Raw genomic sequence first — 115,343 nt, 5'->3', positions numbered from 1 at the left:
TTGATTAGGTTTTCGGCTGGAGGTGTTATTAGCTGGGACACCATTAAAGGTACGCTCTGCATTATGCCATAAAGGGAGAGGAATGCACTCCTCCCTTTGATGATTTACTGGCTGGAAAAATAATTTTTGCTCTCGGTTTCAAAGCCATTGGTTTCAGCCTGAGATTACACACAAGATTATCAACAGGGAGGACCTTGTTTCTATTCTTATTTCGCTCACACCCAAACTATCCGCTCAGGCTGAAACCGATGGCTTTCAAACATCTAACGCATCGGCAATTTTTTTCATCATTACTAAAATGTAGCCAGCGATAGATCACGCTTTCCTGAAAGCCTGATGAAACCGCCGTTGCGTTTATCGCTTTAGCAACATAGAGGAAGGCGCGCTTTAATGTCCTTAATCCGGCACTCAGGAAAGTTTAATTTTTCTTTGTTTGGCAACCCATTGGTTAAAACCGTCATTTTCTTGAAAAACTTGTAAAAAGTTGTAAAAGTGTAAATCTCTCATGTCGCTTGGCGAGGGATTCTTTTTTCAACCATCGAATTCTGATAAACTGGCGCGACAGCCCGATATGCTCACAAAACCGGTGCCTTCACACCGTTAAATTTTTCAGAGGCTTAAACAAATAGCTCTGATGAAGGTCTGTTTTTTTCATTTGGTTGGTCAGGTCTCCCGATGGCGCAAGAACATCCGCTCTATTATGAATTTGCAAATTATCGACTGGATGTCGTCAAGCGACTGCTCCTCAGCGAGCAATCGCCGGTGGATTTGCCGCCCAAAGCTTTCGACATTTTATTGCTGCTCATCGAACATCACGGCACCGTACTTGAAAAAGAGACCATCATTAAAAAGGTCTGGCCTGACACTTTCGTCGAAGAAGGCAATTTAACCTATTACATTTCACTGGTCAGAAAATCGCTCGGCGAAACTCCCGGCGAACATAAATTCATCGTCACGATTCCGAAACGCGGTTATAGTTTTGTTGCCGAGGTGAGAAAAATTTTTGCTACGCCATCGGCGCTGAGGTTCAGTCAAAACGGGGTTGCGACCATCGCCGCAAATGAAAAATCAACGGAGCCAGGGCTGGCAAAATCCGGCGCAACGCCGGTTACTAACCTCGCGCCAACCGTGAACGACGAAACCCCGGTTCAAAGTGAAACCCTCAAAGCTGAAAGCCATCCGCAACCTAAATTCAATCTGAAAAAGGCAGCCATGATTGCCGCCTTGATTTTACTCATCATGGTTGCGGGCTTTTGGTTAATTAAAAAACTGGCTGCGCCACGCGAAGAGTTCAAATCGATTGCCATATTGCCTTTCAAATTGCTCAACTCCAATTCCGATTGTGATGGTTGTCTTGAACTCGGAATGGCTGACGCCTTGATTGCCAAACTGAGTAAACTCGAAAATCTTTCGGTGCGCCCCACAAGCGCCATCTTAACTTACAATGAACGCCAGGTTGACCCGCTCGCGGCGGGACGCGAACTGGGCGTTGATGTGGTGATGGAAGGCACCGTGCAACGAGTCAATCAACGGGTTCGGGTTCGCGTGCAACTCATCAACATTAAAGATGGCAGGCATCTCTGGGCTGAGCAATTCGATGAAGAAATCGGCAATATTTTCCGCGTGCAGGATTCGATTTCCGAACAGGTCGCCCAGGCGTTGACCCTCAGAATCAACAACGACGACAAACAAAAACTGCGGCGCAATCACACAGATAATCTCGAAGCCTATAACACTTATATTCGCGGCGTTTTTTTCTGGACGCGGCGCGAACAGGGCGGCATTGAAAAAGGCATCGAACAATTTCAAAGAGCCATCGCGCTCGATGCCAACTACGCAAAAGCCTATGCCATGCTTGCGGACGCTTACGGACTGTTAGCGATTCGCTCATCAGATATGGAAAAACGGCGCGACTATTTTGAGAAAGCCGAAGCCGCTGCCAATCGAGCATTAGCGATTGATGATACGCTCGCCGAAGCGCACACCGCCAAGGCGCTGGTGTTGACTTCGTATAAACGCGACATTGAAAATGCCGAGAAGGCTTACAAGAAGGCTCTGCAATTAGACCCCAACTACTCGACGGCGCACGTGCGTTACGGCTGGTTTCTGTTAAATCGCGAGCAACTCAATCTGGCGTTGAATGAAATGCAGAAAGCCGCAGAGTTAGACCCTGTCGCGGTCATCAACAGTTCAGCTTATGCCAACCTGCTCTATTTAACCGGGCAGTACGATCAGGCAATTGAACAATGCCAGAAAATTCTGGAAGTTGATCCGAATTTCTATAACGCTTATTTAACCCTGGGGCAATCCTATGAGCAGAAAGGTCAGTATCAACAGGCGCTCGATTATCTGCAAAAATATGATGCGCGGCAGAAAGACAATCTCTATTCACTGGAATCGCTCGGTCATCTGTACGGGGTGCTCGGCAAAGCCGACGAAGCAGAAAGACGAATCGCGCAACTTGAAAAACTTGCCGCTGAAGACGGCAGCGCGCTGCTCAGCATCGTCATTATCAAATGCGGGTTGGGTAAACGAGTCGAAGCGGCAGAGTGGTTAAAAAAAGTGCTTGAGAAAAAATCGGTGGCGCGATTCGATATACGCTTTGACCCACGAATTAAACCTTTACTCGAAGACCCGAATTTTCAGGACATTCAAAATCTGGTAGCCAATTATTGATCAACATAAAAAGAGTCTTGTGCAACCCGGTAAAGCCCTCGCCTGCACAAGACTCGAAAATAGATTCGGTTTCACAAAACCGGCAATTTATCGATACATGGTTTGCCTTTTTTCAGCCGCAGAAGGCGAAGACAATTTTGCGAATTTTTCATTAACTGCGTGGTTTTGTCATTCGCTTTATCGCCGCGGGTTTTCCAGTCTGCGATTAAAAGTGGTGTGAAACGACGTTGGTTTTTTTCTTCACTTCAACCAGGGTGCCGAGGTTGGTGAGTCTGAGCAGCCCATAGACCTCATCTTGTCCCCAATCTTCATCCAAAACGCCTTCTCCAAGCAGCACGTCAAAGGTTCGACTTTCGGTTGCAGCGGGCGAGGGGTCTGGGAAGAAGAACACCGTTGCATAAGTGAAGAGGAAATCATCGGCTCCGGTAAGCCCGGAGTCCTCGCCCCAGAGTTGACATTTCAATTTAAAAAATCGCGCCTGCGGGCAAGCTTTCATCTGACATTGCTCCAAAGCTGTAAAATTGACATTGCAGGTGACGACCGCGCGCACCGTTTTTTTATTGTGGTCATGGGTCAATGTAAGTTTCGCGTTGGTAATTGTAGCCATAATCGTTTACTCCTTCCTCACCGGTTGGTGAGTTGTTATTGATAAAGTTAATCTGAGCGATTTCCGGGAAATCACTCGAATGGTTATTCTGTGATGAAAAGCGAAAGGGTGCAGGAGAACGGTGTGTGCAAATACAACCGGACAAACCACTCCTTGAAAGACGCCTAACACCGGAATCCTGATTGCGATAGCCGCCTGGCTTTACAGTGAATAAAAAACCAACGCGACGCCGCCCCGGCTCCGTAGTTACACCTCAAAGAGAGTTCCCCGTCCGAACTTGCGCACAAACTCCTACTGACTGGCGAGCCGTTCAACCGGATTGAACCTCTGGCTCCAGGGTTATTGGTTTATTTTTGAAGATGGCATCGCGCGCCGCTTTATCGGGTCTGATGCGTAAAGCGGTTTAATCTGCAATTTTGAAGATGCCCATCTTCACCTGTTTTTTGTCGGCGCGTTGCATTGAAGGTGGTGAATCATCGGAAGTGGAAGAGCTGTTGCCCGTCGGTATTGGAGGATTTGACGGAAAGGAGGTCGTATGCAAACTTCCATACTGCTATTTCATTTTCGAGTTACTGCTATGCGCCAATTGCCCACGAAATTTGAAGACGGAAGATAGAAAAAAAATTCTGCAAATTTGCTAAATAATTTTTTTTCAGCTTTAAACTTGACCGCACTAACCTCAGGGGTGATAAACAGGAGGGCGCTATGCACACGAAAAACGCTCATTGTTCGTATTGCGGCGCAGCCTTTGACTCAGGGCAAAACTTTCCGCGCCGTTGCAGCAATTGTCAAAACATCACCTATATCAATCCGCTGCCGGTTGCCGTTTTATTATTGCCGGTTGATGACGGACTGTTGATGATTCGCCGCAACATCGAACCGCAAAAAGGCAAGCTCGCTTTGCCGAGCGGGTACATCAATGCCGGTGAAGACTGGCAACCGGCAGCGGCGCGGGAACTCTTTGAAGAGACCGGTGTAGAGATTTCTGCAAATGCGATTGAGCTTTTCAATGTGTTGAGCGCCCCCGACAATACGTTGTTGATTTTCGGACTGGCAAACCCACAGGCGCTTTCCGAGTTTGCTGATTTCACGCTTTCCGAAGAAACCGTCGAATGTGTAGTGGTAAAAAATTTTCAATCCGAAGAAATGGCTTTCCCGCTGCACGCGAAGGTCGTTGAAAAATTTTTCGCCCTCAAACGATAATTTGCGCTCAGACTGCGTAAATCCACATCGGGTCACTGTCTTATGGCTAACGTTTGACAAGTTCGGAATTGGTCAAAGCTTCTCAGGCTCGTTGCTTTGAGGCAATAAGGTTTATCGTCGATTGCTGTATCTGATAGCAATCATCGAATTTGATTATTGATTTTGCCTCCGCATAGATAATTTCTTATCAGTAGGAAATCCCCGGGGTTTTCCGCAGGTAGTTATCATCGTTCAATTGTTTCAACATAAAATCGGCAACATCAGCGCGGGAAATTTTGAGTTTGGTTTTAGCGGTCGCCGCAAATCCGTGTTGATAGGTTCCGGTTCGCGCCCCGTCGGTTAAATTTGCCGGGCGCACGATTGTCCAATTGAGGCGGCTCTGCATGATTAAATTTTCCTGCCGTTCGGAATCGGCAAAAGCCTCCTTTAAAATCAACGGCACAATCAAATATTTAAAATAAAAAGGCAGGATTTCACGACTGTCGCCGATTCCCAGAGTCGTCATACAGATAAATCTTTGCACGCCGGTTTCTTCCATCGCCCGAATAATATTTCGTGTGCCGATGGAACGCACATTGTCTTTTACTTTCGCAGGCGCGCCAAGCGCCGATAACACCGCATCGCAATTTTTCACCGCCCGTTTGACCGCTTCAAAATCTGTCACATCGCCTTGAAGAATAGATAGATTTTTGTGTTCAAGACCGAGTTTTGCAGGGTTGCGAACAAACGCCGTCACCGTCTGATTTTGTTCCAATGCCTGCTTGACCAATTGGCGACCGGTGCCGCCGGTTGCTCCAACAATCAACAAATTTTTCGTATTCATAATCTTTTAAGCCTCCCTCACGTTTGGGAACTTACGACACCTGAAACGAAAAAAATAGAACAAAACCGACAGCCGTTCAGCTTTACAATTCGGACATATTTTCGATGATTTCGTTAGACGATTTTTGAAATTGATAAGGCGAGAATCCGCTAAATTCACGAAAGGCGCGGATAAAATGCGATTGGTCGGCGTAATCATTGTCGTAGGCAATGTCGGAAAGATTGCGATAGCGGTTTTTTCTTATTTGCTCTAAAGACACTTGAAAACGCCGGATTCTCGAAAACAGTTTGGGCGAAATGCCAACCTCTTGCCTGAACTTGCGCTCAAGACTTCTTTCCGACAACCCCAGGTCTTTGCGCAAATCACCAAGAGCAATCTTTCCCGCTGATTCAACGATTTGCGATATGGCATATTGAATGACGGCGCTTTGAGAAGCCGCATTTTTTTGTAGTTGCTGAAACAGATACCGCGAAATCATTTCGATTTGATGAGGTGTAGAAGTGGCTCCCGAAAGTTTTTCCGCAAGGCAAACGCCCTGCTTTTCGGCAAGAGGATTCAAGTCGGCGCAGGAATCGGTAAGCTCATCGGCATCCAGACCGAAGATTGCTTTTAAGGCATTCGGATAAAAATAAGCCCCGATAAGGCTCAAATGCCCCGTCAGATTCAGTTCATTATGGGTTGTTGCCTGCCCGTATAAAAAAATATCGGGTAATCGTTTTTCATTATTTTGATAAATGATGCACTTTTCGGATTGATTGAAGATCAGTCCCGGACAGCCGTCAGCAAAAATTCTGAATGTTTTAGCGGATTGCCGAGCGTTATTATCCAACGTCCAAAAATACCGGACATAATTTTTGAGATGAATCGGCGGGGCGATTTTCTTTAAATCCATGTGCATCATTCAAAAATAAACGAAGGGTAAATTTGCGGCAAATCAAAACAGCCCCCCAGATTAAGCTAATGAAAATGGTCAGCTATGCTTGTTTTTTCGATTCGAGGCGAACCTTTGACATAGCTGTCGCTCAAATTTCAAAGCGCAGCGCAGGTCGGCGGAAGCGATTTTGCAAGTCAACGGTTCATCCGCGAAAACCAAGTTATCAAAGACCCCGGCTGGTAGATTCAGTAATTCATCAGACAAATATCCGGTAATTTTTATCGGTGCTTTTTATTTCCCTGCTTCACCAACGATGAATGTACGGCGCGAATTCCGGTTGTTGAATCGTTGAGTCGAAAAACTTGCCGATTGTTTTAACCCACTCGTCGCCCGCATCGCTGTCCGCCAATATGTAAAAGCCTGACCAGATGTCCCAGCCGAGCATTAACGTCACCTCTTCTTTGGTGCATTCGCTGATGATTTGGTCAAGACCGATGATTGGTTTGGTCGCTTCGGAAAAGCCAAAATGGTCGCGCAGGATTTCGGCGGCATATAAAAGAAAGTCGGGCGTGGCTCGATAGATTTCGTAAGAGAGATGCCCGTTGGCGGCTGTGTGATACGCGCCGGTGAGTTTGTCTGGGTCAGGTGTCGTCATTCATCGGCGAATTAACTCATATCGAGGTTGCGCGCCACCCGCCTTAACAGCAAAGGCTTTTCGTAAAGCATCACCAAGCCCCGCCCTACGGATTGCAAAGGGCTTTCGGCGATGGTGACGTGCAGTTTGGTGGCTTGCGAGACCCGCGCATCCATTCCCGCAAGCAGCGCCACGCCGCCGGTTAATACCAATCCGGTGTCGTGAATATCGCCTGCGACTTCGGGCGGGATGCTTTCTAAAACATTGCGCACCGCTTCGACAATCTGTTTGACATGGGTATCGATGGCTTTATGAACTTCGGTGGCGGTGACTTCGATAACTTCGGGTCCGCCTTCGCTGAGGCTTTGCCCTTTGACCATGCTTTTATGTTCTTCAATCGGAGTCGTCGCCGAACCGAGAACCATTTTCAACCGTTCGGCGGTACGTTCACCGATGAGCACCCGGCGATTTTGTTTGATGTATTCAATGATGGCGTGATCCATATCGAGTCCGCCGAGTCTGAGGGTTTCCGATTCGACAATTCCGGCATTGGCAATCACCGCAATCGAGGTTTTGCCGCCGCCGATGTCAACAATCATGCAGGCGCGCATGACATCGACTTCCAGGCGCGCGCCGATAGCCGCCGCCATGCCTTCATCAACCAGATAAACACGGCTCACGCCGATGCCTTTGACTACTTCGTTGATGGCAAATTTTTCGACAGAGGTAATACCCGAAGGCACATTCATAATCATGCGCCGCGAAAGTCTCGGTCTTCCGCCACGCGCTTTACGCAAAAACTTGCCAAGCATCTTCTGTGCAAGTTCGGAATCGGCAATCACGCCTTCGCGCATCGGGTAAGCGACTTCCACATCTTCCGGTGAACGACCTAACATTTCCAGAGCTTCGTTGCCAACGGCAATCACTTCGCCGGTCATTTTATCCATTGCGACCAGTGAAGGTTCGTTGACCACCTGCCCGCGCCCGCGCCCGTAAATAAAGGTATGAACGGTGCCCAGGTCAACGGCCATGTCTTCGGAAAACATATCGGTCAGAGAAAATCTCATATGTAACTTTAATTGCTTTCTTTGTGTTTCAAACTACCGTGCGCTGTAAAAGCCTTTCGTAGAGGACTCAAAAGTTAGCCACAATAGCATCATAATAATCGCTGATAATAACAAGGCGACTCGAAAACTGAAAGGTATTTGTGAGGAAACTTTCAAAACATTTTCGGTGGTGCCTTTCTCAAATCGGTTCAACTAAAAATCTCAGGATTTTTTCGCGAACAGGGCAACACCACGCCTCGCCAATTTCATCACACGCTCGCAACGGGAATCCGAACATCCGTAGATTCTCCCGAACAAATCGCCTGAAAATAAGGAGTAAACCCATGAAAAAGCTTTCGCTTAGCGCCCTTGCAATTCTGGCTCTGTTATTGATTTCCCTCTCTCCCTTAACTGAATCAACGGCAATTGCGGCAACCAAAAAAAGCAGTTGTTCGTGCAGCAAACCGACGATTAAGAAAAAAGCGCGTCGCGCCACGAAAAAAGCTACCCCGGCAAAAACCGTCGCGGTTCAAGGCGATGCGTATGCTGACCCCACCGCAACTGCGGGTGTCTTGGGTCCCGCTTATGCAACCTATACGCTGCCTGAAAATCAATACATCCGTTTGCGTTTAAACAGCACCGTCGGTTCGGCAATCTCGCGCGCCGGTGACCGGTTCACAGCCACGGTCATCACGCCGGTTTATGCCAGCGGCATCGAAGTCATACCGGCAGGGGCAACCATCGAGGGTCGCGTCGCTTCAGCCGTCGCAGCGCGCACACGCGGACGCGAAGGGCAACTCTCGCTGGCATTCGATACCCTGTTGTTACCCGACGGAACCCGTAAACAATTGACAGGCGATTTAACCGAGGTACAAGACCAGAAAGCCGGCGATGTCGATAGCGAAAGCGGCGTCAAGGGACGTTCATCGGATGACCGCAATGTCAAATATGTCGGCGGCGGCGGCATCGGCGGGGCAATTTTAGGCGGGGTGATTGGCGGCGGTAAAGGCGCTGCCATTGGCGGCGCGATTGGCGCAGGCGCAGGCGTTGCGGGCGTCCTGATGACCAAAGGCAATGAAGTGACATTAAGAGGCGGCACGGAAATCGGGCTGGTGACCGCCCAACCCATCGAATTCACCGTTCGTGCAGATAAAACCCGTTGAGTTCGTAGCGTCGATTTGAGTCTGAATTTTTCTCCTGAAAATTGCATCCAATCGGGTCGCGAGGATTAACTTGCGACCCGATTTTTATTTAAATCGGTTGGTTCAACCTACACCTGTTTTTATCGACGATCAGGATTTTTCAATCGCCTTTTCTATCCTGGTGATTTCGGCTTCCACCTGAGCGAGCGTTTGTTTGAGCTGGCTGAGGTATCGGCGCTTGTGCCCGTTTTCGATTTCTCGTTTTAATCCGGCGCGTTCAAGTTCAAGCCCGGGTTTTCGCTTTCGTCGCTCAATTTCGGTTGGCGTTAATGCAGGCTTGGATTTTGCGTGATGGTTGACATCATCTTCTTCACCCGCCTGCCGTCGCCGTCATATTCATAGCGCCAGGTTTGCGAGTTGTAGCTGTACTCCTTCTGATGATTCTCGGCGTCGTACACATACGCCTTATGAGTCGGCGCGCTCGGCTCCTGGGTGACATTGCCCGCCGCGTCGTACAGATAATTGGCAGTGGTGAGGCGATTGGTTGATGAGCTAATCGTCGGGTTGGCTTCAAGCAAAGTCGTGTTGGCGACATCGAAATTGCGGTTGCCGAATCTATCAAAGGTGAACGTCTGCTTCCACTGCTGCGCCTGCGTTGAGGTGGTCTTCTCTTCGGCTGATTGCAAGCGATTGACGCCATCATAGGCATAACTCTGCGTCACATCCAAACCCGTCAGTTGAATCCGCTGACTCAAGACATTGCCGTTGTTGTCGGTCGTGCCGTATCCGTAATCGAGTTGCAGCAAGCTCGAATCAGCCGCCGTCGTCCCTAACCCGATCTGCGTCGGCTGCAAGCGCGAATTGAAACTGGTGTGTTCCCACTTGCCGTTACCCAACTGCATCGCCGACACCGCCCCGTGCGCCGTGTAGCTCAACTGCGAAGCATAAGTCTTCGCCGATATTTATTATGATAAGGTCGCGTTGAAAATTGATTTATCTGGCATTGCAAAATATCAGCGAACGGTGGACGATGCCGGTGAAGGATTGGCGAGCGGCGTTAAATCGCTTTGCGGTCAAGGTTGCGGATGTTGCCAGAATTTTAACCCGACTCTCATAACAGGTGGTACAGATTTCGGGGGCAGGTCACATTGATGTCTAATATATTGGACTTACATTTTTTTTAACATCAATTATCCCACAAATCACATGAAATCTATTACTCTTATCTCTCAAATCCAATTGTTCTTCTCCATTTTCAGTAACTTTGTGTGAAACTTCAAAGTTGCAATTTGACCATTTTAAATAACCCATAAGATACTCACAATCACCACAGATTATGTGAAGATTGCCAAATTTACCTTTAGAAGTAACCCTAATCGTTAAACTTTTATGCGACACAGAATATGACCAAATGGAAACTTCTCCTCCTTTCCACTTGGAAATTACCTTGATTATTTTGTTGAAAACATCCTGCTTCATTGAAATGCACCTTTATTCTATTTTACTTGGATGATGGTGGTGACGACAACCAAGTTGGACGAAATATAGGGCTAACAGGTCTTCCTTCAAAGAAAAAATTGGTTTTACTAAATAAGCTCGGGTTTTGGTAGATAGTTGAGAGTTCTGCATTTGTAAAATTTCCTCGAAAAAAACCTGCTCTTCCTGCTCTAACTGCGGCTTCCATACCTCGACCATCTAAGACACCTCTCAGTTCAAAGTTAATTTCATCAGCTCTCCTAGAAGCCTGATTAAATCTACTCCCAAAATTTCTCGTCCTCCTCGAAAGCCCAACATCTCCCCATTGTTTATAGTGAAATGACCCCGTTTGCCTAGCAATATCCTTGTACCACGGATCTGCACCTAATGCTATGCCTCTTCTTGGAGAAAGATTTCCATAATTCCCACCTTCCGATATTTCTGCTCCAACATTACCGAATGAACCAAAAACCATCGCCAATTCAATACTCAACAATTCTCTGTCTAGAGCCTCTCGAGCTGCTCGCCGAGCTTCCACTGCGCCCTGTCCTAAAATGGCATCATCCCTTGATGTAAAATGGCCTTGCCAATTTTGGCTATCTTTTTCCAGTCGAATATACTCTCCGGTATTTGCTTGATAGGCATAGATACCTGAGTCATCAAATTGTACAGCGGTAGCACCAGCCTTTTCTAATTCAGCCTGAGTCTCATACCAGTAGTAATTGGTGATCGTTGTATCCCCAGATTGGGTTTGTATTGAACCCCATATCAGACCACTTGAGTCAATGTACTTCATTGGGTTATTAATGGTGTATGGATACCTATTCCAACTTTGAGGTTCTGCAACTTTTCCACTAGAAGGCAAAGGGTCAACGCTCATAAACCTGCCCGTCGGTGATGAGCAATACCGCGCCTGGGCAAAATCCAGCTTGCTCTCCTCATCCCTCTCGTGTCCGGTGAACTTCTGCCTCAAGGTCGAACTCGCCGCGTACATCATCGCCGTCGTTCGACCGCCTATCCCGGCGCTGATTTCCGTACCAAACGGCAGGTAATCCAACCTTGAAGTCACCGCCCCCGTCGCGTCCGTCACCACCCGAGTCGAACCCAGATGGTCTTGGGTCAGGAAATTCGTCTGGTAGGCTGACGGCGCACTCGTCCCCGAATCGTACTCGGCAACCAACCGCCCGCCCGCATCATAGACGAATATCAGATACGAAGCGTTGGGCTTAATCTTCTTCACCCGTCTGCCGTCGCCGTCATATTCATAGCGCCAGGTCTGTGAGTTGTAGCTGTACTCCTTCTGATGATTCTCGGCGTCATAGACATACACCTTGTGGGTCGGCGCGCTCGGCTCCTGGGTGACATTGCCCGCGTTGTCGTACAAATAACCGGCGGCATTGATACGATTGGTTGATGAGCTAATTGTTGGGTTGGCTTCGAGCAAAGTCGTGTTGAGGGTGTCGAAATTGCGATTGCCGAAGCGGTCGTAGGTGAAGGCTTGCTTCCACTGCTGCTGACCTGGCTGATTCTGCCCGCCCCACCGTAATCGGTATGCACGCTTCTGCCCGAGGGATAGCCTCCATCACTCAGCATCCCGGCTTTGTTGTAAGCGGCGCTCATCGCGTAAGTCGTCGCCTGTGTCACCTGATTATAGGCGAGCACTCTGCCGAGCGCGTCATAGCTCGTATAGTTGGTCGTTGAGGTGGCTGCCGCCGTCACGCTGGCGAGTCTGCCGACGCCTTTGGTCGCCGTGTCATAGCTGTAACTGACATCCGGCGTGGTGTCGCAATCATAGTTGCCGTCATTTGCTTTCAGCCGTTATCATTAGGCATTCATCAGATAAGAGGAATCACTGTATGCAAGAAGAAACACTCATCCAAAAAATTCGTCAACTGCCGATGGACAAAATTTCTGAGGTCGAGGATTTTGTTGATTTCCTCAGCCAACGTGAACAAACCCATCGCATTACTCAGGCGGCAGGTAAGCTTGCCGAAGAACCCTTCCGAAAAATCTGGGATAATGAGGCGGATGCGGCTTATGACCGATTATAAGTTTGGCGATGTTATCTTGGTGCCCTTTCCCTTTACCGACCAAAGTAGCGGCAAGAAACGTCCGGCGGTAGTTGTCAGCAGCGCCGCTTTTCATGCTGCCCACATCAATCTGATGTTGATGGGAGTGAGTTCACAGGTGAGCGGCTTGCTTAGAACGGGTGAAGTCATGATAACCAACTGGCAGCAAGCGGGATTGCTTGCGCCTTCGGTGGTTAAAGCGGTCTTGACGACCGTCGAAAAAAAGCTGGTGATTCGCAAACTGGGCGAACTTTGTGAAGTTGACCGACAAGCAGTTGAGCAAGCCTTGCGAGTAATTCTTGCGCCCTAACTGGTTATACAAGCCCAGTCATCAGTTCGACGGTTATTTCTCACCTCTTGGTGGAATTGCAAAAGGAGCCGGTTTTGAAGTTAGCGACTCGACAACCAACTCCCCATAATTTTTCCACCTGGATGAAACCTTAACTCCTTCCTCTGTCATCGTACTGGGCCAAAACATGACGATAAATCCCCCCCATACTTCCTTTTTTTTCGCTACCGCATTTAACTCCTGATGCGGAACCATCCAGTCTTTTTCATTATCGTCTTTAAGCACTATCTGGTAATCCGTAGTCCATTCCCATGATGACTGAGAGCTTAAAACTTTCACCCTGGAGCTGGGAGAGTCAGGAAGTTTTCCCATCAAATCTTTTTGTTTGAATGACGGGTAATGTTCTTGGTGATAAAGCAATTTTTCTGCTTCAAAATCAGCTATCGATTGTGCAAGACGAATTCCTACTACCTTCACTGCGCCTGGCACGATCAATACTGCGTGATCCTGAGTATTTTCTAATTTGAAGCGGACTTTCAATCGTAATCGTGAGTGGATTTTATCATCATCCTGATTTAGTCTTACTCGCAAAACAACAGCCGTGAGAACTAAGCCTTTTTCTCCTAACGCTCTTCTTTCAATAGGTGAACTAAACCTAAAAGTTGAGTTGGCATTTAACAACATCATCAGTGATATAAAAACTATGCTGATTTGTAGCATAATTACCTCCGAGTAGTTCGACTATAAAATCCTGTTCGATCTTTTCCTATACCTCTAATGGTTCCATAGCTGGAGCCTTCTAGCAACTTAGCGTCTACAAACTCAAATGGCCCATTTTGCCCGCTTCGACTAAACACTTTTATATTGCCATTTTCTTCTCTGAAAGCAAAAGAAGCATAGTGTTGCCCCAAATTATTCTTATCAGCATATCTGATGGGATCACCTACCCCTGCTTCATCAGCACTGATATTCTTCTGTTTCTTTAGGAGACTATCTATATAATCAGGGCCGGAGTAAAGATCACCACCCAAGGTTTGTCCTGGAAAAGCAAGCCTCGCACAGGTTTCAGCGCAATTGAAATAGCCCTGAACTTTAGGTCCGCCTTTATCTGTCAACGGCCCTTGTGCCTGTTTGGTCAAGAAATTTTCTACTGCTGAAAAGAATTCTCCAACATACCCTCCTAAGGTTGAAAGCTGTACCTCATTTGCATTTCCAACTGACTCCAATATGGCTTTCCCTTGCTCACTATTTTTGCTTATACCCAACTGCTTTAATAAGCTCTCTCCGTCATCACCTTTTGACCTAGTCACAACTATTTTAGTTCCGATTCTTTCTTTCTTTTGAACCTTCTTCCCATTTTCCTCTACTTCGGTTACCCTGAAAACACCATAGGTCTCAATAGTCCATAACCCTAGTGGGTCGATAAATCTTAAAGGGTTATTAAATACATAGGCGTAACGGTTCCATGATTGAGCATTATTTACTGTCACACTTTCCAAAGCTGGGTCAACGCTCATAAACCTACCCGTGACACTCGAACAATACCGCGCCTGGGCAAAATCCAGCTTGCTCTCCTCATCGCGCTCGTATCCGGTGAATTTCTGCCTCAAGGTCGAACTTGCCGAGTACATCATCGCCGTCGTCCGACCACCAATCCCGGCGCTGATTTCCGTACCAAACGGCAGGTAATCCAACCTTGAAGTCACCGCCCCCGTCGCATCACTCACCGCACGAGTCGAACCCAGATGGTCTTGGGTCAGGAAATTCGTCTGGTAGGCTGATGGCGCGCTCGTCCCCGAATCGTACTCGGCAACCAACCGTCCGCCCGCATCATAGACGAATATCAGATACGAAGCGTTGGGGTTGACCTTGCGCACTCGTCTGCCGTCGCCGTCGTACTCGTAGCTCGTCGTCTGTGAACTGACCGTGAATTTGATTTGGTGATTCTCGCCGTCGTAGATGTAGGTCTTGTTGGCTGGTGACGACGGCTCTTGGGTCACATTGCCCGCCGCGTCGTACAGATAATTAGCAGCATTGATACGATTGGTTGATGAGCTAATCGAGGGGTTGGCTTCGAGCAAAGTCGTGTTGGCGACATCGAAATTGCGATTGCCGAATTGGTCGTAGGTGAAGGCTTGCTTCCACTGCTGCGCTTGTGTCGAGGTCGTCTTCTCTTCGGCGCTGAGCAAGCGATTGACCTGATCGTAGGTGTAGCTCTGCGTGACATCCAAGCCCGTCAATACAATGCGCTGACTCACCACATTGCCGTTATTGTCGCTCGTGCCGTAGGTGTAATCAAGCCTAAGCAGCGACGAATCACTTGATGACGTGCCGAGGCCAATCTGCGTCGGTTGCAAGCGATTGTTGAAATTGGTGTGCTCATAGCGCGGGTTGCTGGGATTTTTTTAGCTTTATGCTCGTCGGTAATTTATCGAACTTCTGGCTGGAGATTGCCTGCTTCATACCATCAAAATCTTTTACGCCATCCAGAACTCGTTTACACAATTACTCTGACACCTTCTAACTCTCAATACCAACTAACACCTGATCCGTCCAATGGATCTAGTTTCTGCTTTCTTGCTTTATCCAGTCCCAATGTTTTCACTCTTTTAAACCATTTCTCATAGCTTTTATAGGCTTTGGATACAGCTTTAATAGAATTTAATTTCCTGCTCTTATCAACAAGAAATGGAGCATCCGCATGATCCCATTTTTGATAAAAAAGAAATGAAATGTAATACAATGCTGCAACTTCTACGCTTGTTGCGCCAAAAAAGTTGGAGACATCACCTCGACTTGCACCCATTACATTAGAACTATTTTTTTTCCCCTTCAACTTCATTAAACACGCTATCCCGTCAAAAATTTCCTCCTGAGTCATGTTGCTTACGCCGCTTAAATTCAAGTGTGTTTGTGGAGCAATCCTATTGTGCCAAGCATCACATTTTGGATTTTTACTTTGCGCAAATGAGTCAATACATACAAAAATGTAAAGACTTAAACAAATCAAAAAGAAGCTAATTTTTCTTTTAATATTTAATTTCATATTTTTACTTCGTCACCTTCTTTGTATAGTATAATAATTTGTGATTTTTTCGGGAAGGATCAGTGTCTGTCCACGATTTAGCTGGCGTTGTTATTTCTTTTGGATAAACTCCTCCTTTGCTTTCTACCATAGTTGGGTTCAGGTCTAAGACTTTAACACTATGTCGAGGGTCAGCAAGCCCTCCATCGGTCGAAAAAATCCCCACTGCGTCCTTCGTTGGTATTGAGCTAGGATTATTAATATCGTAACCTTCTGCAGTCATCAATTTTTTAACTTGATTATCTTGTATCCAAACCTCTCCATTGGCAAAAGTTGTTCCGTGGCAATTTGAGGTATTATTCCAACCTCGAAAATGGGTAATATTTGAATATTGTTCGTACTCGTCAACAGTGCCAGAAAAAGTCGTTTCGCCTTTTTCATTTGTTTCGACAACTTGTAAAGGACCTTTGGACTGATATGCTTGTATTTCTGTTGTTTTGCCATTGTTTGTTGAATAAACTGTGCCTTCTACAAATTTCCCTTTGATAGTTACAGTGCGCGTTTCTTTTTTGCCATTAATAACGACCTCCCTTGTTCCAGTTTCAAAGGTGGCAGTAACGGTTTTCCCACTGGAGTCAAATTTAACTTTTCCATCTTTCTTTTCTATTTCTTCGCCCGCAGAGTCAACAAATCGAAGGGGATTATTTCTCACATATACATAAAGATTCCAACTTTGCGGGTCAGAAACATGGGTATCATTTAGAAAATCATCCGCGCTCATAAACCTGCCTGTCACGCTTGAGCAATACCTTGCCTGAGCGAAATCCAGCTTGCTCTCCTCATCCCTCTCGTGTCCGGTGAACTTCTGCCGCAAGGTCGTCGAAGCCGAGTACATCATCGCCGTCGTTCGACCGCCAATCCCGGCGCTGATTTCCGTACCAAACGGCAGGTAATCCAACCTTGAAGTCACCGCCCCCGTCGCATCACTCACCGCACGAGTCGAACCCAGATGGTCTTGGGTCAGGAAATTCGTCTGGTAGGCTGATGGCGCGCTCGTCCCCGAATCGTACTCGGCAACCAACCGTCCGCCCGCATCATAGACACACACCAGAGAGGAGTTATCGGGCTTAATCTTCTTCACCCGCCTGCCGTCGCCGTCATATTCATAGCGCCAGGTCTGTGAGTTGTAGCTGTACTCTTTCTGATGATTCTCGGCGTCATAGACATACGCCTTATGAGTCGGCGCGCTCGGCTCCTGGGTGACATTGCCCGCGTTGTCGTACAGATAATTAGCAGCATTGATACGATTAGTTGATGAGCTAATCGAGGGGTTGGCTTCGAGCAAAGTCGTGTTGGCGACATCGAAATTGCGATTGCCGAATTGGTCGTAGGTGAAGGCTTGCTTCCACTGCTGCACCTGTCCGCTGGTGGTCTTCTCCTCGGCAGTGAGCAAGCGGTTGACTTGGTCGTAGCTGTAGGTCTGGGTCACATCCAAGCCGCTCAACACGATGCGCTGGCTGAGCACGTTGCCGTTATTGGTCGTCGTGCCGTAGGTGTAATCCAGCCTCAGCAAACTGGCATCGCTGGCGGTCGTCCCCAAGCCAATCTGCGTCGGTTGCAATCGCGAATTGAAACTGGTGTGCTCATAGCGCGGGTTGGTTGGATGATTGCCAATCTTCATCGATGCCACCGCCCCATGTGAGGTGTAGTTCAACTGTGAAGCGTAGGTCTTCGCCGATTCGCCCGTTTTCGCGCCGCTAAGGTTCGACAACCGCCCCGCCGCGTCATAGCTCGTGGTGATGACTCTCCCCGATGGATAGGTCTCCGAAGTCATCGCCCCGGCTTTGTTGTATTGATACAACATCGGGTACTCATTGCCAGCCGTCGTCTGCTTGCTCTGCTTCACCCGTCCGAGCGCATCGTATTCGAGATAATCATAGGCGCTCACACTGCTGCTCACCCGCGTCAATCTGCCTTTGGCATAGGCGACATTGACATCATCATAGGTATAAGTCACAGTCGGCGTGAATTGCGGGTCGCTGGTGTAGCTGCGACTCACAACCCGATTCAACGAATCGTAACTGTAAGTTGTGGTGATGCCGCGCGGGTCAACTTTGCCGGTTAAATTTGAATCATTGTCATAGCTGTAACCCGCTGACCAGGAGCTATTGCCAGTCACCAGGTCGAACAAATTCAAACCGCTGTTGACATCGGTCTCCGGGTTTTTGGCGCGTCTTAAACGCTTCAACGAATCGTACATGAAATAGCGGATTTGCGTGTTGGGCGCGGTGCCCTGAGTGACCTTCGCCAGATTATCGAGGGTGTCGTAGAGGTAACTGGTCGTCGCATACAACGTGCCGTTTTCGTATAACTCTTCAACCTGGGTGAGCCTGCCCAACCCGTCAATCGTGCTGCGGCGTTTCTTCGATGCCTGATCGGTTACGGTGGTGACGTTGGCATCATACCCGGTCACCACTTTGCCGGTTGAGGCGGCGCTGCTGCCCCAGGGCGCGGGCAATGCCGTGCCGCTGAAGGTTTCGGCTTCAATGAGCCTTCCGCCATTATCGCTCTTGCTGCGCGACCAGCCCATCGTCTCTTCGGTGGTCGCCTGACCGCTGGTATTCGCGCGATAGGGATTCGAGGACAGCGCATAGGAGTTTGCCCCACTGAACGCATAGCGCGTCTGCACCTTGATGCCTTGCATCTCATCGGTCGCTGATTGGGTTGCGGCATCTTCCAACTGCCGCGACAGTCGCAACCGCCCCAGTTGGTCATAGTGCTTGATGGATACCAGTTTGCCATCGCCGAGCGTGGTTAAATCCGACCTTGAAATAACCCGCCGGTTGGTATCGGAATACTCCATCGTCGTGCGCGTCTCTTCCGCTTTACCTTCCGCAGCTTTTACCAAAGTCGGTCTGCCGAAAACATCATAAGTCGTGGCAGTCGCGACGTTGTTATCGGCGTCCGTGACCCGGGTTGCCAAGCCAGTGGTGAAGTCGTATTCAGTGGTGGTGGTTCGAGCAACCGCACTGCCGAATGCCGCCACAACTTGCGTCGGATAGAGGTCGGTAAAGCCATTGATGTTGCCGTAGGTAAACTGGGTTTGAATGTTGCGCCCATCGGTTGAGGTCAGCACATTACCGGAAGCGCTGTAGGTATTGGTGACGGAAATCGAATTGCCTGCGGTCAACGGTCGGGTGATGCTACCTTTAGTCGAATCCCAACTTTTGGCGGTGGTCAGATTGCCGGTGGTTGAGGCATTGTCATAAAACGATTCCGAACGTGTGAAGGCAGTTTCGCCGCCGTCCTGAACTTCACTTGATTTGATAGCGGTGCGCAGACGCGGCGAAGCCGGTTGACTGTAGGCATAAGGCGAAACTGTGGTGACTGCCGAATCCGGCGTTTGATTGTAATAATCATTAATAGTGACTCGCAGTGGAGTTGCGCCTGCCGGTAAGCCAGTCGGTTGCCCGTATGTATCGCGCGGCACATTGCCATAGCTTGCCCAGTCATACTCCTTAACCTGAGTGACATTGCCGTTTTTATCGTATTTGTACTCTTTAATCGCGGTCTTCGTCAGCGTCCCGGCGGCGTTCTTGATCGAGGTGAACTCATATTTGACGAACCGATTCACCAATAGATTTGAGAAAACCGCCATCCCGGATGGGAAGTTATTGGCATAGACCCGTTCGATGACCGTGCCATCAAGATTTATGGTCTTGCCGGTTTCAGTGGGTATGGCTGCGCCGTTTGCGCCTTTATTGGGATACTCCTTTGAGATGCCATTATCCGGCCCAGTGATGGTGGTTTCGATGACTGCGCTATCGCCCGGTGTTGCATAGGTTGTCCCATAAGTCCAGGTCTCGGTTACCGGCGTTGAAGTGCCGTCATATTCGGCGTTATAACCGAGGGTCTTCTGAGTTGGACGATTTCTTAATACATGATAGGTATAAATCGTACTGCCACTGGCATTGTCCTGCTCATAATTGTAAGTCGCGCCCGCTCCCGACGGCAGAGTGACGGAACTCAATTCTCCCCAGCCCACCGAAGGATTGCTCACCGCGTCAGCATTGTAGTCAAAGGTATAAAAGAGATTTCCTGCCTGACTCGGCAGATAAACTTTATCAACGACGCGAATATTGGTATTTAAAGAGAAGTTCGGATAAACATTGCTGGAATTATAGACCTTATGAACCGTGATCGTTTTCCATTGCACGATGACCAGCATCTCAACTGCATTTATTCCTTTAACATGAATGGCATCCTGGTTTGTCGCGTAGTTGTATTCAAGAACGATTGAACGATTCAATTGATCTTTGAGGGTGATGGTGGGATGAAAATTATAATTGCTGTCGCTGGCGATATCAAAAATATCAAGGTAGTTATCGTTGCGATCAATGATGCGTTGAATAGCCGTAGTGCCGGCAATCGGTCCACCCAAAACGCGCATACCATTGGGCAGAGAAAGCGTCCAGGAGTTATTCATCCAATTATCGTCTCCATCGGTCACGAAATCCAAGCGCATGTAGGTGCCATCATAGGTGTAATAGGTTAGCACCCCGCCGCCAGTGCCGTTACCGCCGCAGGCCGGGCGGCCATCAGGCCACACGTCCATATACCCATCACTGTTGGTATGATTGTCGAGCCACAGAGGATGCTTGCCACCATCCGGGGTGATCAGCACAAGTTTATAGGGATAATCATAGGAGGCATCGCAATACCCTTGCAGTTCGCCGAGTTTGAGATAGTCGATTTTCAAGCGATATTGAAAACCATAACGCCAGCCACCCTCTTCACTGAGGATTAATCGTGAGGCGTCATAAGGAAGCCCCTGAGCGGTATAATCAATCATTTCAGCCGTATCCCAGACTTTGCTGCTGTAGAGCAGATTGAGTCCGGCGCTCAATCCGCCGCGACCCGACGGCAGGCTGCCAAGCGGCAGATTAATCGAGAGCTCACCACTGCTGCGACTGATGGTTTCGATCTCCGATAACGCATACGAGCCTCCCGGATGAAAGCCCCGCTCAGGGGCTTTATTTTTATCGGCAGCCCGGATTGCAAACGCCCCAAGGCTAAAGAGCGCGCCAAAGATCATCAGTCTCACTAGCGAACGACGAAACAAAGAGATTCTCTTCATTGACATAACCGGATTCCTCTCGAATAACATTGGCACTCAACTCTGCGGCTGATGCCAGCCAGTCTGGTTCGGTAACTCACTCACACCATCACTCCCATACAAAGTTCCAGGAGTGACGCCTGGTTGATGTGGTCTTTAGCGATTGACGGAGAACGCGCCATCCTCGACTGCCCCAACATAAGCCATCGAAGTGAACTGCAAACGCAACGTCACAACGTTGTTTTCCAATCGCTCAAAGCGGAACGGCGCGCGCTGACCGTCCACTGTGCGCCAATCGCTCAAACGCACTTCAATGAGCGGCGCGCCCTGTTCCTCTGCCCCATAAGCGATGCGCTCAAGCAGGTGCGACGCCGAGTTAAAGTAAAAATTCTTGGTGCGCGGTTGCTGGATGGTATCGCGCATCACTGTATCGGTGACCTCGAAAATATCGTATGCCGGACTATCCAACGCTTCGCTGGTGTGGAAGCGTTCGCCGAGAAAGCGCATCGCCAACGTTCCGCCGACTTGCTCTAACAGCAGATGCTCGGCGGTATCGTAAAGCAAGGTCTCCAAGAGGTCGCTATCGCGAGCCGCTAACTTGCCTTCCGAAGAAGCGACGGTTTTGCCATCAAAGACAATCGTGCGCGTAACGCTGCCGACAGACTCAGTGAGCCGCAAAAGCCTTGGCAGTTGCAGAATCGCGGTGAAGTTGATTTCCGGCGTGCCATCGCCATATTGCAAGCGTCCGGCGATTAAGGCGCGTTCTCTGCCACGGCGTTCGAGTCGGTCTCCCAGCGCGTCAAGCGCCGTGTGTAATCGAGAGGGCAGCGCGCCTCTTTGCAGCAGTCCCAGGATATTGCGATCCTGTCGCGGCAACGCCTGCGGCACATATTCAATGCCCGAAGAGGTCGCTGGTGGCATTGCCGGTTGGGTTGCCGACGCCAGCCAAGCCCGTGTAGTAAATCCGGCAACAACCAACAGTGATAATCCCGCAATCAACCAAATTCTTTTCTTATTCATAACGTCCTCAATAACCTTTAACTTGCTTTGTTTTCGCACTTCTATTCAAACCCGCTTGAAAGGTCTTTCCTATTGACTTCTAAGGAAGCTGTTTTACTAGATGAGTCACTGTCCCATTGGCAGTGGGAATGGTGATGGTTCCAGTTCGATATCCCCCCGTGTTATTTACCGGGATGCTATACGTAAGAGTGACATTGGTGCCGCCTGTGCCACTTCCTCCTGAGACAATGGTGATCCAACTGGCATTGCTGGTGGCTGTCCAATTGCAACCTGACGGAGTTGCGCCAACAGTGGCAGTAAATGTGCCTCCCGCATGGGGAATATTGTTTCTACTCGTAGGCGTGAAGCCGGCGCTGGTACAATTTCCGCCGCCGCCGCCACCGGCGCTTTGCGAAACACTAAAGGTTTGTCCGGCAATCGTCATCGTGCCGTTTCTGGCTGCCCCGCTATTGGTCGCCACCGAATAGTTCACCGTGCCGCTCCCGCTGCCGCTTGAACCCGAAGTGATGGTTATCCAGCCGTCATTACTGGTGGCTGCCCACGTACACCCGGCTTGCGTCGTCACCGTCACACTGCCGCTGCCGCCACTTGAGCCATAAGACGCGCTCGTGGGACTGATGGAATAGGTGCAACTTGCCGCCGCATCTTGTGTAACCGTGAAAGTCTGTCCGGCAATCGTCATGGTGCCGCTACGTTGCGCTCCCGAATTAGCTGTCACCGAATAATTCACTGTGCCGCTTCCTGTGCCACTGCTGCCGGAAGTGATAGTGATCCATGCGGCATTGCTGGTCGCCGTCCAATTGCACCCGGCTTGCGTCGTTACCGTCACACTGCTTGATCCGCCCGCTGCAACAAAGTTCTGTGTTGTGGGATTGATTGAATAAGTGCAGGAGCCACCGGCATCCTGCGTGACCGTAAATGTCTGACCAGCGATGGTCATGGTGCCGGTGCGTTGCGCGCCGCTGTTTGCAGCAACTGAAAACCCGGCGCTGCCGCTCCCGCTGCCGCTTGAACCCGAAGTGATGGTTATCCAGCCGTCATTACTGGTGGCTGCCCACGTACACCCGGCTTGCGTCGTCACCGTCACACTGCCGCTGCCGCCGGCGCTGGCAAAATTCTGGCTCGTCGGGTTGATACCATAGGTGCAACCACCGCCTCCGGTTGAGGGTTCTTCGGTTGCAACCAACCGCCCGCCCGCATAGACATATTCGCGATCCGGCGAAGTCAAACTCTGTGGCGATACCGTCGCATTCTGCGCGCCATCTTTTTGCAAACCCCATCCGAATTTCGCAAATACCCCTCCGGCTGCCACCAAGCTGATGAGCAAACCGATTAACAGCAATTGTTGTTTTCGGGTGACCGGTTTCTTAATCAGCAAACTGGCGCTACGACGCGTTCTCTTTGACATAAATTTTCTCCTACAGACACACCTCGACTGACTCGCCCTGACTTCAGCGATTGACCACACGACCAGAAATTTAAAAGTTGAATAGCCGATTCAACCTAAGCGGTTGAATCCGAATTTATGGAAGGGCAGTTGATTGCACACACACTACTCCTAAGCTCGCCATACTGGAATTTCAATTTTGCCCTTCATGGATATAGACAGATGACTTGGGTTTTTGCTGCGATTTTATTTACTTTTTTGGCAAATATTTTTGGAAGCGAAACGTTGGGTATCAACCGCAAAAGATTTTATCGGGATTCGGCTTCAAACGGATCGGGGTCAGGCACTGCCTGTTTGCTGCGAAACACCATCACTAAAATCTGACGACAACGCGCGCAATAAATCATGTGAGTTTCAAGTTGAGCTTGTTCCCTGGGGGGTAAGGCATGGTCAACAAAGGCGGCGATAGCTTCCAGGCTGGCACACTCCTCTTTCACGCGCTCTCCTTTGATTGAGCGACCGCGCCACCGCAGCCATCGTCTGAGGAAAACATCTTCCAGTCGCGCTGCCACTCTGAGCTTCAAGGTCTGCAACTTTATCATAATCGCCCCCACTCCGGTATGGAGGTTTTCTTCTCGACCCTGCGGCTCGTCAAAATGGCTCACCCCAAGAAGGTTTGCATGATGAAATCGGCGACCCCAAGGTTAGGGGTCGCTGATCAGATTAGATGGTTACTTGGTCACCGGTTGCCCCTGACAGGAATTGCAAGGCATACGTCGGATTCTCGCACAACTCGATGATACATTCCTGTAAAGCCGCTTCGCTGAGTTGAAAGGCATGCTGGAGTTTGCCGGTGATTTCCTGGCGCAGTTTTTTACGCGCCTGACTCAGTTGATAGTTCACTTTTGCACGGCTGCTGTTATAAAGTCCGGCTATCTCGTGCTCGGTAAACGCTTCAACATAATAGAGAATCAGAAACCAGCGTTCTTTATCGCTCAGCCCTTCGCCAATCGTCGCCAGCGTCTCGCGAATCATCGCTTCGTAACGACTGGCGCGAATGCCGGTTTCCAATCGTCGGATGCCATCGCTATCCGGGGTTTGTCTGAGCGCCTCAAGGCTTAGGAACTGCCGGTGCTTCAGGAGCACTTCGTTATACACGCGATGGGCGACTACGGCTCTCACCCAACTGCTCAACAACCCGCGCCCGTCATAAGAGTGAATGCGCGGCAACCCCGAATCATCCGTGAGGAATAGATGACCAATGGCGCTTTGCGCAATCTCCTCAGCCAACTGGCGTTGATTACAGAGATAAAAAGCGGTATTAAAAATCAGTTTGGCATATTGCCGATTAAAGATGCGCCAGGCTTCATTGTTGCCTTGGGCGCAGGCTTGCGCCAGAAACAAATCATTGGTGTGCAAGTGCGCGAAACGGGACAGGGCGGAAAACGCCTCGTCCGTCACCTCGTCACGTTCCTGCAACACCTTAACAATCCGCGAACCATAGACTGGAAGCTCAAGTTCCAGTTGGGGGTAAAACTTGCGTCCTGCTTCAAAAGCTTCAATGATCAAAGCATCCAGACCGGCTGGGAGAAGGTCCGTCATTAAATCTGCCTCCACAAAATCAAAAATCAACGGTCTAACCTGTGCACGGTGAGGTGGAGCCAAAAATGCTCTACGCTACCGATGGGCGAGAAACCTATGGCGCTCTAAAACCTTTGAAATACGGGTCTATAATAAATTTTAGTGAATGTGAGAATGGCTATGGTTTACCCAACCGGTAACAAAAAATAGTCACCCGATACTCGAAAGTATTCCCCGCTGATTTTATAGGACAACAATCGCGGAAGATATTCTGCAAAAAAGTAACAGATTTTGCAAAAAAATTTACGCGGGTTAATTTTATCAACCAACTCCATCATCCCTGTCTGGCTCAGATGTGTTAATTGATGTTAATGATGATTCAAAAAAGCGGATGCCACTTTGTATAGGATTTATGAATCGGTGTAGAATGCCGCATCTCAACCGGAAGGTAACAACCGGTAAGAAATCAGAGCCACTACTATGAATGAAATGGTTGCTGCGAATACCAACGAAGCTGATCAATCCGATAAACGCTTGCGCCTGACTCGCCGTTTAATTTTCACCCTGCCGCCAGGTTTGGTTTTTATTGCCGCGTTGACTGTGCACCTGCAAGTCATCAAGCTGAACGAAGATTATGTTGGCGCGCTATTAACGCTTGACCGGGTCTTTGATTTATCGCTGGCATTATTGCTTACCGCTATTGGCTTTTGTGTTGGTCGCCGGATTTTTCGTCTATTGGGTATCGTCTTTGACAGCCCCGCAGAAGAGCTGGCTTTTTCATCCCTATCAGGCATCGGGGTCATCGGGCTTGGCGTGTTGTTTCTCGGCTTGATGGGCTTACTTCGCCTCGCACCCGTCATCATTTTACTGGCGCTTTTACTCGCCGTGGCATTTCGCGAAATCCCCGAATTATTCAACACCCTTGAGCGCCTGTTTTTTGCCGCCATCAAAACCAGATGGCGCATCGGGCTTGCACTTTTATTGGCTGCTTTAATCATCAATCTGTTGTTGCGCGCGGCAACTCCCATTCATTCGTTCGATGAAGCGATTTATCACCTGTCCGTCGCTCAGAAATTCGTTGACCAGGGTCGCGTCTATCCGGTTCTGGATAACTGGGCAGGCAATGGTCCCTTTCTGATTCAGATGATTTATGCGGTTTGCCTGCTGGCGAAAGCCGATATTGCCAGCAAGCTATTCAGTTTGATTTTAGCTGTGCTTGGCTTGCTGGCGCTCTATGCGTTTGGCAAACGGTTTTTCGGGCATCGTGTAGGCGTCATTGCGATGTTGGCTTTCTTTGGCGCGGGGATGGTCGTCGAAGTCGCGGTAACCGCCCGCGTAGATGTAACCCTTGCCTTGGGAGTTTTCCTTGCCACTTACGCCATGATGGTTTATTTCGAGTCGCAAAAATCAGCCTGGCTGTACATTTCGGCAGCCCTATCCGGTCTGAGCCTGGGGGTGAAATACACCGCAGGAATTTGGCTACTCTTGCTTGCGGTGATGTATTTGGTCGAAAGTTTCATCCGGCGGTCAACCGGTTTTCTGACCATTATCAAACGCGGCTTGGTTTATGCGGCAATCGCGGCAGCGGTCGCTTCGCCGTGGTTTATTAAAAACGCCTTCTGGTTTCACAATCCCGTCTATCCATTCGTCACCGGTGAAGTCGCCGAGATGAAGGCGTCAGAGGTTCGCTATTTTAATGCCGAAGACGAAAAAAAACTGGAGGAGTTTTATCAAGATGCGCGCGCCGAGGATATGGGACTTGCAAGCCTCAGACAACAACAACTGGCGCGGGAAGCCATGCTCAGGATCAAACGGCATCCGTTGAGAGTGTGGGAGTATTTCACCAAGCCGGATGTGTATAACATGGCAGAGGAGTTTCATTATCCCAATTATCTATTCGTTATCACCCCGCTGGCATTGCTGTTTTTCAAACGCCGCCGGTTACTATGGCTGGCGTTTTTCAGCGTCGCGTTTTTTCTATCGGTGACTTCGACTTCATGGGTCGGGCGTATTCTGTTGCCGGTTTATCCGCCGCTCACCGTCATTGTTGCCTATCTTTTGAGTAAACCCATCGAGTGGAGTGAAAAATTCAAGTGGCGAAAAATTCTGGTTCCGATCACGACTTTGTTGATTGGCGCAATCGTTGGCACAGCGGTTGGCTATAGCGGTTACTTGAATTTTAAGCAGATGCAAAAAGCGCGCGCTGTGGATTTCATCGGCGGTAAAATTTCCAGGCGCGCATTTATGAAATCACAGTTCTACTTCCCGCCGCTCGATTTCATCAACCATCAACTGCCAACGAATGCCCGCATTCTCATGCTTGGCGCGCAGATGTCTTACGGTCTGCAACGCGACTATCTGGCGGAAGTGAACTGGGATTCAACCGAATGGCGGCGTTTGCTGATTCGTAATCAATCCTTCAACGAGGTGAGCGAAGATTTGAAACGACAAGGCGTGACCCATATTCTCTTCACCGACAGTCTGTTCAAATGGGTGGCGCTGATGGGGCGCGATAATTACCCGAATGTCTCCGGAAAGCGGTCAACGTCGATGCCGGATTATCGGGTGCAACTGCGAAACTGGACGACCTTCGACATCTATAGCCGGAACTTTCTCGAACCCATTTATACGGATCAAATGGGTTATATTCTGTATAAAATCAAATGACCGTACAATCAATTGCGTATAGGTATGCATCTGCTTTGGAGTGCGGCAACCGTTGAGTGATACGCTACGATTACCGCTTTTCATTGGCAAAAGAATCACTCAGCCTGGCGAGAACCTGACCGCTTTGCGGCAAACGAAAAGCTGCGACCAGTCGCCGCACTCTCAAACGCTTCGCCTTGATTTTCAGACAAACAATTGCCATCTGCTTTAGATGGGTCATCCGCTTTTGCTATTCTTTCGCCGAAATATATTCGAGGAATTTCCGAGCGATGGCGCGTTGGCAAATGATTAAATTAACTCCGTTTGCCCCAACCGTACTCCAAGAATAAAAAGGAATAGAAATTTTTATTGGCGCAGGCAACGGATTTGCTGATTCAAAAGCTCTAATCAAACGAGCAGCGACCCACTTAAAAATTAACGCTGGTAGAATCATTCATTCGAGGCAGTCCGACACTTGGGTCGCTGCCTTAATCTTTTTATAGACTCAATCAACCTGCATCGTGACATATTAACCGCAATCGATTTAGCGTCGGGTTCCGACCAATGAATGATGCGGTCAAAGATTTTTTCTCAACTACGACATCATAGAATTGAGCCGCGCTCTCTTCGAGAGTTTCAAAACAGTTATTTCCGTTGAATAAGCGGTCTCTGACCGCGTCAATGATGAATCAGTCTATACAGCTAAATGAACTCAATTTTGTTCCGCTGAATTGAAAAACGTCCGGCGACCGGCGACCTGAAATCCTTCACTCAAAACGCGCGCCACCGCTTCCGGGTAAATTTGATGCTCCTGTTCCAAGATACGTTGAGACAAGCTCTCTACCGTATCTGTATCCAGAACCTCAACGGCGCGCTGTAAAACGATTGCCCCGTGGTCTAGCTCTTCATCCACGATATGCACGGTGCAGCCGGTGAGTTTTACGCCGTATTCGAGCGCCTGCTTCTGCGCATCGAGTCCCGGAAAAGCCGGAAGCAAGGACGGGTGAATATTTAAAATCCGATTGGGAAATTCGCGCACGAAATACGGGCTGACGAGCCGCATATAACCCGCAAGACAAACAAGTGACACGCCGCGTTTTTTCAACTCCCCGACTATCTCGCCATCGTGGTCTTCGCGTCCCCGACCTTTATGACTGATAAACAGCGTTTCAACGCCAAATTCGCGAGCTTTCCCAAGCCCCGCAGCCGATTCGATATTGCTAATCACCAGCGCGCATTCGGCTGACAGTCTTCCGTCACGACAAGCTTCAAGCAAAGCCACCAGGTTCGAGCCGCGCCCTGAAATTAAGATGCCGATTTTGGGTTTGATCATAAGATGTGATGATTTTCAGGTGAACGACTCGCGCGCTTAGCTGAGTCCTTTTTGTCTGACATCAAAGCCGCCCAACTTCCATTCGCCGCCTTCATCCACAAATTTGAAAATAATCGAACCGGGAACCTGTCCGTACTGAATCGCGAATTTCGGGAATGCCACACGTTTGCCATCTTCGGTTTCCAAACGCATTTCCACGCGATTGGGTTGAGTGGTCTTGCCCATTGCGGCAATCTGTTTGAAAGCCTCTATCGCATCACTTTTCGCATAAGTCTTTTTGTAAGACTCTGCGGCATCATTATAAATTTTGTCGTATTGTTCGCTTTCCAGTCGTTGAAAAAACAGAATGGCGGCTTTGTCCACATCATCATTGGGGGCTTGGCGCGGTTTTAATGAACAGGCCGGCAAAATTGCCAGACCAATAAACAGAATCATTACTCGATACATGTAACCCTCGTTAATAAAAAGCTGATTTTATGAAACAAAGAAAATACCAGCCTGTCAGCTTAACGCGCAACAATCTCAATAGGTATAAACCACACGCTCGGCAAGAATGCCTGCGGCGCTGTTACGACGAACGCGCATTTCGCGAATCGCCGAAGCCGATACAAAACTTGAGAGATTATCGCTGAAAAATTTAATCTCTTCGTCGCCCGCTTCTTCATCATCAGTTTTCTTGGCGACCGGTTTGTCAACTTTGCCATCAAGCTTTCTCATCAGTTTATCAAACACCGGCTTGGCGGCGGCGAGCCTGACAATGGCATAAAATTCCAGGTCGCCATCCAAGCGGTTTCTGGCATCGGCGGTTTGCGCAGCCTGCAAAATGTCACGCGCGAATTCCTTGCTTGAAGACAAGACCAGATATTTGCCGGAAATCGCATAAGCCGCGCCCTGTTCCAACAGGGATTGGGCAAGGAACCGCACGCTGCCTTCATCCTGCCAGACAAGTTGCGGGTCAATGCCTGCGACTACAAATCGTTCGCGCATCTCTGCGGCAATCGTTCGTTCAAGCGCGGCTTTATCAATCGTTCCGTTCATCTCGATGACCACCGCGCGTTCAAAATGGACAAACGGTTTGCCGACTTCATCTTTGGAACGCGCCATCTCTGCATAAGAAACGGCGGGGTTGAGAATCGGCTCAAGCGGATTAGTCACTTGCGGATTGCGGGAGAGGCTCAAGCCTTCGGCGGATTGCGGATTTTTATTTTTTGATTTTGCCTGGGCGTCATCGACATCTTTATCGAATCGCGCATCGAGATTGGCATAACGTTCGGCGCGTCTGGCGCTGCGGCTTTCGCTTTCATCCGAATCGGAATCTTCGTTATCCTGGTTTTCAGGAACCACTGCCTTTTCATCGAAGGCTTTGCCAAACAGGGTCTGCGAAGCGATTTCATTTAATGCCGCGCCGCTGCTTGCATGCATTTCGACCAGTTGGGCATCGCGGGGCGCGAATTTCAAAAACGCCGTTGATTGCTCGCTGTTCAAATGCCCGACGCGCTCGCTGCCTGCGAGTTTAAACCAACGTTGCTCGGTGATGCCCGTGGTTTCAAATTTCAAATTGATCAGGCCGCTTTCGATTTTTGCAAGCGAATCCGCCGATTGCGCTTTGATATTGCCGTAAATCCAGTAGCTTCTGAAAAGTTGATTGCGATTGAGTTTTGTCTGGTCTAACCAGAGCGTCACATCCTGCGCATTGAAACTCCGCGCCTGATTGGTGATTGCCAGGACATCCGAAAGCAAGGCGTCTTCACCTGCGGCTTTGGCATTTGCCAGCGCGCGAATCATCAAGCCTTCGGTGGTCGTGACAATCAGTTTGCCGTCAACATGGGCAAAGCAGAATTGTTGCGTTAAGCGTCCGGCATCGGTTGTGACTTCGCGAACATAATAAGAGCCATCTTTTGCCGGGCGTTCCTGAAATTGCGGCAGATTCTGAAACAGCGTATTAAGGAGCGCCTTTTCGCGTGTGACCTCGGTAACGAACACCAGTTCGAGTTTGCCGATGTCATAAATCGCTACCGCCGAAGCGCCGCCCGCCAAGTTCGCCAGTCGCGCTTCATCGACGCTGAAACCGAGCGCCTTTTCAAACTCCTCTTTGCGCGATTGAAATTTGAGCGCCACATTCGACTTCTCGAAATTTTTAAAACTGGCGCTTTCGTAAAAATTATTATGTACAGGCGAAGCGAGCCACGTCTTCATGAGCAAACTCAAATCACGCGCCTGCAAATAGACCATCGCGCCGCGCGGCATCACCGCAGCCAGCCTGAGTTGTTCACTGACCGGTCGCGCCTGTTGTCCATCAGACTTGTGCGACAGCGCCAACACGGCAATGGCAATCAGTAATAAAATTTTCGATATTCTCATAAATGGCTCTCCTTAATTCCCCAATACACGCGCTGAATAAATCGCGGTTGTGGCGTTTGCGGTATTCACACGCAGCAGCGCCGTATTCGCCTGTTCGCGTTGGCGAAGTGCAGCCAGAAACGTTTCAATGCGTTTTTCTATCGCCGTTTTTTCCTGCGGTTGTTTTTCATCTGCCACACGCAGACGTTCCAGCGCGAGGGCGCGGTCAAGTCTTCCGAGTCGCGCGGATGAATCGGCAAGCGCCGCAAGCAGTTCGCTTTGCAATTTCACAGACACCGTTTGATTGAGGTCTGCCAGCGTCGGCAAGCCCTGCACTTTGCCGGAAACCACCGCAAGCGCCGGTTCAAACACCATGCCTTCAATCGTTTGTTGCTCATCCTCGTCGCTACTGTTTGCGGCATTTAAAATCTGCCGCGCCGCTGCGCTCAACACTGAGCCGCTGGTTTCACCTTCGGTCAAACGGATTGCCGCCGTGTCACGTTGCAAACGACTGTAAGCCATAATCAAATGCGCCCGCGTCGTTGATGCGCGATATTGAATTGCCGAAGTCAACAAACCATCGGCATCAAGGTACAATGCGCGTTCCAGATTTTTAACCGCCTCGGCATCACGATTGCTGTTTCGCATCATCACGCCGAGTTTGAGTTGCGCGACTGCTTCAAGCGGTCCTTTAATGCGTTCAAGTATTGTCCGTGCGCCGTCGAGATTGCCGGTGCTTTCTTCATACGCCGCGCGTGCAAGCATGGCTCCGGCTTCCTGTTGAGACATTCGCATCACCCGCTCACCCGCTGCGCGGTCAACTTTAGCGATTTCGCCAATCACTTCGGCAATCTGCGCGCGCGCGCTGTTCGGGGTCGTCCGTTCATTTAACAAGGCAATGGCGCGGTCAACCGCTTCGGCGTTGCGACCGGCAGCCGCTATCAGGCGCACCAATTCAGTTTTGTTGGTCGCATCATCGGGAGTAGAGATGGCAATCTGTTCGCGAAAGTCAATGGCATCGGCAAAGCGTCCGAGTCTGGCGGCGGTTTCGGCTGCAAGTTTCAATGCCCGCAAATTATCGGTTGAACGCTCAACAATGAGTTTCAGGAGTCTTGAGACTTCGCTCGTTTGCCCGCGACGCGCTTCGATTTCCGCCAGTCCCGCGAGGCTTGCGTCACTGGCATAACGATTACGCGCCGCTTTGCGATAAGCGTCATACAACAAACTCTCCGCCTCGGTTTCACGTTTTTCCTGAACCAGCAACGCATAAGCTTTCAAGCAATGCTCGTGCAAGGTCGCCTGGTCGGATGATTCATATCCTTCATCGGCTTCCTGATTTTCGCTGCTCAGTCCGCAATAATCGCGCAACTCGGCAATCGCTGCCTGCGCGTTTTGCCCGCGACGAAGTTCAACCAGCGCCGAAGCCAGCGGCAACCATTCATAATAATCGGTGGCTTCTTCATCGGCTTCTTCCAGTGCCAAATCAATATCAGCCTGTTCCTGTTTGATGGTCGTCACCAGCAGTTTCGCTTCATCGAGCAATTTGGCGCGAATCAGATGGTCGAGAAACATTCTCCGCCATTCGCTCAAATCTCTCGCAGGGTACACAAACACGCCGCCAACATAAGTTCCGTCTTCGTATTCCGGCGTGCCGAAAGTTGCCGTCGCCGCATCAGCGAATTTCTGATGAATCGTGCGATAGATACCGAGCAGTTGATTTTCAGGTAACAAACGTTCTTCAACAATCAAACGCCCGATGCTCATATCGTTGGGCGTCTGGCTCATCACTTTGTCCAAAGACGCCGCCACCGCGCCAAGCGTACCGGCGCTTGCGCGATTGACGATTTCGCGAATCAACGGCTCAAGGGCTTCCATGCGGGTTTCGTATTGACTGTTTTTTACAGGGCGATTGACATAAGCGATGATGAAGTTTTCCAGTAGTGGCAATGACTCTTTCAAAAATCCGTTATCTGCCATGACCTTCAAATAACTCTCGGCATCATCAACACTGACGCGCCCGTTCATCATCGCCCCCCACGCCTCAAATGCCCCCTGTTTATTGCCTTCCGCAAGCAACACCGCCCCGCGCATCAATGCCACCTGATTTTCATTGGGCGCAAGTTCGGCGGCAAGCGCGACATGACTTAACGCCCGTTTGGTATCTTTGCGGTCGAGGTAATAAGCCGCGAGTTCCAGTTGCGCCGCCTCATCCGACGGATTGCCTTCGATTTCCGCAGGCGTCAGTTTGCGACCTTCAACATCACGCCCGTTGTTGCCAAGCCAGTATCCGTAATTGCGCGCCGCGTAAAACCAGTCATCACCCAGCAAGGTGGCATTTTGATCAACTTTGCGTCCGAGCATCTGCCCGATGGGGCGAATGTCCAACGCGGTCTTGAAAAAGTTTTCGGTTTGCGACGAATTGTCTTTCAGGAAAAGACCGACTTCGGCGCTTCTTGATGCGACCCACGCGGCTGATTGATTGGCATGAGCAATCGCTATGCGCGCCAAATCTTTTTCGTTCTTTTCAATAAAAAAGTTCGCCAGTTGCAATTGGTATGGATTATAAGCCGAAGCCAGTTTTTGCAGTTCATCGCGATTGCCGGTTTCGTACAACAACGTGTAGTAACGTTTGACCCAATCCACTTCACCGGCATTGATTAACGCGCCGCTTGCGTTGGTATAGGCAATGCGCAAGGCATCCGTCTCTTTCGCTTTATCGCCCGCCAAGGCGTATTCATTAGCGATTTGATTTTGATAGTCGAAACGCTCTTTATATCTATCGTTTGCAAATTCATTCTTTAACACTTCAGCCGCGCGGGCGTATTGCGCGCGGCGATTGTAAAAACTCATCAAGGCGCGCAGTTCCGCGTAACATTTGGTGTCTTCGGGTTTGGCGCGGGCTTTGAATGCCAGGTCTTTGATGCGCGCAAGCAAGCTCTCTTCGGTTTCCACAAGCCCTGCGCCATGCGCAATTCCGATATAACGCAACAATTCATCTTTATCGGTGTAAAGCTGATATTTTTGCGTCGCAGTTTGAATTGCCGAGGCAATCGCCACGGCATCCTGGGCGCTCGCAAAATCCAGCACCCCTTGCCCGAAATCGGCTCTCAGAGCCGAATCCAGGGCATTGACGAAATTTCTTGCTTTGTAGGCATCGGTCTCTTTCGAGTTATCGCTGATGGCTTTGTACTGTTCGCGCATGCGTTGCAGTTTTTGATAAACCGTGGGCATCGCGTCAGTGCGAATCAACGAAAAGACATAACCTTTAACACTCGTATCAGCGGAAACGTATTCGTCTTTTAACACTTTCGGCAGTCGCGCAAAAATCTCTTCGTAAAACCTTGTGGCTTCCGCATTGAGTCCCCACGAAGAAAGTTTTCCTGCCATCGCGAGTTCATCTTCGGCTTTGGGATTTTTCTTTGCCGCAAGCGCCTGACGAATGGTGGCGACGGCGTCTGTGCGTTTGCCTTGCGAAACCTGCAAACGCGCGACTTCAACCAACCACTGCGGGTCACGTCCCGAAATTGTCCACCCATCGCGCAACACGGCAATCGCTTCATCGAATCGCCGTTGTCTAGCGAGTGTCGAAGCCAGCGAGAAACGGAACTCGGCGCGTGAGGGTTCATTCGCCACCGCATTTTTATATTGTTCGGAAGCGCCCGCGACGTTGCCTGTGCGTTCGTACATTCGCGCCAAAACCAGTTGCCAGCGATAATTTTTGAACGCATCCTTGCTGAGTTTTTGATAGTAACCAATCAAGCGGTCAACTTGCTGACGCTTTTCCGCATAATCGAATGCCGCCGCGAGTTTCGCTTCGTCTTCGGGAAATTGATTGATGATTTCGATGTGCTGGTCAATGGCATCTGTGTACTTGCCGAGTTTGTCGTAGGTTTGAATCATCCCGGCGCGCAGTTCCGCGATTTTATCTCTCGCCTCATCGCCGCCGACTTCGCGCATATCTTTCAAGCCCGCTTTGTACAGTTCTGTGAGCGCATCAAGTTTGTTAGCAGTGCCGAGCACTTCCGCGAGTTTCGCAAACGCTTCGGTATCGGTGCGGTGAGTTTCATAAAACGTCCGCAAAGTTTTTTCCGCATCATCCAAACGACTCGCTTCAGCCTGACGCCGCGCCAGTTGCAAGGTGACGGTGCGCAGGTTTTCGCCTTGCGCTTTCGCCAGCGTGTTCTTGTATAAATCGAGCGAACGGTCGATGAGTCCGGCGCGCCAATAAAATTTCGCGGACTCTTCAACAACGCCGACATTGGTCGGATATTCGGCGACCAACTTATCAACGATAGCGATGGCTTCATCAACCTTGCCGCGCCGTTCCAGAAATGCGGCGTTCTGCAATCTATACATCATCGCTTCGCGTTCATCGCGCGCCGCTTTCGCGAGTCGCGCAATCACTTGCAGTTCATCTTCGGGGCGAAGAATCGAACGGAACAGGTCGCGTGTGGTCTCTAAAAAGGCGATGTCGGCGGATTTATCAATCTCGCGGCGAATCAATGCTAAAGCATCGGCGGTGCGTTCGCGTTCGGCTAAATAACTCGCATAACCAATCACCAGTTGCCAGTCATTAGGATTCGCTGAATGCGCGCGGTTATAAGTCGCGACAATTTTTTCTTCGAGTCCTTTGCGTCGCGCCAGTTGCGCAAGCCTGGTTGAAACCGTGTCGCGCCCAGCGCCCGCTTCATTCAAGACTTTGACATATTCGGCAATCGCCAAGTCCATATCGCCTTTGCCTTCATAGACCGCGCCCATTCTGTAGGCATAAATATTCGGGTCGCCGGTCGTTTGGCGCAAATCGCCAAAGACCCGCAAGGCTTGCTCGAATTGATAGTAATCCCAGTACACCGTTGCGACTTCCAGATAGGTTTCGCGGTCGCCGGGTTCGATTTGAATCAGTTTATCCCACTGTTCGCCTGCGCGTTTGAAATCGCCAAGTTGGGCGTACACTTCACCGGCTTTGATGCGATAGTCATGATTTGCCGGATAGACCGCCGCCATTTGTTCAAAGGTCTTCGCCGATTCTTCAAACAGTTTGTCGGAGGTCTGTCCAAACGAGCGCGTCAAATCCGCCAGACGGTCGGCATATTGGGTTTCGCCGGGATAGAGCGCGTTCAATTGACGATAGACATCCAACGATTCATCGTGATGTGAGAGCCACAACGCCGCATCGGCAGCGAATGTTTGATAAGCGAAATTCTTCGGGATATTGGTCGAATTATTTTGACCTGTGGCTTCTGACTTCTGATTTCTTGATTGCTGGTACTTATCGCGCAGTTGATTCTGTTTCGAGAGCCATGCCAGATACGGTTCGCGAATCGAACGGTCGGCGAAATAATATTGTTGCGAGAGTTTTTCCCATTCCGCCGTATTCCGGTTGTTCCAGAGATAGGTGAGCATGCCGCGCACAAAAAAGAGATTGCGCGGAAAACGTTTGTGGGCGTAATCGTACAAATCGAAAGCGAGTTTTTGATCCCAGTTGAGCGAATCGCCTTCGGCGGTGCCGCCGTATCCGGCGAAGCGATAGAGATAATCGGAAATCTCTTCTTCATCGAAAACGCCGATTAACTGTTTGGCATATTGCTGCAACTCTCTGCCGCGTTTTTGCCGCACGTACCAACGCGCCAGTCGGTGATACCAGGTATTGGAATTGAATTCGCGAATCGCCTGATTGTAAGCCTTGAGCTGTTCATTGATGAGTTGCGCCTGTCCAAGCCAACTGAGAAAGCGTTCGTATAAGCCTTCATCTTTCGGATGCTTTTTAATTTCCGCCCAGAAAAAGGCGACGGTCTCTTTTTGTTTATCATCGGTGGCAAGCGACGAAACATAACGCTCAAGCACCTGGCTATAACTGACGCCCGGTTTCGGCGTTGAGGCATTGGAATAACTGCCCTCTTCTTCGTCGTACTCTTCATCACCGCCCGAATCGGATTTGTCACTCGACGGCTCGTAAGTGTCGCTATAGGCTTCAAGCGTGTATTTGATTTTATCGAACATTGCATCGAAGCCCGGTGAGATGGTGTAAGCCCAACGCTTCGCCGACGAAGGAATAAGTGGGGTGCCGCGCGGGCGATTTTTCGCCAACCGGTCGAGCAATGGCAAAATCGTTGCGCGTTCGTTTACGCGGTCATCAAGCGCCACGTATGAATCGGCGATTTTGAGCGACACCTCAATGTAGCTTGATGAATCGGGGAATTTCGTGAGGAATTCGCGACCTGTGGCAATCGCCAGTTTGTGTTCGCCCATCGTCGCAAAGACGTTGACGATGCCGAGATACATTTCACCCAAATTTTTCGATTGTGGAAATTCAAGTTTGAAGGCATTGAAAATTCGGTAAGCGAAGGCGCGATTGAAATAGCCTGCGGCGGCTTTCTCTTCGGTAGCAAATTCCATCGCCGGTTCGGTATTCGCCAGAATCAACGATAGCACGCCGTTCATAAAACCGGGATGACGGTCAACTTCGGCAATGTCTTTGTAAAACGACAGGTCGCCAGCGCCGACTCGCGTGGGCGTGCCTTCGGCATCAATCATGACTTTAAACAGACGAAAAAGCGCGGCTTCGCGCGAGACTGTCGCGGGTTGCAATTTGCCCAGTAAATAAAGGGTGTAAAGATAACGCGAGGCTTGATCGAAATGACCGATGGAGGCAAACATCGCGGCGGTCTGTTCGAGTTCCTGCCCCGTCCAGGATGCGGCGCGCACCGGTTGCGGTTGATTGGTATTGGTCGTTGAAGCAAGGTTACGACCGGCGCGACGCGCTTCCAGATCGCGCAAGACCTGTGAAGCCTGCGCGTAGTTACCTTCGTATGAAAGAAAACTGAAAAGCCGCGCCGTAGTTGGTAAATCGGTCGCCCCCGCTTTCACACGCTCCTGCAAGCCGCGACGCGCCACGCGATAACGCCCGAATCGTCGGAGCAGTTCATAGTAATCGCCACTGATTTTGCGCGACCAGTTGGGGTCGAATGAATCCGCATAAACCGCTTCGGCGGCGCGGCGGTCATTCTGTTCTTCGTAAATTGCGGCGCGGGTTTTCAAAAAGTAGGCGAGGTCGCTTGAAAATTTCGCTTGAAATTCGGCAAGAACCGCTAAGGCCTCGCGGTTCTGTTTGGCCAGTCTCAACTCTTCAACATAATCTTTGACGGGTTGAACATTTGACGAATCGGCGGCGACCAGTTCGGCAAAAAAATCTGCGGGTTTGAATTCTTTGAGCGCGTAGGTGCGAACCAGGGTGGCGGCTTGTTTATAAATCGGCGCGCGTTCGCTGACCGGCATTGCCTGTGCGAGACTGCGAAGGGTTTTTACTTCGTCGGTGTGAAGGGCGCGGTTGTGATAAAACTGAACCAGTCTTCTGAGTGCGTCGGGCGAGCGACCTTTGAGTTCGGCATACTGATTCATTTCAGTGGTGGCTTTATCGAATTGACCGAGGCGTTCAGCGAGTCGCGCCGAATATAATCTGAGCCGCGCATCTTTGGGATATTGGGTTGCAAGTGTTCCGACACGTTCAAGGGCAACCGCATAAGGACGCGCAACCGATGCGTTCACGCCGAAGAAGTCTTCATTGGTGAAAAGCGCCTCATCGACTTGCGCTTGCGGCGCGCGATTCGGGTCAGCAGGTCGAATCGGCGCTTGCGCTGTGGCAGCGCCTTTCGCCGGAGTTGCGCCTTTCTGCGCAGCATTTTTCTGCGCCGCCGTTGAAGAAGTTCCGGTTGATTTCGGTTTAGCTTTTTGCACCGCCACCAGTGTCGCCACCGCAACGGACGTCACCGCAATCAACAATATCGCCGCTAAATAGATTCGTCTTCGCATAGTTTTCAACCTATCGTTTATTAGCCTCTCTTTTGGCTAATCTGATTTCTTCCGCAGCCCAATCAAGTCCCAAGCCTGTCTGTTTGCCCCGAAGGGGCTTTGGAGATTAGCCTGTGGTGAAGCCACAGGGTAACGACAATCTTCCAACTGTTCGCGCCCTGAAGGGGCGCAGGATTATTGTTTATAACTACACGCCTCCACGCCTGCGGCGCGATGATTCGATTTTCCGCCTAAAATACCTGTGGCTCACCGCAGGCTAATTTCCTGGCGTCTCCGGCGCAAAATATGATTTTTGCATTGTTAAATTATTCGACATCCAAAATCACCACAAATATTTCTCATCAAACTCAACGCCGCTTTCTTCTAAAAATTTCCGATACTCTTCCTGAAAAGTCTTCACGTGATGATGCGCTTCCTGATTCTCAATATATTTTTTAACTGCTTCGATTTTCGACGCGCTCACGGTGAACGCGCCATATCCTACCTGCCAGGCAAATTCATCTAAACCTAACTCTTCGTGAACCCATTTTGAAGAACCTGATTTGATGTCTTCCAAAACATCGCATAAACGGTGCGTGGCGCGAAGTCCTATCAATAGATGAACGTGGTCATTGGTGCCGCCAATACTTTCAGGAACGCCTTTAAGCTTTCGCACTTCTCCACCTAAAAATGAATGTAATCGATTGCGCCATTCTTTTGCGATAAACGGATAGCGGTCTTTGGTGCTGAAAATTAAATGGTAATGCAAACTCAAATGCGTTGACGGCATCGGTTTCTCCTGCGCTCTTTCAGAGCGCAATGGAATTTTGCAACCCAAATACCTGTGGCTTCACCACAGGCTAATATCCTTCGCGCCTCCGGCGCGATGATTCAATTCTTCGCTTAAAATACCTGTGGCTTCACCACAGGCTAATATCCTCCGCATCTGCGGCGCGATGATTCGATTTTCCGCCTAAAATACCTGTGGCTCACCGCAGGCTAATTTCCTGGCGTCTCCGGCGCAACTGCACAGTGCGCTTGCGTCGGCGACTTGCTCCGCTGTTTTCCTTCACGCCAGAAGCGCAACGAACGCTTCTAATTGTGCTGCTTCTTTTCCCCTTCTCCCTCACTCCCGGTCTCCCTTTCTTCTTCAACCGCCGCTCATCACTTCGATGGTCACTTCCGTGACGCTTGAATTGTGGGCGAAATCTTCGGCGGTGATTTCAATCGTGTAAGTCCCCGACGGCAAGCCTTCGGGAATTTGCAAACGTCCGATGCTGGCTTTGGCTTTCCCGTCCCAGACAATTGCCACCGGCAAGGCTCCGTATATGCGCGCAGCAATGCGGCGCGTATCGCTATCGGCGCGCGCCGTAATTGTCAGTTCATCGCCGGCGTTCACTACCGCTTTATCAACTGTGGCTTTAACCGAAGGCGGGCGGCTGTCAATGATGAAGCTCTTGGATTCCTGATAAGCGCGCCCTTGTTTATCAAGTAAAATCAACCGGCAGGTGTACGCGCCGTCTTTCATTTCTTTCGGCGCAATGAAGCGGGTTTCCCAGACATCTTCGCCTTTAAGGTACATCAATCGTTTCGTCAGTCCGAATGGAAAAACGGCGGTGACTTCTTTAATTGCTTCGTCTGTGCGCACTCTCAGCACAGGGTCGCCTGGTCTGATTACACGCGGGCGAAGCAGTGAACGCGGCGCGGCTAAAAACGAGGTGTATGGCGTGACGAATTTATATTTTTTCGAGAGCGCGATGATTTCGTTAATCGCTTCCTGAGTTTCGCCCGTGAGCGCAATTTGCCGGAGCAACGCATCGACGCGCGCCCGCGCCCACAACCTCGCAATGTGCGGATGCTCATCGTTGCGTTCGGGAAGTTGCACCTGCTCGGTAAGCCGCACCGCTTTGCCGTTAGAATTTCCCGTAAGCACAAGTTGCGTTGCACCCGGTCGCCGGTAACGCCCGACAAATGATAAACGTGTGCCATCGTATGCGGTCACTGCATAATCGGGATAGACCTGATAAAAATTGGCGCTATCGGAATTTTGCAATGCCAGTGAATCAATCGGATTGCGCCCGACTTTGCTGACGAAGGATTTTAATTTGAATTCGAGGTCGTCGGTTTCGCGCGACCAGTCGAAATAGCCACGCGAAGCCCGCGCCAGTTCCTGCAATAAAAACACATCGCTATCCGAACCGATGCCGAAAACATAGAGCCGGGTTTTTACCGATTCATTGGCTTTTTTAAAGTTTTCAATCACCGAACTGGTTTTTGTAGTGGTCATCGTCGGATTGCCATCGGAAATCAACACCACGGCGCTTTCGCTCTTTGCCGGCATCGTTTTGATTAACTGCGTCGTGCGGGCAAGCGCCGCATTGAAATCGGTGCCGCCCGAAAGAAAGCTTGATTTAATAAATTGCAAAGCGCGTTCGATGGCTTCGGGTCGCGCATCTACCGCTTTGTCGCTGAATGCGAGAATATCGTCATTGAATAAAATTAAATTGAAAGAATCCTGCGGCAAGAGTGATTTGAGAACGCTTTCCACCGCTTCATAAGATTTATCCAATTTTTCCCAATTCATCGAAAGCGAGGTGTCGAGCATGACCAGCACCGAGCGCGGCGGCGGCGGCGTTGCATCGCCGGGCGCGCGTCCCGCTTCGTTAAATAAAGCGGCAGCTTCAAAATAGCCGTCGGGGTTTTCCTGCGCCAGTCTGGGGTCGCGCAAATCGTCTGCGCTGATGCGTTCGGGGGCGCGATAGGCTAAAAATTCGAGCGTCGTGCGCGGCACGTTCAAGCCATAACTGAAAGCGAAATCCTCGGTGAGTTCTTTATTCGACGCTGCAAACGAAGCCGATTTGTAGGTCGCGGTGTTATCAATCCAGTTCAGCGGGAACGCATTGCCTTTGAATTTCAAATCGGTGAGCGGAAATTTTGAAAGCACCTGCAAACGCACATCCAACCGTCCGACGGTTTGCGTGCCGTACTGGCTGGGTTTGAAGGGAAACGAAAAGTAGGATTCGAGATTTTCAACGCGCAGAAGTTCAGTATATTCCATCTCCAGACGTTTCGTACCGTAAGCGGGAATCGGCGCGACTTTGACGGTGAAAGCGGTTGCGCCTTCATCTTCATCGGCTTGTTGCACGAGTCCGGGGTCGATGGCTTGCAGCGCGAGGTCTTTGTAGATTTCCTCGGCGCGACGTTTTTCCATAATGACGCCAGGGATACGCACATCGCCGTCCCAGATGGCGAAATCGGCAATCGCGGCAGTCGTCGGGATGAGAAAAACATATTTGCCCTCTTCGGCGCGGTCTGTATGATTGCCAAAAATCTGCACCACGCGCACCCGGGCGAATTGATTATCAATGACGATATGCACGGACATTTCATCCAGGGTGAGAATCTTCGGGTCAGGCTTATCGGCGCTCGAAGGAATCAACACCCCTGATTGCGCCCGCGCGCTCTCAGCAGCCATCAATAACAAGAGTAAAACGGCGCTCTTGCAAACCAACGAATAAAATTTCCGGCGTTCAATATTCATAAAATTCACTCACGGATTAACAAATTGAAGTGATTCAAACTGCCCAACATCCAACCGAATCAAAATTGCCCGATGTCTAAAAATCTTCCTAATTCAGTACGCGCTTTTCGATGCGCGTCATTCCGTTTAAGGTGCCGACGTAAACATAGCGGTCATCGCTGGTAATCGCGGTGACATTTGCTGAGGTGAGTCCTGCCCGAATACTTGACCAACGACGTTCGCGCACATTATACGCCAATAATCCGCTATCGCTAGTGCCGACGAACAATCGTTCGCCGTCAAAATACATGGCGTTTTGATTGACTTCGATTTTGCCCAATTCATCGGCGAAGTTTACCCATTCGCCGGTCGGCAGCAACGCATCTATGCCGCCAATCGTGCCGACATACAACGTGCCATTTGCCTCAGCGAGCGCCGTCACCCAATCTTCCGATAGTTTGGAATTCGATTTTTTGAAAACCCGCGTGACCCGCAACCCTTCAAGTTCCACAAGACCCGCAAGGCTTCCGACAAAAGCGCGTGAACCGACAATCGCGGAGGTGTAGAGGTGATTGCTCGATAATCCATGAAAAGCGGTGAGCGAACGCGCCCGACCTGGCGAAATTTCCGTCAGTCCCCCGGCGGTTGCCAGTATCAGGCGATTGCCGCGTGCGCTTGCGTCATCTTCAACAAAAGAAAGGTGGGCAATCGCGTTATCAATCAAGCCCTGCTCTTTAGTTGTGAGGGTTTGTTTGCCGTCCGCGCCCATCGCCACCAAGCCACGCGAAGTGGCAATCAACGCGCGATTACTCGCCTTGTCAAAAGCGATGAAATTGACTTCACGAATCCGGTCATCTTCGATATGCGTCAGGCGCGTGTTGGTTTCCAGCGATAACACATCCGCGCCACGGTCAAAATATCCAATCCACAAGCGATTTTGATTATCGAGCGCCAGCGTGGTGATGTGCGCGGCAGATACGATAGCGTCTTTGGCAATCGTTGCAGGGATAGGTTCAAACGTGGGACTGCTTGAGGATTCATCACGCGCAAAAGCGCCTGCGGCGGTGAGCATCCACAATCTTCCGTCATCGACGAAGAGTCGGGAGTCTGGAGTTGGGAGTCGGGAGTCGGATGGCAAAGGTCTGGTATCTGGTGTCCGATGTCCGGTGTCAATAATTTGCGTTGCGCCTTCTCTTTTTGTTGAATCACCAATTTGCGTGATGCCGTCGGTAAATAAGCCTGCGAATAATTTTCCTTTGCTTGAAACCAATGATGTGATGTTCGGTTGTGTGGATAACGCTTTGATTTCGTTGGCATCATTTAAGGTCACGATGCCGAAATCGGTAGCGATGGCGATAGCGTCGCCCGTTGGCATCAAAGCAATCGCCGTCACACGCGGCGAAGGCAACCCTTCGGCTTCGCTGAATCGTTGAAATTGCGCCTCGCGCCACAGGTACAAGCCTTTGTCCTGAGTGCCGATGTAGATGCGCGATTGATTCGCCAGCAAAGCGGTGATGCGCTCGAAATCGGCTCCTGTAGCCCAATTCAGCCGACGGGTGAATTTTTCTCCGTCATACTCGAAGAGTCCGCCATCGAGCGTGCCGATTAAAAGTTCGGTGTCGGTTGCAAGCAAGGTGCTGACTCGCGTGGCTTTCGGTTTGTTGAACCGAAAGCCCGTAAACCCATTGCCATCAAATGCCATCATGCCGTTTGCCGCGGTGCCGATAAATAGTCGCCCGCGAAAGATGGCAAGCGTCGTCAAGTCGTTATCCGTCAGCCCGTCCATCGTAGTGTAACGACGTTTGAGGTTGCCATTTTCATCCACAGCCAGCAGTCCGCCTGATGTCGCAAAGTAGCGTGTGCCGTTGAACGCAGCGGTTGCGCGAACTTCCGATGAATTCAAAAACGCCGTGAGTCCATCGGTCGCAGGGGCGCGCAGTTGGCTTTCCTGTACTTCGACGCGCACGGCTTCGGCGGCGTGGTCGCGTTCAGCCTTGATGCGATTATTAAATCGAATGATGAAAAAGGTGAGCAGTGAAATCAGCAGGACAGCAATGACGCTAACCGAAATCAGGGCGAGCCGCTTGTTGGCTTTGAGGCTTTGAATCAACTTGGTCATCTACGAAAAACCTCGACTGGGTACTATAAATGTCAGATTTCAAATTTGCATTTGAAATTGCGCGCCCTTAGATGCAAAAAACTAAAAAAGGATTCTGAGGAAACATCGAAGCGTAGAGAATGCGCAAGTTGTCTCTTAGGCTATCCTTATTCCCCTTCAGCCACTCAAAAAGCTTTCCTTGACTTTGAGTGAAGGCACAAAATATATTGAAAGTTCCGAGTTACACAACGAAAAAGGATGTATCTCCCAAATAATTTTTGAACCGTGCCCACAACTCTAACTTAGGATAAGCGACTTGAATCTACCGAACGCTTTAACACTGTTGAGAATTTTTCTGGTTCCATTGCTGGTTGTCGTTTTGCTGACCAACATTGCGAGCGATTGGATAGGTATCTCACAGGTCGCTTTGGGTCTGACCTTATTTATCGGCGCATCGATAACCGACTGGCTTGACGGTTATCTCGCCAGAAAAAACGCGCAAATTACCACGCTTGGCACCCTGCTTGACCCGATTGCCGATAAATTATTAATTTCAGCGGCGCTCGTCTCCCTGGTCGAAAACCATCTCGCGCCCGCCTGGGCAATCGTAATTATCATCGGTCGCGAATTCGCGGTGTCGGGACTGCGTTCGATTGCGGCTTCCGAAGGCTTGGCAATAGCTGCCTCGAAAAAAGGCAAATTCAAAATGCTGTCGCAGGTTGTCGCCATCACCTTACTCATTCTCGGCAGCCGACCCGGTGGCGCTTATGGTTTGCAACCGCCGCCCAATGTTCATCCCGAAATCGCTTTTTCCTCATTCGTTGAAATGGGTAATACGCTGGTGACGATGGTGCGCGCCAGAGCGATTACCTTCGATGATTTGCGGGTGCTCAGTTTCGGCGCGGGTCGCGCAATGTTGTGGATTGTCGTGGTCTTCGCTTTGTGGTCAATGTATGACTACTTTGTGAAGTTTTACGGCAAGATTCGTGACCGCATACAGGTGCGCGAACGTCGCAAGCTTCGCCTTCTGCGTCGTCGTCAACGTCGGTTGAATGCCGCGACCTGGCGTTTGCGCCTGAGAAACCGCATTCAAACCCGTTTAAAAGTGAAAGACGAAAACGGAAGTATGAAGGCAGAAAGCTAATTTCGAGTACAGGCTTTATCCCCTATTTCAAAAGCATCCATAAAGCTAAAGCTGCTTTCTGCCTTTCGCGACTATCTTCTTCATGTTTACTTAAACTGACAATGTGGCTACTACGGTTAGTCTCGACGGATGCTACTGAATCAGGATTCAGGATTCAGGATTCAGGTTGACGCAAAAGATGAGCAACGAAGTAAATGCCCAGTCAAATAGTTGATTATGGAAAGTTCGAGTTTCCTATTCAGCTTAAACCCTGACTCCTATATCCTGAATCCTGAATCCTGTATCCTACTCCAGCCACTCGCCCAAACGTTTAAACACCCCGATTGCCGAACGGGTTTCAGCATAAACGCCCGCATCGCGAAAGACCGTGTAACTTTGCAATTTCGGTAAACGTTCCAGGGATGCTCGCACCTCGCCGCGTTCGAGTATTTCAGGCGCACCATCGGTAACCCGCGTGAGTTTGGAAATTGCCAGCAACATTTTTGCGGTCTTCAGCGAATCATCCTCAAAAGATAAAACCGAAGCAAAGCGCGGCGCATTCGCAAACGCCGATTTCACCTGCTCATCTTTTTCAATTGAACGCCCGTTTGCTTGCGCGTCAATCATTCCGGCAATCTGATTTCTCGTGGCTAAAATCAGATACTCACCGACGAATGCTGCGCTGCTGCCGTCGGCTTTGGAAGAAATTTGAATCTCTACACCGTTGTAGTTCTCTTTTGTAATCGTTGCCTTGTCCTGAGTGAGATATTTATTGACTGCCGCAGAGAGCGCGTTGCGGTCTTTCACGCGAAACACCAATGCCACCGGTTCATCTTCCTGGGTTTTGACAATGGCGACTTCGCTGCCAATCGAGTTATTGAGGGTTTCACCCGGCTCTAAACCGAGTTCTTTACGAAAGCCAATGACAAATTCTCTGAGCGCAAGCCCCGCGACAATATCGAGTCCCGGCGATAATCCTTTAAGTAAATTTTCAGGCAGCGCCCCGGCGGACTCGACTTTCAAAACCGTGCATTCCTGAGCATTTTGCGGAATCAGCGCGAGAACCGCGAAATCATTACCGTTGTTTGCAGGGCGCATGGTTTCCGCAAGCCCCCTGGCAAGTTGCGGGCGCAACAGAGTGAAATATTTTTCCGTCACGCCTTCTTTATCATTAAAGGTTAAGCTATAAAAAAACGCTTCGGCAGTCTGTTTCGACATATTTCCGAAAAGGTTTGCCACCATGCTCAATTTATCCGGGTCATTGGTGAATCGCGTAGCAAACAATGCCGGACCGACTTGGGTCAATTTCTCGATTCCGGCATTGGTCACGTAAGCGAAAATTCCGGCATCGGCGTCGACTTCGCTTCTACGTTGTTTCAACAATTCATCTTCGGCAAGCGTAGCTGTGCGACGGGCTATCGCATCGAGACAAACTTTTGCAGCCGCTTCGTGATTGGCAAGGATAACGACGCTTCCCGATGAAGTAGCGACCAGTTGGCGGCCTTCCGGTTCGCCGCGAAAAATTAAAACACTGGTGCCCTGGTAATCTGCGGTTTCTTCTCTGGTGGCTTCGCCGAAAATTCTTTTCGCCAGTATTGCGGCGCGGTCACTGACCAGTTTTGCGGCGGTTTCGGGGCTGGCGTGGGTTTCAGCAATCAGCGCGAACTGCGGTTTGATATTGAGCGCCGCCCCTTCTTCCGTCGATGTCGCTTTAGCTTCGATGCCGGTCACCACGATGGCATATTGCGCGCGTCCAAGGGTGACGATTTCATCGGGACCAATTCCCGTGCGGCTCATCAAATCGATACCCGAACCCAGTTGTTTGAGTTGACTTGACAGACCAAGCACAGGGGCGATCTCCTGCCAGGCTTTGGTGTCTGTGAGTCCGTCCATTAAATCCGTAAGACTGTTGATTTCAAGGTAGGCAAGCGCCGAAGCAGGAACATAGGGTTCCATTGGCACACGCGGCGGTTTGCGAAACAGAAAATACCCGGCGGTTGAAAAAACCAAGGCGACTAAGACAATCGAGATTAATAGATTTTTCCCAGTTAAAAATTTGCGAAAGTCCATGCAATGAAATCCTAACATAGAGAGCAGGCAGTAAGCAGTAGGCGGCAGGCAGTCTTTTTGCTGCCTGAGAATCTAAGGATAATCGTTTACACTTTCCAAGTTTAAATTCATGATGTCCAATTCGTTGTAAACGAATTTTTACTGCCGACTGCCGACTGCCGACTGCCTACTTTTTTTTACCGCTTACTATCGACTGCTGTTATAATGCCCGCAAGCCCTCCAAGATTTCTCATTGGGAAAGCGAGAATCCTTTGAGCCAAGATGTGATCAATTGTTCTGTTTGCGATAGGCGCACACCGGCAGCCCGCGCCGTTTGCCTGTATTGTGGCGCAGCGTTGCCAGTCACCAAAATTGCCGCGATTCCCACACAACGCATTCTCGAAAGTTTCGAGCACGCCTTTAACACCATCATTGAGCCTTATAAATCGCGACTGACCAGCGATACCGCTTTGCAACTTGCCGAAGCCATGCAGGTCGAACTTGCCGAAGCGCAACCTTTCCTGGCGGCAACTCGCCCGGTGCCGATTTCACGATGCCAGACCAGGCAGGAAGCCGAATTAATTGCCGAACTGGTGCGCTCATTTGGCCTCACAGCCTATGTGGTTGCTGATGATGAACTGCAAATCGAACGGGAACTCACGCGCGCGCGCAGGGTTTCGATTATGGGCGAGGCTTTACAGGTTCAACATTTCAACGGCGAATTCGAGGTTCCGATTGCCGGGATTCGTTTAATGGTGGTGGGCGGCATCAGAAATATCAAAACCGATTTCGCGGAAAATCCCAAAGGGCTTGGCAAAAAATCCGGCGGGGTGGTCGATACCGCAGAGTTTCGTTCGGATGAATTATTGCTGGATGTTTACGCGGCGAGTCTCGATGACAGTTTTCGCATACGCGCCGAGGCGTTCGATTATTCGGCGCTGGTGATGCCGCTCTATTTCAGAACCGAGTTGAATTTCAAAGAGGTCATCAACAGATTAAAAGCGCTAGTTCCACATGCCATCATTGATTCGGAGTTTGGTGAAATCCAATCCCTGCTTGCAAGAGCCTGGCCGCCACGTTCACATACTCAGGCGCGCGGCGTGAAACGCAGTTCGATGTTTAAGCGGGTTTCGCTTTCGACCATTTCAAGCGACAACCGCGATCAATTCGAGCGTTATTCGCGCCTGCTTTTTTTACAGGCTAAAAAATAAGGGCGGACTTTCATCCGCCCTTTTCCAGCTCAGAGTAAAAAAAATTTAAAATCCGCAATAAATCGCGCTTTCGACAAACGGCATCAATTTCTTCGAGCGCGCTGCCTGCCGCAATTTGTTCAAGGCTTTGGCTTCGATTTGACGAACCCGCTCGCGGGTCACATCAAAGTAATGACCGACCTCTTCGAGTGTGTGTTCATTGCCGTTGGCGCAAAGTCCGAAACGCATCTTCAAAACTTTTTCTTCGCGCGGTGTGAGTGTGCGTAAAACATCGTTGGTGACCTCTTTCAAACTTTCGCCGATGAGTGAATCCGCCGGGTGAATGGTGGATTTGTCCTGAATGAAATCGGCAAGGTGTGAACCCTCTTCTTCATCAACGGGCGTTTCAAGTGATACGGGTTGTTGGGCGATTTTGAGAATCTGACGAACTTTCGCAATCGGCATTTCCATGCGGTCAGCGAGTTCTTCGTGGCTTGGTTCGCGTCCGAGTTCCTGAGTCATTTCGCGTGTAAGGCGCGTCAGTCGGCTGATGGTATCGAACATATGAACCGGGATGCGAATGGTGCGCGCCTGATCGGCAATCGCGCGGGTGATGGCTTGACGAATCCACCACGTCGCATAGGTTGAAAATTTGAAGCCCTGTCGCCATTCAAATTTATCGACCGCTTTAATCAATCCGATGTTGCCTTCCTGAATCAAATCGAGAAGTTGCAATCCGCGATTCACATATTTTTTGGCAATCGAAACCACCAGTCGCAGGTTGGCTTCAATCATTTCGCGTTTGGCTTGATTGGCTTCGTCTTCGCCGCGAACCAGTGACAGGTAGAGGTGTTGCAATTCGGCGACATCGATATGCCAGTTCTCTTCGAGTTCGAGCAAACGGTTTTTGGCTTCGCGCAAATTACGTTTGAGTTGGCGTTCATCGCTATTTTTATATTTGCGTTCGATGGCGCGTTCGGCTTTGGCGATGGCGGATTTCGCGAGCCTCGCCTGTTCGATAGCCTGACGCATCACTTCGACGAGACGGTTACGATGTTCATTGGTGAAATCAATGGCTCTCAGTTGCCAACTCACATCTACGCGAGCACGGGCGAGTTTAAGGCGCAACCTGGCGGCTTTCGGTGAGCGTTTGGGTTGCTCTAGAAGCGTCCTGCGGAGTTTCAGGGTTTTCGTATAGGCTTTTTTGATCTCGGCAATCTGTTCGACGGTGGTGTTGAGAAACTCTGCATAAATCTCTTCGGTGAGACCTTCCTGTTCATTAATGTTGATGACTTCACGAATATGCACTTCATAGTTGCGCAGCCGGTCGCCGAGCGCAATCACTTCTTCGATACAAATCGGCGAACGAAAAACCGCTTTGATGGCGCGGATTTTTCCGCGTTCGATGCGACGGGCGACGGATATTTCTTCTTCGCGGGAAAACAAGGCGACGGTCGCCATTTCGCAAAGGTAGATGCGCACAGGGTCATCTGTGCGGTCTTTTTCTTCGGCAACGATTTCGGCATCAACCTCGTTTTCAAAAGTGTCTTCAATGCCGCCGGCGACGGCTAACAATTCTTCGCTTTCATCAAGGGATAAGCTTTCCAATTCGCTGGCGGTAGTAGTGGACCCGAAAGGGGTTTCAAAGTTTTCGATAATCTTTTTGTCTGTGGGGATAAAAGATTCAAGTTCAACTGCATAATTTTCACTCAAGCTGGTCATTTCCTGTTCTCCTATTTTTGTATGAGGTGGTGAATCAAACGCAGCTTTTTTATTTTATGATTGGGGTGAGATACTGCGTTTCATTCAAAACAGTTCTCCGGGATGAGGAGACTGTTGGTTCTTTCTAGTGACTGGTACGTTTGTTTATTCTTCTGCTCAGACGATGATGTTCCAGGGTATACAACAAAAATTTGGTCATGCCGCGTGCTTGACGCAATTCACACAAAGCTTCTTCCATTTCTCTCACAACCTTTTCGCGGCTTGTGCCTTGTGCGGTAACATTTTTTTCTTTGACGAGGTCGGTTGATATAGCGGTGATTAACATCTCCAACGAACCGGCTTCTTTGTTCAAATCCCACTTTTTAAGCATAGTTATCCCCCATTAAAGAGTTTTCTTTCTAAAATAATTGCTAAATTTTCGGGGAAGGAAGAGCCTGTTTTATGAAAAGGCTGTGAAAGCTGACATAGCCCCCGTTATCTCCGCTGACACAGCCTTGATGCTTGAGCTTCCTTACTGCTTAACTGCCAACAACGTTGCCCCCGTAACCTCATTGGCTTTTACTGCTCTCGAAGCTCAGCCTTCCGTTTTGCAACACCCGTGCCAGCCGCTTTGCCTACTTCGGGGAACCCTAAACCGTTAAAATGCAACGAAATCAATCGACACTACCTGTGCGGGTAACAGATTATGGAATCACACGGATAACAATTCTCGTCACTTACCTGTTTCAGGAAGGTTAAGGAGACAAATTAATCGAAAGAAAAATGATTAAGCGTTTGCCCAGTCAGTTTTAGCTGACATAAATACCACAAATTACCTGCCAAACTGACACAATGGCTCAGGAAATACGCACCACAATGACCGAAGTATTGTCTTCGCCGCCCCCGGCATTTGCCGCAACCACCAGTTCTTTAGCCGCAATGTTCGGGTCAGGGTTAATCATTAACACATCGCGAATCTGGTCGTCACTGAGCATGCCATTCAAACCGTCGCTGCACAGCAACAAGGTATCGCCGATTTTCAGTTTGCGACGAATGATGTCCACTTCGACCATTTCATCCGCGCCGATTGACCTATAAATCACATTGCGATAAGGATGCACGCGCGCCTCTATGCGCGTCAGATTGCCGGTGTTAATCATTTTCTGAACCACCGAATGGTCTTCGGTAATCTGTTCGAGATTATCACCCGATAATAGATAACAACGACTGTCGCCGACATGCGCAATGGTCAATACATCGCCAACCAGCATCGCCACCGTGCAGGTCGCGCCCAATCCGCTTTCATCCGGGTGACGCTTGGCATAATTCATCACTTCCTGATTGGCATAGGCAACGGCTTTTCTGAGCATTTCCGTAGTCGCCATTTCATTGCCTTCGACCACCGATAATCGCAACCCGCCGGTCATGGTTGGCGCAGCGATGCGTTCTTCTTTGGTGGATTTCAAGGATGCGGAAATCAATTTCTCAGTAACCCATTCGGCAACCGCGCGCACCGTCACACGCGAAGCGACTTCGCCTGCGGCTTCTCCGCCCATGCCATCCGATACGATGTACAGACCGATTTGCGTTTGCACCGATTCGTAATATTGCGTCAAGGTGAGCGCCAGAATCGAATCTTCGTTGAGTTCACGAAGCAAGCCAACGTCCGTAAACTGCCCTGCCTGTAAAACCACCGGCAGATTCAAATCCGCCAGCGCATCGCTCAATTCCCTGACCGTTTGAAAGCGTTCTTTGGGGTCTTCGGCAAGCGCCTGCGCCAAGAGCCTTTCAAAATTCGGAAAGACCGTGGCGACCGGATAGATGCTGGCGCTTTCACCCAAAGATTCACCTGCAAGTAAGGATTGCAACAAAGCGCCTATCGCATAGACATCATTGCGTTCATCGAAACGCGCCTCGGGTTCAAATAATTCCAACGCCGTGTAACCGCGACTCGGATAAATCGGCGCATCGGCAACCGGCAGTCCGATTTGTCTCGCCCTATCGAAACTGAGGAGCCGCACATGTCCGTCGAGGTCAATGACCACGCCGTAGGGTTCAAAGCCGTTATAAGACCAGCCGTGATTGTGAAAGCGTTCCGCCAGCATGCAGAGTTGCAAACCGATGGCGCGCACCTCTTTTTCATCGCGTTGATCGAGGTGCGCGACGATCTGCCCTTCGATCTGTTCAAAGACAGTGAAGATGCTGCTGCCTTCGATGATTTGTTCGACGGGACGAAAGAAGCCGAATTTTTCAAACGCCGGAGCCGCGCCTTCCAGGCTGCCGGAAATTCTGCCGAGCAGTTTATTGGCATTCTGTACGGATGAACTGCTCTCCTGAGATTCTTCCAACTCTTCGACCTGTTCAAAAATGGTGAAGTGTTCATCGGGCGAATCGTTCAAGGTTGCGGCATAGACATTATAAATCGGCGATGTCCACAGCAATGATTCGACGCGGAATTTATCGGCAATCAGCGTTTCATTCGGACGCGGCACAGGCGGCGCGGGATGCAGGATGAGCGCGGAACCCAGTTTGACACCGCAGTTTTCGCAATAGCGAAGGTCGGACTGGTTTTCGTTCGCGCCGCAATTCGGACATAAATTTTTCCCCGTGAGGTTCGTCATAAAGAGAACCTAGAATACCATAAAGCAAATCGGTCTTTGAATACATTATTGCGGATTAGCTTTTGCTCAGGGAAAGTTTTTGCGGTGATAAATGGTTGATTGAAAAATTCCAGCGGGTGTGACGTCACGCAAGGGCAAATTCATTTCCAAATATCATTACTTAATATTCAAAAAGCGCATCGTGAATCAGTATCCCCTTCACAAGGCGCTTGAAAAAGGAAGATTTTCATAAATGCCTACCAAATATTCTACTAAGTTTTTTCCAGTTATTCGGATTTGAATTATTGAGATAGCTTATTGATTAAGCTGATTGATCTTCTCATAACCCAGTGGAGCATGGGGGTTGGGTTTATAGAAGTCGCCTTGTGCCCAGGTTGTTCCATCTTCAAATGCAATAGAGGTTATTCTAATAACCATTTTACTGAGTTCAACGAGTTTAAAATTTCTACGCGCAAGAAAATCTTTCATTGATTTCAACTGTTGGGTTGTCAGCGTCAAGGTAAATTCTTCCTTAGCTTCCAGAATGAATGACACACTATTTTTTAATATCTCACCCGTTGCTTTGGGATGTATACCTCTGCTTATCGTGTATGCCATTTCAGGACCATCAGCCAGCGTTTCAGGAAAATCCAGAGAAAGCGCAAGATAAACAATTCGTTTATCTGATTTATTCGTTATTTTAAATTCCAAGCTTTCCAGCCAATCCTCTATTTGTCCGCCCCCTTTTTCAGTTAGCGCATTAGCACTAAACTTCTGATGTAAAATAAGCTCAGTGTTTTTAACACGGAGATTACTTACTTCAAACGGTTCCTTTGAATATTTATATTTTTCAATCACCTTCTCATCAGATTGTTGCAAGGATAGAGACGGGGAGGCTTGCGTAACCGTTTTATAGCTCCCTAAAAAAAATCCGAGTAAAGACGCTCCAAGGCAAACTGCTACCAATACAAATTTCTCGCTAACCCGTTTGATTTTGAGATTGCTCATGTTCTCCTCCTGCATTTTAGAAATCGAAAGGTTGTGCGTAAGGATGCGCTCAGCATATGCCTCCGCCTTTCGCACTTCAATACCAAAGGTAACGGCGTCGGAATTTATTCTCGCTTGATACACTTTTTTTTCGCCTACCTGTCGCAAGGCTTGATTAAACAGCCACGACAGACGCGGTAGAGGTTGCCCGGCGTTTTAATGGCGTAAATTTTGCCTTCTTCAATCCACCCATAAATAGTTTTCTTACTGACCCGCAGAAAATCTGCGGCTTCATTGATTTTGAACAGGTTTATTTCTTTTTTGCACAGCGGACACTTTTCTCCTTCACGTTGATTTAGCAGCACGTTTTATCTCCCATTTTCGCTTACACCCCGAAAGCAGTTGTTTATCGTGAATGCAACTTTATTCAACATCTTTCACCGTCTCTTGGCGGAAGAAGCCGTCTCTTGGCGGAAGAAGCCGTCTCTTGGCGGCTTCGCAAACTTTGCGCTCTCCAACAATGTATGGCTTGCCTGATAAAACCATACCGAACGTGAATCTCAGTCTTTCCCCTAAAGCAACTGAGTGGCGTGATGAGAACGCTTTGAAGTTGCAGCAATGATACGGCGATGAGCTATCCATTGACAAGCGCCAGCTACTCAAGGGTGAAAAAGGGTGCAATTAAAAGTGGGGCGGGCTTTGGCGTGCGGTAACTTTACGGTTATCGCTTTGGCGTTAGCAACAAAACCCTAAAGGGGCAATGAAGTTAAGCGGCGCGGATATAGCGCCGGTTGTCTAAGGCAGTCTTGGTCGAAGACCCTTTGAAATTTCGAGGACGGATTTTTCTAAATCGGCGCAGACTCGACAGTCTGCGCTACAGTTTTTCTTAACTTCATGCCATTGATCTAAAGGGCATCGAATCATTCAATCCGTTTGCAGCAAACTAAAAACCGCGACCAGTCGCCGCACTCCAAATCAGGCGGCTTGCTTCACGGCGCGAACAGGGCGTCAATAACTCGGTCATGGCGAAATCCGAGTCGCGCTTTTAATCGCACTTCCATGAAAACAAAAACCGTTCAGTACGCCTAACTTTTCAGGCGCACCGAACGGTTCCACTTAACCGTCATTTAAGCAGGCTCAGGCTAACGCTTTTGCTCGACTTCGCCCCCGCCGTTACATTGGCAGGTATTGTTAAGCGTGTTGCGGTCGGTGATCGTGCAGGGCGTTGTGGCGTGCGGCAATTGCAAAGAAGCGGTGCCGCGATGCGTCGCCTTATCTACCGTCGCCACTACTTTGCGGTCGCCCGGATTGTGATTCAAAGAGATAAGCTGACCGCGTTTCTTGATGGTTCCGGTTCCCGTAAAGGTCGCGCCGTTGCAGCAGTATTGATACTCGCCGGTGGTCGAGTTGATCAACAGGACATTGCCCGACACCGAATCATCCTGCAAACAGACATCGTAAACGATAGCGCCCGCAGGCCAGTTGACGATAAGCGCGCGTTGAGTTGGCGACAGGTCGGTGAAATCAGGGTTGGCTTGCAAATCTGCCGAAGTCAACAATGCCAGTTGCACTTCGGGAGACGCGCCGCCGCTTACGGCTGCCGGTGTGGGACGGGTTTGACCTTCTTCCGACAGTCCGCGATAAATGAAATACGCCAGGCTCTTGGATTCATCAGGGGCGAGGGTGAATTGAAAAACAAACGCCGGCGAGTCATCCTCATTCCCTCCCCAGCCGTTGGTGAACGGATTATTAAAATAATTGCCCACGCTGATAAATGCTGTATCATCGGCAGCGCGGAAAATATGTCCGACAGGCGGATCGATTGCCAGCCCCAGAGGATCGAGGCTTGGATTTTCAATCGTCACCCCCCAGGTATCGTCGGTCGTGATATTCAAATCACCCGATGAAGAACCGGCTATCGTGGTCTCCTCATCCGAACCCAGGTCGCCTCCCCAAGCCACAGATACTTTCTGCGGTGAGCCGGTGATGTTGGTAAAAGTATCAATATAGCGGATGTAATCGGTTCCCGTCGGCGCGTAAATGGCGCGACTGACCGAAACATAAACCCCGCCCGCCGGCGCAGCTACGGTTGACAAACGAGTATATTGACGCAACGGCTTGCCCTTGGTTAAAGCCCCGCGTTCTTCTGTGACACAATCGCAACCGCCGGTGCCAACCAACGCCGGACTCAAGGTTGACCAGCGGCGTCCCTCATCCCATTGCAGATTAAAATCACAAAGTTCTTCGTCATCAACCAGAATATTATCACTGAGGTCTTGTACGCGAACCCGCAATGAACCATAGCCGTCAAAAGCATCATCGCTGCCGTCTTCAACAGCCCCGTTGTCCGGGCAAGGATCATCCGTGTTATCGTGAACATCCCACACATTGCCATTCGCCGAAAAAATTTCGGTTATTGCCCATGTGCGAGGCGACCAAATTGAAGTTCCTAAAAATAGACTGATTGTCAGTGCAATACAAAGTTTTCGTAACATCTTCGGTTTCATCTTAGTATCTCCTTCATAAATTTATCGGGTAGGTTGGTATCGCAAATCGTTTTGTTGATTTTGCTTTCTCAAAGGTGGATAAAAAGTCTGTGGCGCATGAAGTAAAAAAGGAACGGATTACTTTGGGATAGGACCCTGATCATCAATTCATTTAAATTTTTTCAGGTATTTTGAAAACCCCATAAAGGTCATTTATGCCTGCAACTTTTCCTGGAGAGCTTTGCAAGTTTACGAAGTGAGAGAAAAAGCGTCAAGAACAAACCCACATCAGTCAGATTTTTTCAGATAAAATTAATGAAAAAAAATTTCACGCCATCCAAATGATCAGGCAATTGCTGAATTTAACGCTTTGCGCCTGACAACGATTTCACCATTCAATATAATCAAATCGCCGTTCTAAAACGGCTTCAATAATTTTCGGAGTCTTCAATGAGTCATATTTCAGAGAGCAATGTAAAAAAAATCACCGCGCCGCATATTCGTTCGCGCAAAGGCGGCACGCCGATTGTCGCCATCACCGCTTATGATTACCCGTCGGCGCGACTCGTCGATGAAGCGGGTTGCGATTTTATTCTCGTCGGCGACAGCCTGGCGCAAACCGTACTCGGTTATGATTCGACGTTGCCGGTCACCCTTGATGAAATGATTGCCGCATCACGCGCTGTCAAACGCGGTACGCGCCGCGCTCTCATCGTTGGCGATATGCCTTTCGGTTACTATCAGGACAGTGAAAAACGCGCCGTCGAATCGGCGATTCGCTTTGTCAAAGAAGGCGGCGCAGAAGCGGTTAAAATCGAAGGCGGCACCCGTCGCGCCCACCTCGTCAAAGCCATCGTCGATGCCGAAATTCCGGTGATGGGTCACATCGGGCTGACGCCGCAATCTTTGCTTAGAATGGGCGGGTATAAAGTGCAGGGCAAAACTCTGGATGCCGCCCGCGAATTGATTGAAGATGCCCTCGCGCTGGAACGCGCGGGCGCATTCGCCATTGTCCTTGAAGGCATTCCCAAAGAGATTTCCCGCATCATCACAGACCGCCTGCACATCCCCACCATCGGCATCGGCGCGGGCGTCGATTGCGATGGACAGATTCTGGTCTTTACGGATGTCATCGGATTGACTTTCGGGCACACGGCAAAATTCGTGCGGCAGTACGCCGATGTCAAAAGCGTCATTGGCGAGGCATTGAAACAATACGCCGACGATGTGACCGCCAGACGTTTCCCTGCCGACGCCGAAAGCTATCACCTTCCCGAAGGCGCGCAGGTCAATGTCATCGAAGAAGAACACACGGAATCCATGCCACCGCTTGGACCCATTAATTGATTTTGTCGGTAGTCTGTATTCGGTAGCCCGTAGCAATCAAAATATCGTTGCTACGGACTACTGACTACCGACTACCGACTACTAACTTATGGAAATCATCAACCGCGTAAACAGAATGTCATCCGTGGCGCGTGACCTTCGCGCGCAAGGAAAAATTATCGGGCTTGTGCCGACAATGGGCGCACTGCACGAAGGTCATTTGTCACTGATGGCAAAAGCCCGCGAGATGTCGGATGTGTTAATCGCTTCGGTTTTCGTCAATCCCACACAATTCGGACCCAAAGAAGATTTGTCGCGTTACCCGCGTGATCTGGCGCGTGATGCGGAATTGGCTTTTACCAAAGGCGTTGATTTCATCTTTGCGCCAACCCCTGAAGAGATGTACCCGAACGGCTTCGCAACCTATGTGACAGTCGAAAGGTTGAGCGAAAAACTCGAAGGCGCATCGCGTCCCGGTCATTTTCGCGGCGTCGCTACGGTGGTCAATAAACTCTTCAACATCGTGCAACCGCATTTCGCTTTTTTCGGGCGCAAAGACGCGCAACAGGTCATCGTTTTGAAACGCATGGTGAGAGATTTGGCGATGAATGTCGAAATCGTCGTCGGCGTGACGGTACGCGAAGAAGATGGTCTCGCGCTTTCGTCGCGCAATGTCTATCTGTCGAGCGAAGAGCGCAAAGCCGCAACCGTATTGCGTCGCGCGATGGAAAAATGCCGACAGATGTACAATAGCGGCGAAAGAGATTGCGGACGGCTGGCGTCGGCAATGAAAGCCATCATCGAAGCGGAACCGTTGGCGCGTCTCGATTACGTCGCCATTACCGACATCAATCATCTGGAACCGCTGGCAACCATTCCCCACATCAGCCCGACACTGGTATCGGGGGCAATCTTTATCGGCTCAACCCGCCTGATTGATAACATCGTTTTAAACGGCGAGCTTTAACTGAGCACGAATGCAACTTCCAAATTGATGATGTAATCCACCGGCACACCTTTACTCATTGCCGGTTTGAATTGTAAAACCTTGACGACGTGAATCGCTTCTTCGGTTAAACCATCGGGCAAGGCATTCATTACTTTCACATCCTTTACTGCGCCATCTGCGCCGACCATCACTTGCAAACGAACAACTCCGTTGACGCGATTGCTGCGTGCCAGTTCAGAGTATCGCGGGCGCAGCGAATTTAACGGTCTGGGCTTTGATTCAACCTGTGGATTGGCAATCCCCGTGGGTTTTGGTGAAATGTTTGCCGGTGGCAAAGGATAATTTTTCCAGTTCGTGCCATCGGCGAAGCGAACTCCAACGACCGACACCTTAAAATTCACGGGGCTGCCGCTCGTTGCCATGAACTTGATTTGAAATAGCTGTTCGCTTTTCGCTTCGATTGCCAGCGTATTCGGATAAACGAAAAACACCTGTTGGCTGACGCTGTCCGTAAATTGCAAACCGCAGCCGGTGATTTTCTTATCGCTTTGATTGCGAAGCGATAGCGCAAACTGCATCACGTAATCGGTAGCGAAAACTGCTGCCACATCGCTTGCCATTACCTGTGTGGCATCGCGTGGCGTGGCTTTCACTTTGGCGTCGACGATTACCAATGCCGCGTCATCGCTATTAATAAACCCAAGCGGCATCTCCGCAGCATTTTGCAGTTTCGGATAAATATCAATTTTTTCCTGCACGCTGACAATCGGCGGCGCTGTAGTTTCGAGGGTTTCGACCTTTGATTGACCGGCAGTTTGCGCCAGCGTCAACATTTGAAAAATCTGTAAACCTAAAACGATAAAAATAATCTCTTTCAAATACGACCATCTTCCATCCATAAATCTCTCCATTCCAATTGTATCAATTGTGGTTTATGGATGAACGGTTTCAAGTATTTTTCTTGTTATTGATTATTAAATTGAGGCTATTGATCGGCGGTAAAAAGAATGTATCGTCCTTCACTGGACGCCGTTTCCCAAAAGATTCTCAGATTTTCAAAATAACTCCAGCTATATTCAAAATCTTGTTCATCAACCAACGCACCATATTTTTCAGGGTCAATTTTGAAATACGATTTACGAAATTGCTGTTTGCTGATTTTACTTATTGCCTTCGCCACATCTTGAACTTGAGGTGGCGTTTTCAAAATCATTAAATAGTCAGGCTTCGTGTAAAGCCTTTCTCCGCCAAGTATCAGGTGATTGAACGGATATTGTCCGTTCTCCCAAGTCAGGTCACCATCAGTAAGTGTTCGATGAATTGCATCCCAAGCTTTATCGGTTTCTATTAGCCAATGAGGATATTCATTGAAATACTTTTCTTCTAATACTTCGCGGATAAAGTCCAATCGTGGTGATTCACGTTTAATAGATTTGATCGTTTTGACTGTTGGTTCATCGATGGAAAAATGAACACCTAAGCAACTCACTTTGTCCTCCAACGCTTGACTTACAGTTCAATCGTCATAGATTAGCCGAGAGATAATAATTATCGCTTGGCGTTTACAAATTCCCTTTGCGAAATTCATCCGCGAGATAATCACAAGCGCGCCAGGCGAGCGCGATAATCGTCAGCGTCACATTTTTTTCCGGCAATGAAACGAATGAACTGCCATCAACGACGAAAAGATTTTTTACATCGTGCGTCTGACAAAAGCGATTCAACACCGAATCGCCTTTATCATCGCCCATCCGCGCAGTGCCGACCTCGTGCGTCGCATCGCCGGGCGGCGGGGGCGGGTTTTTTCTGTACGGAAAAACTTCGGCTCCGGCGGCGCGTAAAATTTCTTCGGCGGCATCGTACATCAAATCTGCCATCTTCAAATCATTGTCGCCCCACCTGGCGTGAAACCGGAGTTGCGGAATCCCATAACGGTCTTGCAAACCATTCGAGTCAATCTCGCAATAATTATTGAAATCCGCCAGACATTCGCCAAATCCGGCGACGCCGACAATCGCAGGATAAATATCGCGCACCTGCTCTTTTAACCCCGCGCCAAACCCTGCAAAACGACGCGCATATCCGGGAAACATCGACGACCCGCTCGACGGTTGATAATGCCAGCCGCGCAGCACAGGCATTTTCCTGCCGCCTTTGATATTGGCAAAACGCGGAATATAACAATGCCCGCCGCCCGCGCCATCATCATTGGTCACCGCTTTACGTTTGAGTTGCGGCAACCATCCGCTGACAAAACCTGATTTGATGTTGTCCATCAAATAATGACCAAGCGCGCCTGAACTGTTCGCCAGTCCCTGTGGCTGTTCAGCAGTTTTTGAGTTCAACAGGATGCGCGTCGATTCCATCGCCCCTGCGCCAAGCACAACGGTTTTGGCATAGACTTCGTACTCCTGTTTATTTTTGGTGTTGATGTAAGCGACGCCTCTTGCTTTGTTGGTTTTCGGGTCAACGAGCACACGGAAGGCGGCGGCGTGAGTCTGCAATTTGAAATTCTTTTTGCCGAGAAGCCTGGGAATAATCGCATCGAGCGTGCAGAACCTTGATGAAGTTTCGCACCCTCTGTCACACCCCGCGCAGTAATGACAAGCTGCCCGACCCTCGTAATTTTTCGTGAGCACCGCCGCGCGCATCCCAATAACCGGAATGCCGATTTTCTCGCCGCCTTTTTTGAGTAACACTTCACCGCAACGCATTGGTGGTGGCGTCATATATTCGCCATCGGGAAGCACCGCCAGATTTTCGCGTGACCCATAAACGCCCATCAACTTTTCGGCGCGTGTGTAGTAAGGCGCAAGGTCGCTGTATGAAATAGGCCAGTCTTTGCCGTAACCGTCCTGCTGTGATTGCGGTTTGAAATCGGCTTCGCTAAGTCGCAGGCTCACGCGCCCCCAGGTATTGGTGCGCCCGCCGACCGCGTGTATGCGCGTCCAGTGAAAGTCCGTGCCCTCGGCTGTGGCATAGCGGTCAATGCGCGGATTGACGTAAAGATGTTCGGTGTAGGCATTGATTTTCCAAAGCCCCGCATACTGTCCGGGTTTTCCCATGCCGCGATAGGGCATCTCGTAAGGGAATTTGTGCGATGTGGAATAAATTTTTGTGACATCCCATTTGTCGCCGATTTCCAGCAATAAGACATTGAGTCCCCGGTTGACTAAAACATAGGCAGCGATGCCGCCGGCTGCGCCGCTGCCAACAACGATTGCATCATAGATTGGTTGTTTGCTCATCAATGGCTCTTTGATAAAAGCTGAGTAAACCTGATTAACGATTAATCGAACAGATTTTACATTCCACTGGATTTTTTGTTGTAGATAAAATGCCGCGCGTGCAAAGGTCGGACAAATCACTTAACTGACCGGCAATTCAATCACGAACCGCGCGCCACGCGGCTCGTTGTCTTCGGCGCGAATGCGACCTTTATGGTCGGTGATGATATGACTGACGATTGCCAAGCCCAATCCCGTGCCGCGTGTGCGCGTCGAAAATTTCGGCAGAAACAATTTATCTCTATCTGTTGAACGAATGCCATGCCCGGTGTCGGAAACCACCAGTTGGGCGATTTCTCTTTCTTTGTCCAGGCGCGTTTCAATCTTGATGAGTTTTTCAAAATGCCCGTTTCGTTTTGCGCCGTTGGTTTTCTCATCACCTGAATCAATCGCCTCGATGGCATTATCAATCAAATTCACCATCACCCGTTTGATTTGTTCGGGGTCAATTCTGAGCGTCGGCAAATCCTGAGCCAGGTCGCATTCAATACGAATATCCTGCAAGCGTTCGGCGTACAAACTCACCGCATCGTTAATCACCGCATTCAACGACGCCTCGACGGGCTTGGCTTCCGGTAAGCGCGCAAAGCGCGAGAATTCATCAACCATGCGCTGCAAGGCTTCGACTTCACGCACAATCGTCGAAGTGCCTTCGCGCACCACTTCATCAAATCGCGGTTCGCTCACTGTGCCAATGTGGCGTTGATAATTTCGCATGATGCGTTCGGCGGAAAGCTGAATCGGAGTGAGCGGATTTTTAATTTCGTGAGCCATACGCCGGGCAACTTCGCTCCAGGCGGCGGCGCGTTCGGCTTGAATCAGATTCGTCAGGTCTTCGATGACGATGACCCAGCCTTCGATTGCGCCTTTGGTTTGCCTAAGCGCGATGGCAGTGGTTGCCGTGTAAAGCGCGCTGCCATCACGGCGTTTAAATTCAATTTCGGTTTGGGCGATTTCACTGCGCCAGGCGCGGCGACAGAGTTTTGCGAGTTCTTCGCCCTGTTCGCTAATTTGCGAAATCGGGATGCCGATTTCCGGTTTTTTATCGAGCGCCAACATCCGCATCGCCGTTTCATTAACCGTTGCAATGCCGGTTTTGGCGTCGGTTGAAATGACGCCGGTTGATAAAGATTCGAGCACGGTTTCAATGTAACGGCGGCGGTCTTCGAGCGTCTGATTGGTGCGTTGCAACTCCTGGGCAGCGCATTCGAGTTGCTGGCGATTTTCGGCAAGCATGCGCGACATCTGATTGAATGAACTGACGAGCGCCGCGAGTTCATCTTCGGCAACGGTTTCCACAGGACGGGCAAAATCGCCGTGCGCCACGCGCTCTGTCGCTTCCGCGAGCGCCTGAATCGGCACGGTCAAACTGCGCGCAAAATAGAGCGCCAGCCAACTTGCCGAAAACACCAGAAGCAAGGCAACCGCCGCGAGCAATAGCGTGTAGTTGGCTTTGATGCGCCGGACTTTTTCTTTCAGCGCCGAAAAATCGCGATTATGTTCGGAAATGCTCAGGGTGCGCCGGGCAATCTCCGAAGGAAATTTTCGCGCAACGATTAACATTCGCCGGTTGTCTGTTTCATCGAGGCGCATCCCGGCTACGAAAAACACTTCGCCCGATTCCGAAATCTCTTCGCGGTCGGTCAGGTTATCGGTTTTAGTAACCAGCCGGTGTTCAGCTTTATTGAGGCTGCGCGCAACTTTGATTTGCACTTCGCTGTCATCACCGAAAACGGTGATTTTCTGTTCAGGAGTAATCAGTCGGATTAACGCGACATTATAAATCAGCAACTCCTGTTTGAGCTGATTTTCAAACTCGGCATCGGAAAAGTCATTGCGCGCGGCAAGCGACAGCGAACGAATCATCATTCGCAAATCGTTGGTTAAATCCAGTTCTTCTTTCTGGTAATAGGCTTCCTGAAGAAATTTCGCATCATCAACCATCTGTCGCGCCGGGTCGCCAAACCAGCGGTCAACGCTGCGATTCAAAAGTCCATAAGCAAAGAAAAACATCAACACCACGGGCAACAATGAAAGCGCAATGGAATAGAAGACCAACCGAGCTTTGAATCGCGAACCAACAACTCCGGCGCGACGTTCGCGTTCGAGTTTGATGATGTTTCTCAGCAGGATAAAGAGCAGCGTGATGAAAGCAATGAAATTGAGCGTTGAAAGCGCGTAAAGCAGAAGCGTTTCGCCAGCGGTTTCCGGCGCAAAAAACGGGGAGAGATTAAACCCGCCCTGCGCCACGAGCGACAACATCAACAGCAATAATACACACGCCAACACAATAATTTTATTGGCGCGTTTGCTTCTGCGTCGTCCGACCTCAGTCGGTGTGAGTTGTGTTTCTTGCTGTTCGCTCAATTGAAAAGTGCCCCCGCACTCCGGGTAGTTGACAATTGCCATTTTATCAAAGGCTTTTTATGCGACAAAACTTTTTGCAAGTGTAACAGGAAAACCGAACCATTCTATCTGCTTCTTTGCCATATCGGTTTTCGCTTCTCTATAATGCCTTTTTGTTGTTTTGGAGAATGTCATGCCGATAACCAGAGAAGATGTTTTAAAGATTGCCGAACTGAGCCGCCTGGAACTGACTAACGATGAAGTCGAAGCCTTTACCGTTCAACTCGGTTCGATTCTCGAACACATAGACAAGCTCAATGAACTGGACACCACAGACATTGAACCAATGTCCCATAATGTGATGAGTGGCGACAGCAATGCGGCGCTGCGCAATGACCTCGTTCGTCCGAGTCTCGGTCAGCAAATCGCTACTGCGAATGCGCCCGACGCCGAAGATGGATATTTTAAAGTGCCGAAAGTAATTTAATGCCAATGTGTGTTTTGTGCTTGGTGCTTGGTACTTTGTGCTTCGTGTTTTGTCGTTGGTGCTGTCAATAAATGGATATTGCCTAACGCCTTGAAACCGAGAGCCAAGCACAAAGTACCAAGCACCAAGCACATTTTTCATGGAGAAGATTTTGTCATTAAAAGACCAATCAATTAAAGCGACGCGGGAGCGTCTCGCGAATCAAGCAATCACGGCGACCGAGCTATGCAAAGTCGCAATTGAGCGACAGGAAAAACTTGCAAACCTCAACGCCTTCATTACCACAACGCCCGACTATGCGCTGGAACGCGCCGCGCAAATTGATCGCGCCGCCCGGCAAGGCGACGACCTGCCCGCGCTTGCCGGAACCATTCTCGCCGTCAAAGACAATATGGTGATGCGCGGCATTCGCACTACTGCGGGTTCAAAAATTTTGCACAACTACATCCCGCCTTACACAGCAACTGCGATTGAACGATTGGAACAAGCCGGAGCGATTATCATTGGCAAAACCAACTGCGATGAATTCGCGATGGGGTCATCGAATGAGAATTCAGCTTATGGCGCGGTGAAAAATCCCTGGAATACCGAATACGTTCCCGGCGGCTCATCGGGCGGGTCGGCAGTGGCGGTCGCCGCAGAGATAACGATGGCGTCGCTTGGTTCCGATACCGGCGGCTCGATTCGCCAGCCTGCGAGTTTTTGCGGCGTCGTCGGACTCAAAACCACTTACGGGCGGGTGTCGCGTTATGGACTGATTGCTTTCGGCTCATCGCTTGACCAGATTGGCCCCTTCGCCAATTCCGTCGAAGATGCCGCGCAGGTTTTACAGGTGATGGCAGGGCACGATGCCAAAGACGCGACCTCAAGCGCCGCTACAGTTGATGATTACCTTGCGGCGCTTGAAGGCGACGTGAAAGGGTTGCGCGTCGGCGTTCCCCGCGAATATTACGGCGAAGGGTTGGACAGCGAAGTGAAAACCAGCGTCGAAGCGGCGATTCAAAAATTTGCCGAACTCGGCGCAGAGATTGTTGAAATCTCTTTGCCGAATTCCGAGTACGCCGTGCCGGTTTATTATTTGATTGCGACCGCCGAAGCCAGTTCAAACCTGGCGCGTTTTGATGGCGTGCGCTATGGCTTTCGCGCCGAAGAAACGCACACGCTCAAAGAGATGTACAACCGCACACGCGACGAAGGATTCGGCGCAGAAGTAAAGCGGCGCATCATGCTTGGCACCTATGCGCTTTCAGCCGGATATTACGACGCTTACTATGGCAAAGCGCAAAAGGTTCGCTCATTGCTTGCGCAAAATTTCCGCGATGCTTTTGCAAAATGCGATGTGATTGCCACACCGACCGCGCCGACGCCGCCGTTTAAATTAGGCGAAAAAACCGATGACCCGCTGGCGATGTACTTGTCGGACATTTACACCATCACGGTGAACCTGGCAGGCGTTCCGGCAATCGTTTTGCCATCGGGACTTTCATCGCAAGGCTTGCCAATCGGCGTTCAACTCATCGGCAATCATTTCCATGAAGCGCGACTACTAAGAGCCGCGCATAACCTGGAACAGGCTATAGGATTTGATTCCAAGCCTTCGCTACTTGAAGGACCATAATTATTTTTATGCGATAGCAATGCGACTTTAGGGATTGCTATCGCGCTTAATTTTCCAAACTACATCCTTGAAAAATAATCAGTCGTCTCAACCCTCATCTCCGCCTTTCGGCGTAACCGATTTGCTGTTGCTGCTCACGGCGCTCATCTGGGGCGTCAATTATCCGCTGATTAAATTCGCGCTCGAAGATTTTTTGCCGCTTGCCTTCAGCGCGCCGCGTTTTCTGGTCGCCTCGCTTTGTATGGCGGCGGCGCTCGCGTTCTCCAAGCAAGGATTTAAAGTCCAGCCGCGCCACCTCTTTCCGATGTTTCTTTTCGGGCTGTCATCAGCAGCCATCAATCAATCGCTGGTCACCATCGGCATGACTTACACCAATGCAGGGAACGCAGCGTTGATACTCGGCACTTCGCCGATTTTCACAGCGGTTATCAGCCGGTTTAGAAAACACGAACATTTCACTTCGCGCGCGGTCATCGGCTTGGGCGTTGCTTTCACAGGTTTGGCATTAATTATTCTGGCAGGAGGCAAAGCCATTCATTTTGCCGGAAGTCTGCGAGGCGATTTGATGCTACTTTTGGCAGCGGCATTCTGGGCGACTTACACCATCGGCACCAGCCATTTCGCGCACATCTATGGCTCTCTGAAAACCGCAACCATTATGATGTTGCTCGGCACCCCTGCGCTCTGGTTAGTGAGCGCGCCGATGCTTGCCAGGCAGAACTGGGCAGCCGTCAGAATGATTTCCTGGGTTGGCTTGATTGCAAGCGGCGTGCTTTCCATCGCCCTCTGTTTTATCTTGTGGAATCATTGCGTAAAAAAAATCGGCGCGACCCGCTCGGCAATTTATTCAAACATTCAGCCGGTGTTTGCCATGCTTGCCGCCTATCCGATGATTGGCGAAATTCCGAACTGGGGACAGGTGATTGGCGCGGGGGTGGTTTTTGCAGGTATTTATCTGGTGCGTAGCGGCACGATTGCCCACAACCGAGCCGAAGTGATTGAACAAGAGGAAGAAGAGATCAGCCTGGGATTGGGAAAGAGTTAGTTTTGAGTTTTCAGTTGATTGATAAAAATCTTTCAACTCAAAACTGAAAACTCAAAACTGAAAACCGATGAATCAAATTAACGCAATTCCTGAAGCTGGCGCACCCGTTCTTTAAAAGTCTTCACATAGAGCGCGATTTCCTGTTCAGTGAAATTCGCCGAGCGAAACGCATCACGCCACTGCTCATCCGTGAGTTGCGCAAGCAAGTTGCCGACCCAGCGGGCGCTTTCAACCTTCACGCCTTTGAAAATTTCCTGACAGCGTTTGCGTTTGCTGTAAAGCATCACCTCGCCGTTTTGGGTTCCGGTGATGAACGGTTCAGCGGCAAAAGCCACGGGGTGGCCTTTGGCATTTTCATAATTAATGGCGCGGTCGGCGGGAAAATCTTTAAACAAGCCAATGTCATTAAACCCCGAACCGGTGTTGCCAAGCGATGCGCCAACGTCTGAAACATAATAAATCATTTTATTCGGGTCGCCTGTTTTTTTACTTGGACGCACAATTTTGTTATTCAAATCTTTCAAGTCCCAGTTTTTGATAAGCGCGGTGACCACTTTCAATCCTTCAAATTCGCGTTTGCCTAAAAAAGGATTAGCGTCCCACGCCCAGCGACCTTCGGATTTAAACCCATCATCATCGCGTTCAAAACGGACATCGCCAATATCAAACCCGCCGCGCCCTTCGATGTGCGCCCGTTTAACGAAATAGTCCTGGTCTGCGTGATAGCCGATTGCCCATATAATGCGTGAGGCGGCGACTTCGGCGCGCACTTCGGGACCAAATTTGACGACCCATTTGCGACCCAGGTTATCTTCGACATCCATCTTTTCCGAGGTGCCGGTGGTGCGGCGTTGAATGAATTTAAAAGTGGTCGCCAGTTCCGGCGCGCCCTCTTTACCGCCCGGTCCGTAATATAAATCCCGCGCTGTGATGTCGGCAGGTTTTTCCCACATCACATGGGTTTTTGCAGTCGATGACGGCTCATCCTTGTCTTTCTTTTTCTCTTTATCTTTTTTATCCGCAGCCTTTTCGTCTTTCGATTTTTGCACTAAGGAAGTGTCGGAGAATGCCGGCATCACAGGTATAAATAAACTTACAAGAATGAAAAATAGCAACAACTTTTTCATGATGATTTCAAGGTCTCCTGTTTCGTAATAATAAGCTTGAGTTTTGGAAGATAGACGATTGCTTGTCCAATAAATGCTCTCACGGGGGATAAAAAAATCGGGGGTATTGAACCCCTGCTGTAACGCCGTCCTTTAAACAAAAATTAGACCGCGTTACCAGCAGGGGCATCAATGCTGGTCGGTTTGGATATTTGTTTCCCGACAGTTTGCTAAGTTAAAACGCGTTCAGAATTTTGTAATACTGATGTCCTGTTCGCCTTCTTCCTTAAACTTCTGGAAGAAGTAAATTCCCCAGCAAACCAGAGAAACCAGGAAAATACCCAGAGCAGTGTAAAGCCTGCCGTAGCCTTCGCCTGCGGTGTACATGTACTGATACAGGAAATAGCCACCAACAAGCAGCGAAATCAGTCCAACTAACATAAGCACATTTTTCATGGCTCCCTCCTTATTCGGTTAACAAAGAAACAAGCCAAAAACTTCCGCATTTTTAAATGCGGCTCCTGAAACTGACTGCGAGGCGATTATAACTCAACTCACAAAATTAGTGTAAGCCTGATTCTGCGCTTTGACAATTCTCGATTTTTCTTTAACGCCTCAGCAAAGATGCCGTGCGCCCCGATTGAATCAACTCACTTGCCGATTCAAAAACCGCCTCGGTGGTGACCCGCGAAGGCGACGACGAAACCAATACACGATAATCCGAATCTTCGGCATATGCCGAAGGCGAATCGGCAATTTCAATAACCGGCGCATCAAAATCCGCCGCCAGTTTGGCTACCCCACGATCATCGGTAATCACCAAACTTGAACGCGCGATGACTGCCGCAAATTGCATCGCGGTCGGTGAATTCAAAGAAACGGCTTTCGGCGGCAAAACGCTTTTCATCTCTTTCGTAAAATCATTGGTAAAAGGTTCATCCAAAATAACCATTCGCGCTTTGAAGTTATGATAAAGGCGATGCGCGGTTTCGGTGAATTTTTCAAAATCCCAGGCATCCGCGCCGCCCGCAAGCGAGGTATAGCACACCACAATCGGTTCGCCGTGCCGGGTCTCTTTGCGAAACACCGAATCTTCAAATCGCAAACTCTCTTCATTGGAAACCGGCAGCGAAAATTTCGTATCGATTTGTTTGATGCCGATTTTTTTGAGTGCGCTGGCACATTCATCAAGATGATCAGCCGTCGTTGAACTTTCGCGTTTGATAAATAAATCCAGCACGTTGGAAAGTCGCGCAGGGGTAATATGGCGGGTGCGCCAACTGAGTCTGGAAGCGATTTGGGTTTCCAGTCTCGGTGAAAAATCTATCGCCCAATCAAATTGACGACGGGTTTTGGTCATCAGGCGAATCAGCCGTTTCATTGCCCCGCCATAACTTTGCTCGTTCGGTTTGATAATTCCGAGGTCGATGGTTTCATCAACCATCTGAGTTTCACCGAGTAAATCACTGATGCCGCTATTTGACGCCACCGAAATCAATGCCTGCGGGTATCTGGCTCTCAGCGCCCGAATCGCCGGTAACATCAAAAGCGATTTGCCGAAAGGCACGACATCGACAACTAAAATTGCTCGCGGGTCATTTGCCATCACCTAGATTATAACGACCTGCCAGGCGCTCAGTCACCGCTCATTTGTCATTCAAGGCTATTTCACGATTTCAAAATCAACCCATTGCGTAGCGGTGCGATACTTCTCTTTGGCGAGTTTATCGGTAACCAGCACCTGCAAAACATACTCACCGACATCAAGCTTCGTAAAATTCAAACGTCCGCCGGTCAATATCCGCTTCAAATCCTGGCTCGGGTCAATATCGAGCATAGCGGGATGCCCTCTGTAAATCGCCGTGCCGTCTTTCCACAAAATGACTTGCGCTTCGATTTGTGGCTGGCGCGTTTTATCATCCAACCTGGCATTGTAAATTAAAAACGAGTATGACAATTCCATGCTGTTTTCAAAGCGGCGCAAAGCCGGACCCCATTGCGGATGGTCTTCGGTTAAAACCTGCGCGCTTTCTTTCGCAAGCAATGCCGGGTCGGTGTTTGCAGCCGCAGCCCTGGCATTTGCGGCGCTGTACCCTTGCGCGGTTATTCCTGAAACTGTCAGTCGCCCTTTCTTGACATCCGGCACTTCGATGAATTGATTGGCGGAACCCAGCAGCCCGGAATTTTCGTCGCGTACAGCGACGCGCAGTTGATATGCGCCAGGCTTTTTCACCGGCAGAATGATTGAGTAAATCAACCCCTGTTTGGTGAAGCGCTCGAAATTCAACTGCGTTACTCCGATGGCATAGCTGCGCAGGAATTGGTCAATGGGCTTGCCATCATCTTTGAAGGTCACTGCGGCAATGTCTACCACCGCTTTTTTATTGCCATTGGCTTCCTCGGTGTATTTCAATGCGCGGGTGTCTATATGCAACAACGACCGCATAAAGTGCCCGATTTTTTCGTCATACCCGAAAAGCGAAGTCAGCCTGAGTGGCACATCTCCCGAAGCAAATGGTGAAATCAATGCCGAAACAATTCGTTGTTCGGGTGTGCGACTCGCCGGCTTTGCTTCAACGTCAGGAATGCCGTAAAACCCCGTGCGATAGCGCACCGATAAATCCGGGCGTTTCACTTTGATAGTCAGTTTATGAAAAGCCCTGCGACCGGCGACCGGTTTAAAGGTCGAATCCTGGGGAATGTAGCCCAGCAAGTAATAACCTTGCTGGTCTTCGAGCGCGCGCGTGACACCTTTGGTTAAATCATTTGAGTTACGCAGAAAAAAGCCGCCCGTTTGGTAAGCCAGATAATTTAAACCTTGCTGGGATTCAAAAAGTTTATCGTCGCGTTCCTGTAAACGATTGCTGACTTCCTGTTGCGAGAGTCCATTGAAATTGTCCGCGGCGGTCGGACCCGTCACCACCAGACCGCGCGCATCAATGGTGTAAACGACCACCGCCGCGCGATTGGCTAAATCGGTCAAACGGCGCATGGCTTCGACGACGCGAATATTATTTTCGCCTCTGGTAAACAAACTGATGCCATCCGAAAACAGAATCACCGATTTACGTCCGGGCAAATCGCGCAAACCGCGCACAATGAAATTCAATGCGCCAAGCGTTCCGACCGAAAAAATCTCTTCGCGAAACTGGTCAATATCACCGCTGCGGCGTTCGCGTTGCTCGTCATTTGCAGACCGCGTTCCGCGCGCTTCTCTTTCACGATTCAAGGTCTGCTGGGCTTGCTCTTCAGGCGTCTGTTCAATCGGCGCAAAAGCCGAAATGCCGCCCGCCCCGTTCATATTCCAGCGGACGCGCTCGATTGCCGCATAGAGTTGGCGTTTATCGGAAGTGAATTGTTGCAAAGCGCCCATACCCGCGCCCGTGCGAATGATGGCGACCAGATCGCCCGGTTGCATCTGCTGGTCAACGAATTTTTTCAACGTCTGGCGCACATGATGGGTGCTTTCAAAGGACAGGCTCAAATCATCAACCACCAGCGCAATCGTGCGTCCCACCTGTTCGGGGCGTAATCGTGTAGGCGGAATAATCGCTGCATTTTTATTGTCCGTTTTATTGCTTTCAATTTTTGCGGGGGCTTTGGTAGCGATTGCAACATAAGAAAAATTGGTTATCTGTTGTTTACGACCGTCTTCATAAATTTCAAAATCTTCGGGTTTGAGGTCATTGATATATTTACCATTTTTGTCGGTCACCACGGCGTCTACCTGCACCAGCGTGACGCCGAGTTTGACAACATCTTCCTGTTCAGCCGGATGAGTTTGAACCGGGGTCTTTTCACTCTGCGACGGTGGAGGATTATCTTTAGGTTTTTCGGTTTGCGGTTTGGCGAAGGTCGAAATCAAAAACAGCAGCGAAAGAGCAACAGATAGTAACGAACGTAATTTCATCAAAGCCTCCATGTGCAGGCAAGTTTACTTCATCTAATGAACACCCGGACGCTGCTTCACAAACTAAAATGGCGAAAGCTTGCGGGTTTATTCCGAATCATCGGAAATCCATTTTGTCAGTGCCGCCCGCTCAGGTGGTACGAACCTGACGATGTTCAACCTAAATTTACGGCGCGAAAGCCTGGTAGCCTTTTTTATAGTAGAGCGAAATGCGCCCCAATCCTTTCGGGGCGTTGATTTTGATTTTCACATCATGCCATTTATTGCCGCTCGATGTATCCGAGGGATAAAAGCCAATAGCATACTGCCGCCGCAACATAATTGCCATGCGTGTATAAAGGTCGCCCACTTCATTATCATCAGCCGGAAAGAAAGCGCGTCCGCCGGTGAGTTCAGCGAGATATTTCAAAGTGTATGAGCCTTCAATCATCGAACTGAAACCGACACAATAAATCTGCACATCGGCTTCCTTCAACATATTTTTCAACTCTTTGAGTGAATAGCGGCTGTTGTTTTCCAAGCCATCAGACAGCAACAGGAGAGCTTTTTTCGGATGGCGTCCCTGTTTGGCTTTTTCCGCCGCCAGATAGACCGCATCATATAGCGCCGTGCTACCTTTGGCTTTAACAAAGATGGTGCGGCTCAAAATTTCTTCGGGCATCATGGTGAAGTCCTGAACCAGTTGTGGCTTGTTATTAAAAGCTACGACGAAATATTCGTCATCATCGTGCGAGGTATAAAAGAATTTTTTCAGAACTTCAAATGAGCGGGTGGTTAAATTGCCCATCGAACCCGACACATCATAAATAATGCCCAGCGTAATCGGCGCATCTTCATCGGAAAACATGGCAATGTCCTGTTTTACATTGTTGTCATAAATCTCAAAATGTTCTTTATCCAATCCTGTGACAAACCGACCATACGGGTCAGTCACCGTCACAATGAGGCTCACGAGGTTTGCCTGCAAGCGGACTTTATCGTCCGGTTTTTGCGCGTCGGCAGGCTTTGTTGATTTTTGCGAACGGTCATCTGAAGGCGGCTGTTGCTGAAAAGGAAAACTGCATATCGGCAAGTTCAAGGCAATCAAGATAGACAGGAGAGATGGGGCGAGACCTTTTTTCATCAGTTCACCGGTAAAGCGAAAATATCCGTGTTATCCCATCTGCGTGCAGTCCGATTTACGATAGCCACATCATACGCTCGCCTGTTTCTATCTTCAACCGGGATAATGTCTCAAGGCTCAAATTTCGTTGAGCAAATTCAATACCTGCTCCGTATCGTTTAAATCTTTCAGCACCGCATCGGGCGCGCAGGCGCTCAGTTGTTCGACGCTGTGAACACCGGTGGCGACCGCAAGCACCTTTGCGCCGAAATGTCTGGCGCAAGCAATGTCGCGCGGCGTATCGCCGATGATAATGAATTGTTCGGGTGCTATCGCTAATCCGCTATGTTCGCTGAGACGCTCAGCGGCGATTGCCGGCAGGTGGTCGCGGTTTTCATCATCACTGCCAAACGCGCCACGCCCTTTAAAATAGTGCCAGATGTCAACGTGCCGGAGTTTGGCTTCGGCGAGGCTTTCAACATTGCCGGTGAGCAGACTGGGAAGAAATTTTTCCGCTTCGTTTTGAATGGCGTCGAGCAATTCGCGCACCCCTCGACAGAGATAAAAGACGGTGCCGGTTTCAGACAGACTATGGAGAATTTCAACCATGCGCTTTTCAATCAACGGCAAGCGTTCACGTATCACCTGCATCGTGATGCCTTCGCATTCCAACGCCTCGCGATAAATCGAAAGGTCTGTGCGCCCCGCGAAATCGACTTCGGCGATGCGCCCGCAGGTTCCGAAAATATCTGTGAGCATGCCGTGTATCAATCCGCGATACTCAGGACGGCGGGCGGCGCGAATCAACGTGCCGTCAATATCGAATAACAGCACACGCGGTAATGAATTTGCCGAGGTTGAATGATGCGGAATCAATGTTGAAAGGTGATGCGGATTGTCTTCTTTCATAAGTCGGTAAATGATTCTTTCGCTGAAAGAACATTCTGCCTGAGCATTTGGGCGAATCGCAAAGCGGGTTTTGGAATTAGCGTCGAGCACGGCGCAAATTAAAAGACGAAGCAATTCGTGAATCATTGCTTCGTCTTTTAATTCACTCTTGATTACGGACGAGCCGCTTGATTGATAGTGAAAGTTTTTCCGGCAATCGTTACGGTGCCGCTGCGCGACACGCGATTCGGATTTGCCAGGACGGTGTAACCGACGCTGCCGTTACCCGTACCGCTCGCACCGAAGTTGACGGTTATCCAACTCACATTACTCGCGGCTGTCCAACTGCAACCGGCGGTTGCTGTCACCGAAACGGCGCTGGATACCTGACCATAACTGACATTCTTGCTGGTCGGTGAAATTGCATAACTGCAAGATGGGGTTGCGCCCGATTGCGTGACTGTAAACGTCTGCCCGGCAATCGTCAGGGTTCCGGTGCGCGAACTCGTGCTGCTATTGGCGCTCACTGAAAAATTCACGATGCCACTGCCCGTACCGCCCGCGCCTGAGGTGATGCTGAGCCATCCGTCATTGCTCACGGCGGTCCAGTTACATCCCGATTGCGTGGTCACATTCACGCTGCTGCCGCCGCCGCTTGCGGTAAAACTTTGACTGGTCGGATTGATAGTGTAACTACAAGACGGCGTGCTTCCCGATTGCGATACGGTGAAAGTTTGACCGGCGATGGTCAACGTGCCGATTCGCGAACTGGTGCCGGGATTATTCGCCACCGTGAAATTCACAACCCCGGTTCCGCTGCCGCTCGCGCCCGAAGTAATTTGAATCCAACTGTCGTTACTTGTCGCTATCCAGTTACAACCTGCTTGTGTCGTCACCGTCGCGCTGCCACCGCCACCAGTTGCGGTAAAACTCTGGCTGGTGGGGTTGATTGAATAAGTACAACTGCCGCCGCTCGTACCCGCTTGATTAATGGCATGAATGCGTCCGCTGATGATGATGTCGGCGTGACGCGCTGCGCCGCTATTTGCCGATACGCTGTAACTGATTTTTCGGGTTCCGGTTCCGCTCGTGCTGGCAAATGACACCCACGCGGGAACGTTGGTAATCGTCCACGAACAGGCGCTTCCCGCATCAATTCTAAGTTGTAAAGAACCACCAGCCGTCGTGTAGTTAGCACTGATGGGAGTAAGCGCGGTGACGCAACCCGCACCGATTTGCGTTACCGTGAAGGTCTGCCCGGCAATCGTCAAAGTCCCGATGCGTTGCGTTGAACCGGGATTTGTCGAAACCGAATAATTCACCGTGCCATTGCCCGTGCCACTTGCGCCTGTGGTAATCGTGAGCCAGGAAGTGTTACTCGTTGCTGTCCAGCCACACGAAGCCGTAGTGACGACATTCACACTGCCGCTGCCGCTGCCTGCGCCAAACAATGCGGTCGTCGGCGTAATCGTATAAGTGCAACCACCGCCGCTTGCCGCGTCCTGCGTCACGGTAAAAGTCTGCCCAGCAATCGTCAGGGTTCCCGTGCGTTGATTGGTCGTGGCATTCGCCGCAACCGTGTAATTCACCGTCGCGCTGCCGCTACCGCTTCCCGCAGAAGTAATCGTAATGAACCCGTCATTGCTCACCGCCGTCCACGCGCATCCGCTTTGCGTGGTCAACGTGATGCTGCCGCTACCGCCGGTTGCCGGATAATTTTGACTGGTCGGGTTAATCGAATAACTGCAACTGCTGCCCGCCGTGATGGTGAAATTTTGATTCGATAAATCGAAAAACACATTGCCGACAGCCTCGATTTTGAGGCGCGCCGTCGAGGTTGGATTATTAGGAACGGTAATCAATTCACTGCCGTCATTGGGGGTGCTTGCCAAAATCACAATAGGAAATGTATTGCCGCCATCGGTTGACAATGAAATTTTGACATTCGCCGCATTCACCGGAGCCGCATTGGTATTCGCCACATCCCAGGTGATGGTCTGTAGGGTTCCGCCTTGCCAGGTCACAGCCGTATTGGGTTGCGTCACCAGAAAAGGTCCCGCGGCAGATGAAACAACCACCTGCTGTATGGCGGTGTTGATGCCGCCACCGCCCACGCGATTGTCGCGAACCGTTACTTGAAAATTCATGGTGCGCGAAATCGTCGGCAAGGCTTCACCGATGGTTGTCGTGTTATTCAAAATGTTTGCGAGTTTCGGAAAGGTGCGCGAAGGATTCGAGGTTGGATTAAAGGTTCTGAAAATCGGTCGCTCGCTGCCATCGCTATCGGAATCCGGCGGCGACGGCGAACCCAAATCAAATTCTTCCCAGCAATAGGTCAACGAATCGCCGTTGGGGTCGCTCGCTGATGCGGTCAACGTAAATGGCGTGCTTTGGGGAATCGTGACGGTCGCGCCTACACCTACGGTCGGGATGGTATTGCCGGTTGCGGTTTCAACATCGCAGGAGGTCGTGCTGATGAAACTGACGATTTCCTGCAAACTTTTCACATGAAAATAATCATCGCTGTTGGGTTGTAAATTTTGTGACCCGCAGATTCCCGCGTAAGCCATAATCGTTGACCCGCTGCCCGGCTCATACGCCGCCGATGCCGAACGATTGCCGCCGCCACAATTCGAGGTTGTACCGTTGAAGGTGTGATTTGCATGAAACTGGTGTCCCATTTCGTGAGCCACATAATCAACATCGAATGCGTCGCCAACCGGCGAAGGAGAGCCGGTGACGCCTCTTGCTTTAAAGCTCGCATTGCAGACACCGAAATAAGCCAGACCTCCGCCACCGGTATTAAAAATGTGTCCAATATCGTAATTAGCCGAACCAATTCCGCTTGGCGGACTTTGATCGAGCACCCCTTGATTGGTCGTCGCATCACTGCTGGTGTTGCTATAAGGGTCTGTAGCGGCGTTGGTAAATATGATGTTGGTTTCGCCCGCAACTAACACCAGACGAACCGCCAGTTCACGCTCATAAATTCCATTCACACGATTCACCGTTGTAGTGATTGCCGCTAATGCTGAAGGTTTTGTGCCGCCATGAAAAGCGGTGTATTCACCTGAGGCGGCGACCGCCAAACGATACGTCCTTAAAGTTGTGCCGCTAGAAACATTCGGGACGACTTCAGAACCTGCGCTCTGTTGCGCTTTTTCATCACCCGTGAAATAGCACTGCAAAATTTTGGCGTCGTTGCGATAGTCGGCTTTGAAATAGGTAAGGTAATTTGCCGTGTCGTCTTTTGCGTAGGGGTCAATGTAAACCGTGCCGCGTTCGGAAAGTATCTGCGCGTGAAAACCTGTCGGCGTAAAATCAAAACGTGTGATCGCGGTCGGGTCATCAATGCCTTGCCCGCGATAGGTTTTAATTTCGGGAAACGCGGCGGCAAGTGGCGCTTCCATAATTGGCGATTCTTCAATGCGAAAAACCGAATAGCTGCCATCCGGCATCGGCAAAGTAAGCGCCAGGCTGCTGCGTTCGGCAGTTGCTGTACGCTCCAAAGGCGCTTGCGTGAGAATCTGCCTCAGTGCCGTTTCATTCAACTGTACGGTTCGATAGTTTTGCGGAATAAGTTGTCTCGCGCCTCGGACAACGATGGTTGATTCATCAATAAAATTCCAGACATTATCGGGCGATTGTGGATTCGCCTGGGTCATCGTTTCGGACGCAAGATTGGTTTCTGCTGCGCGAACCCGGTGAAGGAAGAATGCAAAAGCGGCAATGGCGATGATGCTCATCACCCCTACGCTCAGGACTCGTTTATTGAATAAAAAATCAACGAAGGTTTTCAAACGATTGCTCATTACTGCTTAACTCCAATTAGAAAATATGGTCATAGGTTACACACTGCCGGGGTCAAGGCATTGCCCGACTGGCTTTTGGTTTACGAAAAGACAGATTTTCCCACTGGTTTTATTTCAATCTCTGGGGGAAAGATTTTGATAGGTGAGCGACTTTCAAAATAACAAGCCTTAACCTAAAAGTCACTTCTTTTATTTCGCCATTCAGCTTTTGTTGCGTCCCCAATTAAACATTAAACCGGTAATGAATCACGTCGCCGTCCTGCACGATGTACTCTTTGCCTTCGAGTTTGAGTTTGCCGTGTTCGCGACACTTGGCTTCCGATTTATATTCGAGCAAATCTTCGATGCGCGCGACCTCTGCGCGAATGAAGCCGCGTTCAATATCGGAATGAATTTTCCCGGCGGCTTTCTGTGCATTGAGTCCCCGTTTAATCGTCCAGGCGCGGCATTCATCTTCGCCTGCGGTTAAGAAGCTGATTAAATCCAACAGCTCATACGCCGCATGAATGAAGCGGTCACGCGCCGGTTCTTTAATTCCCAAATCGCTGAGAAACATCTGCTGTTCTTCTGTGTCGAGTTGAGCGATTTCCATTTCGGCTTTGCCAGCCATTTGAATCAATTTGAGATTTTTCGCTTCCGCTAAGGCTTTGACTTCAGCGGGCGGCTCGCTTGCGGCTTGCGATTCATCAACATTTAAAAGCAACATCACGGGCTTCAAACTCAAAAATCGGAATCCCGCCATCAGTTGCAATTCTTCGGGTGTGAACTCAACATCGCGCAACAATTTTTCCTCTTCGAGCGCCGCTTTCAGGCGTTCAAAGAGTTCGCGCTCGCGGTCTGCGTCTTTTTCTTTTTTGAGTCGGGCAATGCGGTTTTCAATTTGCACGAGGTCTGTGAGCAACAGTTCCGTATCAAAACTGTTGATGTCGCGTATCGCGTCTGCCGGTTGCATCAGCATCGGATTATCAAAGGCGCGAACCACATGAACCAGGGCTTCGACTTCGCGTATGTGCTGGACGATTTTTGCGTCCAGTCCCGATTCCGAGCGGTCATCGCTTTGCGAACCGGCGACATCAACGAAACTGATTTCCGCGTAAGTTTTTTTCTTGGGGTTAAACAGTTCTGCGAGTTTATCAATGCGTTCATCGGGTACTTTGATAACGCCGACATTGGCTTTTTCTTTTGCGCCGTAACCGCCGACTTCGGCTTCAAGTCCGGTGAGCGTATTAAAAATGGTGGTTTTGCCTGACCCGGCAAACCCTACGAGTCCAACTTTCATGAATTCTCCTGAATCAATTTATGGTTTGGTAATCTCTCGCGGATCAACCGCGTTGATTTCCGTATAACGTTTAAAATCATCGGTATTAAAGGTGAGCAGATTAGCAATCGTATGAACGTTCATGGCGGCAACGATTCGCGCATCGTGTACCTGTCTTCCCTTAACTTGATATTGTGTGATGAGGCTTTCCCACTCTGCATAAATGGATGGTTTATCAAGGTGAAGTAGGAATAAACTTTTCAGATTGGTTAATTGTTGTGCGGCTTCATCAAAAGTTAAATTCAAACCATTGTAAGCATGCGGGCGCGTTGCCACCGCCCAAAACTCAATGAGGTTTTGTGGTAAGAGATAAAGGGCTTCACCATTTTGGCGGAGCGTTTCTATAGCCTTTTCGGAATCTTCTTGCATGGGATGTCCAAGCTGAACAAACCGCAATAGAACATTCGTATCAAGCACATAACTCATAACTGGCGCTCTTCTCTTTCCGCATAAATGCTCTCTCGGCTAACGGCATAATCGGACAAAGGAGGAGCCTTTTGTGGAAAGTTCTGTGCAAATTCTCGCAAAGCCTTTATCCACTCCTCAGAAGTCGCCCGACGTTGAAAATGGGTTTCTTCATCTTCATCAAGCGCATCACGATTTTTTTCAATCACCGATTCAAGCAAGGCTTCGACTGAGAGTCCGCGCGCCGCGGCTTCGGCAAGAATCTGTTTCGCCAGTTCAGGTGTTAATGGCAAATTCCCCATCGCTCAGCCTCCTTTTGCAATGATGATAACACACACTTAATTCGGAACGTTTAATCCGCAAAAGTCCTCAGCCTGTCCCCGCAATTCTCAATCCGCAATGCGAAGGTCACGCCCGGTCATCTGCTTGGGTTGCGGTAGTCCCAAGAGTCCCAAAATCGTCGGCGCGACATCCTGTAATGAACCGCCTTCGCGCAGTCTGCCGCGAAATTCATCAACCATGACAAATGGCACCAGGTTGGTCGTATGTGCGGTGTGCGGCGCGCCGGTCACAGGGTCGATCATCTGCTCAACATTGCCGTGGTCTGCGGTGATAATTACCGTGCCGCCTTTGGCGCGAATGGCATTGACGACACGACTCACGCAATCATCCAGGGTTTCCACCGCCTTGATTGCCGCATCAAGGTAGCCCGTGTGCCCGACCATATCGGCATTCGCATAATTGATGATGAACGAATCATACTTGTTGCGGTTAATTTCTTTCACCAGCGTATCCGTGAGTTGAAAGGCGCTCATTTCCGGCTGTAAATCGTAGGTTGCCACTTTCGGCGAAGGAATCAAAATGCGCTCTTCGCCGGGAAATTCTTTTTCGACGCCGCCGTTAAAAAAGAACGTCACGTGCGCATATTTTTCGGTTTCGGCAATGCGCAGGTTTTTCAAACCGGCATCGGCAAAAACATCGGCGAGGATTTCTTCGTGCGATTCGGGCGCAAAGGCTACGGGCAAACCGAACGCCTGATTGTATTGCGTCATGCAGGTGTATGAAACTCGCGGGCGGTCGCTCACATCGAAACCGTCGAAATTTTCTTCGGTGAAGGCGCGAGTGATTTGCCGCGCGCGGTCGGCACGGAAATTGAAAAAGATAAGGCTGTCGTTATTTTTAATCGTCGCTACCGGCGAGCCATCGGCATTCGTCAGCACTATCGGCAGCATGAATTCGTCTGTGATGTTTTCGTTGTAGTATTCGCGAATCGCTTCAACGGCATTCTCTCTTGCGCGACCTTCGCCGCGAACCAGCAAACGATAAGCTTTTTCAGTTCGCTCCCAGCGTTTGTCTCTATCCATCGCATAGTAACGCCCGATGACCGTGGCGATTTTTCCGATTTGATATTCGCGCATCCGGGCTTCGAGATTGGCAACATAGCCTGCGCCCGAAGTCGGCGCGGTATCGCGTCCATCGAGAAAGGCGTGAATAAAGACGCGCTCGACGCCTTTTTGCTTTGCCATCCGCAGCAAGGCGTAAAGGTGTTCATGCCACGAATGTACGCCGCCTTCGGACACCAATCCCATCAAATGCAAAGCCGATTGGTTTTCAAGCGCGTGATTCATGGCGTTCACCAGAGCGGGATTGCTAAAAAACTCGCCGGTTTCAATGGCATAATCGATGCGCGAAATATCCATTCGCACAATGCGCCCCGCGCCCATATTCAGGTGTCCGACTTCGCTATTGCCCATCTGACCGTTAGGTAAACCGACCGAATGACCTGACCCGTCAATCAAGGTGTGCGGATAGTTATTCATCCAATCGGCGAAATGCGGCGCGCGGGCGAGAGCAATCGCATTGCCTTCGCGTTTCGGTGAATAACCAAAACCATCAAGAATAATCAGCGCCACCGGCGCATTTTTAATATTACTCAAAACCTTCTCCCTTACTTGATAACTTCCAGTTCAAAATAAATTTCTTTGCCGCGCATCACGGCATTCAAATACTGCTCCCAGAATTTGCGAATGAAGCGCATCTGCGGATAGCGGTTATCGAGATTGATGAACCATTCAAGCCCGAAGAGATGCCACAGATTCAACACCGTCACCCGCACCAGTTTTTGTTTGAATCGCGCGTCGGTATAGAACTCAAACACGGCGCGGTCTGCGGTCAGATTGCGAAACGAATAACTGTTCAAATGATTGCGATGCGTCAAGTCGGTCGCAAAATCGGGATTCGTCCAATGCGGCGCGACGAGTTTGACAATCCCGCCGGCTCTGGTGATGCGATGCAATTCGCACATGACCGCAAGCGGGTCTTTGACGTGTTCGATGACATGACGTCCGATGATTTCATCGAAGGAATCAGCTTCAAACGGATAGGGCAACTCATCCAAATCATGAATCACATCGGCTGCCGTTCGCGGGTTAATATCCATACCAATCGCGCCCGCGACTTTATTCGCTCCGCACCCGATGTCGAGAATGCGCGGCGCAATGGTTTGCTGTACCACTTCATTTACCGGCATGCTTGTCCAACCAGCGCGTCAAATCTTTTGTCGAATTGAAATCCAGCAAGGCTTCCGCCAGTTCTTCCAATTTCGCAATCGGAAGTTTCTTGATGCGTTGTTGCGCGCGTTTGCTGATTGCGCCAACACGGCGATTCAACTGCCGTAAAACCAGCGTCACGCTGCCTTCCAACTTGCCCTGTTGCAATCCCTGTTGCAATCCCTGTTGCAATCCCTGTTGCATCCAACTGGTCACAATTTCCATAACTTCCTTTTGCTCCTTTTGCCCTATGGTTGCTACCACTTTTTGAAAAACCACTTCTTCTTCGCGGCTCAATTTCAAATAAGTATCAATAAACCCCGAAATCATTTGCATCTTTGCACGGTTTAATTTCAAGGTCGCCAACAACCGCAAACATTCCATCTTCACGCGAGGGCGTTCTGCGGCTTGCATTCCCATCTTCGCCATCAGGGCGCTTGCCACAGGGTTTTCCTGCCGCAAATAATCGCGCCAATGCAAACGGTTCAACTGAATCACCTCGTAGTTAAACTCTAATACAACCTTGTTGGGAAATGCCACACGATGCACATTCGGCTCCGGGCGCTTGGGTTTATCGTAAGAAAAAATGACTATCGGATAAACCGGCAACGCGAACTTTTCATAAAGCCGGGCAAAATAGCGAAACAACCGCCGTCCGAATTCGCTTTCGGCACGCCCTTGATGCTCGATTAAAATCAGAAAGAAGACCTCAGAATTTTTGAACCGCGCTTTAGCAACCAAATCCGCTTCGTGACGGTCGCCCGTCGTTACGTCCGTAAAAACCTCTTTATCGAGAAAGGAGATGCCTTCACGATGGAGGTATTGACGCATCTCAGGCAAAAAGAGGTCGATGAACTCAAAAAAGAAGGTCGAGATTAATTCTTTAAATAAGCGGTCGTGGTCTATCATTGATTTCTGATTGATAATGAAGCGACGCAACGGTTTGGTCGCGATTTGAATTCCCGCGATGTTTGCTAACTCCGTTTAGGCTTCATGCGATTCATGGTTTTATGAATCTTTTTCCACTTCTCTTTGCGTTCAAGTTCCAGGCGTTTATCGGTCTGAGTTGCGAGGTACGCCAACTCTTTTTGCATCTTCTTATAATTTTCAAATCGCGCCGCATCAAGCGTGCCGTCGCTTAGGGCTTCTTTCACTGCGCAATTCGGCTCGCGCTCATGTTTGCAATCGTTGAACTGACACCCTTCGGCAATCGCTTCGATGTCGGAAAAGTTATCGGTCAAGCCTTCGCTTGCATCCCACAACTGCAACTCGCGCATTCCCGGCGTATCAATCAACAATCCGCCTTCGGGCAAGACAATCAACTCGCGGTGGGTCGTCGTGTGACGCCCTTTATCGTCGGTTTCGCGAACTTCTTTGACTTTCTGTTTTTCAACGCCCATCAGTCGGTTAATCAAGGTCGATTTGCCGACGCCCGATGAACCTAAGAAGGCAATCGTATGTCCGACGCTCAAATAGGGACGCAGTTGTTCGATACCTTGATTGAATTTGGCGCTCAGGGTGTGAACTGCCCCCCCCATTGCCACCTGCTCAACCTCCTGTTTAGTCTTCTCAAGGTCTTCGCATAAATCGGCTTTGTTCAAAATAATCACCGGGCTTGCGCCGCTTTCGCGCGCCACCACCAGGTAGCGTTCAAGCCGTCGCAAATTAAAATCACTATTCAATGCCTGCACCAGAAAAACCGTATCGACATTGGTGGCAACAATCTGTTCTTCGGCATCGCGACCCGGTGCGCGACGTGAAAATTTTGAGAAGCGCGGCAAGACGGCGTGAATAAAAGCGCGCTGTTCATCGGGCAGGAGATTCACTACTACCCAGTCACCAACCGCAGGGAAATCGGCGCGACTCAAGGCTTCATAACGAATTCGCCCGATGATTTCCGCCTGAAATTCGCCCTCCTCGGCAAAGATGCGATACTGACCGCGATGCTCCAAAGCGACGCGACCAACCGTAAAGCCCTGCGCTTTGTACGGCTCAAAGGCGTCGACAAAAAATTCATTCCAACCGAGGTGTTGTAAATCAGGCATAGCTTCTTTGAACAATGAAGAGGTGACGGGGTGAAGAGGTGAAAAGCTGACAGGTTGATATTTGCCTATTCACCTCTTCACCTCCACACCTTTTCACCTCTTCATCTTTAGACGCCGCCAAAGGCAATCGAGTCCCAACCTTTGACCATTTGCGCTTTGGTGTAAGCGAGGCGAAAACCCGCGCGTTCGACATTGCGTTGCGAACCGCTGCCGGGCGTGGTGCCAACCATCGCTAATTCACAGTTGAGTTCAAGCGCCAGTCGCAACCGCGCTCGCAATAAAGCTGATTGCGCGCCGCGATTGCGAAACCGGGTGAGCGTGCTGGTGCCAAAAAGCGAAGCGATGCCATCATTGATGGCAACCGTCCCTGCACCCGCCGCCTGTCCATCAATCCAGGCGATGAAACAATGGGTGTTAGGCATTTGCAAAAACGGCTCGAAAAATTCAATCGGAATTGCTGCGGATTCCTCAACCGTTGAAAAGCCATATTTGACGGTCTCCATCCAGATGCGGCCCTCGCTTTCTCGCGCCTCACGAACTTCAACACCAGGCAGGCTGTCCGGCAATTGCAACCTGGCGAGTTCCAGAATCCAGGTGTTGATGAATTCGCCAAACTGATAGTTGCGTTCGCCAAGCAGGTGCATCAGTGACGAATGCGCCAATGGACAAAGGTCAATCTGGGTCATCGAATCGCGGCTGCGATAAAAATCTTCGATGAACTCCAAATCCTCTTCCGCAACTTGTCCGCGTAGTCCAAACCCGACGGCGCGGCTCAGAGGGTTGTTCTTTCCCGCATAGACCACACTGCCGCCGGAAAAGAATGCGTAAGCGGGGCTGAGTTGCGGTTGCAATCGCTCAACCGCTTTCGCATACGCCACGTTCATCAGCGAATCGCTGTCTTCAAGGCGCTCAGCAAGTTTTAAATCCAAAAATAACATGAAGATATTTTAACCACAGAGACACTGAACAGAAGAAAGGGAGAAAAGGAGAAAGGGAGAGATCGCACATTTCCCCTCTTCACCTTTTCACCTCCTCATTTCTTCGCGGCGCTTTTACGTTTCGCGGAAACACTGGCGCTGGCAAAAGCCGCAAATCCTGAAAAGCGTGCCGCTGCGCCGAGTTCTTCTTCAATGCGCAATAACTGATTATATTTTGCAATGCGGTCGGTGCGGCTCGCCGAACCGGTTTTGATTTGTCCGGCATTGGTGGCAACCGCCAGGTCTGCAATGAAGGTGTCTTCGGTTTCACCCGAACGATGCGAAATGACCGAGGTGTATTTGTTGGTCTTTGCGAGTTCAATCGTATCAAGAGTTTCAGTGAGCGAACCGATTTGATTGACCTTGACTAAAATGGAATTCGCCACGTTTTCGCGAATGCCGCGCGACAGATATTGCACATTGGTGACGAACAGATCATCGCCGACAAGCTGCACTTTGTCGCCGAGTTCTTTGGTTAAGAGCGCCCAACCCGTCCAATCCGATTCCGCAAGCCCGTCTTCGATTGACACAATCGGATATTGCGAAACCCAATCAGCCCACAGCGCAACCATCTCTTCGGGGCTTTTTACGGATTTGTCGGATTTGTGAAAGACGTACTTGCCTTTGTTATAAAATTCGCTTGCGGCAGGGTCTAAAGCGATGGCTACCTGTTCGCCGACTTTGTAACCAGTCTGTGTGATGGCTTCGAGTATGGCTTCGATAGCCTCTTCATTCGATTGCAAACTTGGCGCGAATCCGCCTTCGTCACCAACCGCAGTTGAATAACCGCGTTTTTTCAACACGCCTTTGAGCGCGTGAAAAACTTCAACCCCGGCGCGCAGAGCTTCAGAAAATTTCGCAAAGCCTGCGGGAACGATCATGAATTCCTGAAAATCGACGTTGTTATCGGCGTGCGCGCCGCCATTGATGATATTCATCTGCGGCACCGGCAGGGTTCTTGCGCCAACGCCACCGAGATAGGCGTAAAGCGGAAGCCCGATGGTATCGGCTGCCGCCCGCGCATTGGCGAGCGATACGGCAAGGATGGCATTGGCGCCGAGTTTTTTCTTACTTGTCGTGCCATCGGCGGCAAGCATGAGTCCATCAATCTCGCTTTGCAGTAGTGCATCTTGTCCGATGAGCAATTTGGCGATGATGTTGTTGATGTTGTTTATGGCTTTTTGTACGCCTTTGCCGAGGTATCTTTTCTTATCGCCATCGCGCAATTCGAGGGCTTCGTTTTCGCCTGTCGATGCGCCCGAAGGCACTGCTGCGCGACCGATGACGCCGCTTTGCAGTGTAACTTCTGCTTCAACGGTCGGATTGCCGCGTGAATCGAGTATCTCTCTGGCGCTGATTCGTTCAATTAATGTCATAGTTATTAATTCCTCCTCTGAGTGTCGGTTACCGAGTAAAATCAAATTTGCAAGTATAGCTTAGTCCCGCAACCTTGCGAAAGCTACCTGCTGCTGGCTATAGTGCCAATTTACAATTACTCGCGGAGTTACTCTGAAAACTCCGACTCATTATTAAGGAGATGCGCTTCGGCGCGATTGATTAAATGGAAAAGAGAGAAATCACCCTGGGGCATAGTCCTGACCCGGACGATGCCTTCATGTTTTATGCCCTCGCGGCAGATAAAATCGATACCGGCAATTTAACTTTTCGTCATATTATCGAAGACATTGAAACCCTCAATCACCGCGCCCTGAAAGCTGAATTGGATGTCACAGCCGTGTCGATACACACTTACGCCTATGTTTTGAAAGATTATGCGCTGCTCACTTCGGGCGCCTCGATGGGCGATAATTATGGACCGCTACTGATTTCAAAAAATCCCCTGACGGTTGATGAAGCGAAAAGCAAAACCATCGCAGTTGCAGGCAAAATGACCACCTCGGCGCTCGCTTTGCGCTTGTGTTTGGGCGCAGTGAAAACCGTTGAAATCCCTTTCGATAAAATCATGGATGCAGTTGAAAGCGGCGAGGTCGAAGCCGGGTTATTGATTCACGAAGGGCAACTCACGTACAAAGCGCGGGGCTTTCATAAAATCATCGACCTCGGCGAATGGTGGATGGAAGAGACCGGCTTGCCGTTGCCGCTTGGCGGCAACGCGATTAAAAAATCGCTGGGGCAGGAAACCATTCAAAAAATTTCCGATTTGCTACGCCAGTCTATCGAATACGGACTCGCGCATCGCGAAGCCGGCGTTCGTCATAGCATGAAATATGGTCGCGGCATGGCTGAAGATTTAACCGATACGTTTGTCGGCATGTATGTCAATGATTTGACCATTGATTACGGCGAACGCGGACGTCAGGCAGTACAGTTGTTGCTCGAACGCGCCTATAAAGCCGGGATTATTCCAAGCCCGGTTGAATTGGAATTTGCTTAAAAGAATCACCTGATTTGCCAAACGATTTTCGACGTTGAAGAAGCGGTCTTTGACTGCGTTCAGCAAGTCGTGAATATTCTGATTACCAAATTTATCGGGCGAGTCATCTGCAATTGATAAAAGACTCGCCTGTTTGAAAAAGTATTTCGCCTCAGAATAAACGTCTTCCTGCGTAAATCCATACCAGTCGTCCGGGAAATCTTTATGCATAATTCTGTCGGCACACCTGAAAGACCTGCTCGCATAGCGGTTATCGGTGCAGGACCCGCAGGCTTTTACACCATTGAAGCCTTACTCAAACAACCTGATTTACATTGCACGATTGACCTGTTCAATCGCTTCCCGCCGCCATTCGGTTTAGTGCGCGAAGGCGTCGCCCCAGACCATCAAGCCATCAAATCGGTCACCCGCATTTACGATAAGATCGCCAGCGACAAACGTGTACGCTATTTCGGCAACGTCACTTTCGGCTCGGATGTTTTGCACGAAGAGATGAAACAATATTATGACCAGATGGTTTACGCAGTCGGCGCGCAAGCCGACAGGCAATTGCACATCCCCGGCGAAGATTTGGTCGGCATCTATTCGGCAAGAGCCTTTGTCAACTGGTACAACGGGCATCCCGATTATTGCGGTTGGCAATTCAATCTATCGCATGAACGGGTGGTCGTCGTCGGCAATGGCAATGTGGCAATGGATGTGGCGCGCATACTGGTTACGCCGCCGGAACGCTTGGCGGAAACGGACATCGCTGATTATGCCCTCAAAATGTTAAAGAAAAGCAAGGTGCGCGAAGTCGTGATGCTTGGTCGTCGAGGACCCGAACAGGCGGCTTTCACGACGCCTGAACTCAAGGAGCTGAGCGACCTGACGGGCGCAAATATTTTTGTTTCGCTCGAAGATTTACAACCCGACCGCATCGGGCAGGACACACTGGTGCCGCATAAAATGGTCAGTAAAAATATGACCGTTCTGCGCGAATACGCGGAGCGCAAAAATCAAAAAGCCAAACGCAACATTCGTATGCGCTTTTTTGTTTCGCCCATCGAATTGCGGGGTAAAAATGGTATCGTTCATTCGGTAAAAATTGAAAAGAACGAACTGGTTTCCGATTCATACGGAATTTTACGCGCCAAAGGCTCAGGACAATTTGAAACCATCGAAACCGGAATGGTGTTGCGTTCGGTGGGTTATCGCAGCGTTCCGCTGCGCGGCGTGCCGTTTGACGAAGCGGGCTATCGCATTCCCAATGTCGCGGGGCGCGTCGTCTATTACGCCAGCGGCGAACCGGTCATGGGCGAATATGTTGTCGGCTGGGCAAAGCGCGGCGCCAGCGGCGTCATCGGCACCAATCGACCCGACGCCTTTTCGACGGTTGCCGCAATGATTGAAGATTTGCCGAAGCTTCGTGGCGTTTCCGATAAACATCGCAACCCGGTTGAAATCGAACACCTGTTAAAAAAACGCGGCGTCGAATATGTGACCTATGCCGACTGGAAAAAAGTGGATGCTTATGAACTGGCGCGCGGCAAAGAGCAAAATCGCCCGCGCGTCAAAGTCTGGCAGGTTGCCGATATGCTCGAAATCATTCGCAAATTCTGATTTTTTCGCCAATCAATTTTCCTAAGCGCCGAAAATAAATTATTTGTAGCTGTTTTGAGGTTTTGTATAATACCCGACTGAGGTGATGATCATGTTGCGAAACCAAAAACTTTTTATTCTGTTCGCGCTTTTGGCAGTTTCGGTAATGGCAATAACTTCGCTTGACGCCCTGGCGCAAGACCCAACCGGAAGACCGACCAAAACGCCACCGAAAACCCCAAGCAAGACGCCTGCAAAAAATCCTGATCGAACGCCTGTGAAAACCCCACCGAAAACCCCACCCGCGCCAACCGTGATTCTCACGGTCTTGAGCGACCCGCCCGACTCAACGGTGTTTATCAATGGCAACAAACGCGGCACGACCAACGAAGAGGGCAAATATCAGTTGGAAAAATTGCCGCTTGGTCGTTATACGGTCGAGGTAAAAAAAGACGGCTATTTGGCAGGGTCACAGATTTTCGATGCGGGAACCGAATCGCCGACGCTGGTTTTCAAGTTGCAACCTGACCTCGAAGAACCGACCAAACAGTTTGAATCCCTGATTGCCGCCGGAAGTCTCATCGGCACCGAAGCGCCGAATGCTTATGATTTGGTTTTGAAACTGGCAAGCAAATATCCGAATCGCCCGGAGGTTGAACAGATGCGCGGCGTACTTGCTGCAAAGTTGGTGGAATCGGCAAAGCCGACCATTATGACCAGTGTCACCAACTGGCGCAAAGTCGGGCGCGATGAAATGGCGCGTTCTGCCGAAGCCGCGACCAAAGCCGTTGAACTCAAACCCGACGATACTCGCACACAGGTCGAAGCCGCTTATCTGCGCGCCATCACAGCTTTGCGCGATTGGCAAACCGGGAGCAATGCCGATGGACTCAACGCCGCAAAAACCGAACTCGAAGGGGCGATAGCCAAAGATGAAGCCTTTGCGCCCGCGCAGTATCAACTTGGCGTTGCCAAATTATTTGAAAGCGATTTTGGCGGCGCGGAATCGGCTTTTCTCACGACACTCAAACTGGAACCGCGATGGGCGGTGGCTTATATCGGACTCGGCAATGCCTATCGCATCGGCTTGAAATATAAAGAAGCGATTGAGACTTTCCGCAAAGCTCTCGATATTGAAAAGAATAATGCAGCGGCACAGGCAGGATTAGGACTCGCGCGCGCCCTCAAAGGCGAAAAAGACGGCATAAAAGATATGGAAAAAGCTGTGCAATGGGATTCTACAAGTGGTCTTGCGAATTATCATCTCGGCATCTTCTTTTCCAACTCAAAGAAAAACAATGACCTCGACCGCGCAATGAGAGAATTGAATACGGCGATGCAGAAAAATACCGGCAACCTGGAATTCCAAAACAGCAAAGCCGAACAACTGATTGCCGAAATTCAAAAGAAACGAAAGAAGTAGGTAAACTTCTGTCAGCCTGTTTTGCCGTTCGGAGTGATTAACTGCGCAACGTTTTGAGGGTTGATTCCAATTCGATGGGTAGCAAGGAGAGTAAATTGCCACAAGCAATTACGCTTTCACGCTCCATACCACTCTAATCCGCCGGGAAGGATGTCCGGTGAATATTCAAGGTGTATCACTCGTCGATGAAAGGGCTGGTTTCCTGCATGGGACGAATGCAAAAGCAAAGGTCGCATAAGTAATGCGCCGCCCTTCGACGCGGAACATAAAACCTTTTTTTGAGACTTCAACGCTTCAGTTTTGTCATCACGTAAATATCCAAATTTGTGAGAGCCTGGAATAACCAGCAATGCCCCGTTCGATTCATCAACATCATCAAGATGAATCCGTACAGTCAGCATTCGCTCTAAAATTGCAACCGGCGGCATCACATGAGTGATTCCGGATTTCACCGACCAATTTTGAAAACCTTCCACAGCTTTGCTTTCTTTCACCGCGACGATCAAATCCTGATGCCAATCGACCATCCAATTGGCAACCGGAATTTTGTCAAACAAGATGCCTCTCGTCACAACTGCTTTTCCAATGACCCACTCCACCAATTTCTTCACATCTGAAGAGGCAGCGAGTTTTTCGACAGTCGGAATGACGTTCAGCAAATCTCGAATCGCATAAACCTGTTGATTTTTTCTTTTGACTGCATTTGTTTGAGGCGCATTGTTAATTTCCTGGAGAAGACTTTCAATAGTGTCCTTACTTATTAAATCATCAATGATTGTAAACCCATCTTGATTGAATTTTTCTATATCAAATTTTCGCATAAGCAGGTGATTGGATGTTTTGAATCACACACTAATTCAATCGCGCTTGTTCCTGGCGCAATAACTTGATTTGTTTGCGAATCGTTTCGGCATCGTCAGCGTTTGCAGCCAGTTTCAGGTAGCGTTCCAGTTGGGCAATCGCTTCGTTGTTTCGTTCAACCTGCGCAAGCAACAATCCATAATCGCGAATGTGCGGTAAGGAATCCGGCATGAGCAAAAGAATTCTTTCGATTGCAGAAATGGCGCGGCGCAAATCCTGGCTGCTCGCATAAACGTTCAACAAATTCGCGAGCATGCGCGTGAGCATCTGTTTTTTCGTCACCGGCGCAAGTTGGTTGGGATTGAATTTGATTTTGCCGCCGCTCATCCCTGCGACTAAATCGGCACAGGCGTTTTCACCAAGCAATCGTCCATTATTGAACACATCAATAAAAATCGGCGGCGTTTCCTTCAAATAGCCGACAATGAAATGTCCCGGAAGCCCTATGCCTTGAATGGGCAACCTGAGCATTCGCGCGACCTCGATGTAAACTACCGAAAGCGTGATGGGAATGCCCTGTCGTCGGTCAATCACTTCATTCAGAAAACTGTTACGCGGATCATAATAATTTTCGCGGTTGCCTTGAAAACCGAGTTCATCAAAAAGCGTGGTGTTGATGGCATTGATGATGTCTAAAACGTGTGTCGCATTGCCGATGCGAAATGCGGTGTGCTGGGCGATGTTTTCAAGTTTTTCCAGATAAAGCGCGACATCCAGGCGCGGATATTCTTCGGCGGCAATCAAAAGCGCCGCTTCACCGAGCCGAATGTCGCTTTCATTTCGCAAGACGATTTCAGCAAAGCGATTCCGGGCATTTGCTCTAAACGAGTTCTGCATCGCTTACAGTGTAGCGAAATTTTTTCCCGCACAAAAATTTATCCGATGATGAACCGCGCCGGTTTGCATAGGCAACCGAACACAGCCAACCATCGGATAAGTTTTCAGAAACTAAGGCAGCAAATCGCGCACGAGGATTTTGCGCAATCGCTTGTCCTTCAATCATCACCGCCACCGAATCAGCCAGCTGACAAACTTGCAAATGAATTCGTCAGATTTCGTAGCTGGCAATTGAGCGGGAGATGTTGCTGGAAGATTGGTCGTCATAAAACTTCGCGCTTATTTTGAACTTTGCGCCGAAAGCGGTTTACCACCGACTTTGAAATTGCCCCACAAAAACCCGTAAGAATTATCGGCAACCGAAATCATATACTCCCAGCCGTGATTGCCTTGAAAGAGGTTGAATTTGTGGGCGATGCCGAGTTTGGTCAGATGTTCATCAAAGGTTTTATTCGGCGCGGCGAATTGATAACGATCTTGTTCGCCGACATCGAAATAAATCTTCAAGCCGGTTTTCTTAATTGATGCCGCATTGCTGGTCGCCACATCGGTCGGGTTATTGGCTTTGAAAAATTCAGCATCGGGCGGGTCGCCAAAAATTTTGCCGACCAGTTGCCGTCGGAATTGCGAATAACGGTCAGCGCCTGAAACGTCGGGCAATTCCGAAAAAATTGCCGCGCAATGCGCCGTCACCGATGAAAATATTTCCGGGTGTTTAAATGCCAAGACCAGCGCGCCGAAGCCGCCCATTGAAATGCCCTGAATGGCTCGCGCATCGCGTGTGCCAACCGCGCGATAGGTCTTCTCCACATAAGGAACCAAATCTTTGATAATCGCGTCTTCATACTGTTCGCCGTTTTTGGCATTCAGGTAAAAACTGTTTTTACCCTGCGGCGCAATGATAATCATTTCGCCAATCACATGACTTTGTCTGAGTTGATTCACTTTATCGGCGACGTGGCGGGCTTCAAACTCGCGCTCATTGCCATTCATGCCATGTAGGAAGTAAAGCACCGGGTAGCGGCGTTTCGCATCTTTGTCGTAAGACGGCGGCAGTTGCACGGCAAACGGCAAGTCGCGTCCAAGCGCAGTTGATTGCAGTGTCCCGTATTCAATGCGGCTGCCATCGGTTGCAGGGGTTGTTTGAGTTGCGCTTTGAGAGGGTTGTTGATTTTCGGCGTTTGCGGTCATTCGCAAAAACGCCGCGACGCCAATTGCCGCCACGAGTGCGACAAGCGTAACAAAAGCGACATTAGGGAAATTAGCTCTTTTCATTTTGCACCATAAAGCGAGGTCCCTTGCTGGGGAAATGGTTGACGTTCAATTTATTCGCGGCAACATCGGTCAAATCAATAATCGCTGCGGCATTGATGGCGGCGGCAATCGAAATGGTTTCGCTGATCTCATCGGGCGTCGCGCCCAGTTCGAGGGCTTTTTTCATATGCCCTTCAATGCAGCCCTGACATTTGGCGACCAGCGAAGCCGCAATTGAAATCAATTCCTGAGTTTTGCCATCTAAAACTTTACCGTCGGTGTAATAAATTTCGCGGTAGAATTCGCCGTAGATGCGCCGCATTTTCGGGTGCATCATCGAATAAGATTCAATCGGTTGTTTGTTTTGCGGATTTAATACCGGAACATCATTTTCGGTTTCGACTGGCTGAACATCCGCAGTCTGGGAAGAAGTGTTATCCATTATCAAACTCTCCTATTTGATTTGTTAAAGCGTAGGTGTCTCACCAACTATCGCCTATGAGGTGCAGTACGAAATTTTCTCGTTCACCGTCACATTTACTTTCGGTCTGGGTCAAAAGACTCAATAGAAACTTCTACCATACGCTCAGTTGGGTTATCAACGTGGGAGTTTAAAAGGCTGAAAGGTTGATTAAAGGGCTAAATATGCGGCGGCGCGTTTGGACAGGTCTGCGGTCACGAACAAGTCGGAAATCACTGCCACGCTATCGGCACCGGCACATAAAACCGAGGCGGCGCTTTCAAGGGTGATGCCGCCGATGGCAACCAGCGGTTTTGCGATTTGTGATTTGAGTTGAGAAATCAATTCCAAGCCAACCACCGGGTCAGGGTTTTCTTTAGTGGAGGTCTGAAAGACTGGCCCAATGGCGATGTAGTCAATCGCCATCAAATCGGCTGCCAGAGCCTGTTTCAAGTCATGTGTGGAATAGCCGATGATGCGCTGCTCGCCTAAAAGTTTTCTCGCCTGTTCGGGCGGCAAATCGTCCTGCCCCAGATGGACGCCGTCCGCATCAACCGCCAGGGCAATATCGACGCGATCATTGATGATGAGTTTTACGCCGAGACGCCTGGCTACCCGCATCGCGGCAACAGCGGCAGCGTAAAACTCGCGTGGCGCGGCTTTCTTTTCCCGCAGTTGAATCAAGGTCGCGCCACCTGCGGCAAGCATTTCGATTTGCTCAGCATGTGAAAGACGGCTCAGATTGACATCGGTAATGGGATAGAGTTTCGGAAGCATCATGTTAAAAAGTCCAGCGGGTCTTGCGAGCCTTGTGAGTCAATGGAGGGATGCACATCGCCAACAATTGCCACCGGGATTCAGATAATTTACCAGACTCGCAAGCCTGTGAGCGCAACGAACCGCCTGACTATTTCGAGGTTGCCGATTCGTGTTGTCTGGGGCGACTGCCTTGCGGTTTGCCGGTTAAAAATCTGTCCATGAATTTCGTCGATAAATTACCGGCAATGAAATCCGGGTCAGCTAAAATCTTCTGATGCATGGGAACGGTGGTCAGGACGCCTTCGATAATCATGGCTTCGAGCGCCCGCTGCATTCTGGCAATCGCCATCTCCCGTGTGCGGTGATGAACAATCAATTTGGCAATCAGCGAATCGTAATGCGGCGGCACAAACCAGTCAGGATACGCAGCAGTGTCTACACGCACGCCCGGTCCACCGGGAATGTTTAAGGCAGTAATCAGTCCGGGGGATGGCGCAAAGGTCTCCGGTGATTCAGCATTGATGCGGCATTCAATCGCGTGACCGTTAAAAATAATATCGTCCTGCGTGAATTCCATGGGCTTGCCCGCGGCGATTAAAATCTGTTCGCGCACCAAATCGGTATTGGTCACAAATTCGGTTACCGGATGCTCGACCTGTATGCGCGTGTTCATCTCCATAAAATAGAAGTTTTTATGTTCATCCAATAAAAACTCCATCGTCCCGGCATTGACATAGCCAATCTCGCGGCAGGCTTTGACCGCCACTTCTCCCATTGCCCGGCGAAGTTCGGGCGTGAGCGCCGGCGATGGAGATTCTTCAATCAACTTCTGATGGCGGCGTTGCACAGAGCATTCGCGCTCACCGAGATGCACGACATTTCCGTGCGCATCACCCAAAACCTGAATTTCGATGTGACGGGCGATTTCAATATATTTTTCGATATAAACCGCAGGATTGTTGAAAGCAACCTGAGCTTCCTGTTGCGCGGCGGGCAAAGCGGTCAACAACTCTTCGCGATTGCGAACGATGCGCATACCGCGTCCGCCGCCTCCGGCTGAGGCTTTGATGATGACCGGGTAGCCAATCTCTCCGGCAATTTTCAATGCCTCTTCTTCGTCTTCGATGACGCCATCAAACCCTGGAGTAATCGGCACACCGGCGGCTTTCATGGTGGCGCGAGCTTGCGCTTTATCGCCCATCGTGCGGATGGATTCGGGCGTCGGGCCAATGAATTTAATATTGCAAGCTTCGCAGACTTCAGCAAAATAGGCATTCTCTGCCAAAAAACCGTAGCCCGGATGAATCGCATCAACATTGGTGATTTCAGCAGCAGAAATAATCGCCGGGATGTTCAGATAACTTTTAGCGGAAGCTGCTGGACCGATGCAAACGGCTTCGTCGGCGAAACGCACATGCAGCGAATCACGGTCGGCTTCGGAATGAACCGCGACGGTTTGAATCCCCAGTTCTTTACAAGCCCAGATGATTCGCGTAGCGATTTCGCCTCGATTGGCGATGAGGATTTTTTTGAACATAAAAAAACAGGATTCAGGATTCAGGATTCAGGGATTGGGTGCTCAACAACGCTTTACTTGAATCCTACATCCCAGCTAAATCTTGACGCCGAATAACGGTTGACCATATTCGACCGGTTGCGCATTTTCCACAAAAATCTTGACGATTTCGCCGGTGACTTCCGCATGGATTTCGTTCATCAGTTTCATCGCTTCGATAATACAGACGACGGTTTCCTGCTCGACATTGTCACCGATTTTAATGAACGGGTCGGAGGTCGGTGAAGGCGCGCGATAAAACGTCCCGACGATTGGCGATTTAATGATGTGCAGTTCAACTTCCGGTTCCGGCGCTTTCGTTTCGCTTTGCACAGGCGCGGTCGTCTGAGCAGTTGCGACCTGTAATATCGGCTGAGGCAGCGGCACAGCGGCAGGCGAATGTAGAATGACCGGCGCGGTTTGCGATTGCAGTTCACTCGGACGACAAATGCGCAAACGAAAGCCTTCGCGTTCAATCTCGAACTCAGTGATGCCCTTTTCGGTGACCAGTTTGATTAACTCTTTGAGTTCTTTTAAATCCATATTCGCCTCTTTGGTTAGAATTTTAATAATCTGCCCTTTGCTTTAATTAGCACTTCAAGAAAACGAAAGCCTCAACCGCCAATGGTTGAGGCTTGAATACCTGACACAGGTGAATCTGTTTCACCTAAAACTATTTGACCTTTCACCTGAGCAGAAAAATTTGCCTCATCGCTTCGGCAGCGAATTGAACCTTAACTCAAGCTACTCGGATTTTTTGCCGAACCCGAAAAGCCCGCGTTTCTTTTTGGCTTCTTTCGGTTGTTCTGTACTGGCTTCGCTTTCACCGGCGCGGTCAACCAGTTCAATCATTGCCATCTCAGCGCCATCGCCTTTGCGGATGCCGAGTTTGAGAATGCGCGTATAGCCGCCCGGTCTTTCCGAATAACGCTCTGCCAATTCCCCGAAAAGTTTATCCACCGCTAAGACGCCAGCTGTGCGTTTCGGTTGTTTGCGTTTATAAGTGCCATCGGGAAAGCGATTGGTATTTCCGGCGTGAAAATATCCGGCTGCCAGACGCCGCGCATGCACAGCCTGTTCAGGTTCTGCCGAAAGCGCGCGTTTGCCAAGCGTGATGGCGCGTTCGGCAAACGGGCGCAATTCTTTCGCCTTGGGAAGCGTGGTGACGACGGCTTCGTTGACGATAAGTGAGGTGCAAAGATTTCTGAGCAATGATTTGCGATGTTCCGATGTACGACCTAATTTTCTATGTGCAACTTTATGACGCATGATAAATCCCTCTTAAAAAATGCGATTATTTGCCAAAGCCGTCGTTACCCGGACCTTGAATAACCCGCCCCTGCTCATCGAATCGCATACCGAAATCAAGCCCCATCGAATGGAGAATATCTTTGATTTCATTGAGCGATTTACGTCCGAAGTTTTTCGTCTTGAGCATTTCCGCTTCAGTCTTCTGCACCAATTCGCGCAACGAACGAATATCGGCATTCTTCAAACAATTATATGAGCGCACCGAAAGTTCCAATTCGTCGACCGATTTGTCGAGCGAATCGAGTCCGGGAAATTTCTTGACCTCTTCAGGTTCCGATTCGACCAGTTCCGGCTCCTCTTCAAAATTGATGAAGATTTGCATATGGTCTTTAATCAATTTGGAAGCCAAGCCAACGGCATTTTCCGGTTTAACCGAACCGTTCGTCCAAACTTCGATGGTCAGTTTGTCATAATCGGTATCTTGTCCGAGACGCGCCGATTCAACCGTGTAGTTGACTTTTTTTACCGGTGAGTGAACCGAGTCAATCGGGATATAGCCAACCGCCAGGTCTTCGTCGAAATTGCGTTCAGCGGACACATAACCGCGTCCACGTTTGAGACGCATTTCAATATCGATGGAACCGCCTTCGGAAATCGTCGCCACGTGAATATTGGGGTCGAGAATTTCGACATCGGCATCCGCTTCAATCGCGCCGGACAGGACTTCACCGGCAGTTTCGCTGGTGAGGCGAAGAGTTTTCGGTCCCGCGCCATGCAATTTAAACGGGATACGCTTTAAATTGAGAATAATATCGGTGGCGTCTTCGACAACGCCGGGTATCGATGAGAATTCGTGTAAAACGCCTTCAATTTTAACAGCAGTGATGGCTGCGCCTTCAATCGATGAAAGCAGGGCGCGACGCAGGCAATTGCCAATCGTCGTGCCGAAGCCACGCTCAAACGGATGAGCATAAAATTTTCCGTATCGGCTCGTTAAAGTTTCCGTTTCACAAGCCAATCGTTTGGGTCTTTGAAATCCGACTAAAAATTGAGTTTCTGTATTTTCCATCAGTCCCTCATCAGGTCTGGGCGACGGTTACAGCAGAGCTAACCATCGCCAGTTAAAAATTAAAAATTACTTGGAGTAGAGTTCAACGATAAGTTGCTCGTTGATATTTTGACCGATGTCTTCACGACGCGGCAGTGCGGCAACACGCCCACGCATGTCTTCAACCGAGGTGACTTCGAGCCAACTCGGTCGCCCGCGTCCCGATGCCGTTTGAAAGGCGCTTTGAATATGAATATTCGAGCGGCTTCCTTCATGGATGGCAACTTCATCTCCGACTTTCACCTGGAAACTGGGGATATTAACTTTTTTACCGTTTACCGTAACATGACCGTGATTGACGAGTTGACGCGCTTGAGGACGAGAAGTGGCAAAACCCAGACGAAAGACTGTGTTATCGAGCCGACGTTCGAGCAGGGCTAAAAGATTTTCACCAGTTACGCCTTTCATACGAACCGCACGCTCAAAATAAAGTCTGAACTGACGCTCAAGCATTCCGTAAATGCGTTTGACTTTTTGTTTTTCGCGCAACTGCTCGCCATAACCGATTAATTTGCCACGGCGGGCATTGCGACCGTGTTGACCGGGAGGTTGTGGGCCTCGTTTTTCAATCGGGCAAGAAGGCTTATAGCAGCGCTCCCCCTTCAAAAATAATTTCATTCCTTCGCGGCGGCACAAACGGCACACCGGACCTCTATACCTTGCCAATGTTTATTCCTCCGTCTTTCTTTCCCTTGCCGGGAATCAAAAGTTTACAGGCTTTTATAGCCCTTCATCCTTTAAAACGCTTTTTAAGCGTTTGACTAAAATGCAAAGCAAGGGCTAGACGTTTTTCTGCGTTGAAAAACGCTTAGCCCTCACAACAATATCGAAAAGCGTTAGACTCTGCGGCGTTTGCTCGGTCGGCAACCGTTATGTGGAATCGGCGTCACATCACGAATGACCCGCACTTCGATGCCCATGGTTTGAATCGCGCGGACTGCCGATTCACGTCCCGAACCGGGACCTTTCACGCGAACCTCACAGGATTGCATGCCCATATCTTTGGCAACCTGAGCGGCTTTCATTGCTGCTTGTTGAGCGGCAAATGGCGTACCCTTTCGCGATCCGTGAAAGCCGAGCGCCCCAGCCGATGACTGGCTGATTAAATTGCCTCCGAGGTCAGTGATTGCCACCAGCGTGTTATTAAAGCTTGCTTGAATGTGAACAATCCCCTGCGGAATTATCTTCTTCTCTTTTTTCTTAAAGGTTTTCTTTTTACCGCTTTTTACTTGTGCTTTTGCCATAACCTTCCAAAAGTTACGAGGACTGAATGCTGAGGACTGAGCAGAATGTATTTCCCCTCAGTCCTCAGCATTCAGCACTCAGTCCTTACTTCTTGCCCGGAGCTTTCTTCTTAGCAACCGTGGCGCGACGCGGACCCTTGCGAGTGCGCGCATTGGTATGTGTACGTTGACCGCGAACCGGAAGTCCTCTGCGATGACGCAAGCCGCGATAGCAACCAATGTCCATCAAGCGTTTGATGTCCATTTGAATTTGCTTGCGCAAATCCCCTTCGACGAGTCCTTGCTGGTCAATGATGGTGCGAATGCGGTTGACTTCCTCTTCGCTCAATTCACGAATTCTTTTGTTAATATCAATCGCGGCTTCGCCAAGTATCTTATTGGCGCGAGCGCGTCCAATACCATAAATGTAAGTGAGGCCGATTTCGGCTCTTTTGTTTGCTGGTAAATCTACACCTGCTATACGTGCCATAAAACTCCGTTATCATTAAATCAAACAGCCGCGATTATCCTTGTCGCTGCTTGTGCTTGGGATTCGTGCAAATCACCCGCACCACACCACGGCGGTGAATCACTTTGCAATTTTCACAGATTTTTTTAACTGATGCTCTGACTTTCATTGTTTTATACCTTCCGGTGTTTATGCGCCATGCAGAGAAATCCTGCGCGCAAGAAACGGATACTATACCATCCTGATATAATGTGCGCAACCTAAGTTTGCAGTCCGATTATGACCATTTTAATGACTTGCCGTAGCCGCTTCTACAGGAAGGGTTAAGACCTCGGGTCCCTCCTGGGTGATGGCAATCGTATGCTCAAAATGCGCGGAAGGCTTGCCATCAATGGTTATCACCGTCCATCCGTCCGCGAGTTGTTTGACGTGATGCCCGCCAAGATTAATCATCGGCTCAATGGCGATCACCAACCCTTCGCGAATCACCGTGCCTTTGCCGGGGTCGCCATAATTGGGAACTTGCGGGTCTTCGTGCATGGCGCGACCGATGCCGTGACCGCAGTAATTGCGCACCACCGAATAGCCACGCGATTCGACATACGCTTGTACGGCAAATCCGACATCGCCGAGCCGGTTGCCGACGCGACATTGTTCAATTGCCTGAAACAGCGATTGTCTGGTCGCCTCCAATAATTTCGCCACCTCATCGCTGATTCTACCGACCGGAACGGTTACGGCGGAGTCCCCAACATAACCTTGCAAGGTCACACCGCAATCAATGCCGATAATATCGCCTTCGCGCAATTTGCGTTTGTCGCTCGGAATACCGTGAACCACTTCTTCATTGATTGAAGTACAAAGCGATGCCGGATAACCATGATAGCCTTTGAAAGTTGGATAGCCACCTGCATCGCGAATCATGCGTTCAGCTTCGCGGTCTAAATCAAGTGTGGTAATTCCCGGCTCAACCATCACCGTAAGCTTTTGCAAAACCTGGGCGACAATTTTGCCCGAAGCCCGCATCTTGTCTATTTCCACTTTTGATTTTCTAATAATCATAAAATCAAATTATAACAATCCCCTATCAGCGGCAAACGCTCAGGCAACATCCGCGGCAACCTTATTGACTGCTTGCGCAATCGCATCAAACACTTCGGTTGGCGGGAGAGTGCCATCGACGATTTTCAATCTCTCGGTTTGCGCAAAATAATCCAGTAAGGGTTTGGTCTTCTTGTCGTACTCCGCCAATCGTTTGGCAATGGCTTCTTCAGTATCATCATCACGCTTGTACAGGTCGCTTCCGCAAACATCGCATTTGCCTGCAACTTTAGGCGGCTTGAAATAAATATTATAGATGCGCCCACAACTCGGATTGGAGCAGGTCAACCGCCCTGCCAGTCGCTTGAACAGTAAATCTCTCGGCACATCAATGCTGATGACGGTTATCGAATGCCCTTGTTGCCGGGCGAGTTGTTCAAGCAGTTCGGTCTGCGGCACGGTGCGCGGAAAGCCATCGAGCAAATAACCATTCAGACAATCATCCTGACGGGTGCGTTCATTGATTAACTCGGCGAGAATATCATCGGAAACCAGATTGCCGGCGTCCTGCATCTCTTTCACCTGACGTCCAAGCGGCGTATCGGTTTTGGCAACGGCGCGTAAAATGTCCCCTGTAGCGACAATTGGCAGAGCAAATCGCTCTGCCAACATCTGCGCTTGTGTTCCCTTGCCCGCGCCCTGCGGTCCCATCAAGATGATTATTTCAGGCATATGAATTAATAGGCTCTGCGCGCTTTAATGCGCCGCCCCTTGCCAAAGAAGCCATCATAATGGCGCATGATCAATTGCGACTCAATCTGATTCATGGTATCCATCGCGACCCCGATGACGATTAACAAACTGGTGCCACCGAAAAGGAATTGCAGCCCAACACCGGTCAGTAACCAGGAGGTCAACGGCGTTTGTCTGAGCAGGCTATCGAGCGATTCGCCGATAAACGGCAACGCTCCGAGTTGGATGCCTTGCAGCAAGATGCCCGGCAACAACGCAACCAAAGCCAGATAGATCGCGCCAACGGTGGTCAATCGCGTCAAAATGTCGCTGAAATAATCCGAAGTATGTTTGCCCGGACGAATACCCGGAACGAATGCCCCGCTTTTACGCAGGTTGTTGGCTACTTCATCCGTATTGAAGATGATAGAAACATAAAAGAAGGTGAAAAAGATAATCGCTGCTGCATAGATGAACATATGCAACGGATGGCTGGTTTGCCCTAAATCTCTAACAAAGGTCAACAACCAACCTTTCAGGGTCCCCGGTTCAATGGCTTGATTCATGCCGCCGAGGAAACCGAGAATCGTCTGTGGAAAAGCCAAAATTGACGAAGCAAAAATCACCGGGATAACTCCAGCCATGTTGACTTTCAAAGGCATGTGGGTTTGCTGTTGCGGAATCGCCTGGCGACCAACCATTCTTCGCGCATGATTGATGGCTATCTTTCTAAACCCACGTTCTACGAACACAATTGCCGCAATCACCAAAACCATAGCGAGAATCAGTAAAATCACCCCCAAGGCTTGTGTCGTGCTGCCACTTACCATTTTTTCATAAACCTGTTGCGAAGCCGAAGGCAACCGCAACACGATACCGGCAAAAATAATCAAACTGATACCGTTGCCAATACCCCGTTCGGTAATTTGTTCACCAAGCCACATAATAAATGTGGTGCCGGTTGCCAGCGTCAACATAGTGAGCGGGATGAACGACCATCCGGCATCGGGAACCAGGGGACCAACCGTGGACACCTGATTCTTTAACCAATAAGCAATGCCAAAGGATTGCACGGCGCAAAGCACCACCGTTAAATAACGGGTATACTGAGTAATTTTTCTGCGCCCCAGTTCGCCTTCTTCCTGCAAAGCTTTCAAACGCCCCCACACCACGGTCATTAATTGCAAAATAATTGAAGCGGTGATGTAAGGCGTGATGCCGAGCGCAAATATCGAGACCACTTTAAAATTGCCGCCCGAAAATAAATCGAGAACGCCGACCAGAGAGCGTTGCAATTCACCTTTATCCCACAGGTCTTCGAGCGCCACGGGGTCAATGTTGGGCGTGCGAACATGTGAACCGATGCGATAAACCGCAAGCATTGCCAGCGTAAACAACAGGCGTTTACGCAACTCAGGAATAATAAAAATATTGCGTATACTATTCAGGAAATTCTCAAGCATGAGATTGAACCTCTAAGGTAGTGATAAGCGATAAGCAACGATTTTTTCTTCGTCACTCACCACTCTTCGCCCATCACAATTTAGTCACCGCCACTAATAACCCTTGAAAACGCATAGGCGGTCGGGTGACCGCCATAACTTTTATCATTCTCTGCTATTCGTGGTCAAAGACCGCTTTGCAATATTTACCGGGCGATAGTGCAACCGGTTGGCAACTAGGCTTCAAAGGAAGTCGCCCCAACCAGGGATGTTTTGCCGCCAGCGGCTTCAATTTTTTCTTTTGCGCCTTTGGTAAAACGATGCGCCGTGACATTCAGCGATTTCGTCAACTCGCCGCTGCCGAGAATCACCACGCCATCGTGATTGCGCAGTTGACCTTTTTTAATCAACCCGCGTTCAGCCATCAATTCCGGGGTGATGCTTTCATTCGCTTCAAATTTGCGCTCCAGGTCTGACAGTTTGACTTCAAGCCATTTGGTCTTGAAGATGTTGGTAAACCCGCGTTTCGGCAACCGTCTTTGCAAAGGCATCTGCCCGCCTTCAAACCCTGGACGGCTTGAATAACCTGAACGCGATTTTTGACCTTTGTTACCGCGAGCCGAGGTTTTGCCATGACCTGAACCCGGACCACGCCCGACCCTTTTTTTATTTTTGTTGGCTCCCTTGGGAGCACCGATGTTATGTATGCCTAGTGCCATTTTCAAAACTCCAAAAGTCGCAAGCCGGTTGCGAACAACTGCCGGAAATCCGTTTCCTTCAAACCTGTCCGGTTAGCGACAGCCGTGTATTTAACTATTCAACGATTCTCAGCAAGTGCGGAACCTTGTTGACCATTCCGCGAATTGCCGGGGTATCCGGGCGTTCAACGATTTGATTCAATTTCGTCAGTCCCAGACTGCGAACAATGGTTTTATGATTTTTATTCGTCGCGATGGTCGAACGATACCATTGAATCCTGATTTTGTTCTCTTTGGCTGCTGCCATGACATTCACTCCAATTCAAAATATCGCGCGATTTTATCTGCTTCACACAGACCGTTAATCACGCGCTGGTTTTACATCTCTTCGGCGCTTTGTTTTCTAAGCCGAGTGACGCTCTTGGGGTCTTTGAGGTCGCGCAACCCTTCAAACGTGGCGCGCACCACATTGTGCGGATTCGAGGTGCCGATGGATTTGGTCACCACATCGCGAACCCCGACGAGTTGCATAATCGCGCGCACCGGACCACCGGCAATCACGCCTTTGCCTTCGGGCGCGGGTTTGAGTAACACCCGACCTGCGCCATATACGCCGGTGACTTGATGCGGGATGGTGTTACCGGAAAGCGACACACGAATCAAATTCTTCTTTGCCGCTTCCAGTCCTTTTTTAATCGCCAGCGGAACTTCTCGCGCTTTGCCTGAACCGAAACCGACAATGCCGTTTTCATTGCCGACAACCACTAAAGCGGCAAACGATAAATTTTTTCCGCCCTTAACCACTTTGGTCACGCGGTTGATGGAAATCACCTGATCTTTTAAGTCCAATCCTGATGCGTCAATTAATTCTTTCATGCCTTAAAACTCCAGTCCCGCTTCGCGAGCGGCTTCTGCCAAACTTTTTACCCGTCCGTGATAGATGTAACCGCCCCTATCGAAAACCACCTGCGTGAGACCTTTCTCTTTGGCGCGTTCGGCAATCAGTTTGCCGACCTCTTTTGCCGCAGCCACATTGCCGCCGGTATTGCCAAACTGTTTTTCAGTGGTCGAAGCCGATGCCAGCGTTACGCCGCTCACGTCATCAATCACCTGCGCATAAATGTGATTGAGGCTACGGAAAATCGCCAGGCGCGGACGCTCCGAAGTGCCGGAAATTTTCTTGCGAATGCGCGTATGAACAGCGCGACGAACCTGATTTTTATCTTTGTTTGCCATAATCTTTTCCTGTTTGCTGATTGCGCCCAGAGCGTCACTTCAGCAACTTAAAAAACGATGAAGGCGGAACGATGAACGAGGAAGTAAGAAATTTCTTTCTTCTGTTCATCGTTCATCGTTCATACTTCATACTTTCTTAAAATTATTTTCCGGTCTTGCCGGGTTTGAGTTTCAATTGTTTGCCGGCATAACGCACGCCTTTACCCTTGTAAGGGTCGGGCTTGCGCAAACTGTGCATATCGGCGGCAATCTGCCCGACCTGCTGTTTGTCGATGCCGGTGATGGTCAAGGTAGTCTGATACTGCGGAATCTGTTTATTGACCTTCTCAATTTTGACATCAATGCCTGTGGGCAGAGGAAATTCAATCGGATGCGAATAGCCGAGGTTGAAAACCACTCGATTCTTCTGCATTTCGACTTTATAACCGACGCCGACGATATCCATCTGCCGGGAAAACCCTTCGGTTACGCCGGTCACCGCATTGGCAACCAGGGCGCGGATCAAGCCGTGCAATGCGGCTTTGTCATCACCGCTACGTTCGGCAAGCAGTTGATCGTTTTCAACCCGCAGGCTTACGCCTTCAGGAATTTTTGTCGACAAGGTGCCTTTCGGTCCCGCCACTTCAATATTGCCGTCGGCGATATTAATTTTTACGCCTTTCGGTAAAGCTATCGGTTTTTTACCTATTCTTGACATTTCACAAACTCCAAAATCTTTGAAGCGTTACCCGTGCGCGGTGACGAACGCGGGTTAAAATTTCGCGGTTGACCTTTGGGCAATCCCCCCTGGTCTCGTCACCTGTCACGCTGTAACCGTCATCACCTTAGTAAACGCGGCACAAAACCTCGCCTCCGACTTTTTCACGACGCGCCTGTCTATCGGTCATCACCCCGCGTGAAGTCGAAAGAATGTTTACGCCCATTCCACCAAGCACTTTGACGAGTTCATCGCTTCCTTTGTAAACCCGGCATCCGGGTTTTGAGACGCGTTCTATCTTTGCGATGATCTGTTCGCCTCGCGCCCCATATTTCAACATGATGCGAATGTTTGAACGCGCACCTTCGCCAATCAATTTGTAACTAATAATAAAGCCTTCTTCTTTGAGGATGCGGGCGATTTCCAACTTCAATTTGGAAGCCGGCACATCTACTTTCTGGTGCTTGGCTGCCAGGGCGTTGCGCATCCGCGTCAACATATCAGCAATTGGGTCTGTCATTCCTAACTCCTAAACAGTGATGAGTGATGAGTGATGAGTGATGAGTTTTAGCTTGAGACTCATCACTCATCACTCATTACTCATTACTCATTTTTACCAACTCGATTTCGTCACACCGGGTATTTGACCTTCGAGCGAAAGCTGTCTGAAGCAAATACGGCAAATTGCAAATTTACGCATATAGCCGCGACCGCGACCGCAACGCAAACACCGGTTGTGAATGCGCGACGAGAAGACATTCATGTTCATGCCCTCGGTTTTGGCGCGTTTAACGGTTTTCTTTTTCGCATCGCCGTATTTCTCTTTGACACGGCCCTTTGCGTTATCAAGAGCGCGTTTCAGCTCTTTCGCTTTATACATTGACGATTCTCTTGCCATCTTCCCTCTAAGCAGTAGGCGGTAGGCAGTAGGCAGTAGGCAGTAACTTTTAACTGCCTGCTGCCTGCTGCCTGCTGCTTACTATTTTGCAAACGGCATCCCGAATTGACGAAGCAGAGCGCGTCCCTCTTCGTCGGTATTTGCCGTTGTAACGATTGAAATATTCATTCCGCGAGTTCGATCAACTTTGTTGAAATCAATCTCAGGAAAAATTAACTGGTCTTTTACACCGAGCGTGTAATTGCCGCGACCATCAAAGGCGCGGGCGCTGACCCCGCGAAAGTCGCGAACCCGCGGCAACACCGCATTAATCAATCTGTCGAGAAATTCATACATGCGGTCGCCGCGAAGCGTAACGCTGACGCCAATCGGCATTCCGGTTCGCAATTTAAAAGCCGCAATCGATTTTTTAGCTTTGGTAATCACCGGCTTTTGCCCGGCGATGGTCGTCAGTTCCATCACCGCCTGGTCGAACACTTTAGGATTGTTCTGGGCTTCGCGACCGACGCCCATATTCAAAACGACTTTTTCAACTTTCGGCACCGCCATGATGTTGGTGTAGCTGAACTCTTTCACCAAAGCGGGCACGATGTCTGCTTTATATTTGTCTTTTAATCTCGCTGCCATTTTTTTTCCTTTCGCTGATGCTTTGCCGGATTGACGCTTGCCTTCAGCAAAATGCCGGTCGATGACCGGTTATAAAATTATTCAATAACTGCGCCTGAACCTTTGGCGATGCGCGCCCGCGTGCCGTCGGCAAGCACCTGTCTGCCAACGCGGGTCGGTTGACCGGATTGCGGGTCAACCACCATCACGTTTGAAGCATCAATCGGCGCTTCGCGTTCCAGGATGCCGCCTTTTTGACCGGTGCGGTTATTGGCGCGCATGTGACGTTTCACCATGTTGACGCCTTCGACAACCACTTTGCGCTTCTTAGGTAAAACCTCAATCACACGTCCGGTTTTGCCTTTGCTCTTTCCGGTTATCACTACCACACGATCATTTTTTTTAACGTGCAACTTTTTCATAATCCCTCGACAATTCAAAGTAAAAGCCGGCGCGCAAATCATTAAGAATTTATCCTGCGCCTTTTTACTTTTTACGTTTCACTTCTCAAATCACTTCCGGCGCGAGACTGACGATTTTCATAAACCGGCGGTCGCGAAGTTCGCGCGCCACGGGTCCGAAAACGCGTGTCCCAACCGGTTCGTTATCCGGTTTGATAATCACTGCGGCATTCTGGTCAAAGCGAATGTAGGTGCCGTCTTTGCGGCGCGTTTCTTTGCGCGTGCGCACGATGACAGCGCGAACCACTTGACCTTTTTTCACTGCGCCATCGGGCGAGGCTTCTTTAACCGCAGCGGTAATGATGTCACCAAGTCCGGCTCTAAGTCCCGTATGCCCGCCAAGCGGCAGAATCATCGAGATGCGTTTTGCGCCCGAATTATCAGCGACTTCAAGAATTGTTCTCATCTGAACCATCTGTCGTTCCTCCAATTGCGGATTGCGGATTGCGGATTGCGGATTGCGGATTTTATAAATATTAACTTTCCGTCTTTAATGAATTGTCGGCTACAAAATGCAAATCAATCTAACTTTCAATTCGCAATCCGCAATCCGCAATCTGCAATTGCCTTAGCTTGCTTTTTGAACAATCTCAACGACGCGCCATCGCTTACGCGCAGAGAGCGGGCGCGTTTCTATAATTCTTACGATGTCGCCGATTTTTGCGCCCATATCGTCGTGCGCCATGAATTTCTTGCGGCGACGAATGTAGCGTTTATATTTCGGATGGCGCACTTGTCTTTCAACGCGCACCACCACGGTTTTCATCATCTTATCGCTGACGACCAAACCGACTTTTTCCTGTCTTCTGCCCTGCGCAGCCGCGGCGCTTACCGTGGTTGCGGTTTCGCTTGTCGCCTCTTCTGCCGGCGTGATGTTATTTGTCTCTTCCATAACTTACCTTTAAAAACTATTTGCCCGGAGCAACCGCGCGCTCACGCAAAAGGGTTTTAACCCGCGCAAGGTCTTTGCGATTTGCGCGAATCTGTTTAACGGTATCGGTGTTGCCGAGTGCCAGTTTGAAGCGCAAACGAAAGGTCTGCTCTTTCAATTCGTCCACCATTGCGTTCAACTCTTCATCCGATTTGTCTCTCAATTCATTCGCCTTCATGCCAAACCTCCGGATTCCTGTTCTTTGCGGGTGACGAATTTGGTTTTGATTGGCAGTTTCATTGCCGCCAGACGAATGGCTTCGCGCGCGGTCTTTTCATCAACGCCTTCCATCTCAAACAAAATACGTCCGGGTTTGACGACACAAACGAAACCTTCGGGTGCGCCTTTCCCTTTACCCATGCGCGTTTCAGCAGGCTTTTTGGTAATCGGTTTGTCCGGGAAAATGCGAATCCAAATCTTGCCGCCGCGTTTGATGAACCGGGTCATTGCAATACGCGAGGCTTCGATTTGTCTGCCGGTAATCCAGGCCGGCTCAAGCGCCTTGAGTGCATATTCGCCGAACGAAATCTCTGAACCGCGCGTGGCAATTCCGTTCATTCGCCCTTTCATGTGGCGACGAAATTTCATTCTTTTTGGAATTTTATATTCAGCCATTATTTCACCAGTAGTCGGTGGTCGGCAGTCGGTAGCCAGTGATCAGTTCAAAAACCGACGGCTGGCTACCGGCTACCGGCTACCCTTATTGTTGTGGTTGTCTTCTACGTCTCGTGAATTCATCGCCGCGATAAATCCACACCTTCACGCCAATCACTCCAAAAGTGGTGTTGGCTTCGGCAAAGCCGTAATCGATATCGGCTCTCAGGGTATGCAGCGGCAGACGACCTTGCAAATACCATTCGGAGCGGGCGATTTCCGCGCCGTTCAAGCGACCCGAAACCCGCACCTTGATGCCTTGCGCGCCGAAACGCTGAGCATTTTCCACCGCCCGACGCATGGCGCGACGAAAGGCGATACGTTTTTCGAGTTGCTGAGCGATTTGTTCGGCTTGCAGTTGAGCATTCAATTCAGGCTTATTGATTTCCTGAATATTGACATAGACCTCGCGTCCCGTGCGCTCTTTGATTTCCTGTTTGAGCTTGTCAATTTCCGCGCCTTTGCGCCCGATGATGATACCCGGACGCGACGTGTGAATGATGATTTTCAACTTGTTTGCGGCACGCTCAACATCAATATGCGAAACCCCGGCACCGGCAAATCGCGCTTTCAAATCTTTTTTAAGTTTCAAGTCTTCCTGCAATAACTCGGCGAAATCTTTTTTGGCAATCCAGTTGGAATGCCAACCGCGATTCACTTTCAACCTGAAACCATATGGATGCGTTTTCTGACCCACTTTTCCTCCAGCGAGTCTGGCGAGTCTGACGAGTCTGGCGAGTTCGGAAATTTGACCACTCGCTGGACTGGCTAGACTGGCTAGACTTTATTCTTCAACCTTCGATTCCACTTCAATAGTGATGTGGTTTTGCCAGCGACGTTCGCGGTAAGCGCGACCCATTGGAGCGGGGCGCACACGGCGGCGATATTTCGTCGGGCCTAAATCAATCATGGCTTTGGATACCACCAGGCTATCAACATCAATGCTGATGTTGAGTTGGTCGGCTTTCTGTTCCGCATTGGCAATTGCCGAACGCAGGGTGATTTCGATGGGTTTGGCGGCGCGTTTTCTCGAAAGCGCCAACACCTGCAACGCCTCTTGGGCATTGCGCCCACGAATCAGGTCAACGACAAGGCGAGCTTTTTGCGGCGAACCTTTAATGAATTTTGCTACGGCTGTGGCTTTCATCGCTGCTTACCTGCCTCCCTTCTTCACGGTCTTGTCGCTTTTTTCAGGGTGACTTTTGAAGGTGCGCGTCGGCGAAAATTCACCGAGTTTGTGTCCGACCATGGTTTCCTGAATGTAGACAGGGATGAACTTTTTGCCATTATGAACGGCAATCGTATGACCCACCATTTCAGGAATAATGGTCGAGCGACGTGACCAGGTTTTATGAACACGTTTCTCGTTCGCCTGATTCATTTTATTGATGGCTTTTTCCAGATGCGCATCAATGAACGGACCTTTTTTAATTGATCTAGCCATAATTCTCTCAAGTGCCGAGGACTGAGGACTGAGGACTGAGTTAAGTCTTTTAGCTCAGTCCTCAGTCCTCATCACTCAGTCCTATTTCTTGTTAGCTCTACGCACGATGAATTTATCGGTGCGCTTATTGTTTCTGGTTTTGTAACCGCGTGTTGGTTGTCCCCAGGGGGTCACCGGGTTGCGACCACCTGAAGTTTTACCTTCGCCGCCACCATGTGGATGATCAACCGGGTTCATTGCCACGCCGCGAACTTTCGGACGACGACCGAGCCAGCGCGTGCGTCCGGCTTTGCCGAGGCTCACATTGCTGTGGTCGATGTTGCCGATTTGTCCGACCGTCGCGTAGCAAGCAATATTGACGCGGCGAATTTCACCCGAAGGTAAACGAAGTTGCGCCCAGTCGCCTTCTTTGGCAACCAACTGCGCCTGACCGCCTGCGGCGCGCACCATCTGTGCGCCTTTACCAGGTCTGAGTTCGACATTGTGAATCGTCGTACCCAGCGGAATGTTGCGAAGCGGCAGCGCGTTGCCCGGAATAATATCGGCATCGGGACCTGATACCACGGTCTGTCCGACTTTGAGTCCGAGCGGCGCGATGATGTAACGTTTCTCGCCGTCAGCATAATTCAACAAAGCGATATTTGCCGAACGATTCGGGTCGTATTCGATGGTAGCAACTTTCGCCGGAATGCCCGCTTTATCGCGTTTGAAATCGACAATGCGATACTGGCGTTTGGAACCCCCGCCGCGACGACGCACGGTTATGCGTCCATCATTGTTGCGCCCGGAAATTTTCGTCTTCGGCGACAGCAATGGTTTGTAAGGCTTATCGGTTGTCACCTCTTCTCTGACGAGGTAGGTTTGATAACGCCTGGCTGCTGATGTTGGTGTTAGCTTCTTAATTGCCATCTCTTCTCCATTGCGGATTGCGGATTGCGGATTGCGGATTGCGGATTTTCTCTTATTTAAAATCCGTTTCCGTCCGCGAATTGCAGGTTACAAATCAATTGAGCTTTCACTCGTTCAATTCGCAATTTGCAATCCGCAATCCGCAATTGACTAAATTGCGTCTTCGTAAACAATCTGTTTTTCGCCGCTTTTCAGCGTCACGTAAGCTTTTTTCCAATCGGGTCGGCGACCGCCTTCGCGTTGTCGCTGGGTGCGCTTGATTTTGCCTTGATAATTGGCAACCCGCACATCGTCAACTTTGACGCCGAATATTTTTTCAACCGCCCGTTTGATTTCGGGCTTGGTGGCATTGTTGGCAACCTTCAAGGTGAGCAACTGCCGGTCGTTGCCATCGCGACCCATTGATTCGACCTCTTCTTTCATCGTCAGAGCTTTCTCTGTGATGACCGGCCCTTTGATAACATCCCAAATGCTTTTCATTGCTATCGTCTCCCTAGTTGCCGCTCAACTGTTTGTCCAACTGAGTCACTGCTTCTTTGGTAAAAGCAACCTGCTCATGCGTGAGCAATTCATAAACATTCACGCCGTTTGCAGAAATCAATGTGACGTTGGGAAGGTTGCGCGATGAAAGCGCCAGATTACCGTTTTCGAGCGAATCAACAATTAATGTCTTTTTATCGAGTCCGAGGGTGGAAAGGGTGCTGACGAAATCCTTGGTGCGATGCGACGAGAGATTGAAATCTTCGACGACCACCAAGCCGCCTTCACGCAGGCGTTCGGATAAGACCGAACGAATCGCGCCGCGCCGCATTTTCTTAGGAATCGCATAAGACCAATCGCGCGGCTGCGGCCCGTGGACATTGCCACCGCCTTTCCACAACGGTGAACGCAGCGAGGCGATACGCGCGCGCCCTGTGCCTTTCTGCTTCCAGAGTTTTTTACCCGAACCGCTGGTGTTGCCGCGAGTTTTGGTCGCCGACGTTCCGGCGCGTTGATTCGCCAAATAATTTTTCACCGCCTCATAAATGAGCGCTTTGTTGAGCGGCGCGCCGAATACTTTATCCGACAATTCGACTTCGCCGACTTCTTCATTCTTTAAGTTTTTAACCTTAATCACAGGCATTGCCGTTCACCTCTTTAAGCTTGCGTCTTTCTGATGAGCACATAAGCGCCGTTCGGGCCAGGCACCGCGCCGTAAATCAACAATAAGTTGTTTTCGGTATCGACGGCGACCACGCGCAGGTTCTTGACGGTTTTGCGTTCCGTGCCCATATGACCCGCCATCTTTGTGCCCTTGATAACCCGCGAAGGATAGGCGGATGCGCCGATACCGCCAGGCGCGCGATGGAACATCGAACCGTGTGAAGCGCGACCACCGCCAAATCCGTGACGTTTAATAAAGCCCGCAAAACCCCGCCCTTTCGATTTACCGATGATGTCAACCAGATCGTTCTCGTTAAAGACATCGGCAACCAGAACCTTATCGCCAACATTGGTTGAATCTTCACTTCCTTCGACGCGAATTTCTCGCAAAATGCGCGTCGGCGGGATGCCCGCTTTCTTGAAGTGACCTTCGGTTGGTTTGTTGACTTTCTTTGGCGCGCGCTCTTCAACCAATCCCAGTTGGACGGCATTGTAACCATCTGTATTAACGGTCTTCTTTTGCACCACGACGCAGGGACCGGCTTTGAGAACCGTTACCGGGGTAACGGTTCCATCCTCCGCGAACACTTGTGTCATCCCTACTTTTTTACCGATTATTCCTTTGACCATAGCTAATAGTCCTTCGGTCTAGCGAGTCTCGCGAGTCTGGCAAGTCCGGCGAGTTTGCGTTGACTCGCTGGATTTGCCAGACTGGCTAAACTTCATAGACTTGTTACTTGTGATCTTTACCGAAAGCTTTAATTTCGACATCAACGCCTGCGGGCAGGTCGAGTTTCATCAGCGCATCAACCGTTTGCGGCGTCGGATCGAGAATGTCCATTAATCGCTTGTGTGTGCGAATCTCAAATTGCTCACGTGATTTTTTATCAACGTGCGGGCTGCGGTTGACCGTGTATTTGTTCTTAACGGTCGGCAGCGGAATCGGACCCGCAACGCGAGCGCCCGTGCGCTTCGCTGTGTCAACTATCTCAGTCGTTGACTGGTCAAGCACTCTATAATCGTAGGCTTTCAGTCTGATTCGGATTTTTTCGTTTAACATAATTCTCTAAGTCCGTAGTTCAGAGTTCATTGCCCGTAGAAAGTAGCGCATAGTCCATCAAAACTACCGACTACTGACTACGGACGGCTGACTATTCAATAATTTCCGAGATGGTGCCCGCGCCCACCGTGCGCCCGCCTTCGCGAATCGCAAACCGCAACCCCTTCTCCATCGCGATTGGCGTGATCAACTCAATCGTCAATGCCGTGTTGTCTC

106 protein-coding genes are annotated in these 115,343 nt (G+C 49.8%); 17 read left to right on the top strand and 89 right to left on the bottom strand.

Annotated elements, in window-relative coordinates:
- The first annotated feature begins 675 nt into the window (after nucleotides 1-675).
- Nucleotides 676-2,676 (top strand): tetratricopeptide repeat protein, encoded by a 2,001-nt coding sequence (locus AB1757_06140; GenBank protein ID MEW6126602.1) that lies wholly within the window; start codon nucleotides 676-678, stop codon nucleotides 2,674-2,676.
- Between the two features lie 205 nt (nucleotides 2,677-2,881).
- Here AB1757_06140 and AB1757_06135 read toward each other — a convergent pair whose 3' ends face one another.
- Entirely contained in the window at nucleotides 2,882-3,283 is a 402-nt protein-coding gene (locus tag AB1757_06135) for a hypothetical protein (protein ID MEW6126601.1), read from the bottom strand.
- 705 nt (nucleotides 3,284-3,988) lie between these two features.
- Here AB1757_06135 and AB1757_06130 point away from each other — a divergent pair.
- A complete protein-coding gene (locus AB1757_06130; GenBank protein MEW6126600.1) occupies nucleotides 3,989-4,486 on the top strand; it encodes an NUDIX domain-containing protein in 498 nt (165 codons plus the stop codon).
- Between the two features lie 187 nt (nucleotides 4,487-4,673).
- On the opposite strand, the gene AB1757_06125 is transcribed toward AB1757_06130, so the two are convergent.
- From AB1757_06125 to AB1757_06110, 4 genes are all read right to left on the bottom strand, one after another.
- The gene (locus AB1757_06125) at nucleotides 4,674-5,309 is read right to left on the bottom strand and encodes an SDR family oxidoreductase (GenBank protein ID MEW6126599.1); all 636 of its coding nucleotides are present in this window, start codon (nucleotides 5,307-5,309) and stop codon (nucleotides 4,674-4,676) included.
- Nucleotides 5,310-5,391: 82 nt separating this feature from the next.
- Nucleotides 5,392-6,201 (bottom strand): helix-turn-helix domain-containing protein, encoded by an 810-nt coding sequence (locus AB1757_06120; protein ID MEW6126598.1) that lies wholly within the window; start codon nucleotides 6,199-6,201, stop codon nucleotides 5,392-5,394.
- A gap of 286 nt (nucleotides 6,202-6,487) precedes the next feature.
- Nucleotides 6,488-6,838, bottom strand: a complete 351-nt coding sequence (locus tag AB1757_06115; protein ID MEW6126597.1) for a hypothetical protein — start codon at nucleotides 6,836-6,838, stop codon at nucleotides 6,488-6,490.
- Between the two features lie 11 nt (nucleotides 6,839-6,849).
- Nucleotides 6,850-7,884, bottom strand: a complete 1,035-nt coding sequence (locus AB1757_06110) for a rod shape-determining protein (protein ID MEW6126596.1) — start codon at nucleotides 7,882-7,884, stop codon at nucleotides 6,850-6,852.
- 323 nt (nucleotides 7,885-8,207) lie between these two features.
- On the opposite strand from AB1757_06110, the gene AB1757_06105 reads away from it, so the two are divergent.
- Nucleotides 8,208-9,026 (top strand): hypothetical protein, encoded by an 819-nt coding sequence (locus AB1757_06105; GenBank protein MEW6126595.1) that lies wholly within the window; start codon nucleotides 8,208-8,210, stop codon nucleotides 9,024-9,026.
- Between the two features lie 305 nt (nucleotides 9,027-9,331).
- Here AB1757_06105 and AB1757_06100 read toward each other — a convergent pair whose 3' ends face one another.
- Nucleotides 9,332-9,940, bottom strand: coding sequence for a hypothetical protein (locus AB1757_06100; GenBank protein ID MEW6126594.1), 609 nt, complete (start codon nucleotides 9,938-9,940; stop codon nucleotides 9,332-9,334).
- A gap of 566 nt (nucleotides 9,941-10,506) precedes the next feature.
- Entirely contained in the window at nucleotides 10,507-11,925 is a 1,419-nt protein-coding gene (locus AB1757_06095; GenBank protein MEW6126593.1) for an RHS repeat-associated core domain-containing protein, read from the bottom strand.
- A 412-nt stretch (nucleotides 11,926-12,337) separates the two neighbouring features.
- Here AB1757_06095 and AB1757_06090 point away from each other — a divergent pair, with 412 nt between their 5' ends.
- Both AB1757_06090 and AB1757_06085 read left to right on the top strand, forming a co-directional pair.
- Nucleotides 12,338-12,532: a DUF2281 domain-containing protein gene (locus AB1757_06090; GenBank protein MEW6126592.1), complete on the top strand. Its 195-nt coding sequence runs from the start codon at nucleotides 12,338-12,340 to the stop codon at nucleotides 12,530-12,532.
- Nucleotides 12,519-12,860, top strand: a complete 342-nt coding sequence (locus AB1757_06085) for a type II toxin-antitoxin system PemK/MazF family toxin (protein ID MEW6126591.1) — start codon at nucleotides 12,519-12,521, stop codon at nucleotides 12,858-12,860. The genes AB1757_06090 and AB1757_06085 overlap by 14 nt, the downstream gene beginning before the upstream one ends.
- A 33-nt stretch (nucleotides 12,861-12,893) precedes the next feature.
- On the opposite strand, the gene AB1757_06080 is transcribed toward AB1757_06085, so the two are convergent.
- The 8 genes from AB1757_06080 to AB1757_06045 all read right to left on the bottom strand — a co-directional run bounded on the left by AB1757_06080 (nucleotide 12,894) and on the right by AB1757_06045 (nucleotide 24,989).
- Nucleotides 12,894-13,559 (bottom strand): hypothetical protein, encoded by a 666-nt coding sequence (locus AB1757_06080; protein ID MEW6126590.1) that lies wholly within the window; start codon nucleotides 13,557-13,559, stop codon nucleotides 12,894-12,896.
- A 2-nt stretch (nucleotides 13,560-13,561) separates the two neighbouring features.
- Nucleotides 13,562-15,196, bottom strand: a complete 1,635-nt coding sequence (locus tag AB1757_06075) for an RHS repeat-associated core domain-containing protein (GenBank protein MEW6126589.1) — start codon at nucleotides 15,194-15,196, stop codon at nucleotides 13,562-13,564.
- Between the two features lie 170 nt (nucleotides 15,197-15,366).
- Nucleotides 15,367-15,885 (bottom strand): hypothetical protein, encoded by a 519-nt coding sequence (locus AB1757_06070; GenBank protein MEW6126588.1) that lies wholly within the window; start codon nucleotides 15,883-15,885, stop codon nucleotides 15,367-15,369.
- Between the two features lie 4 nt (nucleotides 15,886-15,889).
- Entirely contained in the window at nucleotides 15,890-21,007 is a 5,118-nt protein-coding gene (locus AB1757_06065; protein ID MEW6126587.1) for an RHS repeat-associated core domain-containing protein, read from the bottom strand.
- Nucleotides 21,008-21,136: 129 nt separating this feature from the next.
- Nucleotides 21,137-22,000: a hypothetical protein gene (locus AB1757_06060; protein MEW6126586.1), complete on the bottom strand. Its 864-nt coding sequence runs from the start codon at nucleotides 21,998-22,000 to the stop codon at nucleotides 21,137-21,139.
- 79 nt (nucleotides 22,001-22,079) lie between these two features.
- A complete protein-coding gene (locus tag AB1757_06055; protein ID MEW6126585.1) occupies nucleotides 22,080-23,408 on the bottom strand; it encodes a BACON domain-containing carbohydrate-binding protein in 1,329 nt (442 codons plus the stop codon).
- A gap of 287 nt (nucleotides 23,409-23,695) precedes the next feature.
- Nucleotides 23,696-23,989 carry a zf-HC2 domain-containing protein gene (locus AB1757_06050; GenBank protein MEW6126584.1) on the bottom strand — a complete coding sequence of 98 codons (294 nt, stop codon included), beginning with the start codon at nucleotides 23,987-23,989 and terminating at the stop codon, nucleotides 23,696-23,698.
- A gap of 121 nt (nucleotides 23,990-24,110) precedes the next feature.
- Nucleotides 24,111-24,989 (bottom strand): sigma-70 family RNA polymerase sigma factor, encoded by an 879-nt coding sequence (locus tag AB1757_06045; protein MEW6126583.1) that lies wholly within the window; start codon nucleotides 24,987-24,989, stop codon nucleotides 24,111-24,113.
- 459 nt (nucleotides 24,990-25,448) lie between these two features.
- On the opposite strand from AB1757_06045, the gene AB1757_06040 reads away from it, so the two are divergent.
- Complete coding sequence (locus tag AB1757_06040) at nucleotides 25,449-27,635, top strand: glycosyltransferase family 39 protein (GenBank protein ID MEW6126582.1); 2,187 nt, start codon at nucleotides 25,449-25,451, stop codon at nucleotides 27,633-27,635.
- Between the two features lie 70 nt (nucleotides 27,636-27,705).
- On the opposite strand, the gene AB1757_06035 is transcribed toward AB1757_06040, so the two are convergent.
- From AB1757_06035 to AB1757_06015, 5 genes are all read right to left on the bottom strand, one after another.
- On the bottom strand, nucleotides 27,706-27,855 hold the full coding sequence (locus tag AB1757_06035) for a hypothetical protein (GenBank protein MEW6126581.1): 150 nt from the start codon (nucleotides 27,853-27,855) through the stop codon (nucleotides 27,706-27,708).
- 471 nt (nucleotides 27,856-28,326) lie between these two features.
- Entirely contained in the window at nucleotides 28,327-28,947 is a 621-nt protein-coding gene (gene purN, locus AB1757_06030) for a phosphoribosylglycinamide formyltransferase (GenBank protein ID MEW6126580.1), read from the bottom strand.
- 36 nt (nucleotides 28,948-28,983) lie between these two features.
- Nucleotides 28,984-29,394 (bottom strand): hypothetical protein, encoded by a 411-nt coding sequence (locus tag AB1757_06025; protein MEW6126579.1) that lies wholly within the window; start codon nucleotides 29,392-29,394, stop codon nucleotides 28,984-28,986.
- A 75-nt stretch (nucleotides 29,395-29,469) separates the two neighbouring features.
- Nucleotides 29,470-31,308 carry a hypothetical protein gene (locus AB1757_06020; protein ID MEW6126578.1) on the bottom strand — a complete coding sequence of 613 codons (1,839 nt, stop codon included), beginning with the start codon at nucleotides 31,306-31,308 and terminating at the stop codon, nucleotides 29,470-29,472.
- A 12-nt stretch (nucleotides 31,309-31,320) separates the two neighbouring features.
- On the bottom strand, nucleotides 31,321-39,096 hold the full coding sequence (locus tag AB1757_06015; protein ID MEW6126577.1) for a hypothetical protein: 7,776 nt from the start codon (nucleotides 39,094-39,096) through the stop codon (nucleotides 31,321-31,323).
- Between the two features lie 113 nt (nucleotides 39,097-39,209).
- Here AB1757_06015 and AB1757_06010 point away from each other — a divergent pair, with 113 nt between their 5' ends.
- Nucleotides 39,210-39,356 (top strand): hypothetical protein, encoded by a 147-nt coding sequence (locus AB1757_06010; protein ID MEW6126576.1) that lies wholly within the window; start codon nucleotides 39,210-39,212, stop codon nucleotides 39,354-39,356.
- A gap of 62 nt (nucleotides 39,357-39,418) precedes the next feature.
- Here AB1757_06010 and tnpA read toward each other — a convergent pair whose 3' ends face one another.
- The 3 genes from tnpA to AB1757_05995 all read right to left on the bottom strand — a co-directional run bounded on the left by tnpA (nucleotide 39,419) and on the right by AB1757_05995 (nucleotide 44,714).
- Nucleotides 39,419-39,865 (bottom strand): IS200/IS605 family transposase, encoded by a 447-nt coding sequence (gene tnpA, locus AB1757_06005; GenBank protein ID MEW6126575.1) that lies wholly within the window; start codon nucleotides 39,863-39,865, stop codon nucleotides 39,419-39,421.
- Nucleotides 39,866-40,225: 360 nt separating this feature from the next.
- Nucleotides 40,226-42,616 (bottom strand): VIT domain-containing protein, encoded by a 2,391-nt coding sequence (locus tag AB1757_06000; protein MEW6126574.1) that lies wholly within the window; start codon nucleotides 42,614-42,616, stop codon nucleotides 40,226-40,228.
- Nucleotides 42,617-42,704: 88 nt separating this feature from the next.
- Nucleotides 42,705-44,714 carry a hypothetical protein gene (locus tag AB1757_05995; protein MEW6126573.1) on the bottom strand — a complete coding sequence of 670 codons (2,010 nt, stop codon included), beginning with the start codon at nucleotides 44,712-44,714 and terminating at the stop codon, nucleotides 42,705-42,707.
- A 295-nt stretch (nucleotides 44,715-45,009) separates the two neighbouring features.
- On the opposite strand from AB1757_05995, the gene pgsA reads away from it, so the two are divergent.
- Nucleotides 45,010-45,837 carry a CDP-diacylglycerol--glycerol-3-phosphate 3-phosphatidyltransferase gene (pgsA, locus tag AB1757_05990; protein MEW6126572.1) on the top strand — a complete coding sequence of 276 codons (828 nt, stop codon included), beginning with the start codon at nucleotides 45,010-45,012 and terminating at the stop codon, nucleotides 45,835-45,837.
- Nucleotides 45,838-46,122: 285 nt separating this feature from the next.
- Here pgsA and AB1757_05985 read toward each other — a convergent pair whose 3' ends face one another.
- Nucleotides 46,123-47,886 carry a DUF3352 domain-containing protein gene (locus AB1757_05985; GenBank protein MEW6126571.1) on the bottom strand — a complete coding sequence of 588 codons (1,764 nt, stop codon included), beginning with the start codon at nucleotides 47,884-47,886 and terminating at the stop codon, nucleotides 46,123-46,125.
- Nucleotides 47,887-48,137: 251 nt separating this feature from the next.
- Between AB1757_05985 and AB1757_05980 the strand changes: the two genes are divergently transcribed.
- Nucleotides 48,138-49,076 (top strand): hypothetical protein, encoded by a 939-nt coding sequence (locus AB1757_05980; protein MEW6126570.1) that lies wholly within the window; start codon nucleotides 48,138-48,140, stop codon nucleotides 49,074-49,076.
- Between the two features lie 45 nt (nucleotides 49,077-49,121).
- On the opposite strand, the gene rpoD is transcribed toward AB1757_05980, so the two are convergent.
- The 6 genes from rpoD to AB1757_05950 form a co-directional block, all read right to left on the bottom strand.
- Nucleotides 49,122-50,777, bottom strand: a complete 1,656-nt coding sequence (rpoD, locus tag AB1757_05975) for an RNA polymerase sigma factor RpoD (protein ID MEW6126569.1) — start codon at nucleotides 50,775-50,777, stop codon at nucleotides 49,122-49,124.
- A 124-nt stretch (nucleotides 50,778-50,901) separates the two neighbouring features.
- Nucleotides 50,902-51,147, bottom strand: a complete 246-nt coding sequence (locus AB1757_05970) for a hypothetical protein (protein MEW6126568.1) — start codon at nucleotides 51,145-51,147, stop codon at nucleotides 50,902-50,904.
- 466 nt (nucleotides 51,148-51,613) lie between these two features.
- The gene (locus AB1757_05965; protein MEW6126567.1) at nucleotides 51,614-53,377 is read right to left on the bottom strand and encodes a Stp1/IreP family PP2C-type Ser/Thr phosphatase; all 1,764 of its coding nucleotides are present in this window, start codon (nucleotides 53,375-53,377) and stop codon (nucleotides 51,614-51,616) included.
- Nucleotides 53,378-53,671: 294 nt separating this feature from the next.
- Nucleotides 53,672-54,487 (bottom strand): hypothetical protein, encoded by an 816-nt coding sequence (locus tag AB1757_05960; protein MEW6126566.1) that lies wholly within the window; start codon nucleotides 54,485-54,487, stop codon nucleotides 53,672-53,674.
- An 11-nt stretch (nucleotides 54,488-54,498) separates the two neighbouring features.
- The gene (locus AB1757_05955; protein ID MEW6126565.1) at nucleotides 54,499-54,708 is read right to left on the bottom strand and encodes a helix-turn-helix domain-containing protein; all 210 of its coding nucleotides are present in this window, start codon (nucleotides 54,706-54,708) and stop codon (nucleotides 54,499-54,501) included.
- 777 nt (nucleotides 54,709-55,485) lie between these two features.
- A complete protein-coding gene (locus AB1757_05950; protein MEW6126564.1) occupies nucleotides 55,486-56,850 on the bottom strand; it encodes a hypothetical protein in 1,365 nt (454 codons plus the stop codon).
- Between the two features lie 429 nt (nucleotides 56,851-57,279).
- Between AB1757_05950 and panB the strand changes: the two genes are divergently transcribed.
- Together panB and panC are read left to right on the top strand one after the other, a co-directional pair.
- Nucleotides 57,280-58,176: a 3-methyl-2-oxobutanoate hydroxymethyltransferase gene (gene panB, locus AB1757_05945; protein MEW6126563.1), complete on the top strand. Its 897-nt coding sequence runs from the start codon at nucleotides 57,280-57,282 to the stop codon at nucleotides 58,174-58,176.
- Nucleotides 58,177-58,264: 88 nt separating this feature from the next.
- The gene (panC, locus tag AB1757_05940; protein MEW6126562.1) at nucleotides 58,265-59,122 is read left to right on the top strand and encodes a pantoate--beta-alanine ligase; all 858 of its coding nucleotides are present in this window, start codon (nucleotides 58,265-58,267) and stop codon (nucleotides 59,120-59,122) included.
- On the opposite strand, the gene AB1757_05935 is transcribed toward panC, so the two are convergent.
- The 4 genes from AB1757_05935 to AB1757_05920 form a co-directional block, all read right to left on the bottom strand.
- Entirely contained in the window at nucleotides 59,119-60,003 is an 885-nt protein-coding gene (locus AB1757_05935; protein ID MEW6126561.1) for an energy transducer TonB, read from the bottom strand. The genes panC and AB1757_05935 overlap by 4 nt on opposite strands.
- 86 nt (nucleotides 60,004-60,089) lie before the next feature.
- Nucleotides 60,090-60,593, bottom strand: a complete 504-nt coding sequence (locus AB1757_05930) for a YfbM family protein (protein ID MEW6126560.1) — start codon at nucleotides 60,591-60,593, stop codon at nucleotides 60,090-60,092.
- 73 nt (nucleotides 60,594-60,666) lie between these two features.
- The gene (locus AB1757_05925) at nucleotides 60,667-62,352 is read right to left on the bottom strand and encodes a GMC family oxidoreductase (GenBank protein MEW6126559.1); all 1,686 of its coding nucleotides are present in this window, start codon (nucleotides 62,350-62,352) and stop codon (nucleotides 60,667-60,669) included.
- A 120-nt stretch (nucleotides 62,353-62,472) separates the two neighbouring features.
- The gene (locus tag AB1757_05920) at nucleotides 62,473-64,800 is read right to left on the bottom strand and encodes an ATP-binding protein (GenBank protein ID MEW6126558.1); all 2,328 of its coding nucleotides are present in this window, start codon (nucleotides 64,798-64,800) and stop codon (nucleotides 62,473-62,475) included.
- A 130-nt stretch (nucleotides 64,801-64,930) separates the two neighbouring features.
- On the opposite strand from AB1757_05920, the gene gatC reads away from it, so the two are divergent.
- The 3 genes from gatC to AB1757_05905 all read left to right on the top strand — a co-directional run bounded on the left by gatC (nucleotide 64,931) and on the right by AB1757_05905 (nucleotide 67,887).
- Nucleotides 64,931-65,224, top strand: coding sequence for an Asp-tRNA(Asn)/Glu-tRNA(Gln) amidotransferase subunit GatC (gene gatC / locus AB1757_05915; protein ID MEW6126557.1), 294 nt, complete (start codon nucleotides 64,931-64,933; stop codon nucleotides 65,222-65,224).
- Between the two features lie 139 nt (nucleotides 65,225-65,363).
- Complete coding sequence (gatA, locus tag AB1757_05910) at nucleotides 65,364-66,842, top strand: Asp-tRNA(Asn)/Glu-tRNA(Gln) amidotransferase subunit GatA (GenBank protein ID MEW6126556.1); 1,479 nt, start codon at nucleotides 65,364-65,366, stop codon at nucleotides 66,840-66,842.
- A 67-nt stretch (nucleotides 66,843-66,909) separates the two neighbouring features.
- Entirely contained in the window at nucleotides 66,910-67,887 is a 978-nt protein-coding gene (locus AB1757_05905; protein ID MEW6126555.1) for a DMT family transporter, read from the top strand.
- A gap of 77 nt (nucleotides 67,888-67,964) precedes the next feature.
- On the opposite strand, the gene AB1757_05900 is transcribed toward AB1757_05905, so the two are convergent.
- The 16 genes from AB1757_05900 to eno form a co-directional block, all read right to left on the bottom strand.
- Complete coding sequence (locus AB1757_05900) at nucleotides 67,965-69,014, bottom strand: hypothetical protein (protein ID MEW6126554.1); 1,050 nt, start codon at nucleotides 69,012-69,014, stop codon at nucleotides 67,965-67,967.
- Nucleotides 69,015-69,239: 225 nt separating this feature from the next.
- Nucleotides 69,240-69,449 carry a hypothetical protein gene (locus AB1757_05895; protein MEW6126553.1) on the bottom strand — a complete coding sequence of 70 codons (210 nt, stop codon included), beginning with the start codon at nucleotides 69,447-69,449 and terminating at the stop codon, nucleotides 69,240-69,242.
- A gap of 151 nt (nucleotides 69,450-69,600) precedes the next feature.
- Nucleotides 69,601-70,602, bottom strand: a complete 1,002-nt coding sequence (locus AB1757_05890; protein ID MEW6126552.1) for a hypothetical protein — start codon at nucleotides 70,600-70,602, stop codon at nucleotides 69,601-69,603.
- A 54-nt stretch (nucleotides 70,603-70,656) separates the two neighbouring features.
- Nucleotides 70,657-72,903, bottom strand: coding sequence for a VWA domain-containing protein (locus AB1757_05885; protein ID MEW6126551.1), 2,247 nt, complete (start codon nucleotides 72,901-72,903; stop codon nucleotides 70,657-70,659).
- 166 nt (nucleotides 72,904-73,069) lie between these two features.
- Nucleotides 73,070-74,026, bottom strand: coding sequence for a VWA domain-containing protein (locus tag AB1757_05880; protein ID MEW6126550.1), 957 nt, complete (start codon nucleotides 74,024-74,026; stop codon nucleotides 73,070-73,072).
- Nucleotides 74,027-74,143: 117 nt separating this feature from the next.
- A complete protein-coding gene (locus AB1757_05875; protein ID MEW6126549.1) occupies nucleotides 74,144-74,914 on the bottom strand; it encodes an HAD hydrolase-like protein in 771 nt (256 codons plus the stop codon).
- A 152-nt stretch (nucleotides 74,915-75,066) separates the two neighbouring features.
- On the bottom strand, nucleotides 75,067-78,705 hold the full coding sequence (locus tag AB1757_05870; protein MEW6126548.1) for a BACON domain-containing carbohydrate-binding protein: 3,639 nt from the start codon (nucleotides 78,703-78,705) through the stop codon (nucleotides 75,067-75,069).
- A 223-nt stretch (nucleotides 78,706-78,928) separates the two neighbouring features.
- Entirely contained in the window at nucleotides 78,929-79,984 is a 1,056-nt protein-coding gene (gene ychF / locus AB1757_05865; GenBank protein MEW6126547.1) for a redox-regulated ATPase YchF, read from the bottom strand.
- An 18-nt stretch (nucleotides 79,985-80,002) separates the two neighbouring features.
- A complete protein-coding gene (locus tag AB1757_05860; protein MEW6126546.1) occupies nucleotides 80,003-80,449 on the bottom strand; it encodes a type II toxin-antitoxin system VapC family toxin in 447 nt (148 codons plus the stop codon).
- Nucleotides 80,446-80,730, bottom strand: coding sequence for a hypothetical protein (locus AB1757_05855; protein MEW6126545.1), 285 nt, complete (start codon nucleotides 80,728-80,730; stop codon nucleotides 80,446-80,448). The genes AB1757_05860 and AB1757_05855 overlap by 4 nt, the downstream gene beginning before the upstream one ends.
- Before the next feature lie 87 nt (nucleotides 80,731-80,817).
- Entirely contained in the window at nucleotides 80,818-82,365 is a 1,548-nt protein-coding gene (gene gpmI, locus AB1757_05850) for a 2,3-bisphosphoglycerate-independent phosphoglycerate mutase (protein MEW6126544.1), read from the bottom strand.
- A gap of 11 nt (nucleotides 82,366-82,376) precedes the next feature.
- Nucleotides 82,377-82,958 (bottom strand): class I SAM-dependent methyltransferase, encoded by a 582-nt coding sequence (locus AB1757_05845; GenBank protein MEW6126543.1) that lies wholly within the window; start codon nucleotides 82,956-82,958, stop codon nucleotides 82,377-82,379.
- Complete coding sequence (locus tag AB1757_05840) at nucleotides 82,945-83,886, bottom strand: DUF4351 domain-containing protein (protein ID MEW6126542.1); 942 nt, start codon at nucleotides 83,884-83,886, stop codon at nucleotides 82,945-82,947. The genes AB1757_05845 and AB1757_05840 overlap by 14 nt, the downstream gene beginning before the upstream one ends.
- A 65-nt stretch (nucleotides 83,887-83,951) precedes the next feature.
- Nucleotides 83,952-85,022 carry a ribosome small subunit-dependent GTPase A gene (gene rsgA, locus AB1757_05835; protein ID MEW6126541.1) on the bottom strand — a complete coding sequence of 357 codons (1,071 nt, stop codon included), beginning with the start codon at nucleotides 85,020-85,022 and terminating at the stop codon, nucleotides 83,952-83,954.
- 107 nt (nucleotides 85,023-85,129) lie between these two features.
- The gene (locus tag AB1757_05830) at nucleotides 85,130-85,951 is read right to left on the bottom strand and encodes a GNAT family N-acetyltransferase (protein MEW6126540.1); all 822 of its coding nucleotides are present in this window, start codon (nucleotides 85,949-85,951) and stop codon (nucleotides 85,130-85,132) included.
- 104 nt (nucleotides 85,952-86,055) lie between these two features.
- A complete protein-coding gene (gene eno, locus AB1757_05825) occupies nucleotides 86,056-87,375 on the bottom strand; it encodes a phosphopyruvate hydratase (GenBank protein MEW6126539.1) in 1,320 nt (439 codons plus the stop codon).
- 185 nt (nucleotides 87,376-87,560) lie between these two features.
- On the opposite strand from eno, the gene AB1757_05820 reads away from it, so the two are divergent.
- The 3 genes from AB1757_05820 (at nucleotide 87,561) to AB1757_05810 (ending at nucleotide 91,398) form a co-directional block, all read left to right on the top strand.
- Entirely contained in the window at nucleotides 87,561-88,394 is an 834-nt protein-coding gene (locus AB1757_05820) for an MqnA/MqnD/SBP family protein (GenBank protein MEW6126538.1), read from the top strand.
- 204 nt (nucleotides 88,395-88,598) lie between these two features.
- Complete coding sequence (locus AB1757_05815; GenBank protein MEW6126537.1) at nucleotides 88,599-89,996, top strand: FAD-dependent oxidoreductase; 1,398 nt, start codon at nucleotides 88,599-88,601, stop codon at nucleotides 89,994-89,996.
- A 91-nt stretch (nucleotides 89,997-90,087) separates the two neighbouring features.
- Nucleotides 90,088-91,398, top strand: coding sequence for a tetratricopeptide repeat protein (locus AB1757_05810; protein ID MEW6126536.1), 1,311 nt, complete (start codon nucleotides 90,088-90,090; stop codon nucleotides 91,396-91,398).
- A gap of 116 nt (nucleotides 91,399-91,514) precedes the next feature.
- Here AB1757_05810 and AB1757_05805 read toward each other — a convergent pair whose 3' ends face one another.
- The 39 genes from AB1757_05805 to tuf all read right to left on the bottom strand — a co-directional run.
- A complete protein-coding gene (locus tag AB1757_05805; GenBank protein ID MEW6126535.1) occupies nucleotides 91,515-92,219 on the bottom strand; it encodes a phytanoyl-CoA dioxygenase family protein in 705 nt (234 codons plus the stop codon).
- A gap of 31 nt (nucleotides 92,220-92,250) precedes the next feature.
- A complete protein-coding gene (locus AB1757_05800) occupies nucleotides 92,251-93,045 on the bottom strand; it encodes a transglutaminase-like domain-containing protein (protein MEW6126534.1) in 795 nt (264 codons plus the stop codon).
- 34 nt (nucleotides 93,046-93,079) lie between these two features.
- Nucleotides 93,080-93,262, bottom strand: coding sequence for a hypothetical protein (locus AB1757_05795; GenBank protein MEW6126533.1), 183 nt, complete (start codon nucleotides 93,260-93,262; stop codon nucleotides 93,080-93,082).
- 113 nt (nucleotides 93,263-93,375) lie between these two features.
- Nucleotides 93,376-94,371, bottom strand: a complete 996-nt coding sequence (locus AB1757_05790) for an alpha/beta hydrolase family protein (protein ID MEW6126532.1) — start codon at nucleotides 94,369-94,371, stop codon at nucleotides 93,376-93,378.
- The gene (locus tag AB1757_05785; protein MEW6126531.1) at nucleotides 94,358-94,792 is read right to left on the bottom strand and encodes a carboxymuconolactone decarboxylase family protein; all 435 of its coding nucleotides are present in this window, start codon (nucleotides 94,790-94,792) and stop codon (nucleotides 94,358-94,360) included. The genes AB1757_05790 and AB1757_05785 overlap by 14 nt, the downstream gene beginning before the upstream one ends.
- Nucleotides 94,793-94,981: 189 nt before the next feature.
- Nucleotides 94,982-95,590, bottom strand: coding sequence for a thiamine phosphate synthase (thiE, locus tag AB1757_05780; protein ID MEW6126530.1), 609 nt, complete (start codon nucleotides 95,588-95,590; stop codon nucleotides 94,982-94,984).
- 127 nt (nucleotides 95,591-95,717) lie between these two features.
- Nucleotides 95,718-97,106 carry an acetyl-CoA carboxylase biotin carboxylase subunit gene (accC, locus tag AB1757_05775; protein ID MEW6126529.1) on the bottom strand — a complete coding sequence of 463 codons (1,389 nt, stop codon included), beginning with the start codon at nucleotides 97,104-97,106 and terminating at the stop codon, nucleotides 95,718-95,720.
- Nucleotides 97,107-97,181: 75 nt separating this feature from the next.
- The gene (accB, locus tag AB1757_05770; GenBank protein MEW6126528.1) at nucleotides 97,182-97,667 is read right to left on the bottom strand and encodes an acetyl-CoA carboxylase biotin carboxyl carrier protein; all 486 of its coding nucleotides are present in this window, start codon (nucleotides 97,665-97,667) and stop codon (nucleotides 97,182-97,184) included.
- Nucleotides 97,668-97,868: 201 nt separating this feature from the next.
- Complete coding sequence (gene rplQ / locus AB1757_05765; protein ID MEW6126527.1) at nucleotides 97,869-98,393, bottom strand: 50S ribosomal protein L17; 525 nt, start codon at nucleotides 98,391-98,393, stop codon at nucleotides 97,869-97,871.
- Nucleotides 98,394-98,418: 25 nt separating this feature from the next.
- Nucleotides 98,419-99,444, bottom strand: a complete 1,026-nt coding sequence (locus AB1757_05760; protein ID MEW6126526.1) for a DNA-directed RNA polymerase subunit alpha — start codon at nucleotides 99,442-99,444, stop codon at nucleotides 98,419-98,421.
- Between the two features lie 66 nt (nucleotides 99,445-99,510).
- Nucleotides 99,511-100,149, bottom strand: a complete 639-nt coding sequence (rpsD, locus tag AB1757_05755; GenBank protein MEW6126525.1) for a 30S ribosomal protein S4 — start codon at nucleotides 100,147-100,149, stop codon at nucleotides 99,511-99,513.
- A gap of 170 nt (nucleotides 100,150-100,319) precedes the next feature.
- Complete coding sequence (gene rpsK, locus AB1757_05750) at nucleotides 100,320-100,727, bottom strand: 30S ribosomal protein S11 (GenBank protein MEW6126524.1); 408 nt, start codon at nucleotides 100,725-100,727, stop codon at nucleotides 100,320-100,322.
- Between the two features lie 85 nt (nucleotides 100,728-100,812).
- On the bottom strand, nucleotides 100,813-101,196 hold the full coding sequence (gene rpsM, locus AB1757_05745) for a 30S ribosomal protein S13 (protein ID MEW6126523.1): 384 nt from the start codon (nucleotides 101,194-101,196) through the stop codon (nucleotides 100,813-100,815).
- Between the two features lie 34 nt (nucleotides 101,197-101,230).
- The gene (gene rpmJ / locus AB1757_05740; GenBank protein ID MEW6126522.1) at nucleotides 101,231-101,344 is read right to left on the bottom strand and encodes a 50S ribosomal protein L36; all 114 of its coding nucleotides are present in this window, start codon (nucleotides 101,342-101,344) and stop codon (nucleotides 101,231-101,233) included.
- A gap of 119 nt (nucleotides 101,345-101,463) precedes the next feature.
- Complete coding sequence (map, locus tag AB1757_05735; GenBank protein ID MEW6126521.1) at nucleotides 101,464-102,237, bottom strand: type I methionyl aminopeptidase; 774 nt, start codon at nucleotides 102,235-102,237, stop codon at nucleotides 101,464-101,466.
- A gap of 39 nt (nucleotides 102,238-102,276) precedes the next feature.
- Nucleotides 102,277-102,948, bottom strand: a complete 672-nt coding sequence (locus AB1757_05730; GenBank protein MEW6126520.1) for an adenylate kinase — start codon at nucleotides 102,946-102,948, stop codon at nucleotides 102,277-102,279.
- A 5-nt stretch (nucleotides 102,949-102,953) separates the two neighbouring features.
- Nucleotides 102,954-104,411, bottom strand: coding sequence for a preprotein translocase subunit SecY (secY, locus tag AB1757_05725; GenBank protein MEW6126519.1), 1,458 nt, complete (start codon nucleotides 104,409-104,411; stop codon nucleotides 102,954-102,956).
- A gap of 215 nt (nucleotides 104,412-104,626) precedes the next feature.
- Nucleotides 104,627-105,109, bottom strand: coding sequence for a 50S ribosomal protein L15 (gene rplO / locus AB1757_05720; protein ID MEW6126518.1), 483 nt, complete (start codon nucleotides 105,107-105,109; stop codon nucleotides 104,627-104,629).
- Nucleotides 105,110-105,203: 94 nt separating this feature from the next.
- Nucleotides 105,204-105,395, bottom strand: coding sequence for a 50S ribosomal protein L30 (gene rpmD / locus AB1757_05715; GenBank protein MEW6126517.1), 192 nt, complete (start codon nucleotides 105,393-105,395; stop codon nucleotides 105,204-105,206).
- Between the two features lie 71 nt (nucleotides 105,396-105,466).
- Nucleotides 105,467-105,964, bottom strand: a complete 498-nt coding sequence (gene rpsE / locus AB1757_05710; protein MEW6126516.1) for a 30S ribosomal protein S5 — start codon at nucleotides 105,962-105,964, stop codon at nucleotides 105,467-105,469.
- 3 nt (nucleotides 105,965-105,967) lie between these two features.
- A complete protein-coding gene (rplR, locus tag AB1757_05705; protein MEW6126515.1) occupies nucleotides 105,968-106,324 on the bottom strand; it encodes a 50S ribosomal protein L18 in 357 nt (118 codons plus the stop codon).
- Nucleotides 106,325-106,466: 142 nt separating this feature from the next.
- Entirely contained in the window at nucleotides 106,467-107,021 is a 555-nt protein-coding gene (rplF, locus tag AB1757_05700; protein ID MEW6126514.1) for a 50S ribosomal protein L6, read from the bottom strand.
- 127 nt (nucleotides 107,022-107,148) lie between these two features.
- A complete protein-coding gene (gene rpsH / locus AB1757_05695) occupies nucleotides 107,149-107,541 on the bottom strand; it encodes a 30S ribosomal protein S8 (GenBank protein ID MEW6126513.1) in 393 nt (130 codons plus the stop codon).
- Between the two features lie 93 nt (nucleotides 107,542-107,634).
- Nucleotides 107,635-107,919: a type Z 30S ribosomal protein S14 gene (locus AB1757_05690; protein ID MEW6126512.1), complete on the bottom strand. Its 285-nt coding sequence runs from the start codon at nucleotides 107,917-107,919 to the stop codon at nucleotides 107,635-107,637.
- A gap of 81 nt (nucleotides 107,920-108,000) precedes the next feature.
- The gene (gene rplE / locus AB1757_05685; GenBank protein MEW6126511.1) at nucleotides 108,001-108,546 is read right to left on the bottom strand and encodes a 50S ribosomal protein L5; all 546 of its coding nucleotides are present in this window, start codon (nucleotides 108,544-108,546) and stop codon (nucleotides 108,001-108,003) included.
- Nucleotides 108,547-108,623: 77 nt separating this feature from the next.
- Nucleotides 108,624-108,947 (bottom strand): 50S ribosomal protein L24, encoded by a 324-nt coding sequence (gene rplX, locus AB1757_05680; GenBank protein ID MEW6126510.1) that lies wholly within the window; start codon nucleotides 108,945-108,947, stop codon nucleotides 108,624-108,626.
- A gap of 85 nt (nucleotides 108,948-109,032) precedes the next feature.
- Nucleotides 109,033-109,401, bottom strand: a complete 369-nt coding sequence (rplN, locus tag AB1757_05675; GenBank protein ID MEW6126509.1) for a 50S ribosomal protein L14 — start codon at nucleotides 109,399-109,401, stop codon at nucleotides 109,033-109,035.
- Between the two features lie 153 nt (nucleotides 109,402-109,554).
- On the bottom strand, nucleotides 109,555-109,878 hold the full coding sequence (gene rpsQ / locus AB1757_05670; protein MEW6126508.1) for a 30S ribosomal protein S17: 324 nt from the start codon (nucleotides 109,876-109,878) through the stop codon (nucleotides 109,555-109,557).
- 16 nt (nucleotides 109,879-109,894) lie between these two features.
- Nucleotides 109,895-110,095, bottom strand: a complete 201-nt coding sequence (gene rpmC, locus AB1757_05665) for a 50S ribosomal protein L29 (protein ID MEW6126507.1) — start codon at nucleotides 110,093-110,095, stop codon at nucleotides 109,895-109,897.
- The gene (rplP, locus tag AB1757_05660; GenBank protein ID MEW6126506.1) at nucleotides 110,092-110,532 is read right to left on the bottom strand and encodes a 50S ribosomal protein L16; all 441 of its coding nucleotides are present in this window, start codon (nucleotides 110,530-110,532) and stop codon (nucleotides 110,092-110,094) included. Before rplP ends, rpmC begins: the two co-directional genes overlap by 4 nt.
- 85 nt (nucleotides 110,533-110,617) lie before the next feature.
- Nucleotides 110,618-111,268, bottom strand: a complete 651-nt coding sequence (gene rpsC / locus AB1757_05655; protein MEW6126505.1) for a 30S ribosomal protein S3 — start codon at nucleotides 111,266-111,268, stop codon at nucleotides 110,618-110,620.
- 87 nt (nucleotides 111,269-111,355) lie between these two features.
- Complete coding sequence (gene rplV, locus AB1757_05650) at nucleotides 111,356-111,718, bottom strand: 50S ribosomal protein L22 (GenBank protein MEW6126504.1); 363 nt, start codon at nucleotides 111,716-111,718, stop codon at nucleotides 111,356-111,358.
- Between the two features lie 6 nt (nucleotides 111,719-111,724).
- Entirely contained in the window at nucleotides 111,725-112,015 is a 291-nt protein-coding gene (gene rpsS, locus AB1757_05645; protein ID MEW6126503.1) for a 30S ribosomal protein S19, read from the bottom strand.
- An 81-nt stretch (nucleotides 112,016-112,096) separates the two neighbouring features.
- Nucleotides 112,097-112,924, bottom strand: coding sequence for a 50S ribosomal protein L2 (gene rplB / locus AB1757_05640; protein ID MEW6126502.1), 828 nt, complete (start codon nucleotides 112,922-112,924; stop codon nucleotides 112,097-112,099).
- Nucleotides 112,925-113,074: 150 nt separating this feature from the next.
- Nucleotides 113,075-113,404 carry a 50S ribosomal protein L23 gene (gene rplW / locus AB1757_05635; protein MEW6126501.1) on the bottom strand — a complete coding sequence of 110 codons (330 nt, stop codon included), beginning with the start codon at nucleotides 113,402-113,404 and terminating at the stop codon, nucleotides 113,075-113,077.
- A 13-nt stretch (nucleotides 113,405-113,417) separates the two neighbouring features.
- Nucleotides 113,418-114,047: a 50S ribosomal protein L4 gene (rplD, locus tag AB1757_05630; protein MEW6126500.1), complete on the bottom strand. Its 630-nt coding sequence runs from the start codon at nucleotides 114,045-114,047 to the stop codon at nucleotides 113,418-113,420.
- 14 nt (nucleotides 114,048-114,061) lie between these two features.
- Entirely contained in the window at nucleotides 114,062-114,697 is a 636-nt protein-coding gene (gene rplC / locus AB1757_05625) for a 50S ribosomal protein L3 (GenBank protein ID MEW6126499.1), read from the bottom strand.
- 103 nt (nucleotides 114,698-114,800) lie between these two features.
- A complete protein-coding gene (gene rpsJ, locus AB1757_05620) occupies nucleotides 114,801-115,127 on the bottom strand; it encodes a 30S ribosomal protein S10 (protein MEW6126498.1) in 327 nt (108 codons plus the stop codon).
- 91 nt (nucleotides 115,128-115,218) lie between these two features.
- Nucleotides 115,219-115,343: elongation factor Tu (tuf, locus tag AB1757_05615; GenBank protein ID MEW6126497.1), on the bottom strand; the 125-nt coding region annotated here is incomplete at its 5' end.

This window comes from Acidobacteriota bacterium (assembly GCA_040754075.1).
Classification (GTDB): domain Bacteria; phylum Acidobacteriota; class Blastocatellia; order UBA7656; family UBA7656; genus JBFMDH01.
The sequence above is the reverse complement of the archived record's forward strand: the minus strand, read 5'-3'. Positions and strand labels throughout refer to the sequence as shown.

Bases quoted from the DNA above. Each gene is read 5' to 3' on its own strand.
- AB1757_06140 (MEW6126602.1), top strand. From the start codon at position 676: ATGGCGCAAGAACATCCGCTCTATTATGAATTTGCAAATTATCGACTG.
- AB1757_06135 (MEW6126601.1), bottom strand. From the start codon at position 3,283: ATGGCTACAATTACCAACGCGAAACTTACATTGACCCATGACCACAAT.
- AB1757_06130 (MEW6126600.1), top strand. From the start codon at position 3,989: ATGCACACGAAAAACGCTCATTGTTCGTATTGCGGCGCAGCCTTTGAC.
- AB1757_06125 (MEW6126599.1), bottom strand. From the start codon at position 5,309: ATGAATACGAAAAATTTGTTGATTGTTGGAGCAACCGGCGGCACCGGT.
- AB1757_06120 (MEW6126598.1), bottom strand. From the start codon at position 6,201: ATGGATTTAAAGAAAATCGCCCCGCCGATTCATCTCAAAAATTATGTC.
- AB1757_06115 (MEW6126597.1), bottom strand. From the start codon at position 6,838: ATGACGACACCTGACCCAGACAAACTCACCGGCGCGTATCACACAGCC.
- AB1757_06110 (MEW6126596.1), bottom strand. From the start codon at position 7,884: ATGAGATTTTCTCTGACCGATATGTTTTCCGAAGACATGGCCGTTGAC.
- AB1757_06105 (MEW6126595.1), top strand. From the start codon at position 8,208: ATGAAAAAGCTTTCGCTTAGCGCCCTTGCAATTCTGGCTCTGTTATTG.
- AB1757_06090 (MEW6126592.1), top strand. From the start codon at position 12,338: ATGCAAGAAGAAACACTCATCCAAAAAATTCGTCAACTGCCGATGGAC.
- AB1757_06085 (MEW6126591.1), top strand. From the start codon at position 12,519: ATGACCGATTATAAGTTTGGCGATGTTATCTTGGTGCCCTTTCCCTTT.
- AB1757_06080 (MEW6126590.1), bottom strand. From the start codon at position 13,559: ATGCTACAAATCAGCATAGTTTTTATATCACTGATGATGTTGTTAAAT.
- AB1757_06070 (MEW6126588.1), bottom strand. From the start codon at position 15,885: ATGAAATTAAATATTAAAAGAAAAATTAGCTTCTTTTTGATTTGTTTA.
- AB1757_06065 (MEW6126587.1), bottom strand. From the start codon at position 21,007: ATGTCAATGAAGAGAATCTCTTTGTTTCGTCGTTCGCTAGTGAGACTG.
- AB1757_06060 (MEW6126586.1), bottom strand. From the start codon at position 22,000: ATGAATAAGAAAAGAATTTGGTTGATTGCGGGATTATCACTGTTGGTT.
- AB1757_06055 (MEW6126585.1), bottom strand. From the start codon at position 23,408: ATGTCAAAGAGAACGCGTCGTAGCGCCAGTTTGCTGATTAAGAAACCG.
- AB1757_06050 (MEW6126584.1), bottom strand. From the start codon at position 23,989: ATGATAAAGTTGCAGACCTTGAAGCTCAGAGTGGCAGCGCGACTGGAA.
- AB1757_06045 (MEW6126583.1), bottom strand. From the start codon at position 24,989: ATGACGGACCTTCTCCCAGCCGGTCTGGATGCTTTGATCATTGAAGCT.
- AB1757_06040 (MEW6126582.1), top strand. From the start codon at position 25,449: ATGAATGAAATGGTTGCTGCGAATACCAACGAAGCTGATCAATCCGAT.
- AB1757_06035 (MEW6126581.1), bottom strand. From the start codon at position 27,855: ATGACCCATCTAAAGCAGATGGCAATTGTTTGTCTGAAAATCAAGGCG.
- purN (MEW6126580.1), bottom strand. From the start codon at position 28,947: ATGATCAAACCCAAAATCGGCATCTTAATTTCAGGGCGCGGCTCGAAC.
- AB1757_06025 (MEW6126579.1), bottom strand. From the start codon at position 29,394: ATGTATCGAGTAATGATTCTGTTTATTGGTCTGGCAATTTTGCCGGCC.
- AB1757_06020 (MEW6126578.1), bottom strand. From the start codon at position 31,308: ATGAGAATATCGAAAATTTTATTACTGATTGCCATTGCCGTGTTGGCG.
- AB1757_06015 (MEW6126577.1), bottom strand. From the start codon at position 39,096: ATGCGAAGACGAATCTATTTAGCGGCGATATTGTTGATTGCGGTGACG.
- tnpA (MEW6126575.1), bottom strand. From the start codon at position 39,865: ATGCCGTCAACGCATTTGAGTTTGCATTACCATTTAATTTTCAGCACC.
- AB1757_06000 (MEW6126574.1), bottom strand. From the start codon at position 42,616: ATGAATATTGAACGCCGGAAATTTTATTCGTTGGTTTGCAAGAGCGCC.
- AB1757_05995 (MEW6126573.1), bottom strand. From the start codon at position 44,714: ATGACCAAGTTGATTCAAAGCCTCAAAGCCAACAAGCGGCTCGCCCTG.
- AB1757_05985 (MEW6126571.1), bottom strand. From the start codon at position 47,886: ATGGACTTTCGCAAATTTTTAACTGGGAAAAATCTATTAATCTCGATT.
- rpoD (MEW6126569.1), bottom strand. From the start codon at position 50,777: ATGACCAGCTTGAGTGAAAATTATGCAGTTGAACTTGAATCTTTTATC.
- AB1757_05970 (MEW6126568.1), bottom strand. From the start codon at position 51,147: ATGCTTAAAAAGTGGGATTTGAACAAAGAAGCCGGTTCGTTGGAGATG.
- AB1757_05965 (MEW6126567.1), bottom strand. From the start codon at position 53,377: ATGACGAACCTCACGGGGAAAAATTTATGTCCGAATTGCGGCGCGAAC.
- AB1757_05950 (MEW6126564.1), bottom strand. From the start codon at position 56,850: ATGAAACCGAAGATGTTACGAAAACTTTGTATTGCACTGACAATCAGT.
- panB (MEW6126563.1), top strand. From the start codon at position 57,280: ATGAGTCATATTTCAGAGAGCAATGTAAAAAAAATCACCGCGCCGCAT.
- panC (MEW6126562.1), top strand. From the start codon at position 58,265: ATGGAAATCATCAACCGCGTAAACAGAATGTCATCCGTGGCGCGTGAC.
- AB1757_05935 (MEW6126561.1), bottom strand. From the start codon at position 60,003: ATGGATGGAAGATGGTCGTATTTGAAAGAGATTATTTTTATCGTTTTA.
- AB1757_05925 (MEW6126559.1), bottom strand. From the start codon at position 62,352: ATGAGCAAACAACCAATCTATGATGCAATCGTTGTTGGCAGCGGCGCA.
- AB1757_05920 (MEW6126558.1), bottom strand. From the start codon at position 64,800: ATGGCAATTGTCAACTACCCGGAGTGCGGGGGCACTTTTCAATTGAGC.
- gatC (MEW6126557.1), top strand. From the start codon at position 64,931: ATGCCGATAACCAGAGAAGATGTTTTAAAGATTGCCGAACTGAGCCGC.
- gatA (MEW6126556.1), top strand. From the start codon at position 65,364: ATGGAGAAGATTTTGTCATTAAAAGACCAATCAATTAAAGCGACGCGG.
- AB1757_05900 (MEW6126554.1), bottom strand. From the start codon at position 69,014: ATGAAAAAGTTGTTGCTATTTTTCATTCTTGTAAGTTTATTTATACCT.
- AB1757_05895 (MEW6126553.1), bottom strand. From the start codon at position 69,449: ATGAAAAATGTGCTTATGTTAGTTGGACTGATTTCGCTGCTTGTTGGT.
- AB1757_05885 (MEW6126551.1), bottom strand. From the start codon at position 72,903: ATGAAATTACGTTCGTTACTATCTGTTGCTCTTTCGCTGCTGTTTTTG.
- AB1757_05880 (MEW6126550.1), bottom strand. From the start codon at position 74,026: ATGAAAAAAGGTCTCGCCCCATCTCTCCTGTCTATCTTGATTGCCTTG.
- AB1757_05875 (MEW6126549.1), bottom strand. From the start codon at position 74,914: ATGAAAGAAGACAATCCGCATCACCTTTCAACATTGATTCCGCATCAT.
- AB1757_05870 (MEW6126548.1), bottom strand. From the start codon at position 78,705: ATGAGCAATCGTTTGAAAACCTTCGTTGATTTTTTATTCAATAAACGA.
- ychF (MEW6126547.1), bottom strand. From the start codon at position 79,984: ATGAAAGTTGGACTCGTAGGGTTTGCCGGGTCAGGCAAAACCACCATT.
- AB1757_05860 (MEW6126546.1), bottom strand. From the start codon at position 80,449: ATGAGTTATGTGCTTGATACGAATGTTCTATTGCGGTTTGTTCAGCTT.
- AB1757_05855 (MEW6126545.1), bottom strand. From the start codon at position 80,730: ATGGGGAATTTGCCATTAACACCTGAACTGGCGAAACAGATTCTTGCC.
- AB1757_05845 (MEW6126543.1), bottom strand. From the start codon at position 82,958: ATGCCGGTAAATGAAGTGGTACAGCAAACCATTGCGCCGCGCATTCTC.
- AB1757_05840 (MEW6126542.1), bottom strand. From the start codon at position 83,886: ATGATAGACCACGACCGCTTATTTAAAGAATTAATCTCGACCTTCTTT.
- rsgA (MEW6126541.1), bottom strand. From the start codon at position 85,022: ATGCCTGATTTACAACACCTCGGTTGGAATGAATTTTTTGTCGACGCC.
- eno (MEW6126539.1), bottom strand. From the start codon at position 87,375: ATGACATTAATTGAACGAATCAGCGCCAGAGAGATACTCGATTCACGC.
- AB1757_05820 (MEW6126538.1), top strand. From the start codon at position 87,561: ATGGAAAAGAGAGAAATCACCCTGGGGCATAGTCCTGACCCGGACGAT.
- AB1757_05815 (MEW6126537.1), top strand. From the start codon at position 88,599: ATGCATAATTCTGTCGGCACACCTGAAAGACCTGCTCGCATAGCGGTT.
- AB1757_05810 (MEW6126536.1), top strand. From the start codon at position 90,088: ATGTTGCGAAACCAAAAACTTTTTATTCTGTTCGCGCTTTTGGCAGTT.
- AB1757_05805 (MEW6126535.1), bottom strand. From the start codon at position 92,219: ATGCGAAAATTTGATATAGAAAAATTCAATCAAGATGGGTTTACAATC.
- AB1757_05795 (MEW6126533.1), bottom strand. From the start codon at position 93,262: ATGATTGAAGGACAAGCGATTGCGCAAAATCCTCGTGCGCGATTTGCT.
- AB1757_05790 (MEW6126532.1), bottom strand. From the start codon at position 94,371: ATGAAAAGAGCTAATTTCCCTAATGTCGCTTTTGTTACGCTTGTCGCA.
- AB1757_05785 (MEW6126531.1), bottom strand. From the start codon at position 94,792: ATGGATAACACTTCTTCCCAGACTGCGGATGTTCAGCCAGTCGAAACC.
- thiE (MEW6126530.1), bottom strand. From the start codon at position 95,590: ATGATGCTTCCGAAACTCTATCCCATTACCGATGTCAATCTGAGCCGT.
- accC (MEW6126529.1), bottom strand. From the start codon at position 97,106: ATGTTCAAAAAAATCCTCATCGCCAATCGAGGCGAAATCGCTACGCGA.
- accB (MEW6126528.1), bottom strand. From the start codon at position 97,667: ATGGATTTAAAAGAACTCAAAGAGTTAATCAAACTGGTCACCGAAAAG.
- rplQ (MEW6126527.1), bottom strand. From the start codon at position 98,393: ATGCGTCATAAAGTTGCACATAGAAAATTAGGTCGTACATCGGAACAT.
- AB1757_05760 (MEW6126526.1), bottom strand. From the start codon at position 99,444: ATGGAAAATACAGAAACTCAATTTTTAGTCGGATTTCAAAGACCCAAA.
- rpsK (MEW6126524.1), bottom strand. From the start codon at position 100,727: ATGGCAAAAGCACAAGTAAAAAGCGGTAAAAAGAAAACCTTTAAGAAA.
- rpsM (MEW6126523.1), bottom strand. From the start codon at position 101,196: ATGGCACGTATAGCAGGTGTAGATTTACCAGCAAACAAAAGAGCCGAA.
- rpmJ (MEW6126522.1), bottom strand. From the start codon at position 101,344: ATGAAAGTCAGAGCATCAGTTAAAAAAATCTGTGAAAATTGCAAAGTG.
- map (MEW6126521.1), bottom strand. From the start codon at position 102,237: ATGATTATTAGAAAATCAAAAGTGGAAATAGACAAGATGCGGGCTTCG.
- AB1757_05730 (MEW6126520.1), bottom strand. From the start codon at position 102,948: ATGCCTGAAATAATCATCTTGATGGGACCGCAGGGCGCGGGCAAGGGA.
- secY (MEW6126519.1), bottom strand. From the start codon at position 104,411: ATGCTTGAGAATTTCCTGAATAGTATACGCAATATTTTTATTATTCCT.
- rplO (MEW6126518.1), bottom strand. From the start codon at position 105,109: ATGGCACTAGGCATACATAACATCGGTGCTCCCAAGGGAGCCAACAAA.
- rpmD (MEW6126517.1), bottom strand. From the start codon at position 105,395: ATGGCAGCAGCCAAAGAGAACAAAATCAGGATTCAATGGTATCGTTCG.
- rpsE (MEW6126516.1), bottom strand. From the start codon at position 105,964: ATGAAAGAATTAATTGACGCATCAGGATTGGACTTAAAAGATCAGGTG.
- rplR (MEW6126515.1), bottom strand. From the start codon at position 106,324: ATGGCAAACAAAGATAAAAATCAGGTTCGTCGCGCTGTTCATACGCGC.
- rplF (MEW6126514.1), bottom strand. From the start codon at position 107,021: ATGTCAAGAATAGGTAAAAAACCGATAGCTTTACCGAAAGGCGTAAAA.
- rpsH (MEW6126513.1), bottom strand. From the start codon at position 107,541: ATGACAGACCCAATTGCTGATATGTTGACGCGGATGCGCAACGCCCTG.
- AB1757_05690 (MEW6126512.1), bottom strand. From the start codon at position 107,919: ATGGCAAGAGAATCGTCAATGTATAAAGCGAAAGAGCTGAAACGCGCT.
- rplE (MEW6126511.1), bottom strand. From the start codon at position 108,546: ATGGCAGCGAGATTAAAAGACAAATATAAAGCAGACATCGTGCCCGCT.
- rplX (MEW6126510.1), bottom strand. From the start codon at position 108,947: ATGAAAAAGTTGCACGTTAAAAAAAATGATCGTGTGGTAGTGATAACC.
- rplN (MEW6126509.1), bottom strand. From the start codon at position 109,401: ATGGTTCAGATGAGAACAATTCTTGAAGTCGCTGATAATTCGGGCGCA.
- rpsQ (MEW6126508.1), bottom strand. From the start codon at position 109,878: ATGGAAGAGACAAATAACATCACGCCGGCAGAAGAGGCGACAAGCGAA.
- rpmC (MEW6126507.1), bottom strand. From the start codon at position 110,095: ATGAAGGCGAATGAATTGAGAGACAAATCGGATGAAGAGTTGAACGCA.
- rplP (MEW6126506.1), bottom strand. From the start codon at position 110,532: ATGGCTGAATATAAAATTCCAAAAAGAATGAAATTTCGTCGCCACATG.
- rplV (MEW6126504.1), bottom strand. From the start codon at position 111,718: ATGAAAGCCACAGCCGTAGCAAAATTCATTAAAGGTTCGCCGCAAAAA.
- rpsS (MEW6126503.1), bottom strand. From the start codon at position 112,015: ATGGCTAGATCAATTAAAAAAGGTCCGTTCATTGATGCGCATCTGGAA.
- rplB (MEW6126502.1), bottom strand. From the start codon at position 112,924: ATGGCAATTAAGAAGCTAACACCAACATCAGCAGCCAGGCGTTATCAA.
- rplW (MEW6126501.1), bottom strand. From the start codon at position 113,404: ATGAAAAGCATTTGGGATGTTATCAAAGGGCCGGTCATCACAGAGAAA.
- rplD (MEW6126500.1), bottom strand. From the start codon at position 114,047: ATGCCTGTGATTAAGGTTAAAAACTTAAAGAATGAAGAAGTCGGCGAA.
- rplC (MEW6126499.1), bottom strand. From the start codon at position 114,697: ATGGTCAAAGGAATAATCGGTAAAAAAGTAGGGATGACACAAGTGTTC.
- rpsJ (MEW6126498.1), bottom strand. From the start codon at position 115,127: ATGTTAAACGAAAAAATCCGAATCAGACTGAAAGCCTACGATTATAGA.